At 73.8% G+C, this 108,845-nt stretch carries 98 protein-coding genes (1 of these 98 running past the window's edge); 54 read left to right on the top strand and 44 right to left on the bottom strand.

Going from position 1 to position 108,845, the window contains the following annotated elements; translation table 11 throughout:
* From ACL03H_RS04050 to ACL03H_RS04060, 3 genes are all read left to right on the top strand, one after another.
* Positions 1-339 carry the 3' portion of an ABC transporter ATP-binding protein gene (locus tag ACL03H_RS04050; protein ID WP_412809698.1) on the top strand. The gene continues 423 nt to the left of window position 1, outside the view, so only the last 339 of its 762 coding nucleotides appear in the window; its start codon lies off the left edge, out of view; the stop codon is at positions 337-339.
* 197 nt (positions 340-536) lie between these two features.
* A complete protein-coding gene (locus tag ACL03H_RS04055; protein WP_412809699.1) occupies positions 537-2,009 on the top strand; it encodes an ABC transporter substrate-binding protein/permease in 1,473 nt (490 codons plus the stop codon).
* The gene (locus ACL03H_RS04060; protein WP_412809700.1) at positions 2,006-2,791 is read left to right on the top strand and encodes an amino acid ABC transporter ATP-binding protein; all 786 of its coding nucleotides are present in this window, start codon (positions 2,006-2,008) and stop codon (positions 2,789-2,791) included. Before ACL03H_RS04055 ends, ACL03H_RS04060 begins: the two co-directional genes overlap by 4 nt.
* Positions 2,792-2,798: 7 nt before the next feature.
* Here the strand turns inward: ACL03H_RS04060 and ACL03H_RS04065 are convergent, their stop codons facing one another.
* From ACL03H_RS04065 to ACL03H_RS04075, 3 genes are all read right to left on the bottom strand, one after another.
* Complete coding sequence (locus ACL03H_RS04065; protein ID WP_412809701.1) at positions 2,799-3,224, bottom strand: nuclear transport factor 2 family protein; 426 nt, start codon at positions 3,222-3,224, stop codon at positions 2,799-2,801.
* Between the two features lie 119 nt (positions 3,225-3,343).
* Positions 3,344-3,988 (bottom strand): GOLPH3/VPS74 family protein, encoded by a 645-nt coding sequence (locus tag ACL03H_RS04070; RefSeq protein ID WP_412809702.1) that lies wholly within the window; start codon positions 3,986-3,988, stop codon positions 3,344-3,346.
* 99 nt (positions 3,989-4,087) lie between these two features.
* The gene (locus tag ACL03H_RS04075) at positions 4,088-5,710 is read right to left on the bottom strand and encodes an Hsp70 family protein (RefSeq protein WP_412809703.1); all 1,623 of its coding nucleotides are present in this window, start codon (positions 5,708-5,710) and stop codon (positions 4,088-4,090) included.
* 690 nt (positions 5,711-6,400) lie between these two features.
* Here ACL03H_RS04075 and ACL03H_RS04080 point away from each other — a divergent pair.
* Complete coding sequence (locus ACL03H_RS04080; protein ID WP_412809793.1) at positions 6,401-7,729, top strand: MFS transporter; 1,329 nt, start codon at positions 6,401-6,403, stop codon at positions 7,727-7,729.
* Positions 7,730-7,770: 41 nt separating this feature from the next.
* Entirely contained in the window at positions 7,771-9,057 is a 1,287-nt protein-coding gene (locus tag ACL03H_RS04085; RefSeq protein ID WP_412809704.1) for an aspartate aminotransferase family protein, read from the top strand.
* Between the two features lie 160 nt (positions 9,058-9,217).
* On the opposite strand, the gene ACL03H_RS04090 is transcribed toward ACL03H_RS04085, so the two are convergent.
* From ACL03H_RS04090 to ACL03H_RS04105, 4 genes are all read right to left on the bottom strand, one after another.
* Complete coding sequence (locus ACL03H_RS04090; protein WP_412809705.1) at positions 9,218-9,472, bottom strand: hypothetical protein; 255 nt, start codon at positions 9,470-9,472, stop codon at positions 9,218-9,220.
* Between the two features lie 94 nt (positions 9,473-9,566).
* On the bottom strand, positions 9,567-9,953 hold the full coding sequence (locus ACL03H_RS04095) for a YchJ family protein (RefSeq protein WP_412809706.1): 387 nt from the start codon (positions 9,951-9,953) through the stop codon (positions 9,567-9,569).
* A 254-nt stretch (positions 9,954-10,207) separates the two neighbouring features.
* Positions 10,208-11,086 carry a hypothetical protein gene (locus ACL03H_RS04100; protein ID WP_412809707.1) on the bottom strand — a complete coding sequence of 293 codons (879 nt, stop codon included), beginning with the start codon at positions 11,084-11,086 and terminating at the stop codon, positions 10,208-10,210.
* On the bottom strand, positions 11,086-13,797 hold the full coding sequence (locus ACL03H_RS04105; RefSeq protein WP_412809708.1) for a PEP/pyruvate-binding domain-containing protein: 2,712 nt from the start codon (positions 13,795-13,797) through the stop codon (positions 11,086-11,088). Before ACL03H_RS04105 ends, ACL03H_RS04100 begins: the two co-directional genes overlap by 1 nt.
* Before the next feature lie 204 nt (positions 13,798-14,001).
* Here ACL03H_RS04105 and ACL03H_RS04110 point away from each other — a divergent pair, with 204 nt between their 5' ends.
* The 12 genes from ACL03H_RS04110 to panD all read left to right on the top strand — a co-directional run bounded on the left by ACL03H_RS04110 (position 14,002) and on the right by panD (position 34,146).
* A complete protein-coding gene (locus ACL03H_RS04110) occupies positions 14,002-14,607 on the top strand; it encodes a nitroreductase family protein (RefSeq protein WP_412809709.1) in 606 nt (201 codons plus the stop codon).
* Positions 14,608-14,802: 195 nt separating this feature from the next.
* Positions 14,803-15,600 carry an AfsA-related hotdog domain-containing protein gene (locus tag ACL03H_RS04115; RefSeq protein WP_412809710.1) on the top strand — a complete coding sequence of 266 codons (798 nt, stop codon included), beginning with the start codon at positions 14,803-14,805 and terminating at the stop codon, positions 15,598-15,600.
* 15 nt (positions 15,601-15,615) lie between these two features.
* Complete coding sequence (locus tag ACL03H_RS04120) at positions 15,616-16,254, top strand: methyltransferase family protein (RefSeq protein WP_412809711.1); 639 nt, start codon at positions 15,616-15,618, stop codon at positions 16,252-16,254.
* A gap of 129 nt (positions 16,255-16,383) precedes the next feature.
* On the top strand, positions 16,384-18,288 hold the full coding sequence (locus tag ACL03H_RS04125) for a S9 family peptidase (protein ID WP_412809712.1): 1,905 nt from the start codon (positions 16,384-16,386) through the stop codon (positions 18,286-18,288).
* 629 nt (positions 18,289-18,917) lie between these two features.
* Positions 18,918-20,144 (top strand): DUF418 domain-containing protein, encoded by a 1,227-nt coding sequence (locus ACL03H_RS04130; protein WP_412809713.1) that lies wholly within the window; start codon positions 18,918-18,920, stop codon positions 20,142-20,144.
* A 92-nt stretch (positions 20,145-20,236) separates the two neighbouring features.
* Positions 20,237-20,614 carry a PH domain-containing protein gene (locus tag ACL03H_RS04135; RefSeq protein WP_412809714.1) on the top strand — a complete coding sequence of 126 codons (378 nt, stop codon included), beginning with the start codon at positions 20,237-20,239 and terminating at the stop codon, positions 20,612-20,614.
* Positions 20,615-21,342: 728 nt separating this feature from the next.
* Entirely contained in the window at positions 21,343-22,533 is a 1,191-nt protein-coding gene (locus ACL03H_RS04140) for a glycoside hydrolase family 64 protein (RefSeq protein WP_412809715.1), read from the top strand.
* A gap of 869 nt (positions 22,534-23,402) precedes the next feature.
* Positions 23,403-30,140: an amino acid adenylation domain-containing protein gene (locus ACL03H_RS04145; protein ID WP_412809716.1), complete on the top strand. Its 6,738-nt coding sequence runs from the start codon at positions 23,403-23,405 to the stop codon at positions 30,138-30,140.
* Positions 30,137-30,322, top strand: coding sequence for an MbtH family protein (locus tag ACL03H_RS04150; RefSeq protein ID WP_412809717.1), 186 nt, complete (start codon positions 30,137-30,139; stop codon positions 30,320-30,322). The genes ACL03H_RS04145 and ACL03H_RS04150 overlap by 4 nt, the downstream gene beginning before the upstream one ends.
* A complete protein-coding gene (locus tag ACL03H_RS04155; RefSeq protein WP_412809718.1) occupies positions 30,315-31,745 on the top strand; it encodes an MFS transporter in 1,431 nt (476 codons plus the stop codon). The genes ACL03H_RS04150 and ACL03H_RS04155 overlap by 8 nt, the downstream gene beginning before the upstream one ends.
* Positions 31,746-31,763: 18 nt before the next feature.
* Complete coding sequence (locus ACL03H_RS04160) at positions 31,764-33,620, top strand: FAD/NAD(P)-binding protein (RefSeq protein ID WP_412809719.1); 1,857 nt, start codon at positions 31,764-31,766, stop codon at positions 33,618-33,620.
* Between the two features lie 121 nt (positions 33,621-33,741).
* Positions 33,742-34,146 carry an aspartate 1-decarboxylase gene (gene panD / locus ACL03H_RS04165; RefSeq protein ID WP_412809794.1) on the top strand — a complete coding sequence of 135 codons (405 nt, stop codon included), beginning with the start codon at positions 33,742-33,744 and terminating at the stop codon, positions 34,144-34,146.
* Positions 34,147-34,191: 45 nt separating this feature from the next.
* On the opposite strand, the gene ACL03H_RS04170 is transcribed toward panD, so the two are convergent.
* Complete coding sequence (locus ACL03H_RS04170; protein ID WP_412809720.1) at positions 34,192-34,920, bottom strand: LysR substrate-binding domain-containing protein; 729 nt, start codon at positions 34,918-34,920, stop codon at positions 34,192-34,194.
* Positions 34,921-34,981: 61 nt separating this feature from the next.
* Between ACL03H_RS04170 and ACL03H_RS04175 the strand changes: the two genes are divergently transcribed.
* On the top strand, positions 34,982-35,368 hold the full coding sequence (locus ACL03H_RS04175; RefSeq protein WP_412809721.1) for a DUF5997 family protein: 387 nt from the start codon (positions 34,982-34,984) through the stop codon (positions 35,366-35,368).
* Positions 35,369-35,420: 52 nt separating this feature from the next.
* Here ACL03H_RS04175 and ACL03H_RS04180 read toward each other — a convergent pair whose 3' ends face one another.
* Positions 35,421-37,019: an aldehyde dehydrogenase (NADP(+)) gene (locus ACL03H_RS04180; RefSeq protein WP_412809722.1), complete on the bottom strand. Its 1,599-nt coding sequence runs from the start codon at positions 37,017-37,019 to the stop codon at positions 35,421-35,423.
* A gap of 360 nt (positions 37,020-37,379) precedes the next feature.
* Here ACL03H_RS04180 and ACL03H_RS04185 point away from each other — a divergent pair, with 360 nt between their 5' ends.
* Positions 37,380-37,694, top strand: coding sequence for a hypothetical protein (locus tag ACL03H_RS04185; RefSeq protein WP_412809723.1), 315 nt, complete (start codon positions 37,380-37,382; stop codon positions 37,692-37,694).
* Between the two features lie 213 nt (positions 37,695-37,907).
* Here the strand turns inward: ACL03H_RS04185 and ACL03H_RS04190 are convergent, their stop codons facing one another.
* The 3 genes from ACL03H_RS04190 to ACL03H_RS04200 all read right to left on the bottom strand — a co-directional run bounded on the left by ACL03H_RS04190 (position 37,908) and on the right by ACL03H_RS04200 (position 43,507).
* Positions 37,908-40,283: a hypothetical protein gene (locus ACL03H_RS04190; RefSeq protein WP_412809724.1), complete on the bottom strand. Its 2,376-nt coding sequence runs from the start codon at positions 40,281-40,283 to the stop codon at positions 37,908-37,910.
* A 962-nt stretch (positions 40,284-41,245) separates the two neighbouring features.
* Positions 41,246-41,956, bottom strand: a complete 711-nt coding sequence (locus tag ACL03H_RS04195) for a winged helix-turn-helix transcriptional regulator (protein WP_412809725.1) — start codon at positions 41,954-41,956, stop codon at positions 41,246-41,248.
* A gap of 525 nt (positions 41,957-42,481) precedes the next feature.
* Entirely contained in the window at positions 42,482-43,507 is a 1,026-nt protein-coding gene (locus tag ACL03H_RS04200; RefSeq protein WP_412809726.1) for a glycosyl transferase family 9, read from the bottom strand.
* Positions 43,508-43,829: 322 nt separating this feature from the next.
* Here ACL03H_RS04200 and ACL03H_RS04205 point away from each other — a divergent pair, with 322 nt between their 5' ends.
* Positions 43,830-45,176 (top strand): hypothetical protein, encoded by a 1,347-nt coding sequence (locus ACL03H_RS04205; protein WP_412809727.1) that lies wholly within the window; start codon positions 43,830-43,832, stop codon positions 45,174-45,176.
* A 678-nt stretch (positions 45,177-45,854) separates the two neighbouring features.
* On the opposite strand, the gene ACL03H_RS04210 is transcribed toward ACL03H_RS04205, so the two are convergent.
* A complete protein-coding gene (locus ACL03H_RS04210; RefSeq protein WP_412809728.1) occupies positions 45,855-46,379 on the bottom strand; it encodes an ATP-binding protein in 525 nt (174 codons plus the stop codon).
* A 1,028-nt stretch (positions 46,380-47,407) separates the two neighbouring features.
* On the opposite strand from ACL03H_RS04210, the gene ACL03H_RS04215 reads away from it, so the two are divergent.
* Positions 47,408-47,953: an SRPBCC family protein gene (locus ACL03H_RS04215; protein WP_412809729.1), complete on the top strand. Its 546-nt coding sequence runs from the start codon at positions 47,408-47,410 to the stop codon at positions 47,951-47,953.
* Between the two features lie 2 nt (positions 47,954-47,955).
* On the opposite strand, the gene ACL03H_RS04220 is transcribed toward ACL03H_RS04215, so the two are convergent.
* Positions 47,956-48,783: a universal stress protein gene (locus ACL03H_RS04220; protein ID WP_412809730.1), complete on the bottom strand. Its 828-nt coding sequence runs from the start codon at positions 48,781-48,783 to the stop codon at positions 47,956-47,958.
* 80 nt (positions 48,784-48,863) lie between these two features.
* Positions 48,864-49,226, bottom strand: coding sequence for a hypothetical protein (locus ACL03H_RS04225; protein WP_412809795.1), 363 nt, complete (start codon positions 49,224-49,226; stop codon positions 48,864-48,866).
* Positions 49,227-49,403: 177 nt separating this feature from the next.
* Here ACL03H_RS04225 and ACL03H_RS04230 point away from each other — a divergent pair, with 177 nt between their 5' ends.
* From ACL03H_RS04230 to ACL03H_RS04240, 3 genes are all read left to right on the top strand, one after another.
* The gene (locus ACL03H_RS04230; protein ID WP_412809731.1) at positions 49,404-50,204 is read left to right on the top strand and encodes a glycerophosphodiester phosphodiesterase family protein; all 801 of its coding nucleotides are present in this window, start codon (positions 49,404-49,406) and stop codon (positions 50,202-50,204) included.
* Positions 50,205-50,367: 163 nt separating this feature from the next.
* Positions 50,368-51,771, top strand: coding sequence for an MFS transporter (locus tag ACL03H_RS04235; RefSeq protein ID WP_412809732.1), 1,404 nt, complete (start codon positions 50,368-50,370; stop codon positions 51,769-51,771).
* 442 nt (positions 51,772-52,213) lie between these two features.
* Positions 52,214-52,558 carry an RNA polymerase-binding protein RbpA gene (locus ACL03H_RS04240; protein ID WP_412809733.1) on the top strand — a complete coding sequence of 115 codons (345 nt, stop codon included), beginning with the start codon at positions 52,214-52,216 and terminating at the stop codon, positions 52,556-52,558.
* An 80-nt stretch (positions 52,559-52,638) separates the two neighbouring features.
* On the opposite strand, the gene ACL03H_RS04245 is transcribed toward ACL03H_RS04240, so the two are convergent.
* From ACL03H_RS04245 to ACL03H_RS04260, 4 genes are all read right to left on the bottom strand, one after another.
* Positions 52,639-53,418 (bottom strand): polyprenol monophosphomannose synthase, encoded by a 780-nt coding sequence (locus ACL03H_RS04245; protein ID WP_412809734.1) that lies wholly within the window; start codon positions 53,416-53,418, stop codon positions 52,639-52,641.
* A gap of 53 nt (positions 53,419-53,471) precedes the next feature.
* Positions 53,472-55,046 (bottom strand): apolipoprotein N-acyltransferase, encoded by a 1,575-nt coding sequence (gene lnt / locus ACL03H_RS04250; RefSeq protein ID WP_412809735.1) that lies wholly within the window; start codon positions 55,044-55,046, stop codon positions 53,472-53,474.
* A 138-nt stretch (positions 55,047-55,184) separates the two neighbouring features.
* Positions 55,185-55,559 (bottom strand): LapA family protein, encoded by a 375-nt coding sequence (locus ACL03H_RS04255; protein ID WP_412809736.1) that lies wholly within the window; start codon positions 55,557-55,559, stop codon positions 55,185-55,187.
* A gap of 90 nt (positions 55,560-55,649) precedes the next feature.
* Entirely contained in the window at positions 55,650-56,147 is a 498-nt protein-coding gene (locus ACL03H_RS04260; protein ID WP_412809737.1) for a hypothetical protein, read from the bottom strand.
* A 438-nt stretch (positions 56,148-56,585) separates the two neighbouring features.
* Here ACL03H_RS04260 and ACL03H_RS04265 point away from each other — a divergent pair, with 438 nt between their 5' ends.
* The 6 genes from ACL03H_RS04265 to ACL03H_RS04290 all read left to right on the top strand — a co-directional run bounded on the left by ACL03H_RS04265 (position 56,586) and on the right by ACL03H_RS04290 (position 62,308).
* Positions 56,586-57,470 (top strand): alpha/beta fold hydrolase, encoded by an 885-nt coding sequence (locus tag ACL03H_RS04265; protein ID WP_412809738.1) that lies wholly within the window; start codon positions 56,586-56,588, stop codon positions 57,468-57,470.
* Between the two features lie 57 nt (positions 57,471-57,527).
* Positions 57,528-58,655 (top strand): methyltransferase, encoded by a 1,128-nt coding sequence (locus ACL03H_RS04270; protein ID WP_412809739.1) that lies wholly within the window; start codon positions 57,528-57,530, stop codon positions 58,653-58,655.
* 436 nt (positions 58,656-59,091) lie between these two features.
* On the top strand, positions 59,092-60,354 hold the full coding sequence (locus ACL03H_RS04275) for a beta-ketoacyl-[acyl-carrier-protein] synthase family protein (protein WP_412809740.1): 1,263 nt from the start codon (positions 59,092-59,094) through the stop codon (positions 60,352-60,354).
* Positions 60,351-61,556 (top strand): beta-ketoacyl synthase N-terminal-like domain-containing protein, encoded by a 1,206-nt coding sequence (locus tag ACL03H_RS04280; protein WP_412809741.1) that lies wholly within the window; start codon positions 60,351-60,353, stop codon positions 61,554-61,556. Before ACL03H_RS04275 ends, ACL03H_RS04280 begins: the two co-directional genes overlap by 4 nt.
* A gap of 46 nt (positions 61,557-61,602) precedes the next feature.
* The gene (locus tag ACL03H_RS04285; RefSeq protein ID WP_412809742.1) at positions 61,603-61,851 is read left to right on the top strand and encodes an acyl carrier protein; all 249 of its coding nucleotides are present in this window, start codon (positions 61,603-61,605) and stop codon (positions 61,849-61,851) included.
* Position 61,852: 1 nt separating this feature from the next.
* On the top strand, positions 61,853-62,308 hold the full coding sequence (locus ACL03H_RS04290; RefSeq protein WP_412809743.1) for an SRPBCC family protein: 456 nt from the start codon (positions 61,853-61,855) through the stop codon (positions 62,306-62,308).
* A 63-nt stretch (positions 62,309-62,371) separates the two neighbouring features.
* Here ACL03H_RS04290 and ACL03H_RS04295 read toward each other — a convergent pair whose 3' ends face one another.
* Positions 62,372-62,536 carry a hypothetical protein gene (locus ACL03H_RS04295; RefSeq protein ID WP_412809744.1) on the bottom strand — a complete coding sequence of 55 codons (165 nt, stop codon included), beginning with the start codon at positions 62,534-62,536 and terminating at the stop codon, positions 62,372-62,374.
* A 627-nt stretch (positions 62,537-63,163) separates the two neighbouring features.
* Between ACL03H_RS04295 and ACL03H_RS04300 the strand changes: the two genes are divergently transcribed.
* A complete protein-coding gene (locus tag ACL03H_RS04300) occupies positions 63,164-64,414 on the top strand; it encodes an MFS transporter (RefSeq protein WP_412809745.1) in 1,251 nt (416 codons plus the stop codon).
* A 21-nt stretch (positions 64,415-64,435) separates the two neighbouring features.
* On the opposite strand, the gene ACL03H_RS04305 is transcribed toward ACL03H_RS04300, so the two are convergent.
* Entirely contained in the window at positions 64,436-64,621 is a 186-nt protein-coding gene (locus ACL03H_RS04305) for a hypothetical protein (RefSeq protein ID WP_412809746.1), read from the bottom strand.
* A 293-nt stretch (positions 64,622-64,914) separates the two neighbouring features.
* Here ACL03H_RS04305 and ACL03H_RS04310 point away from each other — a divergent pair, with 293 nt between their 5' ends.
* A complete protein-coding gene (locus ACL03H_RS04310) occupies positions 64,915-65,742 on the top strand; it encodes an endo alpha-1,4 polygalactosaminidase (RefSeq protein WP_412809747.1) in 828 nt (275 codons plus the stop codon).
* Positions 65,743-65,882: 140 nt separating this feature from the next.
* Positions 65,883-66,506, top strand: coding sequence for a Crp/Fnr family transcriptional regulator (locus ACL03H_RS04315; protein WP_412809748.1), 624 nt, complete (start codon positions 65,883-65,885; stop codon positions 66,504-66,506).
* A 61-nt stretch (positions 66,507-66,567) separates the two neighbouring features.
* Here ACL03H_RS04315 and ACL03H_RS04320 read toward each other — a convergent pair whose 3' ends face one another.
* Genes ACL03H_RS04320 through ACL03H_RS04355 form a run of 8 tightly spaced genes read right to left on the bottom strand, consistent with a single transcriptional unit; the run spans position 66,568 to position 77,368 of the window.
* Positions 66,568-68,574: a class I adenylate-forming enzyme family protein gene (locus ACL03H_RS04320; RefSeq protein WP_412809749.1), complete on the bottom strand. Its 2,007-nt coding sequence runs from the start codon at positions 68,572-68,574 to the stop codon at positions 66,568-66,570.
* Positions 68,571-70,238 (bottom strand): CoA transferase, encoded by a 1,668-nt coding sequence (locus ACL03H_RS04325; protein WP_412809750.1) that lies wholly within the window; start codon positions 70,236-70,238, stop codon positions 68,571-68,573. Before ACL03H_RS04325 ends, ACL03H_RS04320 begins: the two co-directional genes overlap by 4 nt.
* Complete coding sequence (locus tag ACL03H_RS04330; RefSeq protein ID WP_412809751.1) at positions 70,235-71,056, bottom strand: class I SAM-dependent methyltransferase; 822 nt, start codon at positions 71,054-71,056, stop codon at positions 70,235-70,237. The genes ACL03H_RS04325 and ACL03H_RS04330 overlap by 4 nt, the downstream gene beginning before the upstream one ends.
* On the bottom strand, positions 71,047-72,621 hold the full coding sequence (locus ACL03H_RS04335; RefSeq protein ID WP_412809796.1) for a class I adenylate-forming enzyme family protein: 1,575 nt from the start codon (positions 72,619-72,621) through the stop codon (positions 71,047-71,049). Before ACL03H_RS04335 ends, ACL03H_RS04330 begins: the two co-directional genes overlap by 10 nt.
* A 1-nt stretch (position 72,622) precedes the next feature.
* A complete protein-coding gene (locus tag ACL03H_RS04340; RefSeq protein WP_412809752.1) occupies positions 72,623-73,993 on the bottom strand; it encodes an NAD(P)/FAD-dependent oxidoreductase in 1,371 nt (456 codons plus the stop codon).
* Positions 73,990-74,964, bottom strand: a complete 975-nt coding sequence (locus tag ACL03H_RS04345; RefSeq protein ID WP_412809753.1) for a UbiA family prenyltransferase — start codon at positions 74,962-74,964, stop codon at positions 73,990-73,992. The genes ACL03H_RS04340 and ACL03H_RS04345 overlap by 4 nt, the downstream gene beginning before the upstream one ends.
* Positions 74,965-75,008: 44 nt before the next feature.
* Positions 75,009-76,148: a DegT/DnrJ/EryC1/StrS family aminotransferase gene (locus ACL03H_RS04350; protein ID WP_412809754.1), complete on the bottom strand. Its 1,140-nt coding sequence runs from the start codon at positions 76,146-76,148 to the stop codon at positions 75,009-75,011.
* Complete coding sequence (locus ACL03H_RS04355) at positions 76,148-77,368, bottom strand: DegT/DnrJ/EryC1/StrS family aminotransferase (protein ID WP_412809755.1); 1,221 nt, start codon at positions 77,366-77,368, stop codon at positions 76,148-76,150. The genes ACL03H_RS04350 and ACL03H_RS04355 overlap by 1 nt, the downstream gene beginning before the upstream one ends.
* A 290-nt stretch (positions 77,369-77,658) precedes the next feature.
* On the opposite strand from ACL03H_RS04355, the gene ACL03H_RS04360 reads away from it, so the two are divergent.
* Genes ACL03H_RS04360 through ACL03H_RS04385 form a run of 6 tightly spaced genes read left to right on the top strand, consistent with a single transcriptional unit; the run spans position 77,659 to position 83,394 of the window.
* Positions 77,659-78,699, top strand: a complete 1,041-nt coding sequence (locus tag ACL03H_RS04360; RefSeq protein WP_412809756.1) for a Gfo/Idh/MocA family oxidoreductase — start codon at positions 77,659-77,661, stop codon at positions 78,697-78,699.
* A complete protein-coding gene (locus tag ACL03H_RS04365; protein WP_412809757.1) occupies positions 78,689-79,567 on the top strand; it encodes a sugar phosphate isomerase/epimerase family protein in 879 nt (292 codons plus the stop codon). Before ACL03H_RS04360 ends, ACL03H_RS04365 begins: the two co-directional genes overlap by 11 nt.
* On the top strand, positions 79,567-80,883 hold the full coding sequence (locus tag ACL03H_RS04370; protein WP_412809758.1) for a M20/M25/M40 family metallo-hydrolase: 1,317 nt from the start codon (positions 79,567-79,569) through the stop codon (positions 80,881-80,883). Before ACL03H_RS04365 ends, ACL03H_RS04370 begins: the two co-directional genes overlap by 1 nt.
* The gene (locus ACL03H_RS04375; protein ID WP_412809759.1) at positions 80,883-82,007 is read left to right on the top strand and encodes an Ldh family oxidoreductase; all 1,125 of its coding nucleotides are present in this window, start codon (positions 80,883-80,885) and stop codon (positions 82,005-82,007) included. Before ACL03H_RS04370 ends, ACL03H_RS04375 begins: the two co-directional genes overlap by 1 nt.
* Entirely contained in the window at positions 82,004-82,960 is a 957-nt protein-coding gene (locus tag ACL03H_RS04380) for a Gfo/Idh/MocA family protein (RefSeq protein WP_412809760.1), read from the top strand. The genes ACL03H_RS04375 and ACL03H_RS04380 overlap by 4 nt, the downstream gene beginning before the upstream one ends.
* On the top strand, positions 82,957-83,394 hold the full coding sequence (locus ACL03H_RS04385) for a DUF6917 domain-containing protein (protein ID WP_412809761.1): 438 nt from the start codon (positions 82,957-82,959) through the stop codon (positions 83,392-83,394). Before ACL03H_RS04380 ends, ACL03H_RS04385 begins: the two co-directional genes overlap by 4 nt.
* A gap of 59 nt (positions 83,395-83,453) precedes the next feature.
* Here ACL03H_RS04385 and ACL03H_RS04390 read toward each other — a convergent pair whose 3' ends face one another.
* The 4 genes from ACL03H_RS04390 to ACL03H_RS04405 all read right to left on the bottom strand — a co-directional run bounded on the left by ACL03H_RS04390 (position 83,454) and on the right by ACL03H_RS04405 (position 86,845).
* A complete protein-coding gene (locus tag ACL03H_RS04390; protein WP_412809762.1) occupies positions 83,454-83,987 on the bottom strand; it encodes an EF-hand domain-containing protein in 534 nt (177 codons plus the stop codon).
* 126 nt (positions 83,988-84,113) lie between these two features.
* Positions 84,114-85,373, bottom strand: a complete 1,260-nt coding sequence (locus ACL03H_RS04395; protein ID WP_412809763.1) for a nucleotide sugar dehydrogenase — start codon at positions 85,371-85,373, stop codon at positions 84,114-84,116.
* 50 nt (positions 85,374-85,423) lie between these two features.
* Positions 85,424-85,729, bottom strand: a complete 306-nt coding sequence (locus tag ACL03H_RS04400) for a hypothetical protein (RefSeq protein ID WP_412809764.1) — start codon at positions 85,727-85,729, stop codon at positions 85,424-85,426.
* Between the two features lie 75 nt (positions 85,730-85,804).
* Entirely contained in the window at positions 85,805-86,845 is a 1,041-nt protein-coding gene (locus tag ACL03H_RS04405; RefSeq protein ID WP_412809765.1) for a hypothetical protein, read from the bottom strand.
* A 485-nt stretch (positions 86,846-87,330) separates the two neighbouring features.
* Between ACL03H_RS04405 and ACL03H_RS04410 the strand changes: the two genes are divergently transcribed.
* The gene (locus tag ACL03H_RS04410) at positions 87,331-88,107 is read left to right on the top strand and encodes a bestrophin-like domain (protein WP_412809766.1); all 777 of its coding nucleotides are present in this window, start codon (positions 87,331-87,333) and stop codon (positions 88,105-88,107) included.
* A gap of 52 nt (positions 88,108-88,159) precedes the next feature.
* Positions 88,160-88,672 (top strand): hypothetical protein, encoded by a 513-nt coding sequence (locus ACL03H_RS04415; RefSeq protein ID WP_412809767.1) that lies wholly within the window; start codon positions 88,160-88,162, stop codon positions 88,670-88,672.
* 131 nt (positions 88,673-88,803) lie between these two features.
* Here the strand turns inward: ACL03H_RS04415 and ACL03H_RS04420 are convergent, their stop codons facing one another.
* Both ACL03H_RS04420 and paaK read right to left on the bottom strand, forming a co-directional pair.
* A complete protein-coding gene (locus ACL03H_RS04420; protein ID WP_412809768.1) occupies positions 88,804-89,403 on the bottom strand; it encodes a TetR/AcrR family transcriptional regulator in 600 nt (199 codons plus the stop codon).
* Positions 89,400-90,731, bottom strand: coding sequence for a phenylacetate--CoA ligase PaaK (paaK, locus tag ACL03H_RS04425; protein WP_412809769.1), 1,332 nt, complete (start codon positions 90,729-90,731; stop codon positions 89,400-89,402). Before paaK ends, ACL03H_RS04420 begins: the two co-directional genes overlap by 4 nt.
* Positions 90,732-90,930: 199 nt before the next feature.
* On the opposite strand from paaK, the gene paaZ reads away from it, so the two are divergent.
* The 8 genes from paaZ (at position 90,931) to ACL03H_RS04465 (ending at position 97,985) form a co-directional block, all read left to right on the top strand.
* Entirely contained in the window at positions 90,931-92,979 is a 2,049-nt protein-coding gene (gene paaZ / locus ACL03H_RS04430; RefSeq protein WP_412809770.1) for a phenylacetic acid degradation bifunctional protein PaaZ, read from the top strand.
* A 128-nt stretch (positions 92,980-93,107) separates the two neighbouring features.
* Entirely contained in the window at positions 93,108-94,067 is a 960-nt protein-coding gene (gene paaA, locus ACL03H_RS04435; protein WP_412809797.1) for a 1,2-phenylacetyl-CoA epoxidase subunit PaaA, read from the top strand.
* A complete protein-coding gene (gene paaB / locus ACL03H_RS04440) occupies positions 94,064-94,366 on the top strand; it encodes a 1,2-phenylacetyl-CoA epoxidase subunit PaaB (protein WP_412809771.1) in 303 nt (100 codons plus the stop codon). Before paaA ends, paaB begins: the two co-directional genes overlap by 4 nt.
* A 7-nt stretch (positions 94,367-94,373) precedes the next feature.
* Positions 94,374-95,246 (top strand): 1,2-phenylacetyl-CoA epoxidase subunit PaaC, encoded by an 873-nt coding sequence (paaC, locus tag ACL03H_RS04445; protein WP_412809772.1) that lies wholly within the window; start codon positions 94,374-94,376, stop codon positions 95,244-95,246.
* Positions 95,247-95,251: 5 nt separating this feature from the next.
* Complete coding sequence (paaD, locus tag ACL03H_RS04450; RefSeq protein ID WP_412809798.1) at positions 95,252-95,740, top strand: 1,2-phenylacetyl-CoA epoxidase subunit PaaD; 489 nt, start codon at positions 95,252-95,254, stop codon at positions 95,738-95,740.
* Positions 95,741-95,742: 2 nt separating this feature from the next.
* Positions 95,743-96,834 carry a 1,2-phenylacetyl-CoA epoxidase subunit PaaE gene (paaE, locus tag ACL03H_RS04455; RefSeq protein WP_412809773.1) on the top strand — a complete coding sequence of 364 codons (1,092 nt, stop codon included), beginning with the start codon at positions 95,743-95,745 and terminating at the stop codon, positions 96,832-96,834.
* A gap of 56 nt (positions 96,835-96,890) precedes the next feature.
* The gene (locus ACL03H_RS04460) at positions 96,891-97,442 is read left to right on the top strand and encodes a GNAT family N-acetyltransferase (RefSeq protein ID WP_412809774.1); all 552 of its coding nucleotides are present in this window, start codon (positions 96,891-96,893) and stop codon (positions 97,440-97,442) included.
* Positions 97,443-97,790: 348 nt separating this feature from the next.
* A complete protein-coding gene (locus ACL03H_RS04465; protein WP_412809775.1) occupies positions 97,791-97,985 on the top strand; it encodes a hypothetical protein in 195 nt (64 codons plus the stop codon).
* 431 nt (positions 97,986-98,416) lie between these two features.
* Here the strand turns inward: ACL03H_RS04465 and ACL03H_RS04470 are convergent, their stop codons facing one another.
* Together ACL03H_RS04470 and ACL03H_RS04475 are read right to left on the bottom strand one after the other, a co-directional pair.
* The gene (locus ACL03H_RS04470; RefSeq protein WP_412809776.1) at positions 98,417-99,067 is read right to left on the bottom strand and encodes a M15 family metallopeptidase; all 651 of its coding nucleotides are present in this window, start codon (positions 99,065-99,067) and stop codon (positions 98,417-98,419) included.
* 308 nt (positions 99,068-99,375) lie between these two features.
* Entirely contained in the window at positions 99,376-99,987 is a 612-nt protein-coding gene (locus tag ACL03H_RS04475) for a TetR/AcrR family transcriptional regulator (protein ID WP_412809777.1), read from the bottom strand.
* 127 nt (positions 99,988-100,114) lie between these two features.
* Between ACL03H_RS04475 and ACL03H_RS04480 the strand changes: the two genes are divergently transcribed.
* Positions 100,115-100,612 carry a methylated-DNA--[protein]-cysteine S-methyltransferase gene (locus ACL03H_RS04480; RefSeq protein ID WP_412809778.1) on the top strand — a complete coding sequence of 166 codons (498 nt, stop codon included), beginning with the start codon at positions 100,115-100,117 and terminating at the stop codon, positions 100,610-100,612.
* Between the two features lie 13 nt (positions 100,613-100,625).
* On the opposite strand, the gene ACL03H_RS04485 is transcribed toward ACL03H_RS04480, so the two are convergent.
* Positions 100,626-100,841 (bottom strand): DUF2277 domain-containing protein, encoded by a 216-nt coding sequence (locus ACL03H_RS04485; RefSeq protein WP_412809779.1) that lies wholly within the window; start codon positions 100,839-100,841, stop codon positions 100,626-100,628.
* Between the two features lie 28 nt (positions 100,842-100,869).
* On the bottom strand, positions 100,870-101,520 hold the full coding sequence (locus ACL03H_RS04490) for a DJ-1/PfpI family protein (RefSeq protein WP_412809780.1): 651 nt from the start codon (positions 101,518-101,520) through the stop codon (positions 100,870-100,872).
* Positions 101,521-101,724: 204 nt separating this feature from the next.
* On the opposite strand from ACL03H_RS04490, the gene ACL03H_RS04495 reads away from it, so the two are divergent.
* Positions 101,725-102,681 carry a GlxA family transcriptional regulator gene (locus tag ACL03H_RS04495; protein WP_412809781.1) on the top strand — a complete coding sequence of 319 codons (957 nt, stop codon included), beginning with the start codon at positions 101,725-101,727 and terminating at the stop codon, positions 102,679-102,681.
* Positions 102,682-102,724: 43 nt separating this feature from the next.
* Here the strand turns inward: ACL03H_RS04495 and ACL03H_RS04500 are convergent, their stop codons facing one another.
* Positions 102,725-103,267 carry an AAA family ATPase gene (locus ACL03H_RS04500; protein ID WP_412809782.1) on the bottom strand — a complete coding sequence of 181 codons (543 nt, stop codon included), beginning with the start codon at positions 103,265-103,267 and terminating at the stop codon, positions 102,725-102,727.
* Between the two features lie 350 nt (positions 103,268-103,617).
* Between ACL03H_RS04500 and ACL03H_RS04505 the strand changes: the two genes are divergently transcribed.
* Entirely contained in the window at positions 103,618-104,469 is an 852-nt protein-coding gene (locus ACL03H_RS04505) for an SAM-dependent methyltransferase (protein WP_412809783.1), read from the top strand.
* A gap of 70 nt (positions 104,470-104,539) precedes the next feature.
* Here ACL03H_RS04505 and ACL03H_RS04510 read toward each other — a convergent pair whose 3' ends face one another.
* The 4 genes from ACL03H_RS04510 to ACL03H_RS04525 all read right to left on the bottom strand — a co-directional run bounded on the left by ACL03H_RS04510 (position 104,540) and on the right by ACL03H_RS04525 (position 107,782).
* Positions 104,540-105,256, bottom strand: a complete 717-nt coding sequence (locus tag ACL03H_RS04510; protein ID WP_412809784.1) for a dienelactone hydrolase family protein — start codon at positions 105,254-105,256, stop codon at positions 104,540-104,542.
* A 184-nt stretch (positions 105,257-105,440) separates the two neighbouring features.
* Complete coding sequence (locus ACL03H_RS04515) at positions 105,441-106,313, bottom strand: SAM-dependent methyltransferase (RefSeq protein WP_412809785.1); 873 nt, start codon at positions 106,311-106,313, stop codon at positions 105,441-105,443.
* A gap of 219 nt (positions 106,314-106,532) precedes the next feature.
* Positions 106,533-107,393 (bottom strand): helix-turn-helix domain-containing protein, encoded by an 861-nt coding sequence (locus ACL03H_RS04520; protein ID WP_412809786.1) that lies wholly within the window; start codon positions 107,391-107,393, stop codon positions 106,533-106,535.
* A gap of 152 nt (positions 107,394-107,545) precedes the next feature.
* Positions 107,546-107,782, bottom strand: a complete 237-nt coding sequence (locus tag ACL03H_RS04525) for a DUF397 domain-containing protein (RefSeq protein WP_412809787.1) — start codon at positions 107,780-107,782, stop codon at positions 107,546-107,548.
* 88 nt (positions 107,783-107,870) lie between these two features.
* Here ACL03H_RS04525 and ACL03H_RS04530 point away from each other — a divergent pair, with 88 nt between their 5' ends.
* Together ACL03H_RS04530 and ACL03H_RS04535 are read left to right on the top strand one after the other, a co-directional pair.
* A complete protein-coding gene (locus ACL03H_RS04530; RefSeq protein ID WP_412809788.1) occupies positions 107,871-108,155 on the top strand; it encodes a hypothetical protein in 285 nt (94 codons plus the stop codon).
* Between the two features lie 375 nt (positions 108,156-108,530).
* A partial coding sequence (locus tag ACL03H_RS04535) for an MlaD family protein (protein WP_412809789.1) occupies positions 108,531-108,845 on the top strand: 315 nt, incomplete at its 3' end.

Consider the following 108,845-nt stretch of genomic DNA (forward strand, 5'->3'; position numbering starts at 1 on the left):
GGGGAGCGGCAGCGGGCCCAGATCGCCCGCGCCCTGGCGCAGGAACCGAGCGAGCTGCTGCTCGACGAACCGACCAACCACCTCGACATCGCGCACCAGCTGGAGCTGCTCGCGCTCGTGCGGCGGCTGCCGGTGACCGCCGTGCTCGCGCTGCACGACCTGAACCTGGCCGGGATGTTCTGCGACGAGCTCGCGGTCCTCTCCGGAGGCCGGGTCGTGGCGGCCGGAACCCCGGCCGAGGTGCTCACCGAGCAGCTGATCTCCGAGGTCTACGGCGTCCGCTGCTCGGTCTCCGAGGTCGACGGTCACCCGCACGTGCGCTTCCTGCCGGGCCGCTGACCGATCCCCGCGAACCCGCTCCGGAGGCCCTCACCAGCGGGGCGCCCGCCGATCGGGGCCGCGCGCACCCCCGGCAGCCGCTTCGCGGGCCGGCGAGGACGTCCCGCGGGTGTGGATCATGAAGCGGAGGTGCGGAGGACCGGCTTATAGTCCCGGCACCGCGTCGTCGGCGCGGGGAGAAGGTGAGGGAGTCGCCGATGCGCCCTGCGCTCCGCTGCGCGGTGCTGGTCCTGCTGGCCCTGATCGCCCTGCCCGCCCCGGGGACGGCGCAGGAGCGGGACGAACGGCCCGTGGTGCGGGTCGGCACGGAGGGGACCTACCCGCCGTTCTCGTTCCACTCCCAGGAGGACCGGGAGCTCACCGGCTACGACGTCGACGTGATCCGCGCGGTCGCCGACCGGGCGGGCTGGCGGATCGAGTTCGTCGAGACCCGGTGGGACGCGATGTTCGCCGCGCTGGACGCGGGCCGCATCGACGTCATCGCCAACCAGGTCTCGGTGAACGAGGAGCGCCAGGCGCGCTACGCGCTCTCCGAGCCCTACACCTACTCCCGGGGCGTGGTCATCCGCCGCACCGGCGACGAGCGCATCCGCGGCCTGGAGGACCTGCGCGGCAAGACCACCGCGGAGTCGGCCACCAGCAACTGGTCGGAGGTGGCGAAGGCGGCCGGGGCGCGGGTCGAGACGGTGGAGGGCTTCGCGCAGGCCGCCGCGCTGCTCACCCAGGGCCGGGTGGACGCGATCGTCAACGACAACATCGCGATCCTCGACTACCTGGCCAGCACCGGTTCGCGCGACGTGGAGATCGCGGGCAACGCCGGGAACGAGACCAGCGAGCAGGTGCTCACCCTCCGCCGGGACGACCGCGCGAGGCTCGACCAGGCGAACCGGGCGCTCGGCGAGCTGCACTCCGACGGCACCCTGCGGGAGATCTCGCAGCGCTACTTCAAGGCCGACGTCTCGGTGCCCGGCGGCGGCCCCGCCGACCTCTCCGAGGGGCGCGGGCACCGCGGCACCTGGCAGGTGCTGGCGAGCACGGCCTGGCCGATGTTCGTCGGTCTGGTCACGGTCACCCTCCCGCTCACCGCGGTGAGCTTCGCCATCGGCCTGGCGCTCGCGCTGCTGGTGGCGCTCGCGCGGATCTCGCCCTACCGGGTGGCCTCGGGGCTGGCCCGCGCCTTCATCTCGATCATCCGCGGGACCCCGCTGCTGCTGCAGCTGTTCATCGTGTTCTACGGGCTGCCGCAGCTGGGGATCAAGTTCCCGCCGTTCACCGCCGCCGTGATCGCCTTCAGCCTCAACGTGGCGGGCTACGCCGCGGAAGTGGTGCGCTCGGCCATCCTCGCGGTCCCGAAGGGCCAGTTCGAGGCCGCTTCGACCATCGGCCTGAACTACCCGCAGACGCTGCGGCGGATCATCCTGCCGCAGGCGACGCGCACGGCGGTGCCGCCGCTGTCGAACACGCTGCTCTCGCTGCTCAAGGACACCTCGCTGGGCTCGGTGGTGCTGCTCACCGAGCTGTTCCGGCAGTCCCAGCTCGCCGCCGCCGAGAGCAACGAGTTCCTCGCCCTGTACGCCTTCGCCGGGCTGTACTACTGGGTGATCTGCGTGGCGCTGTCGGCGGCGCAGAAACGACTGGAAACCCGACTGGACAGGTACGTGGCCCGATGACCGAGACCGCAGAGCACCGCACCGAGCCCGCCCGCGTCCGGGTGCGCGGCCTGGAGAAGTCGTTCGGCGACCACCGGGTCCTGCGCGGCATCGACTTCGAGGTCCCGCGCGGCACCTCGACCGTCCTGATCGGACCCTCCGGCTCCGGCAAGACCACCGTGCTGCGCTCGTTGAACGCGCTGGAGATCCCCGAGCGCGGCGTGGTCGGCATCGGCGGGGTCGAGGTCGACTTCTCGCGGCTGCCCCCGGGCAAGGCGGGTCGCCAGGAGTGCTCCCGGCTGCGCTCCCAGAGCGGCATGGTCTTCCAGGCGCACAACCTGTTCCCGCACCGGACCGTGCTGGAGAACGTCCTGGAGGGCCCGCTCGTCGCCCAGCGCCGTCCCCGGGAGGAGGCCACCGCCGACGCGCGGGCCCTGCTGGAGCAGGTGGGCCTGGCCGAGCGGGCCGACACCTACCCGTTCCAGCTCTCCGGCGGTCAGCAGCAGCGGGTCGGCATCGCGCGGGCGCTCGCGCTGGCGCCGAGCGCGGTGCTGTTCGACGAGCCGACCTCCGCGCTGGACCCGGAGCTGGTCGGCGAGGTGCTCGCCGTCATCGGCGACCTGGCGGGCGCGGGCTGGACCACGGTCATCGTCACCCACGAGATCCGGTTCGCCGAGCAGGTCGCCGACGAGGTGCTGTTCCTCGACGAGGGCGTCGTCGTCGAACGCGGCCCCAGCGCCCAGGTGATCGGTGACCCGCGGCAGGATCGGACCCGGCGCTTCCTGCGCCGGATCCGGAGCTGACCAGGGCTCAGCTCGCCGCCGGTACCAGGCCCTCGGCCACGAGACCGGCGTGCACGGCCTCGCTCAGCGCGGTGACGCCGCTGAGCGGACGGACCATGACGGTGAACTCGGAGATCAACCCCTCCGCGTCCAGCTGCACCAGGTCGATGCCGTGCACCTGCCTGCCGGCGACGGTGGCGCGGAAGACCAGCACGTGCGAGTCCGCCCCGCCGCCCTCGGCGGTCTCCGCGGTCCCGTCGAGCTCACCGACGTAGCGGAACTCCTCGAACACCCGGCTCAGCAGCACCCCGAAGACACCGAGCACCAGCTCGCGGCCCTCGAACGGCCGGAACTTGACCGGGCTGAAGAAGCGCGGCTCGGCGGAGAACAACGGCTCCAGCGCCGCCGCGTCCCGCTCCTCCACCGCTGCCCGGAACCGAGCGATCGTGTCCACACCGACTCCCTGGTCGACGACGTGACGAATCCGATCTCCGACCCTAGTTCGTCCGGACGGTCCTGGGCCAGGGACGGCGCGAAACGGCCCCGCCGCACGCTGTCCTCCCGGCCCGGCGGTCAGCCGGTGGCGGCGGTGCGGCGGGCCGCGATGGACATCTGGAGGGCGCCGCGCAGGCGGGGGAACTCGGCGTCGAAGCGGTCGGTGACGGCGCGGAACGCGGCCTTGGCCCGGCGGCGCTCGCGCCAGGCGAAGGCGTGGGCGACGTCGCCTTCGGCGGCGATCGCGATCAGCGCGACGTCCTCGATCGGGGCCGCGGTCAGATCGCCTCCCTCCAGCGCGAGGTTCCGCAGGCGGGTGCGGAGCGCGTGCGCCTCCTCCGGGGCGGCGAGCTCGACGTGCAGGGACGGGAAGACGCCGAGCTTGCGCCGGCGCTCGACGTCGATCGCGCCGGTGGCGGCGAAGTGGTCGCGCACCGCGGCCTCCGCCTTGTGCCAGCGGTGGTCGACGACGGTGAGCCAGCGGCGCGGCCGCTCGTCCGCGACCGACAGCACCTCGGCCAGGAACGGATCCGATGGCTCCGGGGCACCGGGCACGCGCACCGCCTTGCCGCCGTGGTCCGCCAGGTGGCCGCTCAGCCGCAGCTCCGCCACGGCGGCGGCGCGCAGCAGCTGGCCCCGGACCAGGGCGCTGCTGGACTCCAGCGCGCCCTTGTCGGTGTTGTAGCTGAGCAGGAACAGCTGCTGCGGCAGGGTGCGGGTCATGTCGCCTCCACGCGGTGCGGCGCCACCGGTGGTTCCGGTCGCGTCCTCGTCGGTGCGGATTCGACACCGTGCCGCAGCGGCACGGTCAAGCGCGGCGGCTCAGCGCAGCTGGCCGCAGGAGGTCGCGCCCTCGTCGGCGTTGGCCTCCAAGCGCACGTCGGAGAACGTGATGTCCATCCGCCGCTGCGAGTACACCAGGAACGCCGTGTTCATCCGCTTCGGATCCAGCCCCGCGTCGGTGAAGCAGGCCAGCGGGATCGTCACCGTCGTCTTGCGGCCCACCGGCAAGTCCCCGACCAGGTCGGACACCGGGACTTCGCCGGAGCACGGGTGGTGGCAGTGCATCGCGAGCTTGGTCTCGCCGTCGCCCGCGGGGGCGTGCAGCTCGGCGTCGAAGACCAGCGCGCCGCCGTTGTCCGCGTAGGGCGAGATGTCCTGGTCGTGATCGGTCTGCAGGTAGAACTGCGCCGGGGCGTCATCGGTCCACGCCACCCGCACCCCGCCGGAGTCGGGGTCCGGGGTCGCGCGGATGTACGGCGGCTGCTCGGCGCCGTCCGCGCCCAGCGCCGTGCCGCCCCACCCGGCGTCCGAGCCGAGATAACCCGTGAAGGGGCGCGCGGGGCCGTCGGCGTAGATCGGCAGCGGCTGGGCCGGTGCGGCCGGCCCGGACGTGGCGACCAGGGTGGTGGCGGCCGCGGCCACGACCACCACGGCGGCCGCGGCGATCCCCGGGATCAGCCACTTCCGGCGCGCGGGCGCGGTCGGCGCCGCCGCCGGGGGAGTCCCGGGAGCCGCCGTCCCGCCGGCCGGCGCGGCGGCGGGCAGGGTGGGGGGCGGGGAGTTCGCCGGCCGGGGGTGCGCGGAGACGAGGGCGGCACCGAGCGACACCGTGAACTTCGGGTGCAGCGTCACCCGCACCGGCTTGTTGAACTCCTGCGAGACCAGCTGCCCGACCAGCGGGACCCGGGACGAGCCGCCCGCGAGCAGCACCGCGGACAGGTCGTCGGGGCGCAGCCCGGCGGAGGTCGTGGTGCGGCGCAGCGCGTCGATCGTCAGCTGCACCGACGGCTTGATCATGTCGTTGAACTCGAGCCGGGTGATGACCACCTCGCGCGAGCCCGACGGCAGCGGCACGGTCAGCCGGACGTCCGGCTCGATGGACAGCGCCTCCTTGGCGCGCACGCACATCTCGACGACATCGGCGTGCGCGGCGGCCTGCTTGGGGTCGGAGTGGTCCAGCGCGCTGATCGCGCCGTCCAGGCGCTGGTCGACGTGCGCCAGCAGCGCCTCGTCGAAGTCGATGCCGCCGAGGTGCTCGATGCCCTCCGGGGTGCCGAGGATCTCCATCCGCCCGGCGCGCATCCGCAGGATGGTGCTGTCGAAGGTGCCCCCGCCGAGGTCGTAGACGGCGACCGTCTCGCCGTCCCCGAGCCTGCGCTCGCTGGAGTAGTGCGTCGCCGCGGCCTCCGGCTCGGTGAGCAGGCGGAAGTCCTCGACCGATGCCAGGCGCGGGACCTCGGTGAAGTGCTCCCGCCGGTACGGGCCCCAGATCGCCGGGTAGGTCAGCACCACCGACTCCGGAGGCCCGCCCGCGAACCGGCTGACGGTGGCGAGCACGTGGCGCAGTTGCGCGGCCATCAGCGCCGCGGGGGAGTACGTCGATCCGCCGAGCACCACCGGGGTGGGGTCGCCGAGCCGACGCTTGAAGTTCCGCGCGGTCAACGCCGGATCGGAGCCGGACCCCGGAACCGACTCACCTGTCCACAGAGCTCCGTCAGGGGCCCGGTAGACCACCGACGGAACGATCATCCCCGACGAGATCGGCACCATGCGGGTGCCGTCGGGGCCGCTGATCGCCGCGGAGGTGAAGGAGGTTCCGAGATCGATCCCCACGCCATAACGCACTACTCGCGCCCCTTTCAGGTCAGCGAAAGCGAAAACGATCACACCCGAGTCCGGGCAATTCTATGCGTCGCCGCCGAGCGGCGGCATCCCCCCTTTCCAACGACTCGGCCACGAACCCGCCGGCCCGCTGCGCGGGTGAATTCCAGGTGTGCAGGACGGCTGGGCCGACGGCGCGGAAGGCCACCGGCCCTTCCCGCGCGGTCCGGTCCGACAATGCGGCGGGCTCCGGAATTGGGGAGGGGAGTGTCCGAATTCGGCGAATGCGGCTCCGCGAATGGGCCGCGCCGGATCGAGACCTCGGGTGGTGGTGCGCGAGCCCTCGGAGCGCGCCGTGAGCCGGATCACCGGGCTCCGGGTTGAGCGTGCCGCGACGGCACCGCTTCTCCTGGTCGCACAGCCCGCCGCGCCCTCCGCCGAGGTGCGGCGCCCGGACCCGGACGGTCGGGGCAGCGGGGAACGCGGCGTGGTGAGGGGAGGTGCGCGGTGCGTCGCAGCGCCGTCGTGCATGTGTCCTCGTACGGACTTTCGTTGCTGGGCAAGGGAATCGCGAGTGCGGTCCTCCCGTTGCTGGTGCTCGACCGCACCGGTGACGTGCTGGCCGCGGGCGTGATCGCCACTGCCACCACCGCTGCCTCCGCGGCGACCGGGCTGGTCTCCGGGCTGCTCGTGGACCGCTTCGACCGCCGCTGGGTGTCGGTGGTCTCGGACCTCCTCGCCGCGCTGTCGGTGGCGTCGCTGCCGCTCATCGACGCCTGGGTCGGGCTGAACATGGGCTGGTTCCTGGCCCTGGGGGTGCTCGGGGCGGTGATCCGGGTGCCGGGCATGACCGCGCACGAGTCCTTGCTGCCCGTGCTGGCCAGGCTCACCCCGGGTGGTCCGCGCAGGCTGGAGCGCCTGATCGCGGTGCGGGAGGCGGTCGGCAACGTGCTGGTGCTCGCCGGGCCGGGGCTGGGCGGGCTGATGGTGTGGCTGCTGGGGCTGAGCCCGGCGTTGCTGCTGGTGAACGCCGCGACGAGCCTGCTCGGGGCGGCGCTGACCCTGGTGCTCGACCCGCGCTGCGGCGTCGTGGAGCGGGAGCCCGCGGTCCCCGGGCGCGGCCCGGTGCGCGCTGCGGCCGCCGACCTGCTGGTGGGGTGGCGCTTCCTGGCGCGGAACCGGATCGTGCTGGGCGCCTCCGCGATCACGGCGGTGTTCGCCGCCGTGATGAGCGTCCTGCAGACCGTCGTGATGCCGGCCTACTTCACCGGTGTCGGCCTGCCCGCGCTGGCCGGTCTCACCCTGAGCGCGCTCGCGGCGGGCAGCATCCTGGGATCCGCGCTGTACGCCGCCTCGGCCGGACGGGTGTCGCGGCGGGCCTGGTTCGTCATCGGGATGCTCGGCACCCTGACCGGCTTCGCGCTGCTGGCCACCCTGGCCGAGCCGTGGGTGGTGTTCGCGGCGGCGGCGCTGGTGGGCTTGACGAACGGGCCCGCGGGCACCGTGCTGGGGGTGCTCACCGTGGAGGTCACCCCGGACGCGATGCGCGGCCGGGTGCTCGGCGCGCAGAACACGCTGCTGCTCGCCGCGCCCGCGCTGGCCACGGCACCGCTCGCGGCGCTCGCCGACGCGGCCGGGCTGCGCCCCGCCGCCGTGGTGCTGGCGGTGCTCGTGGGCGCGACCTCGGTGCTGGCGCTGTTCGCGCCGGTGTTCCGCGACCTCGACCCGCACGCCGACCTCGACCCGCACGCCGGTCCCGAGCCCGCGGCGGGGGTGCCCGGAACTGTGCCCCTGGGGCCGGCCGAGTCCCTGGTCACAGCCGCTTCGCCGACCGCGAACACCCTGGGAGGAGCCCGGTGAACCGATGGACGACGACCGGTCCGGACCGTACTGTCCCGATCATGTCCGACACCTCTCCGGAACAACATCTCATCCGCTACTCGGGTGGCGGTTCGTTCAGCCCCGGGATCATCGACCGCGCCGAGGGCAGCTCGGTGTTCACCGAGGACGGTCGGGAGCTGCTCGACTTCACCTCGGGGCAGATGAGCGCGATCCTCGGCCACTCACACCCGGAGATCGTCGCCACCGTGCGCGAGCAGGTCGGGCGGCTCGACCACCTCTACAGCGGGATGCTCAGCCGCCCGGTCGTGGATCTCGCCCGCCGGCTGACCGAATCGGTGCCCGCGCCGCTCGAGAAGGCGATGCTGCTCACCACCGGCGCGGAGGCCAACGAGGCCGCGCTGCGGATGGCCAAGCTCGTCACCGGCGGGCACGAGGTCGTCTCCTTCGCCCGCTCCTGGCACGGCATGACCCAGGCCGCCGCGGCCGCCACCTACGTCGCCGGGCGCAGCGGCTACGGCCCCTCGGCGCCGGGCAACTTCGCGCTGCCCGTGCCGGACCGCTCGCGGCCGGACATCGTGGACGCGGACGGCGAGCTGGACTGGCGCCGCCAGCTGGACCTGGGCTTCGACCTGATCGACGCCCAGTCGACCGGTGGGCTCGCGGCCTGCCTGGTGGAGCCGATCCTGAGCTCCGGCGGAATCGTCGACCTGCCCCCGGGCTACCTGGCTGCGCTGCGGGACAAGTGCCACGAGCGCGGGATGCTGCTGGTGCTGGACGAGGCCCAGACCGGGCTGTGCCGGACCGGCGACTGGTACGCCTTCGAGCGCGACGGGGTCGTGCCGGACGTGCTGGTGCTGTCCAAGACCCTCGGCGCCGGGCTGCCGCTGGCGGCGGTGCTCACCAGCGCGGAGATCGAGCAGCGGGCGCACGAGCGCGGCTTCCTGTTCTTCACCACGCACGTCAACGACCCGCTGCCCGCCGCCGTCGGCAACACCGTGCTGGACGTGCTCACCCGGGACCGGCTGGACCTGCGGGCCCGCGAGCTCGGGGACCGGTTGCGGAGCGGGCTCGACGAGCTCGACTCGCGTTACGAGGCGGTGTGGGACGTCCGGGGCCGCGGCCTGCTGGTCGGGCTCGAGCTCACCGCCGACGGTGCGGCGGGGGCCGATGCGCTGGGCGCGGCCGTGACCCGGCGCTGCGGGGAGCTGGGGCTGCACCTCAACATCGTGCAGCTCCCGGGGATGGGCGGGATCTTCCGCATCGCGCCGCCGTTGACCGCGACCGAGGCCGAGATCGACCGCGGCCTGGAGATCCTCGACACCGCGCTGAAGGACGTGGCCGGCTGACGCGCCGGGTTCATCGGCCGGGCCTCCCGGCCGATGAACCCGCGTCCTCGCCGACGGCCCGCGCACGGTCGTGCCGCGCGGACGGGCACGAGGGGCCTCGCGATTCGTCGGGAGACCGCGAGGCCGCCGACCGCACCGCTGCTCAGGTGCGGGGGAGCGCTCAGCCGCCGACCTCCTGGCCGAAGCGCAGGAGTGAGCGGAAGAAGTCGATGGGCGCGTTGATGAGCGACCGCGCACCGTCACCGAGCCAACCCCACCAGTAGTTGACCCCGCTGGCCGCGCCGCTGGGGTCCTTCGCGATCAGCGCCAGCAGCACGATCACGGCCAGCACGAGCAGGATGACACCCAACGTGATCGCGCAACCGGTGTTGCGGAGCCGCTTGCGGACGGGCTTGCGATCGGAACTGCTGGGCATGGAGCCACCTCCGGTCGACCGGGCTTGGTTGGCACCGGACCTTAGGGCACGTCGCGCCCCATCGGGGGTTCCGCGTCCGAACCGTTGCCCGAGATCACTCGTGGTCACCGTCCACATAGGACCACGAGGCGCCATCGCGCTCGAAGCGGCTGCGCTCGGTGATCGAGCCCGCCCGCCCGCGGATCCGGTGGTGGGCCCGGAACCGGACGGTCCCGGCGGTGTCGAACGGCCCGCCGCCGGTGCGTTCCAGGATCTCCAGCCGGGTCCAGCGCTGCTCGGGGTCGAGCTCCAGCTCGACGGGCCGGGTCGACGGGTGCCAGGTCCGCAGCAGGTGATCGACGTCACCAACCGCGAACGCGGAGAACCGCGACCGCATCAGCTGCTCGGCCGTCGCCGCGCGGCGCTCACCGACGTGCAGCGGCCCGCAGCACTCGCCGAACGTCTCGCCCGTCCCGCACGGGCACCGCGAAGAAGTGCTCACGACCGGAGTCTCCCACGCGGACCGCGCGGCCTCGGCCACCGCGCCACCCGGCGCGGGAGCCGCCGGAGCACGCGCCCCTGAGCGGTCCGCGACGGCCCGGCCGCCCGCGACTTCGCGAACGGCCGGGCGGAGTCCGAACCGCTGGCGGTCCTCCGCTGCCCGAGCGCTCAGCGGCGGTGCCGGAAATCCCGGCAGAACTCGGCGGTCCGCCTGGTCCGCCCGGCGGCGCCGGAGGTGGCGAGCCCGGGGCTCCCTCACCAGGTCAGCAAGCGGAACAGGGTGCAGGTGCCCAGCAGGACGACGTAGCCAAGCAGCGTCGGTCCGGCGGGTGCGTAGCGGTGCCCGGTGGTGCGGGCGAACCTCGCCAGACCCCAGGCGGTGCACGGCAGCGGCAGCAGGAAGACGAGCACCTGCCAGCTCGCCCCCGCCCAGACCAGGCCCGCAGCGGCCTGCGCGGCGCAGGCCGCGACCAGCAGCCCGGCCGAGACCGCCAGCGCCCCGGCCGTTCCCGCGGCCGTGGAGTACAGCTTCTCGCCCGGCACCGCGAATTCCGCCCGCACCGTTTTCCGGGCGACCTCCCAGTGCAGGTAGCCGAGCACGACCGAGCTGACCAACAGCGCGGACGGCAGCACCGGCAGCGGCCCGCCGAGCGCGACGACCAGGCACACCAGCAGCGTCTTGAGCTGGACGGTGAGCGCGATGTTGCGCCACATGCTCGCGTCGAAGCGTCCCCAGGAAGTCTCCAGCCAGCCCAGGAACAGCGAGAACGCCATCGCCGCCACCGCCACCAGCACCGGCCCGAGCCCGGCGAGCGCCGAGGCGGCGAGCGCGACGGCGGCGGAGACCACCAGGTAGATCCCGATGTCGCGGGTGGTGACCTCGCCGGTGACGACGGGGCGGCGCGGGTTGAACTCCCGGTCGTAGTCGCGGTCCTTGACCTCGTCGACCGAGCGCAGGAAGAACAGCAGCGCGAACAGGGCGACCGCCGCGCAGCCCGCCGCCCCGAACCCGGGACCGGGCCCGTTCCGCAGCGGGGCGAGGGCCGAGAGCACGCCCGAGACCAGCAGCGACACGTAGAAGACGTACTTCAGCGGCGGGAACCGCTTCGTGAAGAACCGCCAGAACACCCGCATCAGCCCACCACCCGCACGGTCCCGGTGGCGCCGTCCAGCTCCACCACCGCACCGTCCGGAATCCGCTCGATCGCCCCCGGCACGGCGACGATGGTGGGGATGCCGAACTTGCGGCCCGTGATCGCGGTGTGCGAGAGCAGGCTGCCGCGTTCGACGACGATGCCCTTGGCGGCCAGCATCAGGTACAGCCAGCCGGGATCGGTCTCGCGGGCGATGAGCACGTCGTCGGCGTCGAAGTCCTCGGCGAACGACGGGTCCAGCACGACCCGAGCCCGGCCCCGGACCAGACCCGGGCACGACCCGAGCCCGCGCAGCACCCCGTCGGCGGGCTCGGGCGCCCCGGGGTCCGCCGGGGCGTCGACGACCTCCGGCACCGACAGCGCCACCACGTCGGCGGTGGAGAACTCCCGCCGCGGGCGCCGCCGCCGCGCGCGCTCGTGGTCGCCGCGCCGCAGCTCGACGAGCCCGGCGAGATCGCGGGTGCTGCCGGACCCGTCGAAGAACCCGAACAGCTCGTCCACGTCGAGCCAGAACACGTCCTGCGGATCGGCCAGCACCCCGCGCTGGTGCAGGTGCCCGCCGAGCGCGGCGATCACCCGCTTCGCGTAGCCGAACAGCTCGCTGCGCTGGTAGCGACCCGCCTCGCGGTAGCAGAGGAAGGTGCGCAGCCGGTCGAACAGCCCCAGCACCACCCGCCGCCGCGCGGCCGAGGGGAGCGCTCGCGCCAGCCGCTCCTCCCCGGCGCGCCGGGTCTCGCGCTCGACGCGCTCCATGTCCGCCGCGGTGACCCCGCGCGCGGCGTACTGGCCCACCAGGCGCAGCAGCTCCCAGGGGCGCTCGCGCAGATTGGGCCGTTCCAGCTTGAGCTCCTCGAGCCCGCGATCGCCGTAGCGCTCCAGGTGGGTGCGCACGGCGGTGGTGAAACCGGCGGGCAGCTCACCGGCCTCCAGCCGCTTCCAGATCTCCTCCGGTGGCCCGTCGCGGAACAGCGCGTCCAGGTCCGCGTCGGCGCGAACCCGCTCGCCGAGCCGCACCGCGCTGAGCGCGATCTCCGCCCCGCGCAGCTGCTCGCCACCGCAGAGCAGCTGGCTGAACAGGGTGTCGCGGTCGGGCACCTCCCACCTCGCCAGCAGCCGTTCGAGCCGCCCGTGCACGATGAGCATGAACTGGTAGTTGATCAGCGTGATGCCCCAGAGGTTCCCGGCCCGCCGCCACACCTCGCGATAGTCGTTGACCAGGCTCAGCGGATGCCGGGCGGTGAGCCCCGCGCCGCGCCGGTCCCGCATCAGCTCCGCCCACTCGGCCTCGAACGCGGCGAAGTCCGCGGCCAGCCGGGCGTAGTTCCGCCCGGCGCGGGCCCAGCCACCCGCCAGCGCCGCCGAGCGCCGCAGCCGCGCGCGCAGGCCCGCGGGCCGCTCGTCGGAGCGGTAGTAGCTGTTGTCCAGCTCCGCCACCAGCCGCTCCCAGTCCCGGCGCATCCCGTCGAACAGCGGGAAGACGGCGAGCTCGCTGAGGAACGAGCCGATGTTGTGGTAGATCCGCCCGTCGACGAACGCGACCAGCCGCGTCATCGTCTCGTGCAGGTCGTGCAGCTCGCGGTCCGGAACCCCGCAGCGGCGCAGGTAGTCGTGGTTGAGCAACCAGTAGAACCGGCGGGCCACCGAGTAGGTCATCGGAGTCGTGGTGCCGGGGAAGCTCTCCGAGACGTTCGCGCTGCTGAACACCCGGTGGTGGCCCGGATCGAGCGTGATCGGCCGGGACTGCAGCACGTGCACCGCACCGTCCGGGGTGAAGGTCGCCTCGATGTCCTGCGGGGCGCCGAAGATCCGCTCGATCCGCTCCCCGAGCTCGGCCAGCTCCCGCACCTCGGCCTCGTCGAGCACGGGCACCGCGCGGCGTTCCGGGGGCACCGGTGCGAGCCGGGTGCCGTGGCCGCGCTCGGCGTCGAAGGTGACCATCTCGTGCTTGTCGGCGACGACGTTCCGCAGCTCGCCGGACATGCCGTGCAGGAAGTAGTGGTCGGTCGGGGTCTTCTCGGCGACCACGCCCTCACCGATTCCCCAGCCCGCGCTGATCACCGCGTCCTTCGCGTAGCTGGTCGGATCGCAGGTGAACAGCACCACCGAGCGCTCCCCGAACACCATCCGCTGCACCCCGACGGCGACCGAGACCTGGTCCAGCGACAGGCCCTGCCGGTGCCGGTAGAGCATCCCCTCGGGGTTGAACGCCGAGGCCCAGCAGCGCAGCACCGCGTCCCGGACCTGGCCCACCGGGACGTACAGGTAGCTGTCGCTCATGCCGGCGAAGGCGTGCTCCGCGGAGTCCTCGCCCTCCTCGGGCCGCGCGCCCACCACCGACGCGCGGACGGCGACGAGCGCACCGGGGTCGAAGGTGCTGCGCAGCGCCTCGGCCAGCAGCCGCTCGCCGTCCGCGCCGAGCCCGCCCTCGACGATCGTCGCGCGGGCCCGGTCCGAGGCCGTCCGCACCGCTCGCCAGTCCGAGAGGTCCAGTTCCCCCAGCGCCTCCGCGACGTCGCCGGCCGAGACCGCCCGGGAGAACAGCTCACCGCTGAGGCAGAACAGCGGCGGTACCCGGATCCCCTCCTCGTGCAACGCCTTGAGCCGGGCCAGCTTCCACCCGACCGACCGCGGGTGCATCGGGTGCTCCAGGGTTTCGATCAAGGAGGTCTCGATCGCGGGGGTCTCGGTCACGGGACGAACTCCCTCGCTGCGCCGGACGCCCGCCGGACGTCCGATGTGGATTCGGTGCTCGGGGCTGCGAAGATCCACAGTAGGCATGGCAAGACTAGGTGAATCGCCACACTGCCGCTGGCAGGCTGGTCCGGGCCGGAGTGGGCGACCGCTCCCGATGAGTCCTGAGTGGACGGTGTGGCGGGTTCCGCCGGAGGGGTGGCGATGGATCTCGACGAAGCGCTCACGACGACTCGCGCGGTGCGGCGGCGCCTGGACCTGGCGCGCCCGGTGGACCCGGAGACCGTGCGGGAGTGCCTGCGGCTGGCCACCTGCGCGCCCAACGGCGGCAACCGGCAGGACTGGCGGTTCCTGGTGCTCGACGACCCGGCCGTGCGGCGGGGCGTCGCGCGGCACTACCGCGCCGCCTCGGCGGAATACCTGGCGGACAAGCCGGAGAACGCCAACACCGCCGCCGCCCGGGCCCTGGCCGACCAGCTCGCCGAGGTTCCCGTGCTCGTGCTCGCCTGCTCGCGGGGCAGGCTTCCCGTCGACGCGCCCGCCGCGCGGCGCTCCGCGTTCTACGGCTCGATCTACCCGGCGGTGTGGAGCTTCATGCTCGCGGCCCGCGCGCGGGGCCTGGGCACGGCGCTCACCACCGCGCACCTCGCCCGCGAGCGCGAGGTCGCGGAGCTGCTCGGCATCCCGCACCAGGAGATCACCCAGATCGCCCTGATCCCCGTCGCGCACCGGCTCGGTCCACCGCCCACCGGCCCGCCTGCGCGCGGCCCGCTCGACGAGGTGATCGCGGGCAATCGCTGGAGCGGATGAGATTCCGGCTCGCCCTGATTCCACACCGCCTCGTTCGGCAGGTTTCCTGATTCGGTTTCGCGCATTCCCGCGCGGGCTCGGCGGAATACCGGGATCGCTCCGGAAATGATCGCTCTAAGGAAAGCCCCAGTCGGCCGCGATTATAAAAGAATCAACCTGACGGCCACTCTTTCCTCCGAGGTGCGGGATGCGGCTATGACCTTGGCGCTCGATTCCCTGGTGTTCACCACCGAGGGGACGCTGCTCGCCGACGGCGAGAACCCCTTCTTCTTCGACCACCCGCTCGACCACCTGCCCGCGACGTTGTTGCTGGACGGCGCGGTGGGAATGGTCACCACGTCGCTGCCCGGGCAGCTCGCCGGCCTGCGGCTCACCTTCCACCGCTTCGGTGATCCCGGGGAACCGGTGGATCTGCGGCTCACCCAGAACGGCGACGACTGTGAGCGCTGCGCGCTGCGCTTCTCCGGTGGCGGGGCGATTCTCGCCGACGGTCAGGTGGCGGTGCGCGCACTGGCCGATTCCCGCGCATTTCCCGAACGCCGATCGCCGGACCCGGTCGACCGGGAACTCGTGCACCGGCACCGGGCGGAGAACGTGGCCATCGGCGCCGTCGAGACCGGCGCCGAGGAGTGCACCGCCGAGATGCTCGATTTCGCCGCCGAGCACCCGCTGCGCAGGCGGGACCCGGCGCACCGCGGTCCGGTGGAGCTCGTCGAGGCCGCCCGGCAGCTCACGACCTGCCTCGGCCACGAGGTGTGGGAGATCCCCGACGACTGGAAGTACGTGTTCACGGGACTGCGCTTCGAGCAGCGCCGCCGGGTGGCCGGGCGCGAGCCGATCCGGCTGCGCGCTTCGCGGATGTCCCTGCACCGCAGGCGGCTCGACGTCCTGGTGGAGCTGGAAGCCGCCGACGGAACGGTCGGTTCGGTCGGCATCGAGGGCCTGGTGGCCGCCCCCCGGATCTACGAGCACCTGCGCTGGTCGCAGGCCTGACAGGAGGGAAAGTCCTTGCGCGGCAAGCTCGAAAGCCTCTTCCCGCCCGCGCTGTTCGTCCTCGCCACCGCGATGCTGCTGCGGGGGACGTGGGCGCGCGGCTCGGACGGCGACCTGCTGGGCGCGCTCGTCCTGCTCGCCTACCTGGGCTGGCTGGTCCTGGAGATCCGGATCACCTTCCAGGGCGCGACGGAGGAGACCAGCTCCGGCGACCGGGGCAGCCTGCAGCTCTACGGCATGTCCCGGATGGTCGTGCTGGGCACGCTCGTCACCCTGACCCCGGTCTGGGACGGCTGGAGCCCGCTGCGGGTCCTGGCCGCGGCCGCGTTCCTCGCCGGAGTGGTGTTGCGGCTCGGTTCGATCCACCAGCTCGGCCGGTTCTACTCGCACCGCGTTCGCACCGTCGCCGAGCACCGCATCGTGCGCACCGGCCCGTACCGCGTCCTCCGCCACCCGTCCTACGCCGGGATGGTGCTCGCCCACCTCGGCGTGGTGCTGGTGCTGCTGAACCCGGTGAGCCCGGTGCTGTTCGCGGCGCTGATGGTCCCGGCGATCATCTGGCGGATCCTGGTGGAGGAGGAGACCCTGATGCGGCTGGACGCCTACCCGGCCTACGCCGCCGGCAGGCCCCGCCTCATCCCCGCCGTGTGGTGAGGCGCCCGCGGTTCGCCCGCCGCGACGCTGAACCGTGACAGCGCTCACATCGATCCGCTCTTGCTCGTGCCGCGACGGCACACCGTCTCCTGTGCTCGACGACATCGACGAGCACGAAGGAGACACCCCGTGGCACTGCCCGAGCTGATCCCGGTCGAGGACCTCCTGCGGCCCCCGGAGCGCGCCGGGGCGTCGATCTCCCCGGACGGGACGCGGCTGGCGTTCCTGGCGCCGTGGAAGAACCGCCTCAACGTCTGGATCGAGGACCTGGAGCCCGGAGCCGAGCCCCGCTGCGTCACCGCCGACGAGGTCCGCACCGTCCAGGACTACCGCTGGACCGACGACCCGCGCTGGCTGCTGTACCTGCAGGACGACGGCGGGGACGAGAACTGGCACGTGTTCCGGGTCGACCTCGACTCCCCGGGGGCGGCGGCGGTGGACCTGACCCCGTTCCCCGGCGCCCGGGTGGTGGACCTGCAACTGCCCGCCGAGCGGCCGGGCACCGCGATCCTGCAGCTCGTCGGCCGGGTGGGCATCTCGATCGAGCTCGTCGAGATCGACATCGCGACCGGCGAGCTGACCCCGCTGAGCGAGGCGAGCGGGGAGGGGGCCTGGCACTACGTCGGCGACGGCACCCTGCTCGTGGACCGCATGACCCCCGCGGGGGACGTCGAGATCTTCCAGACCTCGATCGAGGGCGGTGAGCCGCGCCTGGTGACCACCTTCGACGGCCGGGACTACCCGCTGGGCGTCTACCCGTTCGTCGTCACCCCGGACCGCGGCGGGATCTGGGTGGGCTCCAACCGGGGGACCGACCGCACCCGGCTCGCCCGGATCGACCTCGCCACCGGCGAGGAGACCGAGGTCGACAGCCATCCGGTCTTCGACCTGGACGTGCGGGCGCAGGTGTTCACCAAGCTGCCCCCGCCGCTGATCCGGCATCGCGGCACGGGGGAGCTGCTCGGGGTGCGCTACCTGGGGCAGCGGCAGGTCGTGCACGCGCTGGACCCCCACTTCGCCGAGGTGCTGCCCAGGCTGGAGGAGCTCTCCGACGGCGATCTGTCGGCGATCTCGCACGACCGGGAGGGCCGCCGCTGGGTCGTGTCGTTCTCCCACGACCGCGACCCCGGCGTGACCTGGTTCTACGACCACGAGACCGGGGAGAGCAGGATGCTGTTCCGCCCGCAACCGCACCTCGACCCGGACGCGCTGTCGCCGACCACGCCGATCACGATCACCGCGCGGGACGGGCTGGAGCTGCCGTCGTACCTCACGCTGCCGGTCGGCGTGGAGCCGTCCCGGCTGCCGATGGTCCTGGTCGTCCACGGTGGACCGTGGACCCGCGACGTCTGGGGAGGTGACCGGTCCGTGCAGCTGTTCGCGAACCGAGGCTACGCGGTGCTGCAGGTGAACTTCCGCGGCTCCACCGGATTCGGCAAGGCGCACGTGCAGGCCGCCATCGGCGAGTTCGCCGGGGCCATGCACGACGACCTCATCGACGCGGTGGACTGGGCGATCGACCAGGGCTACGCCGACCCGGAGCGGATCGGGATCTTCGGCGGCTCCTACGGCGGTTACGCCACGCTGGTCGGCGTCACCTTCACCCCCGATCGCTTCGCCGCGGCGGTGGAGTACGTCGGGGTCTCGAACCTGGCCACGGTGATGCGCAGCTTCCCCGAGTTCGCCAAGCCCGGGTTGGGGCCGAACTGGTACCGCTACGTCGGCGACCCCGCCGATCCGGAGCAGGAGGCGGACATGATCGCGCGCTCGCCGATCAGCCGGGTCGACGAGATCCGCACCCCCCTGATGGTGGTGCAGGGAGCCAACGACGTCCGCGTGCCGAAGGCCGAATCGGACCAGATCGTCGAGGCGCTGCACGCCCGCGGGGTCGACGTCGACTACCTCCTCTTCGAGGACGAGGGGCACTTCATCATCAACCCGGAGAACCTGGAGACCATGTTCCGCGCCACCGATCGCTTCTTCGCCGAGCACCTCGGAGGCCGGGCGGACGCGGCCCCGCGGCGGGCAGCCTGACCGGGCGGACCGCCGCGACCGGAACTCCGCCCGCGCGGTCCGGTCCGCGGACGGAAACGACGCCGCGCGGGGGCGGTCGAGCACCCGCGAGGACGACCGCGCCGCCGCGCGGGCCCGGCAGGTCCGGCCGGGCCACCTCGGTGGAGTCGCCCTGGACCGCTCTCGCCGGCCACGACGAGGTGGGCGCCCGCGCCACCCCGAGCAGCGCCGGGCACCGGGGAAGCGTCCGACCCGACCCGGACCGGGTACCGGAGCCCACGCTCGTCGGCGGCGCCCGGGTCGGGGCAGCACTCGGCCCCCCGTCCGGCCTCCCGGCCGCGCGGCACCGGAGACCGGGGGCCTTCCGCACGGCACCCCTGCCGGGCTCAGCCCCGGCCGCCGCGCTCCCGCGCGGCACGGTCGCGGACCCGGGCGGGCCCCGGGGTCGCGGTGATCCCGCACAGCCCGCACTGCCCCGCAACGCCATCGCAACACCTGAACTGCGGAAACGGGTGCGGGTTCGCGATTTCCCGCGAAATCGCGGGAGAACGCCCCGGCCCGTGGCGGAACCGGGGCGGTTCGGGCTTGAGCCCGCCGCCGGGGCACGGAGTCTCACGCACCTTCCGCAGCCACCCGAGAGGAGATCTTCCGTGTCCACCGCGACCGACCCGTCCCGGACGCCGTCCGAGGCGCCCGCGCCGCCGAGGCGACCCACCCCGTTGGGTGAGCGCGCGCTCGCCCCCGACCTGGCGCGCGGCATGATGCTGCTGCTGATCGCGTTGGCGCACGTGCCATGGTTCCTCTACACCGCTGACCTGGGCCACGCGCTGCTGCACCCCGCCGAGGGCGGGCTCGCGGACCGGATCGCGCAGGTCGTCACGCTCACCGCGGTCGATGCCCGCACGCACACGATGTTCGCGTTCCTGTTCGCCTACGGCATCGGCCAGCTCCACACCCGGCAGCTGGTCGGCGGCGCCTCGAACCGCGAGGCGCGCGGGCTGCTGCGCACCCGGCACCTGTGGATGTTCGTCTTCGGCCTGGTGCACGCCGCGCTGCTGTGGCAGGGCGACATCCTCGGCACCTACGGGTTGCTGGGGCTGCTGTTCGTCCCGCTGTTCCTGCGCCGCAGCGATCGCACGCTGAAGGTGTGGATCGGGATCCTGCTCGCCGTCGGCGCCGCCACGTGCCTCGCGGCGGCCGCGCTCCCGGTGGCCCCGCCGCAGCCGACGGACGCCCAGCACCTCGTGGTCGCCGAGCCCGACTACCTCACCTCGGTGGGGCTGCGGCTGGGCGCCTGGGCGCCGACCGTGCTCTCCGGTCTGGCCACGCTCGCGCTGCCGACGGCCTTCCTGCTCGGCCTGCTGGCCTCGCGCCACCGCCTGCTGGAGGAACCCGCCCGGCACCTGCCGCTGCTGCGCCGCACGGCGATCGCCGGGATCGCGGTCGGCTGGGGCACGGGCCTGCTGCTCGGCCTCTCGCACGTGGGCGTGCTCGACGCGCTCTCCCCGATGCTGTTGAGCACCGCGCACTTCTACACCGGGATCTTCGCCGGGGTCGGTTACGCCGCGCTGTTCGGCCTCATCGGGCACCGCATCGCCGTGCGCGGCACGAGCCCGTCGCTGCCGACCCGGGCGCTGGTGTCGTTGGGGCGGCGGTCGCTCAGCGGTTACCTCGCGCAGTCGGTGATCTTCGTACCGCTGCTGTCGGCTTGGGGCCTCGGGGTGGGTGCCCACCTGTCGAGCTGGTCGGCGATGCTGGTCGGAATCGCCAGCTGGCTGCTGACCGTGGTGCTCGCGCACGCGCTCGACCGACGGGGTCTCCGCGGGCCGGCCGAGATCCTGCTGCGGCGGCTGAGCTACCGCCGCAGCACTCGCTGATCGCCGCGGGGCCCGCTCCCGGGCCCCGCGCGGCCCGGCGGATCTTCGCTACTGTGGTTGAGACGCAAGCGAATTCGCAGGGGGTAGGTCGCGTGGGACTCTTCGACGGGATGATGGGCAACGCTTCGGCGATCGATCCTCGGGCGGCGGCGCAGGAGTACGGGCGGCTGCTGGCGCAGGGCGAGGTCGTGCAGGCCGCCTACCAGCTGATCCGGGACTCGCTCCTGTTCACCGACCGGCGGCTGATCATGATCGACAAGCAGGGCGTGACGGGGCGCAAGACCGAGTACCACTCGATTCCGTACCGGGCCATCACGCACTTCTCGGTGGAGACCGCGGGAACCTTCGACCTCGACGCCGAGCTGAAGATCTGGCTGTCCGGCACCGCCGAGCCGTTCGTGAAGCAGTTCGGCAAGGGCGTCGACGTCTACGAGGTGCAGGCGCTCGTGAGCACCTACGCGGCGCGCTGAGCGCGCGCTCCGGCGCGGCGGAGGCGGGCCCGCGGCGTCCGCTGGAACGTCCGCGCGCCCGACGGGCGTTGAGCCGCCCCGCCGGCTGAGCGGGTCGCCCCGGGGCTCGGCCCCGGGCGCCCCGCCGCGTCCCGCCCCGCCGCCGGGCCCGGCTGGACGGGCGGCGAACCTCGCCGCCTCACCGCGGATCAGCCGCGGCCCCAGGCGTCCGCGCGCCGCGTCGCTCGTGCCGCGCGAGCACGGGAGCCGAGCGGTTCAGGACCGCTGGGACCAGCCGTCCCGCCTCCAGCCCGCGCGCGGTCGCCCAGCTCCGCCAGCGGCGCCGGCACCGCCAGGGCGGGCCGCCCGGCCGACGAGTCACCGAGCTGCCGGAGATCCGGCCCGTTCCCGGGCCCCGGATGTTGGAGTACGTGCGATCTGGTGCCGTGCGAGCAGTCTTCGGTGTGAGAACCGGATGCGACTTTCGTTTGATCTTTCGCGGCAGCGGCCCGTTGTGCACTGGTTTTGCGGGATCCGTCAGGACGTTTCCCAGTTTTGTGGCTGGATGTCGCCCGTTGCTTGCATTTTCCGCGACGGTGTGCGGTTCCGTTGATTCATGTTCAGAGGTGGTGATTAGACTCCTTTTGGGGGTATTTATGGGCAGGTCTAGACCGGCACACTCTCGGGATCGATCACGAGAGGATCAGCCGCCTTCCGAGGCGGCCCCGTTCTTCCTGGAGGTAAGCCCCATGGTTTCTCGTCGGCGGTTTCTCGGGTATTCCGCTGCGGCCCTGAGCACCCCGTTCTGGGCCCAGGCCATCAGCGCCCCGTTCGCGTCGGCGGCCCCGGAAAACCTGAAGTTCGTGCTGCAGAACAACTCCGGTGCCACCGCCCACGCCTACATCGCCGGGTTCTCGGACGCGGAGAAGAAGGCCGTGTTCATCCGCCCCGACGGCACCTCGTACTTCCCCGAGGCGGGTGGCGCCGAGCCGGAGCCGCTGGGTGAGGACCCGGCGATCCCGGTCGACGGCAGCGTCGAGGTCACCGTCCCGCGCATGTACGGCGCGCGGGTCTACTTCGTGACCGACGACAAGCTCGACTTCCAGGTCGTCAAGGCGGCCGACGGCACGACCTCCGTCGTGCACCCGAACTTCGTGTCCGAGGAGGACTCGAACTACGGGAAGGACTGGACCTTCGCCGAGTTCACCCTCAACTCCGAGCAGCTCTACGCGAACATCAGCTACGTCGACTTCGTCGCGGCGCCGATCTCGCTGGCGCTGAAGGCCTCCAGCGGGGACCAGGAGGTCCCCGGGATGCCCACCGGTGGCATGGACAAGGTCGCCCAGGGCCTCCGCGACCAGGGCGGCAACTGGGGCGGTCTCGTCCAGGAGGCGGACGGCAAGGTCGTCCGGGTGCTCAACCCGAACCACCGCGCCGCCGACTTCGAGGGCTACCTGGAGCCCTACGTGGACGAGGTCTACGCCAAGTACGCGGGCGAGAGCCTGTTCATCGACACCCAGCGCGACGACCTCGGCGTCCTCGAGGGCAAGGTCGAGGGCGAGGAGCTCGTCTTCGGTTCGGAGCGGTTCGAGAAGCCGGTGTCGGTCGACATCTGGGGCTGCAACAGCGGCCCGTTCGCGAACAACCCCGACAGCGACTCCCAGGAGCGCCTGGCGATCGTGCCGCGCCTCGCGGCCGCTTTCAACCGCACCACGCTGCTGATCAATCCGAACCAGCCCCACGAGGAGGACCCGGAGACCTTCTACCAGAACGAGGTCACCAACCACTACGCCCGCGTGGTGCACGAGAACCTGCCCGACGGCAAGGGCTACGCGTTCGCCTACGACGACGTGAGCTCGAACGCGGGCGAGGACCACAGCGGCAAGGTCAACGCCGGCGACCCCGAGGTGTTCACCCTCACCCTCAACGCCATCCGCTGATCCGACGGCGCACGACGGCCGGTCCGCACCTCGCGGGCCGGCCGTTCGCGCGTCCCGGGGCCCGTCGCGGGCGGGGACCGCTGACCGGGCGGGGCGCCGCCGGTGGGCGCGTCGGGCGCAGCGAGCGCGGCCGAACGCGCGAGCGCTCCGCGGTGCCACCGGACCAGCGCGGGCGAGCCCGCCGCGCGGGCACGAATCCAGTTCTTTCCCCAGAATCGAATGTGCTCGCGTGGTGTGCCGACCAATCGGTTGAATCGAACAGCGGATCGCGATTGCGCCGAGAAGTGGACGCGCACTTCGTTCCCGCGAGGTGAAGAATTGCTCGCGGCTCTCCGGATCATTCGGGGATCTGGTCGTTGAATGGTCCCTTCGAGCTAACTTGGGATCCGGCGAAATCGAGTTGTTGGCGGTGACCTGCGTCGTCGTGAATGATTTCCGCGAGCAGGGTTTCCGAGATGTTGCCGGTCTGTTGCGCGATCGTGGCGCCCTGGCTACGGTGATCATCGAACAGCGTGAACGAGGAGCTCGGGCCGCCTCTGGCGCGGTGGAGCTGGCGAGGTTCCGGCGCGTCCGCTGCCCGCGGGCTCCCGGAAGCAGCTGTTCAGGCCGTAGTCCGATGATGTCGAACCACGATTGAACTGAGCCGGGCGCGTCTGGCGGTGCGCTCCTTGTCCGTTCGCGTTCCGGGGTTTCTCGATCGTGCGCGAATGAATTGGGACGAGGATGCGAGGAGATTGTTCCGGGCGCTGTTTCCCGGGATGTCGCCTCTTTTTGCTCTGATCGGTCGGTGGTCCCGGCCGCGTCCGTCTCCGTCGACCAGTACGTGCCGGCCGGAACGAGGTCGGAATTCCGGAAGGGCTGGTGCCGTCATGTCGAAGAACCTCGCTCGGAGGCTGGAGGAGCGGTTCGCGGAGCTCGCCGGGATCCGGCCGGAGGCCGTGGCCGTGGTCGACGGCGAGCGGCACGTCAGCTACGGCGAACTGGAGGAGCGCTCGGCGGTGATCGCGCGCGGGCTGGCTGCGCGGGGGGTGCGCGGCGGGGACGTCGTGGGGTTGGCGCTGCCGAAGTCCGCCGAGCTCATCGCCTGCATGGTGGGTGTGCTCCGGGCCGGTGCGACCTACCTGCCGATGGACCCCGCCTACCCGGCGGAGCGGCTGCGGTACTTCCTGGCCGACGCCCGGCCGAGCTGCGTGGTCGTCGACGACGAGAGCGCGGCGCTGCTGCCGGACGCCCCGGCCGCGCGGCTCGGCGAACTCCTCGCCGAGGGGGACGAACCCCGACCGGGGGAGCAGGCGGGGGAGGCGGCGTACGTCATCTACACGTCCGGTTCCACCGGCGACCCCAAGGGCGTGCTGGTGGCCCACGCCAGCGTGACCGAGCTGGTGGACCGCACCGGGGAGCACTTCGACTTCGGCCCCGAGGACGTGTGGACGTTCTTCCACTCCCAGTGCTTCGACTTCTCGGTCTGGGAGATCTGGGGTCCGCTGCTCACCGGCGGGCGGATCGTGGTGGTGCCGTACCGGGTGAGCAGCTCACCGGCCGACTTCCTGCGGCTGCTGCGTCGCGAGCGCGTCACGGTGCTCAACCAGACCCCGTCGTCGTTCGCGCTGCTGAGCGAGACGGCGGCGGCGCACCCGGACGAACGCCCGGCGCCGCGCCACGTGATCTTCGGAGGGGAGCCGCTGGACTTCGCGCTGCTGCGCGGCTGGCACGACGCGGTGGGCCCGGCGACGACCTTCGCGAACATGTACGGCATCACCGAGACCACCGTGCACACCACGCTGCGGACCGTCACCGCCGAGGACGTCGAGACGGCCTCGGCCAGCGGGATCGGCCGAGCGCTGCCGCACCTGGCGGTGCACGTCCTGGACGAGCGGCTCGCGCCGGTCGCTCCCGGCGAGATCGGCGAGATCCACGTCTCGGGCGCCGGGGTCGCGATCGGGTACCTGAACAAGCCCGCGCTGACGGCGGATCGCTTCGTCGCCTGCCCCTTCGCCCCCGGTGAGCGGATGTACCGGTCCGGCGACCTGGCGCGGCTGCGCCACGACGGCGGGTTGGACTACGTCGGCCGGTCCGACGACCAGCTCAAGGTGCGCGGTTTCCGCATCGAACCGGGTGAGGTGGAGCGCGCGCTCGGCGAGCACCCGGACGTGGACCGCGCGGCGGTGCTCAAGCAGGACCTGCCGGGTGCCGGAGCCTCGCTGGTCGCCTACGTCTCACCCGGCGAGCTCGACGGCTCGGCACCGGGCGAGACCGAGCAGGTGGACCGGTGGCGGGAGGTCTACCAGGACACCTACGACGACCTGGCGTCCGCGGACGAGGCGGGCGCGTTCGTCGGCTGGAACCGCAGCTGGGACCAGCGGCCGATCCCGCTCGCGGAGATGCGGCGGTGGCGGGCCAGCACCGTCGACCGGATCCTGGAGCTCGAACCGGATCGCGTCCTGGAGATCGGGGCGGGAAGCGGCCTGCTGCTGGGGGAGATCGCCCCGAAGTGCTCCCGGTACTGGGCCACCGACCTGTCCGAGTCGGCCGTGGCGAACCTCCGCGCGCGCTTCGCCGACGGCCCCGGTGAGGTCCGCGTGCTGCACCGCCCGGCGCACGACTTCTCCGGCCTGCCGCAGGGCGCCTTCGACGTCGTGGTGCTCAACTCCGTGGTGCAGTACTTCCCGAGCTCGGCGTACCTGGAGCGCGTGCTCGCCGGAGCGGCGCGGCTGCTGGCGCCGGGCGGCCGGCTCTTCGTCGGCGACGTGCGGAACCTGGTGCTGCACCGGCACTTCGCCGCCGAGGTGGTGGGCTTGCGCCACGACGCGGAGGCGTTGACCGCGAGGCGGGCGCGGCGGCTGGTGGCGGCCGAGCTGGATCGGGACGGTGAACTGCTGGTCGATCCGAGGTTCTTCGCGCGGCTGCTCGGCCCGGACCACGACCTCACCGGGGTGCGGGTCCGCGTCAAGGCCGAGAACGCGGACAACGAGCTCAGCGCCTATCGCTACGACGTGGTGCTGCGCCGCGCCGGATCCGGCGGTGGCCCCGACGGGGAGCTCGCCGAGCTCGACTGGGGGTCCGAGTGCTCCGACCTGGCCGGGTTGCGGGAGGCCCTGGCCGGGACGCGGAGCGAAGTGCGGGTGCGCGGGGTGCCGAACCGGCGCGTCGCGCGCGGCGCCCGGTGGCTGGCCGCGCTGGACGGTGACGGGGACTGGCCGCCTCGCGCGGAGGTCGGCGGCTACGACCCCGCCGAGCTGTGCGAGCTCGGGACCCGGCTCGGCTTCGCGGCGACCGCGACCTGGAACGCGCAGGACCCGGCCCGCTTCGACCTCGTGCTCTGCCGCCCCGGCCGGGTGCGCTGGGAGCGCACCCCGCCCGCCGTGGCCGACGGGGAACCGCTGACCAGCGAACCGATGCGCTCCGGCCCGGCGCGGCGCCGCCGGGGGAACGCGATCCGGGAGTGGCTCGGTCGGCGGCTCCCGCACCACCTGGTGCCCTCCGCGGTCGTGGTGGTGGACGAGTTCCCGCTGACCGCGAACGGGAAGCTGGACAAGCGGGCCCTCCTCGACCGGCACCGCCCGGGCCCCGACTCGGCACCCGCGCCCGCCACCGAGCAGGAGACGGTGCTCGTGCGCCTCGTCGCCGACGTGCTCGGGTCGCCGGTGGTGTCCCCGGCGGACGGCTTCCTGGAGGTGGGCGGGGATTCGCTGTCCGCGGCCCGGGTGGTGAACCGGCTGCGCACCGAGCTCGGGGTGGAGGTCTCGGTGAAGGACGTGCTCGGCGCCACCGCGCTCGCCGAGCTCGCGCGCATCGCGGCGGAGGCGCCGCGGGCCCGGCCGCCGCTCGCGCGGACCGGAGCGGCCCCGGCGCGGTACCCGCTGTCGGCCGCGCAGCGCAGCCTGTGGTTCAACGCCCGCCTCGCGGGCGCCTCCTCGACCTACAACGTGCCGGTGTGCTTCGACCTCTCCGGCGAGGTCGACACCGGTCGGCTCGCCGCGGCGTTCCGGCGCCTGGTGGCGGGAACGGACGTCCTGCGCAGCCGCTTCCTCGTGGACGAGCGCGGGGATCCGGTGCAGGAGGTGCTGCCGGCCGACGCGCTCGACGAGATCGTCGAGGAGCGGGCCCCCGCCCCGGGCGAGTCGGTCGAGGAGGCCACCGCCCGGCTCACCGCGCGGCCGTTCCAGCTCGACGCGCAGGTCCCGAGTCGCCTGTTCCTCCTGCGCTGCGGTGCTGACCGGGTGCGCGCACTGCTGGTCTTCCACCACATCGTCGTCGACGGCTGGTCGCTCCGGCCGATCCTGCACCGGCTCGCCGCCTGCTACGCCGGTGCCGACCCGGAGCGAGGGACTCGCTACGCCGACTACCTGGCCTGGCGGCAGGTGCTGCTCGGCACCGAGAGCGAGCCCACCGCGCTGCGCCGGGAGCAGACCCGGTACTGGCGCGGGCGGCTCGCCGACCTCGCCCCGCTGCTGCGGCTGCCGACCGACCGGCCCCGCCCGCCGGAGTTCGACGAGCGCGGAGCATCGCACCGCTTCGTGCTCGGCGCGGACACCGCGCGGCGCATCGACCGCGCGGCCCGCGAACACGACTGCACCCCGTTCATGCTGCTGCAAACGGCGCTCGGGGTGCTGCTGGCGCGGCTGAGCGGCGCGACCGACGTGCCGATCGGGATCGCCGTGTCCGGGCGGGACGATCCCGCGCTGCACGAGGCGATCGGCAACTTCGCCAACACCGTCGTGCTGCGGCTGGACCTGCGCGGTCATCCGACGTTCGCCGAGCTGCTCGCCCAGGTCGCCGAGCTGAGCCTGAGCGCTTACCAGCACCAGGACCTGCCGTTCGAGTCCGTGGTCAACGCCCTCAACCCGGAGCGCTCGCTGAGCCACCACCCCGTCTACCAGGTGCTGTCGACCTTCCAGGACGCCGAGGCCGAGCACCTGGAGCTACCGGGGGTCGAGGCGACCCCGGTCCCGGTGGACTCCGGCCGGGCGCGGTTCGACCTCGTCTTCGACTTCGTCCCCCGGGACGCGGAGATCTCCGCGACCGTGGAGTACCCGACCGCGCTGTTCGACCCGGGCACGATCAGCGCGCTGGCCGAGAGGTTCCGCCTCGTGCTGGAGGCGCTGCTGGCGGATCCCGGTTCCGCCGCGTTCGCGGGCGACCTGAGGCTGCCCGCGGAGCGCGCGGCCTACGAGGTGGCCTGCGCCCCCCGGCCCGCCGACGTCGGAGACGACACGGTGTTCGACCGCGTCCGCCGCCGCGCGCTCGCCGAACCGGACCGGATCGCCGTGCTCTCCGACGCGGAATCCCTCACCTACGGGCAGTTGCTGAGCCGGGCGGAGGCGATCGGGAACCTGCTGCGGCATCGCGGCGTCCGGCCCGGGGACCTGGTGGCGCTGCTGCTCGATCGCACCGGCGATCTGGTCGCGTCGCTGCTCGGAGTGATGTCGGCGGGCGCGGCGTACCTGCCGCTCGACCCGGCCCACCCGCCGGACCGGATCGCCCACGTCCTCGGTCAGGCCGGACCCCGGCTCGTCGTCGCCGACACCGGGCACGAGCTGTTACCGGACTCGGTGGCCGACCAGGTCGTCGACCTCACGGGCGCGGAGTCCGGCACCCGGCCACCGCGGGCCGTCGGCCCGGACTCCACGGCTTACGTCATCTACACCTCAGGTTCGACCGGAGCGCCCAAGGGCGTCGAGATCACGCACCGCTCGCTGGCGAGCTTCCTGCTCGGCATGGCGGACGTGCTGGGCACGGCGGAGGACGACGTCGTGCTCGCCACCGCCCCGATCGCGTTCGACATCTCCGGGATGGAGATCCTGCTGCCGTTGCTGCGCGGCGCCCGGGTCGTGCTGCTGCCCGCCGGGGTCACCGCCCAGCCCGACGTGCTCGGTGAACTGATCCACCGCTGGCGGCCCACCCTCGTCGAGGGGACGCCGACGATGTGGCAGCTGCTGCGCGAGTACGGCTGGACCGCGCCGCCCGGCATCACGGCGCTGTGCGGCGGGGAAGCGCTCACCGAGGACCTCGCGGACTACCTGGTCGAGATCGCGGACTCCGCGTGGAACGTCTACGGGCCCACCGAGACGACGGTCTGGTGCACCGCGCACCGGTTGCACCCCGGTGGATCCCCGGCGCTCGGACGGCCGGTGCACGACGCGCGGCTGCACGTCCTGGACCGGCACCTTCGACCGGTGCCTCCGGGCGCGGTGGGGGAGCTGCACATCTCCGGCGCCGGGCTGGCCCGCGGCTACTGGCGGCGGCCGGACCTCACCGCAGCGCGCTACGTCGCGGATCCGCACGACGAACCCGGATCCCGGTTCTACCGGACCGGCGACCTCGTCAGCTGGACGACAGCCGGGGAGATCCACTTCGTCGGTCGCGACGACGGGCAGGTGAAGCTGCGCGGCCACCGCATCGAGCTCGGCGAGGTCCGGGCGCGGCTGCTCGCCCACGAGGCCGTCGAGGCGGCCGAGGTCGTCGTCCGGGAGGACGCCTCCGGGGCGCAGGTCCTGGTGGCCTTCGCGGTGCTCACCGCGAGCCGGGGAAGCGACGAGCTCAGGGCGCACCTGCGGGCCGCGCTGCCCGAGTACATGGTGCCCGCGGCGATCGTCGTGCTGGACTCGTTCCCGCTGACCCCCAACGGGAAGGTGGACCGGGCCGCCCTGCCCTTCGATCCCGGTGGCGGTGCCGGAGCCGTCCGGGCGGCGACCGCGGACCAGGCGACGCTGCTCGCCGTCCTCTCCGACTCGCTCGGCGTCGAGGCCGGGGTGACCGACGACTTCTTCGCCCTCGGCGGCAACAGCGTCTCGGCCCTGCGGCTGTGCGCGCTGGCACGACGGCGCGGACTCGCGGTCGAACCCGCCGACGTCTTCGCGGGGCGCACCGTGCGCGGGATGCTCGACGTCCTCGCCGAACGCGGCGACGACCGGCGGCGACTGCTGGAGTTCCACGGAGGCGCCGCGCGGCGGGTGTTCTGCTTCTACCCGAAGGAAGGAATCGGCTGGCACTTCGCCGAACTCGCCCGCGCCCTGGGCGAGGACGTCGCGGTGCTGGCGTTCCACTCCCCGATGCTGTCCGGCGGAGCCGTGCCCGGCACCGTCGAGGAGGTCGCGGCCGCACACCTCGACGACGTGCTCGCGGCGCGGCCGGACGGGCCGTTTCACTTGGTGGGGTGGTCGTTCGGCGGCGTGCTCGCCTACGAGGTCGCTCGGTTGCTGCTGGCTCGCGGACACGCGGTAGGTTCGTTGACCGTGCTCGACATCGCCCCGTTCACCGGGCCGGTGCCGCCGTGGCCCGAAGGGTTGCCGACGGCGCTGGAACGGGCCCGCGAGGACGGCGAGGAAGCCCTGCTGGCCCCGGTCGCCCGGGTGCACGAGGTGCTGGTCGAGCGCCATCGAGCCGAGCCCGCCCCGGTGGCGGTGACCTACGCTTCCTCGCTCGACACGGCCGACCCGCGCGCCGACGCAGCGGGCTGGCGGAATCTCACCGGGATCGAGCCGCGCACCGCGCACCTGGACGCCCCGCACCGCGAGCTGCTGCGGCCCGAGGCCGCCGCGACCCTCGCCGGTGTCCTGCGCGCGCACCTCACCGACGAACCCACCGATCAGGAGGTACTTCCGTGACCAGCCCCTTCGACGACGAGTCGGCCTCGTTCGCCGTGCTGCGCAACGATCGCGCGCAGCACTCGTTGTGGCCCGGCGCCCTCCCGGGCCCCGACGGGTGGCACCAGGTGTTCGGGCCCGCGAGCCGGGCCGAGTGCGAGGAGTACGTCACCGAGCACTGGACGGACCTCACCCGTGCTTGAGACCGACACCGGCCGGACCGCGGCGGAGTCCCGGCAGGACCTGCTCGCGATCGGCCCGCTGCTGATCGGAGCGCTGCTCGCCCCGATCGACTACTTCATCGTCAACCTCACGCTGCCGGCCATCAGGGCCGACCTGGCGGCCGAGGGCTGGCAGCTGCAATTCGTCATCTCCGCCTACGCGGTTCCGTACGCGCTCGGGTTGATCCCCGGCGGACGGCTGGGCGACCGGTTCGGGCGCAGGAGGCTGTTCCTGCTGGGCCTCACCGGATTCGTGCTGGCCTCCGTCGGCTGCGGGCTGGCGACGAACGCCTACGCGCTCATCGCGGGGCGCTTCGCCCAGGGGATCGCGGTGGCGATGTTCCTGCCGCAGGTGCTGGCGACCTTCCGCGCGGCGCTCGCCGTGCGCCACCAGACCAGGGTGATCGCGGCCTACGGCTTCGTGTTCGGGCTCGGCGCCATCGTCGGGCAGGTCGGCGGCGGGCTGCTGCTGGAAGCCGACGTGCTCGGACTCGGCTGGCGCGCGATCTTCTGGATCAACGTGCCCGTCGGCCTGCTCGCCCTCGCGGGAGCCCGCGCCTGGGCGCGGGAGAACTTCGGCGACCGCGACGGTTCCGTCGACCTCGCCGGGGCGGTGAGCCTGTGCCTGCTCATCGGACTGGTGATCGTCCCGCTGTCCCTGGGACGATCGCTGGGCTGGCCCTGGTGGACCTTCGCCTGCCTGCTGGCCGCCGTCCCGCTGGGCTGGTGGTTCGTGCGGTTCCAGCGGAACCGGACCTCGGTGCGGCCGCTGGTCGACGTCGAGCTGATCCGCGGTCCCGTCGTCTGGCGCGGGTTGCTGCTGGCGTTCTGGTTCTACACCGACAGCATCTTCTTCCTCGGCTTCGGCCTGTACCTGCAGGAGGGCCTGGGGTGGAGCGCGGTCGACGCCGCGATGCTGTTCCTGCCGTTCTCCGCGGGATTCATCGTGGGGCCGCTGGTGGTCCCCCGGCTGGTCGCGCTGACCGGCCGGTACGCCGTCACCGTCGGATTCGCCGTGATCGCGGCCGGATTCGGGGCGCAGGTCGCCGCGCTGGCCACCTCGAACGGACCCGGCGCCCCGCTCGTGATCGGGTTGGTGGTCGCCGGGATCGGGCACGGGCTGGTGCTGTCCTCGCTGACCAGGGTGCTGATGATGGGCGTCCAGCGCCGGTGGGCCGGGCAGATCTCCAGCTTGGTCAGCTCGTCGATGCAGCTCGGTTCGGCCTCCGGGGTGGCCGGCTTCGGCCTGGTGCTGTTCGCGGCCCTCGGCGGGCGCACCGACGCGCGGTCCTACAGCGCCGCCTTCGCGGTCGCGGAGTCCTGCCTGACGGCCGCGCTCCTCGGCTGCCTGCTGCTGAGCCTGTCGCTGGCCCGCGTGCTGCGCACCGCTGCCGCGGTGGAGTGAGAGAGAGGACGAACGGGGATGCGTGATGGGTTCGCAGTGGCCGTCATCGGAACCGGCCCGCGCGGGGTGTCCGTCATCGAACGGCTGGTCACCCGGATCGGCGAGCGCGGGTGGACCGGCCGGGTGACGGTGTACGCGATCGACGCCGTCGAGGTGGGCTGCGGACGCACCTGGCGCACCGATCAACCCGACGAGCTGCTGATGGACAACTCCACCGACGAGCTCACCATGTTCTCCGGCCCCGCCGACGACGGACCGGTCCGCGCCGGGCACGGGCCGACGCTGGCGGAGTGGTACCGCGGTTCCGGGCGCACCGCGGGCGTCCGCATCGGGGACGCGGTGTACGCGCCGCGCCGCGCCTACGGCGAATATCTCCGCGAGGGCTTCGACGCCGTGCGGCGCCACGCGCCGGAACAGGTCCGGGTCGTGCCCGTGCACGACGAGGTCGTGGCGGTGACGAAGGACGACGGCTACGCCGTGGTGCTCAAGTCCGCTCCGGACCTGCTGGTGGACCGGGTCGTGTTCGCCACCGGCCACCCCGAGCACGAGGCCGACGCCGAACCCGCCGGGCTCGGCGGAGCGGGGCTGCACGAGCGGGATTTCCCGTTCGTGCGGTCCCGCCCCGCGGCCGAGATGGACCTCGACCGGGTGGTCGCCGGGAGCGCCGTCGGGGTCCTCGGGATGGGCTTGTCCTTCTACGACGTGCTGATCTCCCTCACCGCCGGGCGCGGCGGCGAGTTCGTCCGCGATCCGGCGGGAACCCTCCGGTACCGGCCGAGCGGCGCCGAGCCCGCCCGGATCGTCGCCGGATCCCGCACGGCGGTGCCGATCCGGGTGCGCGGGGTGCACCAGCGGCTCGGCCCCCGCACCTACGCGCCGGTGCTGTTCACCGAGGCCCGGGTGCGGGCGCTGCGGGCGCGCGGGAAGAACGACTTCGCGGTCGACGTGCAGCCTTGGGTCGACGCCGAGGTGAACGTCGCCTACTTCCGGGCGCTGCTCGCCGCCGAGCGCGGCCAGCGGACCGCCGACCGCTTCGCGCGCGTGCTCGCCGGGGCCGACCCCGCCGATCCGCGGCAGGCGGTGCTCGACGCGCTGGCCGAGGTGGGCGCCGCCGGGTACCGGCCGCTCGACCTGCGCGCCCACGCCGATCCCTTCCGCGGGGTGCGGTTCGCGGATCCGGCCGGGTTCCAGTCCGCCCTGTGCCGGGTGGTGCGCGAGGACCTCGAGCACGCCGAGGCGGGCAACATCGACGATCCGCTCAAGTCCGCCCTGGAGGTGCTGCGCACCACCCGCGATCTCCAACGGCTCGCCGTCGACCACGGCGGACTGACCCCGGCGGCGCACCGGGCGTTCGTCTCCGAGGTCGCCCAACCGCTGTCCTTCCTGTCCGCCGGAACACCGCTGGTGCGCGCCGAGCAGTTCCTGGCGCTGGTCGACAGCGGGCACCTGGGCGTCGTCGGCCCGCGCACCGAGTGCTCCTGGGATCCCGGCCACGACCGGCTCGCGATGCACTCGCCCCAGGTCGCCGGTTCGCGGGTGCGGGTGGACGCGCTCGTCGACGCCAGGCTGCCCAGGCCCGACCTGCACCGCGACAGCTCCCCGCTGACCAAGCAGCTGATCAAGGAGGGGATCTGGAACAGCTTCGTCAACCGCGCCGACGGCGAGGAGTTCGACACCGGCGGGGTCGCGGTGACCGAGGCGCCCTTCCACCCCCTCGACAGCGCGGGCGATCCCGACCGGGGCCTCTACGTCCTCGGCCTGCCCACCGAGCACGTCCGGTGGTTCATGCAGGTCGGCACGACGCCGCCCGGCTACGAGCACCGCGGCCTCGGCGCCGATTCCGAGGCCGTCGTGGCGGACCTGCTGCGTTCGTGACCAGAGGAGGAGGCCCCGTGAACCCCTGAGCCCGACCGCGTCCCCGCCCCACGACCTGCCCAGAGACGAGCCAGCGCTCCGTGGCCGAGGCCACGAGAAGGGACGGCGCGCAGTGCGCACCATGTTGAAGTCGAAGATCCATCGAGCCACCGTCACGCAGGCGGACCTGCACTACGTGGGTTCGCTGACGATCAGCAGGGACCTCATGGACCAGGCGGACCTGATGACCGGCGAGCGCGTCGACGTCGTGGACGTCGACAACGGGGCGCGGCTGACCACCTACGTCATCGAGGGCGAGGCCGGTGCGGGCGTCATCGGCATCAACGGCGCCGCGGCCCGGCTCATCCAGCCGGGAGACCTCGTCATCATCCTGGCCTACGCGCTGGTGGACGACGAGCGCGCCCGCCGCCTCGAACCGCGGGTGCTGTTCGTCGACGGCGAGAACCGCGTCCTCGACGAGGGCGCGGACCCCGCCGCGGTGCCCCCGGGCTCCGAGCTGCGCCGCGGCGACCGAACGGAGCGCTAGGCCGGGGACGGGGCGGGCGCGTGCCGGTGTCCGCCCCGAGTCCCGCTAGCGGCGCCGCGGCTTGCCCTTGCCGGAACGCCCGCCCGGACGCGGTGCCCGGTTCGCGGCGGGCTTGGCGCGGACCGTCTTGGCGGGGCGCTCACCCCGCGCCGAGGCCCGCTCCTGCTGGCCGCGGGTGCTGTTGGCGGTGCGGCCGCGGACTACGCCGATGAACTCCTCCACCAGGTCGCCCGTCCCGTCCTCCGGCCAGGCCAGCGCCACGCGGGACTGCGGCACGTCCGCGACCGGCCGGTAGGTGAGGTCCTTGCGGTGGTGCAGCCGGGCGAGCGACTGGGGGACCACGAGCAGCCCGACCCCGGCGGCCACCAGCTCGATCGCGGCGCCGGTCGTGGCCGGCCGCTCGATCGCGGGCCGCCCCGGCGGGGCCGTCCAGCCGAGGGCGTCGTCCAGCGGGTGCAGCACGAGCTCGTCGGCCAGGTCGGCGGGGGACACCTCCTCAGCGGCGGTGACCACGTGATCCTTCGGCACGACGACCACGGTCGTCTCGGTGTAGAGCGGGATCGCGTGCAGGCCGTCCCGATCGGTGGGCAGCCGCAGCAGCACGGCGTCGACCGCGCCCTCCCGGGCCAGGCCGGCGGCGGCCGCGGCGGTGGTGCTCACGAGGTCCAGCGGGACCGACGGGCGGCGCTCGGCCCAGATGCGCGCCCACTTGCCGGGCGTCACCCCCGGGACGTAGCCGAGGGAGAACGAGGGGGAGTCGACCGAGCCTGCCACGGGCCCAGGCTACCGGGCGTCACCGCAGGTACCGCGCTCCCCGGTCCGTACCCTGGAGGCCATGACGTCGCAGAAGACCTCCCAGACGATGAAGCCCGCAACCGCGGCGAAGAAGCTGAACGTGTACCTCGAAGCCACCCCCGCGGAGTTCCAGGAGGGTGTCGTCTCCCGCGACGAGCTCAACTCCCTGCAGACCGACCCGCCGGAGTGGCTGCGCGAGCTGCGCCGCAACGGCCCGCACCCGCGCCAGGTGGTCGCCGCCAAGCTCGGCGTGTCCATCGGGGGTCTCGCGCGCGCCGGGATCACCGAAGCGCTCACCACCGAGCAGATCAACGCGCTGAAGGAGCAGAACCCGGCCTGGCTGGAGCAGGAGCGCGCCACCCAGGCCGAGGTCCGCAAGGAGGCGTCCCGCGCCAAGGAGAAGGAGAGGGCCGCCCGCCAGTCCTGACGAGCGGCACCGGTCCGGGGCGCCCTGGACCGGAGCGCCCCGGACCTGCGGGTCAGTGCTTGCCGAGCTCGCCGTCCACCCGGCGCCAGATGCCCGCCGGGTTCCCGTCCGCGAGGACCTCGGGCAGCAGCGCGGCGGGCACGTCCTGGTAGGCGACCGGCCGCAGGAACCGCTCGATCGCGCGCGAGCCCACCGAGGTGGTGCGGGAGTCCGAAGTGGACGGGAACGGGCCGCCGTGCACCATCGCGTGCCCGACCTCGACACCGGTGGGCCATCCGTTGAACAGGATCCGCCCGGCCTTGCGCTCCAGGACGGGCAGCAGCGCGCCGGCCTCGGCCAGGTCGGCCTCGGTGGCGTGCACGGTCGCGGTGAGCTGCCCGTCCAGCCCGGCCGCGAGCGAGCGGACCTGCTCGGCGTCCCGGCAGCGGATCACCACGGAGCAGGAGCCGAAGACCTCCTCGTCGAGACCGCCCGTGAGGAACGCGGCCGCGTCGGTCACCAGCAGCGCCGCCCGGCACGACTGCGGCGCGTCGGACTCCCGTCCACGAGCCAGCACCTGCACGCCGTCGGCGGACGCGAGCCGATCCACCCCGGCTTCGTACGCGCGGGCGATCCCGGGCGTGAGCATCGGCGTGGGGCTGGTCGCGGTGACCGCCTCGGCCGCGCCGTCCAGGAAGGCGCCCAGCTCCGGCCCGTCGACGGCGATCACCAGGCCGGGGTTGGTGCAGAACTGCCCGGAACCCGTGGTGAGCGAGCCGACGAACTCCCCGCCGAGCTCCGCCGCCCGGGCGGTGAGCGCCCCCGGCAGCAGGAAGACGGGGTTGATGCTGCTCATCTCCGCGTACACCGGGATCGGCTGCGGCCTGCGCTGCGCGGCGGCGCAGATCGAGAGACCCGCGACGCGGGAACCGGTGAAGCCGACCGCCTGGATCCGCGGATCGCTCACCAGCGCGGTCCCCAGCCCCGGCCCGGTTCCGTAGAGCAGTGAGAAGGTGCCCGCCGGCAGCCCGCACGACGCCACCGCGTCGCTGATGGCTCGCGCCACCAGCTCGCAGGTCCCCGGGTGGGCGTCGTGCGCCTTGACCACCACGGGACACCCGGCGGCCAGCGCGGAGGCCGTGTCACCGCCCGCCACCGAGAACGCCAGCGGGAAGTTGCTCGCGCCGAACACGGCGACCGGGCCCAGCGGGATCGCGCGCTGCCGGATGTCGGCGCGCGGAGCGGGAGCGCGGTCGGGCAGCGCCGGGTCGATGCGAGCCTCGGTGAAGCTGCCCTCCCGAACCACCTGGGCGAACAACCGCAGCTGGCCGGTGGTGCGGCCCCGTTCCCCGGTCGTGCGGGCCAACGGCAACCCGCTCTCGCGGTGGGCGCGCTCCGAGAGCACCGCGCCGACGGCCTCGATGTTGTCGGCGATGGTCTCCAGGAACGTCGCGCGCTGCTCGAAGGTGGTGGCGCGGTAGGCCTCGTACGCCTCCTCCGCCGCCGCGCAGGCCCGCTCGACCTCCGCATCACCGCCGTAGCCGTAAGCCGGTTCCAGCTCGGCTCCGGTGCCGGGATCGATGGCGCGGATCCGCTCGCCCGCGCCGAAGACCGGGACGCCCGCGATCAGCATCCGCCCGGTGAGCTCGGTGGCGGTGGGGGCTGTGGTCATGCGATGAGACCTCCTGGGTCCGTCGGGTCTGGTTCCTCGGGGGTTCAGGAATGCGGACGGTGGCGACGGCGTGCGCACCCCGCTGCGGAGGACATTAGGATCCGCGGCCGATGCGTGTCCAACTCCGATCTCGCATCGGCCGATGGGGGAACAGCACCGCGCAGCGGGGGACGACGATGTTCGAGGTCCACCAGCTCTCCGGGTTCGCGGCGGTCGCGGCGGAATCGCACCACTGCCGGGCCGCAGCTGGCACGCCCCGCTGAGCAGGCCCGCGACGCCGGCCGTGCGCCGCGTCCTCGCTGGTGAGGCCGGGTCGCGGCCTGCGGCGTGCTGCTGGCGGCGCGGAAGCGGCTGTCGCACGTGGGTGATGCGCTGCGGGCACTGGTCACCCGCGAGCAACTGGACGTGCTGTCCCCCGGTGCGCTGGACCTCGGCCCCGGCCGGCCGCCGACCACCCGGCCGGAGCGGGACTCGCCCCGGCTGCTGGCGGGGCCGCCGCTGGCCGCGCCGCCGGAGCCGCCGCACCCCGCCGACGTCGACGCCGCCGACGTCGTCCCGCACTCGCGACGGACACCCGCCGCTGCCACGAGCCGCTGGTCTTTCGGGAGGCCCACGTCTCACCGCGCCGCCCGCAGCACGCCCGCCAGCTGCGCACCGTGCTGGCGCTCGTGCTAGCGGGCTTCGGCATCGCGCTGGTGCCCTCGACGGCAGCGCTGCTGAGCCCCGGCGGCGCTGTCCCGCGCGCGGTCGAGCTGCCACCCGCGACCGGTCGAGTTGCACCAGGCGCGGCGCCGGGCAACGGCGCTCCCGCGCTCACCGCCCCGCTGAACAGCCGCCCGGTTTCGCGGCGGGCGGTGCGCGCCCGCTCGGCACGGCCTCCCGGAGCGACTAGGACTTCGCCGGGCCGGCACCCGAGGCGGTCTCCGCCGGCTCGTCCGCTGCCGCTGGTTCCGCTGGTTCCGCGCCTTCGCCCTCGGCCGCCACCTCGGCCTCGGCCGGTACCGGCTTCGCCGTCGCCCGGCGCTCGTAGCCGAGCAGGTGATCCCGCAGCAGCAGGTGCGGGAAGCGGTAACCGCCCTCCAGCCGGGCGAGCATCCCGTGCCGGGCGAGCGCCCGCAGCAACCGCACCCGCCGGACCGGCAGCTCGCTGAGCGCCATCACCCGCGCCAGCCACTCCGAGGCCGCGGTCTTCGCCGTGTCGAAGGGGAACACGTCGGCGTGCCACGCGGCGGGCGCGGCGAGCCCCGCCACCAGCAGGCCGAGCCCCGCGTCGAGGGCCCGTTCGTCCAGCAGTGGTCCGCTGAACAGCACCGGCAGCACCCCGAGCAGCCCGGCGACGGCCACCACCGGGGCCGAGGTCCGCAGCAGCGCCGAGCCCTTCCCGTCGAAGGCCTCGTACTGGTCCTCGCCGAACTGCCACCACACCTCGTCCCGGGCGGCCGTGGTCAACCCGGCGACCACGCCCAGCACGATCCCGATGCCCATCGAGGTCAGCAGCTCGCGGGGGCCGAGCCAGAACATCGACACCCCCACCAGCACGGCTCCGGCCGCGCCGAGCGCCGCGCTGTTGCCCGGCATCTTCGACCACGCCTCCACCGCGCTCAGGATGGTGAGGAACGCGGCGAGGACGACCACCGGCGCACCGATCCACCACGGCTGCGCGGCGAGCCAGTTCGTCGCGGGCGTGACCAGCCCGACCAGCGCGAGGCTCACCACCAGCCCGATCAGGTAACCGGCCACGGCGGTCACCCAGCCCTGCGGGATGCTCCCGGACTTCTCGGCTGGCCGGACCCACGGCAACGTGGACAGGTGGTCGAGGAAGGCGACGTAGCCGACCAGCAGCACCGCCGTCACCAGGGCCGCGGCCGGGCCCAGCAGCATCCCCATCGCCAGCGTGGTCCCGGTGACCGACCCCGCCAGCAACCCGGGCAGCCCGCGGCCGAACACGTGCACCAGGGTGCTGGAGGGCAGGAAGCACGCCCAGGCCACCAGGCTGGGCAGCCGGGTCCGGGCGCTGAGGTCGTTGCACAGCGGGCTCGCCGAGACCCGGGCCAGGAACCGCAGCGTGCGCAGCACCTTCTCCGGCGGGTAGCCGAGGTCCTCGACGTGCCGGGCGGGTACCGCGGACAGGTAGGTGTCGAAGACGGTGCGCCGACGTTCCTCCGGCGTGCCGGAGAGCACGATCTCCGCGGGCGTCCGGTCCTGGTAGGCCAGCGCCATCAGGCTCAGCATCAGCGGTGAGTCCAGCAGCTGCCACAGCTCCGGGTCGGTGCGCAGGGCCGAGCGCACGCCCTCCGCGCGGCGACCGAGCCGGGTGAAGAACTCCACGACCTGCTTGCGGGTCAGCGGGTTGATCGTGACGACGTTGGCCAGCTGCAACGGCGTCGTGAGCGCCTCGTGCTCCGCGCTGCGGCAGCAGACGACCAGCTCGGGCAGGGAGAACTGGTCGCGCAGCTTGTTGATCTCGGTGACGCAGCGCTCCTGGTACTCGCGGGGGACCTCGTCGAGCCCGTCGAGCATCAGCCCGATCCGCCCCTGCTCCAACCAGATCCGGCCCAGCGAGGGATGGATGGTGTACCGGCGTTCGATCTCCCGCAGCAGCCACTTCTCGAAGTCGCCGGGCGGGGCGGGCCTGCGGTTGTCCCAGCGCCATCCCGACATCGCCCACGAACCGAGGTCGATGATCAGCGGAATCGGCCGGTGCTGGTCGCCCGTCGCGCGCACCGCGAGCTCGCGGGTGAGCTCCAGCAGCAGCGTCGACTTGCCCGCTCCCGGAGCGCCGAGGATCAGCAGCTGGCCGCGCGCGTCGTCGAGGGTCTGCACCAGATCGGCGTGCGCGGGCAGCCGGGCCTTCTTGCCCTCGCCGGTCCGCAGCACCACGTCGGCCGGCCGGGCGACCGTCGCCGGGACGTCCTCCCCGTCGAGCAGCCCGTGGACGTGTTCCGCAAGCGAACCGCCGAGCCGTTCGCGCGCGTACCGCTCGGCGCTGGCCGCGGACCGCTCGCGGTTGGTGGGGGAGTTGAGCCGCCGCGCCGTGATGGGCTTGTCGGCGTTGGTGATGCGCTCCCAGCCCGCCAGCGCCGCCGCGAACAGCAGGAAGACGATCACCAGCGGCCACAGCACCGCTGCCAGCGGCTGCAGGAAGCCGGGCAGCCTCCCACCGGTGCCGATGCTGATGGCGGTGGGGACCAGGACCAGCGTGACCGCACTGCCTGCCCCGATGAGCAGTGCCGTCCGCACCGTGCGGGCGAGCCTGTTCTGCATGATCGTCTCTCCACGAGTCGGCAACCGCGCGTGCGCCTAGAACTATGGTCGGGTGGGCACGGACTGTAAACGCTCCATTCCGGTCGGTGTGGCCGAGTGTGATCGGCGACGCGACGAACGGCACCGATCGAGCGCCGGAACACCGGAGCGGACCCCGCGGCGGGGGAGGCGAACGATCACGGGGGCACAGTCTTCCAGCGGGCGGCCCGCGGGATCCGACGGGCCGCGGCGCGGCGGCGGCCGGGTAGCGGATGCGGGACGCGCGGGCGCGCCGCCCGCTCGGCGCCCCAGCGCGCCGGATGCGATGCACCCCCAGGACAACGCATCCGGCGCGGTTCCGCCGTCGCGGCGGTTTCCTGACCCCCGGATCCGGTGGCGAGGACGCGCGACCCGGCTCGGGCGCGCGGCGACCAGTCGCGCGTCCCGGCGGGGCCGGAGTTCCGCGACTGAGTTGATTCCCGCTGGTGAGCAGCTTAATTTGCGGCGGCTGCCGAGGACAAGGGGATCACCGACCGCCGACGGCCCGCGCACCCCCTGGCTCGGCGGGCGCGTCGTCGTTCCCGGCTGCGGCGCCGCGGCGCGCCCCGGCCCGGCCGCTGCGCGACCAGCTCGGCCGCGGCCGCCCGGAACCGGTCGGTGACCTGCGCGAGCGCGGCATCGCGGTCACCAGATCAGCGAGCGCGGAGCCCGGTCGCGGACCGGGCTCGCCGTCGCCGTGCCGCGCAGCCGGCTCGCTTCGGTCTCGGAGCTCTCGGTGGGCCAGCTCACCGACCAGCGGCGGTTCCTCGGACCGCGGTCGCCCGAGCCCCACCGGGAGCGGGGCGTCCGATGGCGGCGCGCGCCGCTCGGCGCAACCACCAGGTTCGCCCCGCCCAGCACCTCCAGCGGCTCGCTGCCGCCGGGACAGCGTCCCAGGCCGAGATCGTCGGCGGTCTCGCAGTCCTGCTCGGGATCACCACCGGCTACCCGACCTGCTGCGAGGACCGCGCGGGCGGGCGTGGACCGGAGGGCGGCGCTGAGCCCGGCGCGGGCTCAGCGCCGTCCTGCGTCCCGGGCCGGTGGTGCGGGAACCGCGTGCCGTGCGCCCATTCGACGAGCGGTTCGGCGACCACGCGGAAGTCCAGGCCCGCCGGGCTGAGGGAGTAGGCGGGAGCCGCGCCGCGAGCCCGGCTGACCAGGCCGCGCCGTTCGAGCTCGCCGAGCCGCTGGGAGAGCGTGACCTGGCTGATCCCGACCTCGCGGGCCAGCTCGTTGAAGCCGTGCGGTCCGGTCAGCAGCACGCAGACCACGTGGATGGCCCACTTCTCCTGGAACAGCCCGAGCGGGCCCGCGGTCCCGGGGGGATCGGTGCCCAGCCGGTGCCGATCGGCCCACGCGAGCAGCTCGGCGAGCACGGGCAGCAGTCCCGAGCCGCGCTCGGTCAGCGAGTAACGGGTGCGCGGCGGTGCCCCGTCGAGGACCTCGCGGCGCACGAGTCCCGCGTCCGCCAGCTCGGAGAGGCGTTGCTTGAGCGTGCTCGGTCCCGGGCCCCGGACCACCCGGCGCAGGTCGTTGAAACCGCTCGGCCCCGCGCCCAGCGCGTGCACGACGTGCCACGACCAGCGGCTGTTGAGCGCGCCGACCGCGGCGACGAACGTCTCGTCGTAGCGGAGCTCCCCTGTGCTTCCGGGCACGATCCCATGATACGACGCCACGATCGTGCGATTGCCTTTCCAGATCAGGTCCTGTTTTCTTAGTGGTGTCGAGCCGAGATCGCCGATGTCGCTCGACCTGCTGTGCAGCGGTGGGTCCCGCTTGGAGGGAAGTCCCCTTCGCGCCCCGCTGCTCCTGCGGAACCCGACCGGCAACACCGGAATCGACCGGTGGTCCCGATTTTTCCGACTCCGTCCTCAGTGGAGGCGACCATGTGCACCGTCTTCGTCGAAGTTCACGTCCGCACCGGCTCGATGACTTCTTACCTGGTGCGCCCCGAATCGATCGCGCGCCACCGCCGTGATCACCGGATCGGGTCTGGGCGGATCACCCTGCTGTGCGGGCGGTGGGAGCCCCCACCGGCCGTCCGCAGGGGAGTTACCGGATCGCCGCCACCCGGGATCCGAGCTGCACCGACTCGTCCCGTCGCGGACGGGGCGAGGGCGCGTGCGCCCAGCGAACGGGTTCCGGTTTCTTCGGGGGCGTCGGCGTGGTGCGCTCCTGGGTCACCGCCACCCGGCGCAGCGCGCCGCGAAGTCCGCCACCAACTCTGGCTGGACCGAACGCAGGTCGGCGGCGGCACCCCAGGTCGTGTCCGCGAGATCGGCCGGCCCCGCTTCGCGGTCGGCCAGCGCGAGCATCTGAGCGAACCTGGTGGCGATCGCGTGGTGCCCGGTCAGGCCCGTGATCCACTTGGTGTGCGCGTGCCGCGAGTACAGGCCGACCACCTGCGGTCCGGTGCCGTCCGCTCGTTCCGCGAGCGCCGCGAGCTGGGTCAGCCCGGAATCGGTTCCCACGACCAGTTCTGCGGAGGCGAACAGATCCAGGCAGGCGAGCGTTCCGGGCTCGCGGTGGAGGTCGGCGGGCAGACCGTCGAAGGCGCCCGGCGCGGTGGCGCTGCGCGTGGTGACCACGCTGAACCGCCACGGCGCGTCGATCCCGGCCACCAGCTCGGCTGCCACGGCGGCGAAATCGGCGAGTTGGAACTCCAGGTTCCGCGGCCAGCCGGGTACGGCCACGAACACCACGTGCCACCGGTCGGCCGTCCGGCGCGAGGTGAACCGGGGGAGCGGTGCCGCGTCAGCTGTCAACCGGGTGCCCAGGCTCTGCTCCACGGCGAGGTAGTGCCGCATCGGCAGTGCCGCGTGCACCTCGACCTCGTCGGACCCCAGCTGATCCAGCCAGGTCTGGGGTTCGTCCGGGTCGACGCGGAAGCGGACCGGCGAGCGCGTGGCCGTCCGGACGACGTGCGGTCCCCAGGTGTGCTTGGCCGACTCGACCGGAATCCCGCACCGCCGGAGGAGGTCGGCCTCCGGGCCGCTGTAGTGCATCGGCAGCTCCGGGGTGACCTCCCGCAGCGCGGTCACCGCGGACAGGCCCAGCAGCAGCTCGGCGAGGCCGCGCTGGCCCAGGTCAACGATCCAGCCGCGCGACCGCACCAGCTCCGCGCAGCCAGGCTCGGGACGGCCGCCGGCGCTGCGGCGGTACGGCAGGACGCGACCGAACGGAGCCTGCTCCACCGGTACTCGCATCCGGCCTCCGCGGTGGCACCGAACGTCCTCGACGTGCCAGTGGATCAGGTCTTGCTGGATCGTCACGAGAGATCACCTCCAAGGCTCAGGGCGTCCCCGACGCGCGGCTTGGCTCCGCTCCGCGGGTCTCGAACCCTCGGCGGATCGCGCTCTCGCGGGAATCTTGAGGGGGTCAGTGTGCGACGGGTGAGCGCGACGTGGTGACGACGATCGCCCGCGCGGGTGCGACATGTGCCTGACGCCGGTGTGACGCACGGGCACCTTCAGGGCAGGTGCCCCGGCCAGGCGGTTCTGGTGAGGACGTCGACGCGGAGAGGGGCGCATGGTGGCCGGAAAGCGTGGGCCCGACCGGACTCGGCTGGAACAGGTGCTGCGCCAGCGGCGCCGCACCGTCCAGGAGTTCTGCGTCGAGTTCCACGCCGCCGCACGTGAACTCGGCGAATCGGCGGTCATCTCGCATCGGCAGGTGAGCCGGTGGCTCGGCGGCCAGCTCGGTGGGCTCCCGCATCCGGCGACCTGCCGGGTCCTGGAGCGCATGTTCAGCACCTCGGCGGAGGAGCTGCTCGGCCCGCCGCGCCGGATCGAATCCGGCGTCGTCCGGCCAGTGCTGGCCGGGCTTCGCGTCCAAGGCGACGCGGACGTCTCGATCGAGGACGAGGTCGCCGCGGCGGCCGTCGAATCCGCGCGGTTCGCTCAGTTCGCCGAGCAGAGCAACGTGGGTCCTCACGTCCTGGAGCAGTTCCGCGCCGACGTGGGACGCATCGTCACCACCTACCCGAATCGGCCCGTGCACCCGCTGTTCGCCGAACTGCGCGTTCTCCGGGACCGGGTGTTCGCGCTGCTGGAAGGAAGGCAGCCTCCGGCGCGGTCGCGGGAGCTGTACCTCGTCGGCGGAGTGGTCTGCGGCGTGCTGGCCAACGCCTCCTTCGACCTCGGTTGGTTGGCCGCGGCCGAGACTCAGGCGCGCACGGCGTTCCTGTGCGCCGAGTTCGCGGGCTGCAACTCGCTGCGGTCCTGGATCCGCGGCACCCAAAGTCTCATCGCCTACTGGGATGAACGCCCCCGGGACGCGGTGGAACTGGCTGCCCAGGGCTGGGCCTACGAACCGGAGAGCGGGACACCACGGGTCCGGCTGGCCTCGATCGAAGCCCGCGCGCTCGCGCGGCTCGGCGATCGGCGGGCCACCGTGGACGCGCTGGGGCGGGCCGATCGGGCGCGGGCCGAGGTCCGGGGGGAGGACGATCCGGGCGGGCTGATGACCTTCCCGGTGGCCAAGCAGACCTTCTACAGCGCGAGCGCGTGGTTGTGGCTGGGTGACCGGGCGAACCTGCACCAGGCGGAGCGTGCCGCGACCGAGGCCGTGCGGCTGTACGACCAGGAGCCGTCGCAGCACCGCCGCCTCGGCGAGCTGAGCCTCGCCCGCCTGGACTTGGCGATGGCCCGGCTCGGCCGGGACGACCTCGAAGGCACTGCCGAACAGGTGCGCGCGGTGTTGGAGGTGGCCGAGCGTCGACGCACCGACAGCGTGGTGCGTCGACTGCGCCAGCTCGTGCAGCTGCTCCAGCGCCCGCACCTGCGCACCACCGCGCTGGCGCTGGAGCTGCGCGAGCAGGTTTCGGCGTGCTGCGATGCCCCGTCACGACCCGAACTCGTGGCGGGAGCGAGCTGAGCGATGCCGGAATCACCGCGGCCGGACGGCGGCGCTCCGGGAGCGGGAGTCGTCGTCGTGCAGCGGCGTCCCCATCGCCGTACCCGGCTGATGTGCTGGTCGCTGGTCACGCGGCGAGCACAGCCGGGCGCCGGGCGGAGCTGACCGGACCGGAGGAGCCGGAGGAGGTGGTCGAAGCAAGTCGAGCTGGAGCACGGCGAGCGGGTACCGCCGGCGCACCCGCCCGGGGATCACCGTTCTCGGGGCGAGTCGATGACGGACTTCGGCTGTCGCGAGGCCGTCGCGGTGGCGACGCGATCGTCTCGGGGCGATGAACCGCCGACTGCCGCACCACGCGGGCTGCACTGGTGCCGGGCGCGATTGCGCGCACCGCACCTGCCTCTCCAGGAGCCGCTTCCCCGCCCACTTTCCCAGCCCCCACCTGTCCAGGGTGGTTCGGGCTTGGCGCTGGGGCCGACGTCACGGGTGATCGCGCGGGCGGCGGACTCGGTCGGCTTGTCCACGGAGCTGGCCGCGCTGGCCGGGTGGGAGCCGGGCGTGAGCTGGCAGCGCTGCCGACGTGCGCCCTCCCGGTGCTCCTGCGGAGCCCATGGGGCATCCGCGTCACCGGCGTTCGATCGGTGACGTGGGGCGGGCCACCGCGCCCCGAGTGCGTACGAGGGCAGCGGCGGGCCCGGATCACTCGGGCTTGCGGTGACCGCCGCCCGCGTTGTTCAGTCCGGACAGCAGGCGCTGCATCACCTGCGGGTCCAGCTCGTCCGGCTCGTCGCCGAGCGCTTCCGCGGCGGGGGAGCGGCGCTTCTCGCGGCGCGGCAGCGGGACGGCCGAGGCGCTCATGCCGGAGGGCAGCGCGAGCTCGCACCAGCGGCGGTGGCCGCGAGCGCCGATGCGCTCGACTCCGGTGCGCATTCCCTCTAATTCGCGCAGCGGCGCGGGCGAGATGCCCACCGTTTCGTCCTCGACCTCGATGACCAGGCAATCGCCGCGCAATCGCAATCTGATCGTGAGGAAACCGGGGTTCTTCGGGTCCGCGGCCTGCACCGCGGCATCGACCATCCGTTTGGTGGTCTGCGCGGCCCCGTCCGCCAGCGGCCGCAGCGACCACTCGCTGAGGGTGAAGCGCACGAAGATTTCGGTGCAGTTCAGCGCCGTGGGCAGGGCGATGAGTCGCAGGTCGTCGACCTGTGCGGTGTCGGCGTTCACCTGGTTCCTTCCTGTCGTGCTCCGGTGCGAGCCGCAGTCGTCACCCGGACTCCGTATCTTGCCAACCTGGCTTCTGCCGTGCGTAGCAGGGTTGCCGCCGAGGGTGTCATGCCAGGCCGTCCGGGCAAAGCAGCGATTTTCCATCGGCCCCGTTCGTCTCGCGCCGACCGGAAGTCGGTGACGAGCCGCGAATCCGCTCTTCCCGGTTCGCCCGGGATGCCCGGTGGGTCCGGAGCGCGTGGCACGGTCCGCTCGGCGGACACAGTGGAAGGTGCGGTCGCCACCGGGAATCCGGCTGCTCCCGCTCCAGCGAGCTCCGACTGCCGCCGGAGCCTGGTTGGCGCTCGCGGAGACGACGAGCTACCGGGAGTCCTGCGGCGGGCGCTCGCGGTGCACGCGAGCATGGGCAGTGTCGGCGCAGCGCTCCGGGGAACGCCGCCGCGGCCCGCTCAGGTCAGGCCACCGCCTCCCGCCCCGAGGTGACCTCGTGGGTGCCACGAACGCGGTGGCGCGTCCCTCGCGGTTCGGCTTCCGCCGCGACGAGGTGCCGTTCCGCCCGGCTCAACGGCCGTCCCGCTGCCCGGCGCGGCCGCGGGACAGCGGCGCAGCACGACCTGGTCGTCGCCGAGCTCGGCGGACACCTGGAGGTGCCGTTCCCGGGCTCCTCGTGGCTGATCCGGGAAAGCGGTCGCGCACCGGTCTCGGGGGGACGTCCGATGATCGAGGGAGCACGAGCCCGCCCGGCGCGCGCCGGGCGGACGGGCGCTGGCGGTGCGCGGTGCGCGGGGTGGATCCGGCCGCGCACGGCCTGGGTCCGGAAGCTCCGAGCGGTGCCGAGGTCCGCTCCGGCGGTCCCCGTGACCACCACGTCGTCTGCCGGTGTCCCCACCGCCACGCTGCGGGCACCGGGAGGATGCTTCTTCCCGCGCTCCGTCCTGGCTGGACCGTTGACCGCGGACCGTCCGCTCCGGACACTGCATGAGGCGCACCGGCGGGGTGGGCGCGATGCGGAGGAGGTCCGGACGAGGATGGAGTGGACTGGTGCGCGGCTCGCCGACCAGCCGGAGGCGCAGGTGCGGACGTGGATCGCCGCCTCGCCCGAGCAGGTCTGGCCGGTGGTCTCGGACATCGCGCTGCTGCCCGCGGCCAGCACCGAGCTGCGCTCCGTGCAGTGGCTCGACGGCGCCACCGGCCCGGCCGTCGGAGCCCGGTTCCTCGGTCACAACCGCAACGAGCTGCTCGGCGAGTGGACCACCACCTCGCACGTCGTGGAGTGCGCTCCGGGGCGCGCCTTCGCCTGGGCGGTGCAGGATCCGGCGAACCCCATCGCCACCTGGCGGTTCGCCCTCAGCCCTCGGGAGGGCGGGACCGAGCTGGCTTACCTGGTCAAGCTCGGCACCGCTCGTTCCGGGCTGAGCCGGGCGATCTCCCGGGCGCCGCAGCAGGAGCGGCAACTGGTGGCTCAGCGGCTGCGCGACCTGCAGCGGAACATGATCACCACGCTGGAGCAGCTCAAGCGGCGCGCGGAGTCCCGGGGCTCCCGGCACCTCGCCGACCGCCGCGGCGCGGAGTAGCGCTACCAGCTCGGCCCGACGTGATCTCCCACCACGGCCACCGGGCAGGGGGCCCGGTGCAGCGCGCCCAGCGCCACCGAGCCGAGCCGGGGGCCCCGTTGCGACCGGTGCCCGACGACCAGCAGCCGCGCCCCCTCGGCCTGCTCGCACAGCGCCTCGACCGGGTGCTGATCGGTGGCGATCCGCCGGACCCGCACCTCCGGGTAGTGCTCCTGCCACACCGTCAGCTGTGCGCCGATCCGCGACTCGGCTTCCTCCTGGATGCTCCTGCGCTGGGGGTCGCCGAGCACCGAGGGCAGGAAGTACGCCTCGGGCAGCGCCTGCACGACGAGGAGCTCGCGGTCCCGGCGATCCGCCGAGTCGAAGGCGAAGTGCAGCGCCGGGCGGCTCTCCGGCGAGAGGTCGAGCCCGACCACGACCGGCCCGGGACCGGCCGATCCGGTCCCGCGCACGACGACGGCCGGGCACCCGGCACCGGAGGCCGCGGCGGCGCTGACCGAACCCAGCAGCACGTCGTGCACCGCGCCGTGCCCCCGGGAGCCGAGCACCAGCAGCGATGCCTCGCGGGAGCGGGCCACCAGCTCCCGCGCCGGGTCCCCGCGGATCGCGCGGGCGCGGACGTGCAGCTCCGGATCGGCGATGCGGCAATCGCCCGCGATGGCCCGCACCGACTCCTCCGCCTGCGATCGCCGGGATTCGGCCTCGTAGAACCGCACCAGTTGCAACGACGCTCGCAGGGACGCCGCCTCCGCGGCCGCCCACCCCGCCGCTCGAGACGCGGGTTCGGATCCGTCAACGGCGGCCAGCACCGTCCTCGCGGGCAGGAACACGGCGGACCCCCTTTCGCGGGCCCGAGCGTCGCGCGGCGGGAGGCGCGAAGACCAGGGCACAACGACCGGGATCGCCCGGGTCAGCGCAGGCGTTCCAGTTCGGCGGCGACGGCGACCACCTCGGCGGCCATCTTGCGCAGCTCCTCGGGGCCGGCTCCGTCCTCGGCCGCGGTGCCGACGTCCTCGGCGGCGCAGCGCAGCTGGAACAACCGGTCCTGCAGGTCGGCGATCTCCGAGGCCGACAGCACCACGGCGTCCTCCGGCAGACCCGAGCGCTGCACCGCGCCGCGCCGCTCGTAGGCGCGCTGCCTGCAGGACTGGGTGCAGTACTGCCGCGGCCTGCCTTGCCGCCCGGCCGCGGCGAGCCGCCGTCCGCACCAGGCGCAGTGCCGATCGCCCCGGCGGCGAGCGGACCCGGCGCCACCTGAGGCGGTCTCGGCGATGGGCGGAGCGGTCTCGCGCGGGGTGTCCACGGTCGGCAACCGTAGTGCGACTCCGCGGCGAACATCGCGCAGCCACGCCGGTGCGGGTGCCGCCCGTCGCGCGGCGTCGGGCAGAGTGGTGCCGCGACCCCCGACCGTTCCCGCACCGCCGCGGATCGTGGAAGGAACCGAGCGCTCGTGACCCACCCGTTCCTGTCGGGGCCCCGGCCCCGCGCGATCGCCCACCGGGGCTGGCACCTCGGCGACCTGCACGACATGGAGAACTCGCTCAGCGCGATGGCGCGCGCCCGCGCCGAGGGTTACCGCTACCTCGAGACCGACGTGCACGCCACGGCCGACGGCGTGGTGGTGCTCAGCCACGATCCGAGCTTGGATCGCACCACCGACGGGCGCGGGACGATCCGGCGGCTCCCGTGGTCGGCGGTCGGCTCCGCGCTCGTCGGCGGCCGGGAACCGGTGGCCCGGCTGGACCAGGTGCTCGAGGAGCTCCCGGATGCGCTGCTCAACGTGGACGTCAAGGAGGACGCCGCGGTGGAGCCGGTGCTGGAGACGCTGCGCGGGCAGAACGCGTGGCACCGGGTCTGCCTCGCCTCGTTCGACGACCGCAGGCTGCGCGCGCTGCGCCGGGGAGGTGGCCCGGAGCTGCTGACGTCGATGGGGCGGCGGGCGGTGGCGACGCTGTGGGGGGCGTCGCGCTGCGGCGGCTGGGGGCCGCGCCCGCGGGTCGCGGGCGCGGCGGCGCAGGTGCCGCCGCGGCACGGCCGGGTGCGGGTCGCGGACCGGCGCTTCGTGCGGACCGCGCAGCGGTGGGGCCTGGAGGTCCACACCTGGACGATCGACGAGGCGGCGCAGATGCGGGAGCTGCTCGACCTGGGGGTCGACGGGATCGTGACCGACCGTCCCGACGTGCTCCGCGAGGTGCTGGGTGACCGGTTCGACGACGTGGGGGCGGACGAACCGGAGGGCCGGGTTCGCTGAGCGGGCGGCGGCGCGGCGAGACCCGGAGCGGCCCGCGCACCAGCGGCGGACGGTGCGGGAGCACCGGCCCGGGTCATGATCATCGCGCCGCGACCGGACGTTGATCCGGAGCCGATACAGTCCCCGTTGCCCCTATCGAGTGAACACTTGAGGACGGAGAGGCATGAGCGTGCTGGGCGGTCTCGCGCCGGACACCGCGAGACGGCGCCGCGAGCAGCGGGGATGGTGCTGGTACGACTGGGCCAACTCGGTGTTCCCGACGTCGGTGACGACCGTGTTCCTCTCGCTGTACCTGACCAGCGTGGCCACCGAGGCCGCCACCGCCGACGTCGCGCGCAACGGCCCCGCGGCCTGCCCGGGCGGCAACTCCCTCGTCCGCTGCGACATCTCGGTGCTGGGGCTCGCGTTCCCCGCGGGCTCGCTGTGGGGCTACCTCCTGTCGGCAGCCACCGTGGTGCAGGTGCTGGTGCTGCCGATCACCGGGGCGATCGCGGATCGCACGCAGAACAAGCGGGCCATGCTGGCGGGCTTCGCCTTCGGCGGTGCGCTGGCCACCTCGCTGCTGGGACTGGTGGGCAGCTCGAACTGGCGGTGGGGGCTGGTCTTCTTCGTGGCCGCGAACATCTGCTTCGGGGCGTCGGTGGTCGTGTACTACTCGTTCCTGCCGGAGATCGCGTCGACCGACGAGCGGGACCGGCTCTCCTCGCGGGGCTGGGCGTTCGGCTACCTGGGCGGCGGGTGCGCGCTGGCGCTGCACCTGGCGCTCTACCTGGGGCACGAGGCGATCGGGCTCGCCGAGGACACCGCGGTTCGGCTGGTGTTCGTCTCGTCCGGCGTGTGGTGGGCCGCGTTCACGCTGCTGCCGCTGGCGGTGCTGGGCAGGCACCACGAGCCGGTGGGCGGTGAGCGCGGGGCATCGCTGATCACGGCGGGGTTCAAGCAGCTGGCGTCGACGATCAGGCAGGCGCGGAGCTTCCCGCTGACGCTGGCGTTCCTCGGCGCCTACATGATCTACACCGACGGCATCGCGACGGTCACCCAGGTGTCCGCTCAGTACGGTGACCTGGAGTTGCGGCTTCCCCAGGAGTCGCTGATCATCACGTTGCTGATCGTCCAGTTCATCGCCTTCGTCGGCGGTGTGCTGCACGGCCTGCTCGCGGGCCGGATCGGCGCCAAGAAAACGATCATGATCAGCCTGGTGGTCTGGGTGGCGGTGCTCGCCGCGGCCTACTTCGTGCAGGCGGGTCAGCAGCTCCAGTTCTACGGGCTGGCCGTGGGGATCGGTCTGGTGCTCGGCGGCACGAACGCGCTGTCGCGCTCGTTGTTCAGCCAGATGGTGCCGGAAGGCAAGGAGGCCGAGTATTTCTCGCTGTACGAGGTCGGGGAGCGCTCGACGTCCTGGCTCGGGCCGCTGGTGTTCGCCGGGGTCGGGCAGGCCACCGGGTCGTTCCGGCTGGCGATCATCTCGCTGGTGGTCTTCTTCGTCGTCGGTCTCGTGCTGGTCTCAGCGGTCCCGGTGCGCCGGGCCATCGAGGCGGTCGGCAACCGGCCGCCCGAGCGGTTGTGAGCGGATGGGGGGATTCGCTCGTGCCGGTAGTGCGTCCCGGTGATGTCACCGGCATCATTGGCATATGCCGGTACACAGCGTCGCGATACTGGGGAGCACGAACTGAACACGCAAAGTGACTGGGGCCGTGTCGCACTGGGTGGCGGCGTGGTGATCTCGCTTGCAATTTACCCAGGAGAGTGAAGGTTAACTTGCCCTTAGTGAGAATCCGTCTGGCACCATCGCCTATACGGAGGAACCTCTAGTGTGATAGTGGAAGAGCGCGTCATGAGCGCGGTCTTGCTTGCATCTCTAGAGGTGACGATGTCGTTGACGAGTGAAGGACGTCACCGACGGCAACCGGAAGTCCCGCGCCGGGAACAGCTGACGGCCCGCCCGTCGTTGCACTCGGTGAGCACAACCCGTCCGGACTCTGGTCCGGGCCGAAGTGAAAGGAACCGTCATGGCCGATCGCGTTCTGCGTGGCAGCCGGCTCGGAGCGGTCAGCTACGAGACCGACCGCAACCACGACCTCGCACCGCGCCGGACGGTGCGCTACGCCTGCCCCAAGGACCACGAGTTCGAGGTGCCGTTCTCCGACGACGCCGAGATCCCGCCGACCTGGGAGTGCCGCCTGCACGGCTCCGAATCCAAGATCATCGATGGATCCGAGCCGGAGCAGAAGAAGGCCAAACCGCCGCGCACCCACTGGGACATGCTGCTGGAACGCCGCAGCATCCCGGAACTGGAGGAACTGCTCAACGAGCGGCTGGAGATCCTGCGCGGTCGGCGCAGCCACTCCGCTTGAGCGAAGGCTTCCCCCGCGTCAGCGGGTGAGCACCTCGAACGCCTGGGCCCCGTGCGGGGGAGCCCAGGCGTTCTCGTGCGTCAGCGCAGCAGTCCCCGCAGCTGGGCCGCGCGGCGGCGAAGTCCCCACGCCGTGATCCGGACCAGGGCCTCGCGGACGATGTCGCCGTTCATCTTCGACTCGCCCAGCTCCCGGTCCGCGAAGGTGATCGGCACCTCGGCGATCCGGAATCCGGCCTGGACCGAGCGCAGCGTCAGGTCGACCTGGAAGCAGTAGCCCTGCGAGGCGACGTCGTGCAGCGGCAGCTCGGCCAGCACCTCCCGGCGGTACGCCCGGAACCCCGCGGTGCTGTCGTTGACCGGCACGCCCAGCGAGTACTTCGAGTACAGGTTCGCGCCCCGGGACAGCGCCTGCCGGTGCCACGGCCAGTTCACGACCCGGCCGCCGGGCACGTAGCGGGAGCCGATCACCACGTCGGCGGTGCCGCCGGGCCGCAGCAGCGACAGCAGCCTCGGCAGATCCTCGGGGGCGTGCGAGCCGTCGGCGTCCATCTCGACGACCGCCGGGTAGTCGCGCTCCAGCGCCCAGGCGAAACCGGCGACGTAGGCGGCGCCGAGCCCGGCCTTGCCGGTGCGGTGCAGCACGTGCACCCGATCGTCGGCGGCCGCCAGCTCGTCGGCGAGCTCGCCGGTGCCGTCCGGACTGGCGTCGTCGACGACCAGCGCGTGCGCCGAGGGCAGCGCGGCGTGCAGCCGCCGCACCACGGGGGCCAGGTTCTCCCGCTCGTCGTAGGTGGGGATGACCACCAAGGCCGAGCCGGACGGTCCCGCCGCGCCTCCGGTGGCGTGCCGGTCCGTCATAGCGATCCTCCTTCGGGCCGCACCTCTCCCCAGCGGGGCGGGCGGCGGATGCGTCAGTTCTCGTCGTGGTGGCGCCGCCGCGCGGTGGCGGCCAGGGCGCCGACGCCCAGCAGCGACAGCCCCCAGGCTGGCGCGGCGCCGAGCGTGGTGGCGAGCGTGCGCTCGGTGCGCAGCGGGACCTCGCCGGTGAGGTTCCGCGCGGTGAACTGCTCGGTGTGCGCGGTGATCGCCCCGTCGGGACGGATGAGCGCGCTGACCCCGCTGGTGGCGGACACCACCACGGCCCGCCCGTGCTCCACCGCGCGCAGCCGGGACATCGCCAGGTGTTGCCAGCTCATCTCCGAGCGCCCGTACCAGGCGTTGTTCGTGGGCACGGCCAGCAGCGTGGCGCCGTCGCGGACCGCGCCGGTGAACACGTCGTCGTAGGCGACGTCGTAGCAGAGCCCGACGCCGAGCCGGATCGCCGCGGCCTGCAGCACTCCCGGCCGGTCCCCGGCGACCATGTCCTGCTGGAACCGGTCCACGAACGGGCTCACCAGGCGGGCCACCGAACGCATCGGGATGGTCTCGGCGAACGGGACGAGGTGTTGCTTGGCGTACTCCTCGTCGGCTCCGCGCTCCGGGTCCCATTCCACGATCCGGTTGCGGAAGGTGCCGTCGCGGTCCACGGCGAAGCCGCCCGCGATCACCGGGACGCCGAGCTGGTCGGTGACCTCGCGCAGGTCGGGATCGGAGCGCGACGGCCCCCAGTTGCCGACCTGCTCGGGCAGCACGACCAGGTCGGGACGGGCGACCCGGCCCGCGCGGACGTCCTCGACGAGCCGCCGGGCACCACGGATGTGGTTGTCGTGCAGGACGCCGTCTTCGTAGAGCAGGTCGAGACCGATGTCGGGGGCGTTGCCCTGCACGAGAGCGACCCGAGCGGTACCCGCCTGGGCGTCCACGCCGATCGAGGGCCACAGCGCGGCCCCGGCCACCACCGGCACCAGCACGGCCGCCGCCGGCGCGATCAGCCGCGCCCGTCGGCCTCGCCGCACCCGCGTCGCCAGCACGCCGAGACCGCAGCCGATCAGCGCCACCGCGAAGGTCACCAGGGTGGCGCCGCCGACCGAGGCCAGCGGGAGCAGCGGTCCGGTCGGCTGGGTGAACGCGAGCCTGCCCCAGGGGAAGCCGCCGAACGGCTGGGTGCTGCGCACCGTCTCGCCCAGCAGGAACACCGCCGCCATCCACACCGGCGCTCCGGGCAGCCGGCTCACCCGGGCCATGCCCGCGCCGGTCAAGCCGAGGAACAGCGCCTCCACCAGCGCGACGCCGAGCCAGGGCCACGGCCCGAACTGGGTGCCGAGGAAGTCCTGGATCCAGCCCAGCAGCGGCAGCATGTACGCGAGCCCGAACAGCAGGCCGTGGCCGAACCCGGCCCGGGTGCGGCGCCCGCGCAGTGCGGCGGCCAGCAGTGCGATCGCCAGCGGGGCCAGCCACCACAGGTCGCGAGGCGGTGAGGCCAGGTGCAGCAGCAATCCCGCGGCGATGGCCGCGGCGGGGCGGAGCCAGCGCGCGACCCCGTCCGCGCGACGTCCGCCTGGCCTGCCCTCGGCGCTGTCCTGCGAGGTCACCGTGGGGGCACTCACCCGATCAACTCTCTCGGTACTGCGCCCGGCGAACCGGGGCGGACTCTGCGCTGGGGGACGCGATCCGGGTCGCGCCCGCGTCAAATGTACGCCGACCTGGTGCGCGAGAAGGGCGGCCCCGCGCGCCCCGGGAGCGGTTCAGCGGGTGGTCCGCCGGGCGGTGCGCCGCAGTTGCAGGATGCGGGCCGCGCCGACGAGGGCCACGAGCAGCCCGCCGATCGCGGCGGCCAGCAGCAGGGCGACGCCGACCGGCAGGTCCCCGCGCAGGCCGAGGAAGGTGACCGAGGTGGGCTGCAGGTTCTGCAGGATGAACACCAGCAGCACGATCAGCGCGATGGTCGCCACCACCACCGCAGCCCAGGTGCCAGCGGTGCGGGTGTGCCGCAACCTCTCCGCCTGAGTGGGCTCGCCGGTGGGCTGGGCCGGTTCGAGTTCGCCGTTCTCCCGGCTCGGGTCGGTCAGCGGATCGACCGGGGCGGTCCGCTCGTCGGCGGTGTTCTCGTCGGTGGCCATGGGCGTCATTCTGCAGCACTCACCCGGCCGGTCCAGCGGCACGACGCGCGAAGATCCGGTGAACGGATCAACGCGCCTGGCCCGGGCGGCTCAGCGCGGCGGCAGTCCGCCGGGGAACCGCTTGAGCACGGTGGCCCGCCGCGCGGACCCGGGCCAGATCTGAACCCGGTAGGCCTCCTCGCCCCGGCTGCCGTCGGAGCTGATGGTGCCGAAGCCCTCGCAGCGGGTCCGCACCCGGTAGATGCCGATGGGGACGTCGAAGCGATGGGCGCTGCGCCTGCTGTCGGAGCCGCCGAGCACCAGCACCTGTCCGCTCGCGATCTCCACGGAGGCCTCGGTCACGTGGTCCCAGGAGGCCAGGTCGCAGGCGGGCGCCGCGCTGGTGATCTCGATCGTGACGGGGATCGTGGTCCGCCGGGCCGTGCCGACCGTGACCACGCCGTCCCGGCTGGAGATCAGATCGCGCCGCAGGTCCGCCGCGGTGTCGTCGATGGCGGCCAAGTCGTAGTCCGCGTGGGCGTCGCGGACCTCGAAGCTGTGGTAGTCCGCGAAGATCATCAGTTCTCGCCGCGTCCGGTCGATGTCCACCGTGCGTCCCCCCGCTCCCGCGCTCCCGATCCTTTCTAACAGCCCCGGAGCGGCGAGCGCTCCGGTTCGCCGGTAAGGCGGCCACCCGGCGCAGCGCGGTGCTGCGGTCGTCCCGCCACCAGGAGGGTGGGCTCCGGGCCCGGCCGCCCGGGGTGCCGGATCGCCCGGTGCGGTGGGCCGCGCTGTTCCGATGGCGCCGCGCCGTCCACCGGCGAAGCGGCTCGGGACGGCGGAGGCGAGGTGGTCGCGGGGCTCGTGCCGGAAGCGGGGTGGGATTCCTGCTGCCGCCGCGATCAGCCCGGGCGCGCCGGTGGTGCGGCGCGGTGGCCGCCCGCCCCCGCCCGGTCGTCTCCGTTGCTCCGTCCGGCCCGGGCTCGGGTTGGTTTCGCGGGCGGGGTGTGGTGGAGTGCTCGCTGATCGCGTGGGGAGGTGCGTCGGATGGTGGAACCGAGCGCGCTGGAGGTGCCCGGGGTGGTGCACCGGTACGTCCAGGTCGGCGACCTGCGGGTGCACGTGGCCGAAGCCGGGGAAGGCCCGCCGCTGGTGCTGCTGCACGGCTGGCCGCAGCACTGGTACCTGTGGCGGCACCAGATCCCGGAGCTGGCGCGGGAGTACCGGGTGATCGCCCCGGACCTGCGCGGGCACGGCTGGACCGATGCGCCCGCCACCGGGTACGGCAAGGACGTGCTGGCGGGCGACCTGATCGGGCTGCTGGACGCGCTGGGGCTGGACCGGGTCCGGCTGGTCGGGCACGACTGGGGCGGCTGGACCGGATTCCTCGCGTGCATGCGCGCTCCGGAGCGCTTCGACCGCTTCCTCGCGTTCAACATCGCCCACCCGTGGCCCGCGCCGTCCGCGCGGACCGCGCTGACGATGTGGCGGCTCTGGTACCAGGTGGTCGTGGGTTCCCCGGTGGGACCGCTGCTGATCCGCCGCACCCCGTTCCTGTCCCGGGGCGTGCTGGGATCGGTGCGCCGGGGCGCGCTGTCGGCGCGGGAGCGCTCGGCCTTCGCCGACCGCTGGCGGGATCCCGCGCGGGCGAGGGCCTCCGCCCTGCTGTACCGCACCTTCCTGCTGCGCGAGCTGCCCGCCGTCGTGCGCGGGGACCACCTGCGCACCCCGATGTCGACTCGGGCCCGGCTGGTGTTCGGCACCGCCGACCCGGCCATCTCGCCCCGGTTGCTGGCCGGCTACGAGCGCGCCGCGGCCCGGATGGACCTGCGCTGGGTCCCCGGCGCGGGGCACTTCATCGTCGACGAGCTCCCGGACCGGGTGCTCGCGGAGGTCCAGGAGTTCATGGCGGGCGAAGCGCCGGTGCCGTAGCGCCTGGGCGGCACGGGTAGGCTCGACCGCCTGACTTCCGGCGAGATGAGATGCGCGGTGCTCGATACTGTGGTGACCCTGGACTGGACCGAGCGAGGGGAACCGCGTTCCGCGATCTGGCGCTCCGAGAACGGCGCGGCCCCGCCCCGCCACGTGCTCGTCGGGGACGACGACCTGCGCGCCGACGACGCGCACAAGCTGACCGCTGAGGGCACCGCGATCCTCTGGCGGGGCGATTTCCACAACGCGCGCAACCTGCTCACCGCGCTGGCGCGGCGGGTGGATCGCAAGCCGGTCGCCGAGATGGATTCCCCGGCGCAGACCTTCCACCGGCTCCGCCAGCGCCAGGCGCAACGGGCCAGGCTGCTCGGGATGCTGCTGGTCCCGGTGGACGCCGGGTGCGCGGTGCCGCTGCGGCGCGCGCCGGAGGTCCGGGAGGCGTGCCTGGCCGCGGGGTGTCCGGCGGACGAGCCGTTCGTGCTCTCGCTGCGGGAGCTGCTCGGGATCATCGGCGCGCACGAGTGGCGGCGCACCGGGATCGAGGTCCCCGCGCTGGAGGGCCGGATCCACCCGCACTACGGCGTGTTCGCCCCGCTGCGCACCGACTACCTGGACCTGATCGCGTCCGAACCGCTGCCCGCGGCCCGGGTCGCCTTCGACGTCGGCACCGGCACCGGTGTGCTCGCCGCGCTGCTGGCCCGCCGCGGGGTGCGACGGGTCGTGGCGACCGAGCTGGACGAACGCGCGCTCGCCTGCGCCGAGGAGAACATCGCGGGGCTCGGGCTGGCCGAGCAGGTGGAGGTGCGCGCGGCCGACCTGTACCCGGAGGAGCGCGCGGGACTGGTGGTGTGCAACCCGCCGTGGCTGCCGGTGAAGCCCTCGGCCGCGTTGCAGCGCGCCGTGCACGACCCGGGCAGCCGGATGCTGCGCGGATTCCTGGGCGGGCTGGCCGCGCACCTGGAGCCGGGCGGTGAGGGGTGGCTGGTGCTCTCGGACCTCGCGGAGCTGCTGGGGCTGCGGTCGCGCGCGGAGCTGCTCGGCGCGATCGAGGACGCGGGCCTGGTGGTGGCCGGGCGCAGCGACACCGCGCCCCGGCATCGGCGGGCCGCGGACAGCACCGACCCGCTGCACGAGTTCCGGGCGGCCGAGACGGTGTCGCTGTGGCGATTGGTCGCGCGGGACTGATTCTCGCGAGGTGGTACCGGATCGGCCGGAATTCGATTCCGGTCGCAATTCCGGGTGAACGACGCATTTTTCCGCCGGTTAATCACTCGGTTGGCCGTGTTGTTCCATTTCGGGTGCTGGTTGACTGCGCAATCGCCGGTTCCGAATTCTGATCCCCGAGTGCTCCCGCGGAGTGCGCGGGATCTGTTTCCCCTGGTGGTGGGCCGGTCTCCCGCGTCATCGCCGACGTGTCGAACGCCAGGCCGGGATTCCTCCCGGCGAGCGCGCCCGGCTGCGGCCGCGCTCCGCTGACACCGGGACGACGAGTTCCGGTGACCGCAGGACAGGGCGGGAACAACTCACCTCGAGAGGTGTCCATGCGCAGGCGGGAAAATCTTCCCCGGAATTCGGTGCGCCGCGCGGCGCCGTCCGCGCCGGTGCCGGCGGGCTGGCGGCCGTGAGCGCGGCCGGGCACCGGGTCGTGCTCACCGGGATCGGGGTGCGGGCCCCGGGCGGGCACGGCGCGGCGGGCTTGTGGGAGCTGCTCGTCAGCGACCGGACGGCGACCCGCACCATCACGGCGTTCGACCCGGCGCCGTTCCGCTCCCGGATCGCCGCGGAGGTGGACTTCGACGCCGAGGCGGAGGGATTCACCGCCCGGCAGCGGGCCGAGCAGGATCGCGCGACCCAGCTCGCGATCGCCTGCACCCGCGACGCCGTGCGCGACAGCGGGTGGGATCCGGTGGGCGGCGATCCGGCCGAGGTGGCGGTCAGCATCGGCAGCGCCGTCGGCTGCACCACCAGTCTGGAGCAGGACTACCGGCGGGTGTCGGGCGACGGCGCGAGCTGGCTGCTGGATCCGGCGGCGGCCGCCGCGCGGCTGCGGGACTACCAGGTGCCGTCCTCGATCGCCCGCGACGTGGCCCGGGAGGTCGGCGCGGGCGGGCCGGTCGCCCTGGTCTCCACCGGTTGCACCTCCGGGCTGGACGCCGTCGGGTACGGGGCCGAGCTGATCCGGGACGGCCGGGCGCGGATCGTCGTCGCGGGTGCCACCGATGCCCCGATCTCGCCGATCACGGTCGCCTGCTTCGACGCCATCGCCGCGACTTCGCCGAACAACGCCGATCCCGCGCACGCGGCCCGCCCCTTCGACCGCCGGCGGGACGGCTTCGTGCTGGGGGAGGGCGCCGCGGTCTTCGTGCTGGAGGAGCGCGGCAGCGCGCTGCGCAGGGGCGCGGTGGTGCACGCCGAGATCGCCGGGTTCGCCGGGCGTTGCAACGCCTTCCACATGACCGGACTGCGGCCGGACGGCACGGAGCTGGCCTGGGCGATCGGGGCTGCCCTGCGCGAGGCCGGGTTCCCGCCGGTGGCCTACGTCAACGCGCACGGCTCCGGCACCCGGCAGAACGACCGGCACGAGACCGCCGCGCTCAAGCGCGCCCTCGGCGCCGCCGCGCACCGGATCCCGGTGAGCTCGATCAAGGCGAAGGTGGGCCACTCGCTCGGTGCCATCGGCGCCATCGAGATCGCGGCCTGCGCGCTGGCGATGCGGCACCGGACGATCCCGCCCACGGCGAACTACGCGGAGCCGGACCCCGAGTGCGACCTGGACTACGTCCCCGGCGAACCGCGCCCGGCCCGGCTGCGCGCGGTGCTCAGCATCGGCAGCGGGTTCGGCGGGTTCCAGAGCGCCGTGGTGCTGACCGAGGCGGCGGGATGAGAGCCGACCCGGTGCTGGTCACCGGGATCGGGGTGGTCGCGCCCACCGGTGTCGGCGCGGAGGAGCACTGGGACGCCCTCCTGCAGGGGCGCAGCGGGCTCTACCCGATCAGCCGGTTCGACGCCTCCCGCTACCCGGTGCGGGTGGCGGGGGAGGTGCTGGACTTCGACGAGACGCGCCACCTGCCGCCCCGGATGCTGCCGCAGACCGATCGCACGACCCGCTACGCGCTGGCCGCCGCCGACGCCGCGGTGGCGGACGCGGGGATGCGGGGCGGGCTCGGCGACGAGCCGGGAGTGATCACCGCCGCGGCCGCGGGCGGCTTCGAGTTCGGCCAGTGCGAGGAGCAGAAGCTGTGGGCGCGGGGGCCGGGACAGGTCAGCGCCTACCAGTCCTTCGCCTGGTTCTACGCGGTGAACACCGGGCAGATCTCCATCCGGCACGGCCTGCGCGGGCCCGGATCGGTGCTGGTGGCCGGCCAGGCGGGCGGGTTGGACGCGATCGCGCAGGCGGTGCGGGCGCTGCGCCGGGACGGGCCCGCGCTGATGCTCACCGGCGGTGCCGATGCCGCGCTGTGCCCGTGGGGGCTGCTGGCCCGCTGCGCGGGCGGCGGGCTCAGCACCGATCCGGATCCGCGCCGGGCCTACCTGCCCTTCGACGAGGGCGCCTCCGGCGCCGTGCCCGGCGAGGGCGCTGCGGTGCTGGTGGTCGAGCGGGCCTCGGCGGTCGCGCGGCGCGGGGCGCGGGTCTACGGGCGGCTCGCGGGGCACGCGGCGACCTTCGACCCGGAGCCGCGCGCGCCGGGCACCGGCCTGGTGCGCGCCATCCGCGGGGCGCTGCGGGCGGCCCGGCTCCCCGCGTCCGAGGTGGACGCGGTGTTCGCGGACGCGGCGGGGGTGCCGGAGCGGGATCGCGCGGAGATCTCGGCGCTGGCCGAGGTGTTCGGTCCGGCGGGCGTGCCGGTCACCGCGCCGAAGAGCATGACCGGACGGCTCGACTCGGCCGCTGGTGCGCTGGACGCCGTCGCGGCGCTGCTCGCGCTCCGCGACGGGGTGCTGCCGCCGACCATCGGCACGAGGTCGGTGCGCCCGGAGCTGGACCTGGTGCTGGAGCAGCCGCGCGAGCTGGCGCTGCGGGCCGTGCTGGTGCTGGCCCGGGACCCGGACGGGTTCAACTCCGCGCTGGTGGTGACCGCGCTGTGACGGGACGGGAACGAGTCCAGGAACGAACAGGTGAGGAGGCAGGGAGATGCGACTGACCCAGGCCGAGCTGGTGCGCGCGATCCGCGCCGCCGCGGGCGATTCCGAGCTGGCCGATCTCGACGGCGACATCGCCGATCGCGACTTCGTCGAGCTGGGCTACGACTCGGTGGCGCTGCTGGAGGTGGCCGCCGTGCTGCGCCGGACGCACGGCATCGCGCTGCCGCCGGACACCGTCGCCGAGGCGACCACGCCCGCGGCCCTGCTGCGGGTGGTCAACGCGGGGGAGGTGCGCTGAGGTGGCCCGCACCGACAACTCCGTGACGATCCGGGCTCCGCTGCCGCTGGTCTGGGAGATGACCAACGACGTGGCGTCCTGGCCGAAGCTGTTCGCCGAGTACGCCAGGTCCGAGGTGCTGCGCCGCGAAGGCGACACCATCGACTTCCGCCTCACCACGCACCCGGACGAGCAGGGGCGGGTGTGGAGCTGGGTCTCGCGCCGGGTGCTGGACGTCGGCGCGCGGACCGTGCGCGCCCGGCGGCTGGAGACGGGGCCGTTCGAGTACGTGCACCTGCACTGGACCTACCAGGACACGGCGCCCGGCACCGTGCTGCGCTGGGTGCAGGAGTTCGCGATGCGCCCGGAGGCCCCGTTCGACGACGAGGCGATGACCGCCCGCCTCAACTCGGCCACCCGCGCCAACATGACCCGCATCAAGGCCGTCGTGGAGCGGGCCGCGCGCGAGGCGCGGTGACGCGGCCGACCCGGTGCCCGGTCGTGCCGGGCACCGGTCGGTCGCGGGCGGCCCTCGGCGCGGTCAGCGGGTCCAGCGCTGGTCGTGCCCGTCGGACTTCTCCTCGGTCTTGAAGCTGCGGCGCAGCGAGTTGCTGACCAGCTTCTCCAGCAGCGCGGCTGCCTGCCCCAGGCGGTCGTCGGGCAGCTGGTCGATCAGTTCGTGCAGCTGTGTGCGTTCTTCCCTCACGAGCCAGAGACTAAGGGACTGAGATCGTCTCGCTGACATCGGTACCGGTGAAAACCGCCGGTCCGGCGGTGTGCGCAGGCCACTGTGTCCGGTTCGGGGTGCGTCGACGAGCGGTGATGGCGGGGAAAACGACTTACTTGATCAGTCAAGTTGTCCTCGGGGTGGGGGCTCGCGCAGGTCGGGGGCGGTGCGCTCGGCGCCGCTGGGTGGAGGTCCACTATGGATCTTGATCAACTTCGGTGGTGCGGCCGGTCCGCCGATGAGCCTCGCGCCTGAGAACCTCCGGCGTGCCCGATCGCTCTCGGCGCCCGAGGCGGATTCCCGGGTCGCCGCGCAAGACGCGGTCGGCCGCGCACATCGTTGTGCCGCAACGGGAATCGGTCGACCCGAGGGTGTGACGCCCCTGGATCCGCGCCAGCCCGGTGTTTAGCGTGGAGCGCGGAGCGATCAGCGCGGCCCTCCGGAGCGGAGGAACCCCGGTGCGCCGCCCGGCCCCGGCCCCGAAGCTCCGGCCCCCGACGACTCCGGACCACGACGACGCCGTCGTGCGCGCACCGCCCGCCCCCTTCGAACCCCGCGATCCGGCCGCGGGCGTCCCGTCGTGCCCGCGACCCCTGAGGAGACCCGATGGACGCGCACCGGCCCGTCCCGGCGGCGTTCCTGACCGCGATGGTGGTCGACACCGTCGGCACCGGGGTGTGGGTGACGTTCGCGCTGCTGTACTTCAGCGAGGGGCGCGGCCTGCCGCTGGCGGCCACCGGCGCCGCGCTGAGCGCCGGGGCGGTCGCCGCGCTGCTGCTCGGCGGGCTCGCCGCCGGCGCCCTCGCCGACCGGCTCGGTGCCCACCGCGCCGCCGCGCTCGGCTGCGCGGTGCGAGCGCTGGCGTTCCCCGCCTACCTGGGTGCGGCGCACCCCGTGGCGGTGGGGCTGGTCGCGTTCGCGGTGAGCCTCGGCGAGCGGTTCTTCTGGGCCGCGCACGGCGGGCTCGTGGCCTCCGCGACCTCCGACGACCAGGGCAGGCGACGGATGTTCGCGCTGCTCAACGGTCTGCGCACGCTCGGGTTGGGGGTGGGGGCGCTGGCCGTGGCGGTGGGAGCGGCGCTGTCGGAGCGCGTCGGACCCGCGTTCTGGACGGCGATCCCGCTGCTCAACGCCGCCGTGTTCGCGCTCGTCGGCCTGCTGTTCCACCGGCTCGGCCGCCGGTGCCCTCCCGCTCCGCCGCCGCCCCGGTCCGGCGGGTACCGCGGCGTGCTCGCGAACCGGCGGTTCCTCGCGTTCACCGGTACCACCTCCGCGCTCACCCTCGCCAGCGTCGCGTTCGACTCGATCCTGCCGCTCTACCTGCGGTGGCTCTCGTTGCCGCTGTGGCTGCCGCCGATGACCTACGTGCTCGCCTGCGCGTTGGTGCCCGCCTTCCAGCCCGTCGCGCTGCGCTGGTCCGGGCAGCGCGCACCGCTGCGGGTGATGGCGCAGTCCGCCGCGCTGCTGGCGGTCGCGCTCGGCGGGCTGGCGCTGCTCGCCCGGTGCGGGCCGGGGACGGCGGTCCCGCTGCTGGGCGCGGTGGTGGTGTTGTTCGCGCTCGGGCAGGCGCTGTTCGGGGCGGTGGCCCTGGTCGTGGTGCTCGGCTTCGCCGGAGGATCCGAACTCGGCCGCTACGGCGCCGCTTATCAGCTGGTGTGGGGGGTGGCCACGGCGATCGGCCCCGGAGTGCACACGGCGCTGTTCGGGATCTCCGGGGCCGCGCCGTGGCTGGTGCTGGCGATCGCGCTGCTGGGCGCGGCGACCGTCTACACCCGGCTCGACCGGAGCGGACGGTCCGCGGTGCCCGGGCGGCCGGAGCGGCTGGTCTCCGGTCGGCGCGTCGGCGGGGGCCGCTAGCTCAGCCGGCACCGGCGGACATCAGCAGCGGGTGCCCCGGACGAGGCGGGCCATCTCGGCGGGGGCGACGACCGCGAGCGCGGCGGCGATGCTGGCCTTGCCGTGGCGCGCGATGAGCAGGTCCAGCTCGGCGACCGCGCGGTCCGGGTCCTTCGGGGCCTGCACGTCGACCAGCCAGCGGACGCGGTCTACCAGTACGTCGTCCATGCGCACTCCCTGTTCGGTCGGTGGGACGTCGATGAGATCCCGCTGCGCCGCCCGCATGACGTTCGCCCGCCGCGAACCCACCCTTCGAGTGGAATCACTCGGCGCCCCTTGACCGCCGCGGCTCGCTGGTGCGCTCGGAGCAGGGCCCGGGACGCCCCGGCGGAGGGGCCAGCAGGGCGCGCCGCCGCGATAGGCTCCGGTCGACCGCCGCGGCGTCCCGGGCCGCGGCCCGAGCGACGAGGTCCGGTCCGGTGCGAAGAACTCAGGTTCGGCGGCCGTCGCCGCGAACCCCGTTGACGATCGTCGCGGCCGCGCTGCTGCTGAGCGGCTGCGCCCCCGGCCCGGTCGAGTCGCGCGAGGTGGCCGAGGTGCGCGGAGTCGCGCCCGGGCTCGCCCTCCCGCCGCCCGGCGCGGTGCACGACTACCAGCTCGGCGGCGCCTACCCCCCGGCAGCGGAGGTCACCGCGGTGACCCGGGACAGCACGGCGCAGCCGGCCCCGGGAGCGCACAACGTCTGCTACGTCAACGGTTTCCAGTCCCAGCCGCAGGATCGCGAGCTCTGGCTCTCTGAACGCCGCGACTTGGTCCTGTCCGGCCCGGACGGCGAGCCGGTGCGCGATCCGGGCTGGCCGGAGGAGCTGCTGCTCGACACCTCCACCGAGCAGCACCGCACCCGCCTCGCGGAGATCCTCGGCGAGTCGGTGTCGGCCTGCGCGGACCGCGGGTTCGACTCGGTGGAGCTGGACAACCTGGACTCCTACTCCCGCTCCCAGGAGCTGCTGACCGAGGAGCACAACCTCGCGTTCGCGGCCCTGCTCACCGATCGCGCGCACCGGGCGGGGTTGGCCGTGGCGCAGAAGAACGCCGCCGAGCTCGGCTCCCGGGGCCGGGACGAGGCCGGGTTCGACTTCGCGATCACCGAGAGCTGCCACCGCTACGAGGAGTGCGCCGACTACGCCGCGACCTACGGCGGCGGCGTGCTCGACATCGAGTACGCCGAGGACCTCCGGGGCACCTTCGACGAGGTCTGCGCCGATCCGGCAACGCCGGAGTCCACGACGTTGCGGGATCGCGAGCTGGTCGGGCCGGACGACCCGGCGCACGTCTTCGAGCACTGCTGACCGCTCTCGTGCGCCCGGCCGGGGCAGCGGGGGAGGGACGGCCCACCACACCACCCCCGCTGGGCCGTCCGGGCGAAACGCGCGGTCGGTTCGAGCGGGAGACCGTCCCGCGGCGCGGATCTGCCGCAGAATCCGGGATCGTGAGCAGCGATCGCGGCAGGAACTGGCTGCGGGAGAACGGCGACCTGTTCGCCTTCCACCGCGACGAACGGCTGATGCTCGCGGGTGAACCGCCGCATGACGTGCTGCTCGTCTGGGACGGCCTGCTCAAGATCGTGCTCCCGCACGTGGAGGGCGGGCAGCCGGTCGCCGGTCTGTCCGGGCACGACGACCTGCTCGGCGAGACGGGCGTGATCAACGACCTGCCGCGCAGCGCCAGCGTCGTCGCGCTCGGCCCCGGGCACGCCTGGCGGCTGCGGGCCGCCGCGTTCCGGGCCGGCTACGCCGAGTCCGATGACGTCCGGCAGCTCGTGAACGAGACCTACCGGCGGCGGCAGGAGCACGCCGACCACCGCCAGCTCGCGCTGGGCCACGAGGTGCCGCAGCGGCTGCGGATGATGCTGCTGCACTGGGCGTCGCGCTTCGGCCGGACGACGTCGGCGGGGCTGGAGGTGCGCGGGTTGACCCAGACCGACATCGCCAGCGCCATCAGCTCCTCGCCCAAGCACGTCGAGGCCACGCTGCGCGCGATGCGCGAGTCCGGGGTGCTGCGCACCGGGCGCCGCTGGTACGCGATCCCGGATCCGGACCGCTTCCTCGGCTGAACGGCGACGTCCGGCTGAGCTCGGCCCTCCGCGCTGGCCGACAGCGGGCGGTAGGTGTTGATCAGGGGGCTCGTCCGCACCAGGTGCGCCAGCCGCGGTGGGGTGAAGTGCGCGGCGGCGGGCCGGTGGTGCTCCTCGGGCACCTCGCCGCCGGGCAGGCGGGTGATCGATTCGGTGAGCAGCAGCGCGGCTCGCTCGCGCGCGGTGAACGGGTACGAGTCCGCCCGGCTCGGCAGCTGCGCCAGGCGGGCCCCGGGCTCGCCGTGCGCGAGCGCCTGCCGGATGTGCGGTGCGGTGCCGGCAGCCGTTGAGCTGGGAAGCCCGCACCCGCATCACCTCCAGCAGCGCCGCGTCCAGGACGGATCTCCGCGCGTCCGCGCCGGATTCCCGGCGATCCGGTGCGGCGCGGCGAGGTGCCGAGGTCGACTCGGGCGGCGGCGGTCCGCGTCATGCGGTTCCCCCAGGTGCGGTGGTGAGCGAGTGGTCGGCGGCGAGGGCCGCCGTGCTGCGGCGGCAGACCTTCCCGGTCGGTGCCAGCGGCAGCTCCGGCAGCACCAGCAGCAGTTCCGGCAGCTTGCGGCGCTCCAGGCCGCGCTGCGCCAGGAACGCGTTGAGCCCCGGCAGATCCGGAGCCGCCCCCCCCGGGGGCGACGCTGAGGCAGGCGCACAGGCGCTCGCCCAGGTCGGCGTCCGGCACCCCGACGCAGACCACGTCGAGCACCGACGGGTGCGCGGCGATCTCGCGCTCGACCTCGGCCGGGCTGATGTGCCGGCCACCGCGCGAGACGACCAGCCGCAGCCTGCCGAGCACGTGCAGCCGGCCGTGCTCGTCGAACAGCCCGCGGTCGCCGCTGCGGACCCAGCCGTCCGCGGTGCGGTGCCGGGCGTCGAGCTCCGGGGCGGCGACGTAGCTCAGCGGGGTCATCGGCCCGCGGGCGAGGATCTCGCCGCTGGTGCCCGGGGGCACGTCGACGCCGCGCTCGTCGACCACGCGGAGTTCCGCGACGGAGGGGTCGGGCAGCCCCGCCCCGGGCTCGCCCGGGGTGCGCGCGGTGTGGCAGTTGATCCCGTCCGAGGAACCGTAGACGTTGATCACCCGTGCGCCGAGGCGCCGCTCGGCCGACCGCGCGGTCACCTCGGACAGCGGGGCCGAGCTGGACACCACGGCGACGAGGCTGGTGAGGTCCTCGCCCGGGATCGGCGGGCGGTCGGCGAGGCGGCGCAGCATCGTCGGCACCCCGAACAGGTGCCCCGGCCGGTGCCGGGTGACGAGCTCCAACGCGGAATCCGGGTCGAACCGGTCGGCGAGCACCGCGGTGGCACCGAGCGCGGCGATCGCCACGTGGCTCACCAGCGAGCCGTAGGAGGACGACAGCGGCATCAGCACCAGCGCCCGCATCGGCCCCCCGGGCCGCGCGACCTCCGCCAGGGCGCGCACGTAGTTCGCCCGTCCGCCGGCCATCGCGTTGTGCGAGTAGGCGATCATCTTCGGCTCCGCCTCGGAGCCGGAGGTCACCAGGATCCGCACCGGCGCCTCGGCGTCCACCGGCCGCGCCGCCCAGCCGCTCGCCGGGGCCGCGTCCAGCGAGCGCGCGCCGGACTCCCCGGCACCGAAGGTGAACACCCACCGCAGGTGCGGCAGCGCGCGGGCACCGTCCGCGTCGCCCGGGTCGCCGAAGATCGCCGCGGTCGCGCGGGAGCGGCCGAGCAGACCGCGGGTGTCCCGGTCGCCCCGATCGGCGGGGTAGGCGAGCACGACACCGCCGACCGCCGCCACCGCGAGCTCGGAGACGACCAGCCGCCAGCCGTTGCGCATCCGCAGCCCGACGACGTCGCCGGGCGCGACGCCCGCCGCGTCCAGCGCCGCCGCGATCCGGTCCACCTCGCGATCCAGCGCGGCGTAGTCCAACGACCGCTCGGCGTCGATCACGGCGTCCTGCCCGGGGTGGGCGCGGGCCTGTTCGCGGAACAGCGCGTGCACGTCGCGGCCGGGGCAGTACCCGGCCCGCACCCACCGGGCCCGCAGCGCGGCGGGGACGAGGTCGCGGATCCTCGGCGTGGCGGTCATGAGAACTCCCAGGGGGGCGGTGCGAAGCCGTGTCCGGTGCGGCCCAGCGCGGGAGCGAACCGCGCGTCGGCGACCAGCTCGCCCAGGTCCGCGCACACCGGGGTGAGGACGAGGTCCAGCGCCGCGCCCCGCGCCACCCAGGTCGCGGTCGGCTCCTCCCGGCAGCGCCGCGCGATCCGCTCCGGCGCGGCGCCGAACAGCGCGGTGGCGGCCTCCGGTGCCGTCGTCTCCGGCAGCACGGCGAAGCCGTCCGCGGTCCGGAGCGGACCGTCCCAGGGGCGCGGGCGGGCGCGAGCCGCCCGGGGGACGAGCCCGGCGGCGGAGAACAACGAGCTGTCCACCCGCGAGCCGGTGCCGGTGCGGATCCGGCGCAGCAGCGCCGCGAGCACGCCGTGCGCGCACACCAGCCCGCCGAGCACGTCGGTCAGCGTCAGCAGCGTGGGCGCCACCGGCTCACCGGCGGGCGTGAGCGCGGCGGCCAGCCCGCTGCCCGCCTGCACCAGGAAGTCCGTGCCCAGCGGCGGATCCGGGCCCGCGGCCGGATCCCAGCCGGCGGCCGCCGCGTACACCAGACCCGGCCGGGCGCGCGCCAGGTCGGTCGCGTCCAGCCCGAGCCGCGCGGCCCGGCCCGGGGCCCAGTTGTGCACGAAGACCTCGGCTCCGGCCACCAGCTCCCGCAGCTCGCGGCGCCCGGCGGCGGACTTGATGTCCACCTCGACGGTCCGCTTGCCGTCGTTGAGCGCCCGGTAGCGGGCCGAGCAGGCACCGGCCATCGGTGGAACCCCGCGCATCGGATCCCCGCCCGGCGGCTCCACCCGGATCACCTCGGCGCCGAGCATCGCCAGCACCAACCCGGCGACCGGGCCCTGCACCCGGCGGGTGCACTCGACCGCGACGAGACCCGCCAGCGGCGCCGAACCCGGCCCCGGCAGCGCGGCGGACGCGGCTGCCGCGCCCGGCAGGGGAGAGCTCTCCCAGGCGGGGACCTCGCGGGGCGGCTCCGGATCGTGGCGGACCGCGAGCACGCTCACCCCGTGCGCGGCCGCCGCCGCGCGGACGGCCGCGAAGCGGGCCCGGCCCGCGACCTCGTGCAGCTCGGCGGGCAGCGCGCAGCGGGCCGTCGCGAACCGCTGCTGGAACGGGAACCAGCCCCGCGAGATCGCGCCGGTCCCGGCCCCCAACCGGAGCCAGAAGCCGAGCCAGGGTTCCGCGTCGAGCGTCTCCAGCTCGAACCTGATGCCGTCGGCGGACGTGAACGGCGGTCGCCGCCCCGCGCCCCCGGGGTGCGCGTCCGGTTCCCGGGCGGCCACCGCGAGGTACTGCCGCACGCCGAACAGCGCTGCCTGCGCCACCGAGGTCCGCACCCGTTCGACCCGGCCGCCGCGGGCGCGGGCGATGGCCGCGGCCAGTTCCCCGTGCGCCGCGAGCGCTCCGGCGAGCACCGAGGCGCCCGCCACGCCGAGCTCGCGCGGCCGCCCCGCCGCCCGGCCGTGCACCTGCATGATCCCGCAGGCGGCCTGCACCGCCACCTCGTCCGCCAGCGGCGCCCGCACCGGGCCGGCCCAGCCGAGCTCGCACCGCGGGCTCCCGGCGGCGCCCAGGCGGTCCCGCACCAGCTCGGCGGTCCGCGGCCGCGCCGCCCGGAACACCGGAAGGGCGCTCACCGCGCGGGTTTCCGGCCGTGCACCGAGTACATCAGGCTCGAGGTCGCCCGGAAGTCCGGGTGCAGCATGACCTCCCGCACCCGGGTCAGCTCCGGCCCCGTCATGCCCGCCGCCAACAGCTGATCGCGCAGGTGCTCGGTGTGGTGGGCCAGCAACCGCAGGTCCGCCGAATCCCGGTGCCGCAGCTGCACGTGCGGACGCGGATCGATGCCGGACAGCCCGGCCCGCCGCATCGCCAGCGGCACCCGGCGGCCCCAATCCGCGTCCACCCCGGCCGACCGCATCACGGTCGCCTTCGCCGCGAGGAACTTCTCGTACAGCCGCGCGGATTCCTCGTCCGGAGCCAGCAGCAGCGGCTCGTAGGAGGTGTCGAACTCGTCGATCTGCAACCAGCCGCCCGGTCGCAACGCCCGCACCAGCTTCGCCAGCACCTCGTGCCGCTGCGGCAGGTGGCGCAGCACCAACCGGGCCAGCACCAGGTCGAACTCCCCGGCGGGCAGCGGGTCCGACACCACGTCGTGCGCGAGGACCTGGAGGCCGGGGCCCGGTCGCAGGCCAGGCCGCAGCTCGGTGGCCAGCACCGAACCCGTGGGCGCCACCCGGTCCGCGAGCCAGCGCGCGACCTGCCCGGAACCCGCACCGACCTCCAGGCAGCGCCACCCCGGGCCGACGCCGGTCTCCGCGAGCCGGGCCAGGGTGAGCGGATCGTGCGCGGCGGACAGGCAGCTGCGCTGCTCCTGCTCGCGGACCTGCTGGTCGTGGAAGACGTAACCGCTGCTCACCGCGGGCCAGCGCTGTTCGGGGGCGATCACGTCCACCGCCCCGAACCGGAGGTCTCGGCGCTGCCGGTGAGCCGCTCCAGCAGCTGCGATCGCCGGACCTTCCCGGTGCCGGTGCGCGGCACCTGCTCCCAGGTCAGCACCACCGGCTCCCGCATCGGCGGCAGGCCGCGCACCGCGCGCCGCCACGCCCCGGAGGGCAACGCGCCGTCCGGGGTCACCACCACCGGCAGCGGGCGTTCGCCCGGCCGGGCCAGCACCACGCACTCCAGGGCGCTCGGCATCCGGTCCTCCAGCAGGTCCTCGGTGCGCAGGCAGCTGAGCCGGGGGGAGCGGTCCACCTCGCGGTCCAGCAGCGTGAGGTGACCGTCCCGGTGGTGCACTCCCAGGTCACCGGTGTTCCACCAGGGCCCGACCCGCTTCGCGTCCCAGCGCTCGGACTCGCCCCGGTAGTCCTGGCAGCGCGCGGCGGTGCGCACGAACACCAGGCCCGGGCGGCCGCGCGGCACCGGTTCGAAGGTGTCCGGGTCCACCACCCGCAACCGCGTTCGCCCCGGCACGGGCCACCCCAGGTTCCGCGCGGTGGACCCTCGGACACCGGTCAGCGAGCGCCGGGTGTGGAAGCGGAAGGTGAGCGGGCCGGTCTCGGTCTGCCCCCAGCCCTGCATCCACAGCGGACTCCGGTGCGCGGAGGCGTTCAGGAACGCGCGGATCGTCGGCGGGTGCACCGCGTCGTAGGTGCTGATGTACAGCCGCACCCGCCGGAACGGGTTGTCCAGCCGCCCGGTCAGCTGCCGGAACCGGACGTACGCCGCGGGCAGCGCCTCCACGATCGTCGGCGGGTGCGCGCGCAGCACCGGATCGGCCCGGTCCGGGTCGTGGCCGCTGAGCACCACCAGGTCGCGGGGCGCGGTGCTCAGGGCCACCGCCGTCCAGCAGAAAGTCCGGCCGTGGGCGTAGGAGCTCGCGTTGGCCACCACGTCGTCCGGGCGGACCCCTATCTTCGGCAGCCGGGTGCACTCGAAGCGCGCCAGCTGCCCGATGATGGTGCGGGTGGAGTGCACGACGAGCTTCGGCACCCCGGTCGTCCCCGAGGTGTGGTGGACCACGAGCGGGTCGTCGTCCGGGCGCAGCTTCGGGGCCGGCGCGGCGCTGTTCCGGACCTCGTCGAGGGCGACCGCGCCGGGCGCCGACCCGTCGAGCAGCAGTGCGGTCCGGGCGGCCGAGACCAGGTCCAGCCCCTGCTCGGCGCAGCGCCGCACCAGGCCGCTCGTGGTGACCAGCACCCGCGCGTCCAGCCGCTTGAGCAGCTGCTCCAGGGCCGTCGTCGGCAGCTCCGCCGACAGCTGCGCGGGCACCGCCCCGATCCGCACCGCGGCGCAGGCGAGCAGGTCGTAGTCCCAGTGGTTGTCCTTGGCGATCGCGACCAGGTCCCCGCGCCCGGCCCCGGCGGCCGCCAGCCAGCCCGCGGCGGTGCGCACCAGCTCCGCCAGCTCCGGGACGGACCAGCTCGCGCCCCCGTCCGGCGCGATGTCGAACGGCCGGTCCAGCCGCACCGTCGTCGCGACGCCCCGCCGCGCGCACTCGTCGAACAGGACACCCATGTCATGCGGTTTCAACGCGGCGGCTCCTCGCCTGGATCGGAATGCTCAACGGGGCGCGCAACCGGCTCAGCACCCGGGAGGCGGCCAGCGCGCCGGAACGCACCGCTCCCTCGCTGGCCGGGCGCAGCATCACCCAGTCCCCGGCGTAGTCGACGGGCCGCAGGCGCCGGGCCATGAACCGGGAGCGCAGCCCCAGCGCCGCCGGAGTGGCCTCCGGCAGGCCGAGCGGGTGCCGGTGCGCGAAGGTGCGCCGGGTCGCCGCCGCGAGCCCCGGCACGTAGTCGGCGGCCGCGGTGGCGAGCCGGGTGATCACGTCCTCGTCGGGCAGGTCCAGCAGCCGCGCGGTGGTCGCGGCGTTCGGCATCAGCGTGAGCAACCCCGCCCCGGCGGGGGTGCGGTCCGGGTGCTTCTGGTGGTCGAAGATGATCGCGGACAGCACGTCGTCCTCGGACTCCGGCGTGAGCAGCAGGTAGGGCGGCGGACCGTGGCGCGGCGCCAGCGGCCGGTCCAGCAGGCAGCTCACCTTCAGCGCCGGCGTGAACGTGCAGGCCCGGAGGAAGTCGGCCTCCACCTCCGGTGCCCCCGGGTGCAGCCGGGCGGCGACCGGGGCGGGTACGCACAGCAGCACCGCGCGGGCGGTCACGGTCTCCTCGCCGACGAGCAGCCGCGCGGCCTGGCCGGTGGAGACGACCTGGTGCACCCGGTGCCCGGTGCGCACGTCCAGCGTCGCGGCCAGCCGCCGCGCCAGCACGTCCATGCCGCCCCGGTAGGTCCGCCAGCCGGAGGCGTCGCCCACGGCCAGCAGCAGGGACAGCATCACCGCCGCGGCCGAGCGCTCGGTGTTCCAGCCGAAGAACGTCCCCACGACCGGTTGCAGCAGGTAGTCGTGCAGGTCGGGGTGGTAGGCGCGGGCGAACTCGGCGACCGTGGCGGCGCCGAGCGGGGTGCGTTCCGGGTCGTCGGTGTCGAACTCCCCGCGCCGCCGGGACAGCCACAGCTGGAACCGGGCCAGGTCCACCCGCGCCAGCGGGGAGAGCCCGGCGCCGGTGAGCAGCCCGCGCGCGTCGGCGACCCCGGCGTGCGGCCGACCGCCGCGCCACATCGCGATCGGACTGCTGATCAACGGGACCTCGTGCTCACCGATCCCCAGCCGGGACAACAGCTCCCAGGTGGCGCGGTAGCCGCGCGGCGACAGCTGCTCGGCCCCGGCGTCGATCGTGTAGCCGTCGACGCGAACGCTCGCGGTCCGGCCGCCCACCTGCTCGGCCGCCTCGAAGACCCGGACGTCGAGCCCGGCGCGCGCCAGCTCGGTCGCCGCCGCCAGCCCCGCCATGCCCGCGCCGACCACGGCCACGTCCAGCTCCGGGCTCATCCCGCGAACCCCCCTCCGACGAGCAGGTTCGCCAGCACGAGCAGCGCCACGTGCACCCGGTGCACCCGGAACCCCAGCCTGCGGGCCCGCATGATGTCGCCGACCCGGAACCCGAGGTGGTACTGCCGGGCGCGCAGCGCGGTCCCCGGCAGCAGCAGCACCGCGAACCACCACGGCGCCACCCCGGTGAGCGAGGCGCCCAGCCCGAGCAGGAACTCGCCGGCGGAGAGCGCGCCGATGAACAGCGCGTTGCCGCGCTCCGTGGTCAGCGCGGCGACGGTCGGCCTGCCCACCGAGCGGTCGCCCACGACGTCGTTGGTGTTGGAGTAGACGCCGAACATGAGCGGCCCGAGGCCGAACAGCACCGCCTGCACCAGCGCGAAACCGGAGAACTCACCGGTCGCGAGCCCGTGCGGGACCAGCACCAGCGCGGTGCCGAGGGCGACCAGGTAGGCCTCCTGCAAGCCGTGGTAGCTGAGCTTGAGCCCGCAGGAGTACTGCAACGCCAGCACGTAGGTCAGCGCCAGCACCACCAGCGTCCACAGGGGACGGTGGGGGGCCGCGGCGACGGCGGCGGTCCACAGCACCGCCCCCGCCGCCGCGGCGAACCACCCGAACCGCAGCGCTTCCCGCTCGGTGAGCGTGCCCGCGATCAGCGGCTTGCGCAGCTTCCGGCGCAGCGGGTCGTTCGGCCCGTAGTTGGTGCCGTCGCTGCCGTCCCGGAACCCGGTCACGTCGTCGAACGCGACGAGCGCGACGACCGTGCACACCTCGCCGAGCAGGAACAGCAGCAGCACCGGGATCGCGCCCGCCCCGGCGGCCGCCGGGAGCAGCGCGGCGGATCCGACCACCAGGATGCTCAGGTAGTAGTCGTAGACGTCGAGCTTGCCCAGCCGGGCGTAGCTGCGAGCCTTGCTCTCCGGCCTGCCGCTCCCGGCGTGCCCGGGCGCGGCGTGCAGGTCGCTGGTCATCGTGCGGAGGGCTCCTCGGTAGGCGGGACGGGGCGAGCCGGCCCTCAGGCGGGCTGGGGTCCGCGGCGGTGGCGGGCGAACTCGCACACGGCGTCGGCGATCCGGTCCACCTCGCCGTCGGTGAGGTGCGGGTACATCGGCAGCGCCAGGATCCGGGCGCTGGCCCGCTCCGCGTTCGGCCAGCGCTCCCCGACGGGCGCGCAGGGCAGGAACGCGGCCTGGTGCGGCAGCGCCAGCGGGTAGTAGACGTGCGAGCCGATGCCGTGCTCGGCGAGGTACTCGCGCAGCACGTCGCGCTCCTCGGCCTGCAGGCAGTAGACGTAGTGGCAGCGGCCGTCCCGCCCCGGCGGCGGCGCCAGCACTCCGCGGTCGGCCAGCGGGGCGAAGCGCTCGGTGTAGCGCTCGGCGATCTCGGCCCGGCGCGCGAGCCGGGCCGGGAACCCGGCGTAGCGGTAGCGCTGGAAGGCGGCCTGGATCTCGTCGAAGCGGCTGTTGGTGCCGATGACCCGGTGCACGAAGCGCTCCTGCTGGCCGTGGTTGCGCAGCATTCGCACCCGCTTGCCCAGCGCCGGGTTCCTGGTGACCACGGCCCCGCCCTCGCCGGGCATCCCGAAGGACTTGACCTGGACGAAGGAGTAGACCCCCGCCTCGCCCCACATCCCGGCGGGGGTGCCGTGCAGCACGGCGCCCTGGGCGACCGCGGAGTCCTCCAGCAGCCGCAGGTCGTGGCTCGCCGCCAGCTCGGTGAACCGGGGCATGTCGGCCATGACCGAGAACATGTGCGCGGGCAGCACCGCCTTGGTGCGGTGCGTGACCCGCCCGCGCGCCGACTCCGGGTCCAGGACCATCGTGCGCGGGTCGACGTCGGCGAACACCGGGGTCGCCCCGACCCCGAGCACCGAGGAGGCCAGCGGCGCGCAGCCGAACGCGGGCACCACCACCTCGTCACCAGGACCGACGTCCATCGCGCGCAGCACCAGCCCGAGCGCGGCGGTGCCGCTGCCGCAGGCGATCACGTCGGCCGCGCCGAGATCGGCCCGCAGCATCTCCTCGAATTCGCGGGTGTGCTCGCCCAGAATGAAATTCTGCCGGGAATCGCGGCCGATGTCCCGGATCACGTCGAGCATCACCTTGCGGTCGTGTTCGAAAAGGTCCGGCGGGAAGAACGGAATTTCGGAGCGCATCATCGCCTCCCGGAATAGAACGCGCGCACCGCGGCGCAGACCTGTTCCAGTTGTTCGAGGGTCAGGTCCGGGTACAGCGGCAGCGCCAGCGCGCGCCGGGCGGCGGCCTCCGCGTTCGGCAGCCGCTCCGCGCCCGGACGCGCGGTCTGGAAGCAGGGCTGGCGGTGCAGCGGAACGGGGTAGTAGGTCTCCGTTCCGATTCCCCGCTCGGCCAGCCGGGCGGCGAGTTCGTCCCGCCGTTCCACCTCGATCTGGAAGACGTAGCTGACGCTCGCCGAGCCCGGTCCGCGGTCGACCACCTCCGGCAGCCGCAGGACGCCGGGCACGTCGGCGAGCCGTGCCCGGTAGGCGGTGGCCAGCGCGGCGCGGCGGGCGATGTCCTCGTCCAGCCCGGGCAGCTTCGCCAGCAGCACCGCGGCCTGGATGTCGTCCATCTTGCTGTTGGTCCCGGGCAGCGCGGTCTCGGTGGAGATCCCGGGGAAGTGGTCGAGGGTGTGGCCGAAGCGCCCGTGATGGCGCAGCCCGCCGACCAGTTCCGCGATCCGCGGGTCGTCGGTGAGCACGGCCCCGGCGTCGCCCATCGCGCCGAGCACCTTGGTGGGGAAGAACGACAGCACCCCACCAGCGCCGTGCAGGCCGGCGTGGACGCCGAGCTGGCGCATCCCGATCGCCTCGGCGCTGTCCTCCAGCACTCCGAGCCCGAGCCGCGCGGCCACCCGGGACAGCGCGCTCATGTCGGCCATCTGGTTGAACAGGTGCGCGGGCATGACGAAGCGGGTGCGCGGTCCCGCGACGCGCTCGACCTCGGCCGGGTCGAGCGCGTAGGTCACCGGGTCGATGTCGGCGAACACGGGGCGGCCCCCGGCCAGCACCACCGAGCTCGCGGTGGAGACGAAGGAGTAGGCGGGCACGACGACCTCGTCGCCGGGCCGCAGGCCCATCGCGCGCAGCAGCAGGACCAGCGCGTCGGTGCCGCTGTTGACACCGATGGCGTAACGCGCCCCGGTGTAGTCGCACAACCGGCGCTCCAGCTCGGCGACCTGCTTGCCGTGGGAGAACTTGCCGTTGTCGAAGACGTCCTCGACGCGGGCGCTGAGGTCCGGCCAGAGCCGGTCGAAACTGCGGGCTTGCGAGAAGAACGGAACGGGCGCGGACGTATCCGGCGGGCTCGATAATTCTCGCGCCCCGGCGTCATTCGCACCGCGGGACACGATGGTCAACTCCTGGGAAAGAGAGGGCTTCGTCGGCTGGAGAACCTAACCCAACGCCGCGTTCTCCGGAAAGGGCGGCGGGGGTGGGCGAGCATTTTTCATCCTTTTCGGTGATCGTTTGGGAAGTGGGCCGCGACCCGCCTCCGAGGTCGTTCCGCGAAATCGCTAGTCTGCGCCCCGGCCCCCGCTCGGCGGGAGGTGCGCTCGCATTCCCGCGCGGCCGATCGCATTCCGTCCTGAATGGACCGAAGTCGGCGTTCGGGGAAATGTCCATTCCAGATCCGGAGCAACGGAGGACGATGCTGCACTCACTCGTGGTCGGACTCGGCCGCGCCGGAGCGGGCCTGCACCTGCGCGTGCTCGCGCAGGCCCGGGAGCGCGACCGCGACCCGTTCCACCCCGGCGCGATCATCGCCTGCGATCCCGCACCGCGAACCCGGCTCGTGCGGCCCGGGGTGACCGCGGCCGAGTCGGTCCGCGCCGCCGCCGAGCTCGTCCCCCCGGGGCGCACCGTCGTGCACCTGTGCACCCCGCCGGTGGACCGCCCCGCCCTGCTCCGGGAGCTGGCCGGACTCGGCTTCCGGCGCTTCGTGGTGGAGAAACCGCTGGCGGTCGACCTCGCGGGCCTCGCCGAGATCGAACGGATCCGCGCCCGGCACGGGCTGCGGCTGGCCGTGGTGGCGCACTGGCTCGACGCCGAGCTCACCCGCAGGCTCGCCCGGCTCATCGGCGGCGGTTCGCTCGGCCCGCTGCGCTCGATGTCGTTCCACCAGCACAAGCCGCGGTTCGCCCACACGAAGTCGACCAGCGGCCACCCCACCGCCTTCGACGTGGAGCTGCCGCACTCGCTCGGCGTGGCGCTGCACCTGGGCGGCCCCGCCGAGCTGGTCGGGGCCGAGTCCGCCGACATGCGCTGCGGCGACCTGGTGCTGCCCGGGATGGGCGGCGCCCGGATGCTGCTGCGGCACCGGGACGGGACGCGCACGGAGCTCGTCTCCGACCTCACCGCCCCGGTGCGGGAGCGCCGGGTCGAGCTGGACTTCGCCCGGGGGCGGGTCGTCGGGCACTACCCGCTCAGCGACCAGGACCACCACGCGCAGCTGCACGTGCCCGGGGCGCCGCGACCGTGGGAGGTGTTCCCGGACGACGCGCTCACCGAGTTCGTGCTCCGCACCTACCGGCGGTTCCGCGCTCGCGTTCCGGAACCCGATCCCGAGGCCGACGAGCGCTTCGCCCAGCAGTGCGAGGTCGTGCGCCTGCTCGCGGCCGCGAAGGGGCGCCGCGTCGGCACGACCGGACCCGTTCGACACCAGAGGAGGACCTCCGATCATGCAGGGTGACCCCCGACCCGCGCTGGCGGGCATCGGCGACGAGGCCGCCACCGACCTCACCGGCCAGCTCGCCGCGATCCGCAGACTCGGCTGGAGCGGCGTCGAACTGCGCACCGTGGACGGCACGGCGCTGGCCGAGCTCCAGCCCGGGGACGCCCGGCGCGTCGTGCGCCAGGTGCGGGCCGCCGGGCTCGACGTCGTGTGCCTGGCCTCGCGCATCGGCAACTGGGCGCGGCCCGTCACCGCGCCGTTCGAGCCGGACCTCGCCGAGCTCGACCGGCTCGCCGAGCTCGGCGCCGAACTGGGCTGCCGCCACGTGCGGATCATGTCCTACCCGAACGACGGACTGGCCGAGGCGGAGTGGGGAGCCCGGGCGCGGGAGCGCGTCGCGCGGCTCGCCGACCGGGCCACCGAGCTCGACGTGGTGCTGGTGCACGAGAACTGCGCGGGGTGGGCGGCCGGAGATCCCGAGCGGATGCTGCGGTTGCTGGCCGACGCGCCCGCCCTGCGGCTGCTGTTCGACACCGGCAACGGGGCGGAGCACGGTTACCGGGCGATCGAGGTGCTGCGCCACGTGGTCACGCACGTGGTGCACGTGCACGTCAAGGACGCGATCGGAGCGCCGGGCGCGGTGACCTACGCGCGACCGGGAGAGGGGAGCGCGGGTGTCGCCGACTGCCTGCGGCTGCTGCTGAACTCCGGCTACCGCGGGGCGTTCTCGCTGGAACCGCACCTGGCGACCCGTCCGCACGAGGGCAGCGGCCCGGACGCCGACGCGGCCGACCGGTTCGTCGACGCGGGCCGCTGCCTGGAGCGGTTGCTGGGCGACCTGCTCGCCCCCTACGCCGCGGGCGTCGCGGCACCCGGCCGGTCCTGATGCGCGCCGAACCGGCCCCGGCCGGGGTGGACCCGCTCACCGAGGCCGACCTGGCGCTGCTGCGCGACCTCCTGGAGATCCCCACGGTGAACCCGCTGGAGCCCGCCGCCCCACCGGCGCGGATCCGGGAGGCCCAGGAGCGCTACGCCCGCGCCGCCCACCGGATCGGCTTCCGCACCGCGCACCACGACGCGCCCGGTCCGGAGGCGCTGGAACGCCCCGGGATCCCCCGCGCGGTGCGGGAGGCGGCGAGCAATCCGGGCTTCCTCGCCGACCAGCCCAGCCTCGTGCTGCGGCTCGGTCCCGAACTGCCCGCGCGGCGGACCGCGATGTTCAACGTGCACCTGGACACGGTCGCCGGGCTGGAACCCGTCACCCGCAGCGGAGACGTCCTCACCGGACGGGGCGCGGTCGACGCGAAGGGGCCGGCCGTCGCGCTGCTCGCGGGGATCCGCGCCGCCCTCACCGCGCGCCCCGGCCTCGGGGACGAGGTCGGCGTGCTGGTGCAGGCGGTGTCCGGGGAGGAGGGCGGCGCGATGGGGGTCTACGGCACCCGTCCGCTCGTCGAGGCGGGTTTCTTCGGGCGGCTCAACGTGTTCTGCGAGCCCACCGGGCTGCGCTACCTGCCGCGCGCCACCGCCTCGGCCACCGCCCGCGTCTCCGTCGACGGGCGCGGCGCCATCGACGACGACCCCGCCTCCGGGCACAACGCCACCGTGCTGCTCGGGTTCCTCGCCCAGCACCTCGCCCGCCGCCTCGACCCGAGCGACCGCCCCGGGCGGTGCTGCGTCGCCGGAATGCGCACCGGGGACCGGCACAACCGCGTCTACGGCAGCGGCAGCCTGCTGCTGAACCTCTCCTACGCCACCACCGCGGAGGGCGAGGCGGCCGAACGCGCGCTGGAGGCCGCGGTGCGGGACGGGCTCGCGGAGTTCACCGCGATCTTCCGGCACACCAGGGAGTTCGCCCGCACCGCGGAACGTGCCGCCGAGCTCGTCCGCGTCGACTGGCTCAAACGCGGCCTGCCCTGCCTCGACGACACCGCCGGGTGGGCGCGGGAGCTGTTCGCCGACGCGGGCATCGACCGCTGGCCGGACGAGGAACCCGCCTTCACCTGCGACGCGATCTGGATGCACGGGATCCCGGACACCTGCACCGCGGTGCTCGGCCCGGGCTCCCTGCAGGCGAACGGCGCGCACGCCGAGGGGGAACACGTCGCCGTGGCCGAACTGCGGGCGTTCGCCCGCGCGGTCGCGGCGCTGCTCGTCGCATTCACCGATCGGCACCGCGACGGTGCCGGAGAGGAGTCCACCTGATGACACTGCTGCCGGAGATCGCGCACTCCGGGGAACGAACCACGGTGCCCCACGCCGAGCTGCGCGCGTTCACGGCGCGCCTGTTCACCGAGCGCGGGATACCCGATCGCCGAGCGCTCCTCGCGGCCGACGCGCTCTGCCACGGCGATCTGTGCGGACTCGACTCGCACGGGCTGTTCAACCTGACCAGGCTGTACCTGCCGCTGCTGAGCTCCGGGCGGGTGGACCCGGCCGCCGAACCGGTCGTGCTGCGCGACCTCGGCGCCTGCGCCGTGCTGGACGCCCGCCGCGCCCTCGGCCTGTGGGCCGCCGCGGAAGCGGCCGACCAGGCGATCGATCGCGCCGCCGAGCACGGCGTCGGCCTCGTTTCGGTTCGCGGCGGCACCCACTTCGGCTGCGCGGGCTTCCACGCCGCCCGCGCCGCCGAGCGGGGCATGATCGGCCTCGTCGCGAGCAACTGCGGCCGCCAGCGCATCGCCCGCCCACCGCTGGGCGCGCTCGCCTTCCTCGGCACCAATCCGCTCAGCATCGCCGCGCCCGCGCTCGACGACCACCCCTTCCTCCTGGACATGAGCACCACCACCGTTCCCGCCGGCAAGGTGCGCCTCGCCGCCAGCGGCGGGGAGCGGATACCGGAGGGGTGGATAGCCGACGACAGCGGCGCGACCACCACCGACCCCGCCGAGTTCGAGCGCGGAGCCGCCCACCTGCGCTGGCTGGGCGGTGAGCCGGAGACCGGCGCGCACAAGGGGTTCGGCCTCGGCCTGGCCGTGGAGGTGCTGGCCGCGCTGCTGCCCGGGGCGGGACTCGGACTCGCGCCCGAGGCACTCGACGGGGACGGCGGGCCGCACGGCCGCGACGACGACATCGGCTACTTCGTGCTGGCGCTCGACCCGGGGCTGCTGCGTCCGGACGGCGGGTTCGCCGCCGAGGCCCGCCGCGCGTTCGGCGCCCTGCTGGACTGCCCGCCCGCAGCGGGTGAGCCGGTGCGCTACCCGGGCTGGCAGGAGGCCGAGCTGGCCGCGCACCGCCGCCGCGAAGGCGTGCCGCTGCGCCCGCTGGTGCACCGCGAACTGGTCGAGCTCGGCCTGCGCGGTGCCGAGGAGACAGGAGGAACGCGATGAGCGCCCCGACCCCGCGCCGGGTGGCCGTGATCGGCCTCGGCGCCATCTCGCGGTTCTACCTGGCCGCGATCGACTCGTCGCCCGGCTGGGAGCTCGCCGCGATCTGCGACGTGCGCCCGGGAGCGCTGGCCTGCCTCGGCGGCTCGGTGCCCGCCTACCTCGACCACCGGGCGATGCTGGGCGAGGTCGAGCTGGACGCCGTGCTCGTGGTGGTGCCCAACGACGCGCACGCACCGATCTGCCGCGACGCGCTGCGCGCGGGGGTGCCCGTGTGCGTGGAGAAACCGATCGCGATCGACCTCGCCGACGCCCGCGACCTCACCGCGCTGGCCACTCCCCGGACGCCGCTGTTCACCGCGTTCCACCGGCGCTACAACAGCAACGTGCTGCGCCTGCGGGCGGAACTGGGTTCCAGCGCGCCGATCGAGTCGATCATCGTGCGCTACCTGGAGCGGATCGAGGACCACCTCGGCGGGGACACCTGGTACCTCGATCCCGACCGCTGCGGCGGGGGGTGCGTGGCCGACAACGGGCCGAACGCCTTCGACCTGGTGCGGCTGTTCCTGGGTGATGTCGAACCCGCGGGAGCCACGCTGCGCCGGGACCGGGACGGCATCGACCGGCAGGCCGTGATCACGCTGCGCTCCGCCACCGGGGTCCCGGCCGTCGTCGAGCTCGACTGGTCCTACCCGGGCGAGACCAAGGACGTGGAGGTCCGCTGCACCGACGGTTCCGTGCACCACGCGGACCTGCTGCGGGGCTACCCGGGGTTCAAGGGCTCGCTCGGGCACGAGTACACCGCCGCGCTCGCGGACTTCGGCGACCTGCTCGACCGGCGCGGGGACGCCGCCGCGCGGCGGCCCGACGGCGGGTTGCCCGCGCTGGAGCTGGTGGACGCCGTCTACCGCGCCGAGTTCCTCGACGGCGCGCAGAACTGGGAGGGGCAGACGTGAATCCGCACGAGGACGGCCGCAAGCGCGGCTTGCACGCCACGGTCGTCAAGGTGCTGCGGCACCGCAGGGCGGACCGGGGCATGTCGCTGGAACCGCACGCGAGCCGCTGCATCCGGGCGGGCGAGGTGCACGAGCTCGTCACGACCGACCACGTCGACACCGAACCCGGCGCCCGGATCGACCGGGTCGGATTCCTGGGCTTCGCGGAGTTCGGCTGCGCCGGCGTGCTCGATCGCGGTGACGAGCTGCGGATCGGGAACCGGGTGGTCGGCACCGTGCTCGGCTTCGACGCCTGCCACTTCCCGAACCACTACAACATCCTGGTCCGCGCGGAGGTCGCCAGCACCGGCGAGGAACTCGGCCTGCACCCGGAGATGCCCCTGGCCTTCGCGCAGTCGGTCCTGACCGGCCCCGCGCCGATGTCCGGCGGCTGAGCGGGGAACGGCCGGTGACCTCACCAGGGGCGGAGGTCACCGGCCGCCGTCCACCGCGATCAGCCGAGCAGCTCGACGTGGAGCCGCCCGAAGTGGAAATCGCGCACGGCCGCGAGCAGTTCCGCTACCGTGAGCTTGCCGTTGGCGTCGGTGTCCACGTCCACGAAGGCCTCGGCGGCGTGCGCGCGGTCCACGCCCACCGCGTTCAACCAGGCGGCGAACTCCTGCGCGTCGATCACGCCGTCGGCGTCCCGGTCGCACAGGCCGACGATGGAGCTCATCACCGGCCCCAGCACCCGGTTGAACTCGCCCTCGCCGTCCTCGAAGATGAGCTTCCCGGTGACGCGGAGGAAGTCCTCCTCCGTCAGCGATCCCCCAGCGCTCACCCCCGCCGACTCGGCCAGGTAGTCGAACAGGCCGTTGAAGGCGTCCCGGACGGTCTGCGCCTCCAGGCTCTCGACGTTCTTGCCGAAGGCCCGCGCGATCTGCACGGCCTCCTGCTCGAAGTCCGAGCGCTCCAGACGGCCGCTGCCGTCCAGGTCCCACTTGGCGAAGCGCTTGCGCAGCCGCTCGTTCGCGATAGCCGCGGTCATGGCCATCCTCCTCGATCTCTTCGTTGTTGAGGTGGTGCTCCGTCCCCGCCGGTCGGAGAGGCGGAGGCGGCCCGCGCGGCTCTCGCGCCGCGTGAGTTCGGTGCCCGGTACCAGCCCGGGGATCGGTCAGAGCAGCGTGACGGCGCTTCCCGCCGACCGGCCCCTGGTGTCGAGCAGCAGGCAGCCGGAGGAGGAGAGCTCGATCAGGTCGTAGCAGGAGTGGTCCTGCAGCAGGATCACCAGGTCCGCGGCGTCGAGTGCCTCGTCGAGCCGGTGCTCCTTGCGCAGCGGGCGCCCGTCCACGGCGAACTCCGATACCGCGGGATCGTGGAAGCGCACGGCAGACCCCTGCGCGAGCAGCCCGCGCGCCACGGGGTAAGCCGGGGATTCCCTGGTGTCGGCGACGTCGCGCTTGTAGGCCACGCCCAGCAGCAGCACCCGGGACCCGGACATCGTCCGGCCGCGCCCGGCCAGCAGCTCGGTCGCGCGCAGGACCACGTGCGAGGGCATCCGCTCGTTGACGGCCCGTGCCGCCGACAGCGTGCCGAAGGTGAACCCGGCGCTGCGGGCCTTGCTCTCCAGGTAGCGCGGGTCCACCGGGATGCAGTGCCCGCCCACCCCGGGACCCGGCTCGAAGGGCGCGAAGCCGAAGGGCTTGGTGCCCGCGCAGTGCAGCACGTCCCAGACGTCGATGCCCATCCGGTCGCAGAACAGCGCGATCTCGTTGACCAGCGCGATGTTCACGTACCGGTAGCTGTTCTCCAGCAGCTTGGCCATTTCGGCCTCCCGGGTGCCCCGGGAGACGACGAGGGATTCCACGAAGCGCCCGTAGAAGGCGACGCCGTACTTGGCGCAGAGCGGCGTGCAACCGCTGATGATCTTCGGGGTGTTGTGCATCGCGAACCGCTCGTTGCCCGGGTCGATCCGCTCCGGCGAGTAGACGAGGTGAAAGTCCTCGCCCACCCGCAAGCCGCTGCCCAGCTCCAGGATCGGCCGCACCACCTCCTCGGTCGTGCCGGGGTGGCTGGTGGATTCGAGCACGACCAGCGTTCCGGGGCGGATCCTGCTCGCGGCCGTGCTGGCGGCGCCGCGCACCGGGCCGAGGTCGGGTTCCCCGGTGGCGGACAGGCCGGTCGGCACGCAGAGCACCACGGTGTCCGCCTCCGCCAGCACGGCGGGATCGGTGGTCGCGGTGAACCCCGCCGCCACCATGCCCGCCACCGCCGAGTCCGGCACGTCGCCGACGTGCGAGCGGGCCGCGTTGAGCCCGGCCACCACCTCGTCCGCGATGTCCAGCCCGACGACGTCGAGCCCGGCCTCGCAGGCCGCGGCGGCGAGCGGGAGCCCGACGTAGCCGAGCCCGACGACCACGAGATCTACTGCCATGCCGCCGACTCCTGTCGATGCTGGGGGCTGCTCATCACCGGGGGCACTGCTCAGGCGGAGAAGCTGCCGGTCCCCGGCGGAATGTGCGCGCCGTAGCCGGGAGCCACGGTGAGGCTCGGGGTGAGGCAGACCGGGTCGCCGTAGATCCGCACCGGCGCATCGGTGTTGTTGATCAGGACGTGCGCGGTCGGCGGCGCCTTCGTGCAGCCGCTGGGGGAGTCGTAGGTGGTGACCCGCTCGAACTCGGTGCTGAAGACCAGGACCTCCCCGGTGGCGGCGGCGCCGGGGACGGCGGTGGGCAGCGCCACCAGGGCGGCGGCCGCGGTGGCGAGCAGCAGGCGGGTGCGCAGGCGCATGGGCGTACTCCCGTTCGTGTCGGTGCGTTCCGGGGCCGGTCGCCCCGGCGGATCAGAGGTGCTTCGGCGCGGGCCTCACCGGCCGGGCCGGGTGGAGGTCGAGAGCGCGCCCACGCTCACCATCATCACGAGCACCCCGAGGATCGCGATGAACCCAGCGGTCCCGGCGGGTGATTCCCGGGGCCCGCCCGCGTCCGCGAGCTCGGTGACGGCGGGCTCGGGCCGAGGTGCTGGCGGTGGCACGGGTGCTTCCCGGGCGGTGGGCGGTTCCTGCGGAGGTGGTGGGACGGCCGGTGCCGGTTCCGGGAGGGGGACGACGAGCAGCGCGTCGGCGGCGGCCGCCTCGCCTTCCAGCGACCGCGCCGAGACCGACAACCGCACGGTCTGGCCCGGAGCGGCGCGGCACTCGTAGGTGGTCGACCGCCCGGGGGCGAGCGCGCCCAGATCCCGGCCGCAGGAAGGGGGCTCGCCCGAGACCCGCACGTCGAGCAGCTCGACGGCGGAGGTGTTGCGCACCCGCACCGGGACCGCGCCCGCTCGAGGCGGCAGGATCTCCAGCGAGACCGACGGCTTCTCCGGTGTCGGCGGTGGTGGTGGTGGCTCGATCCGCTCGATCTGCGCGCTCGCCCGCGCGAGAGCGGCGACGCCGAGATCGGTCATCCCGACCGCGCGGGCCCCGAGCGATCCGTCGTGGGGGGCCGAGCCGGAGCAGCTGGCCGTGCGGGCCTCGCCCGGCCGGAGCCTGCCGAGGACCTGGTGGCACGGCCCGATGTCGAGGGTGACCACGGTTCCCGCCAGCGCCACGTCCCCGGTGTTGCGCAGGACGGCGGTCTGGGTGACCGGCTCACCGAGCCGGGCCGCCCCGGGCCGGACCGAGGTGCTCAGCGACAACCGCGGGTGCTGGATCGGCCATCCGAGGTCCGGATCGCCGGGCACCAGGTCCGGGGTGGCGGGACCGGAGCCCGTCGGCGGGGGCGGCGCGGATGAGGAGCGGGGGCGGTCGGCATCAGCTCCGCCGGGTGCGGGCGGGAGGTAGGCGGACGTCAGCAGCGGTCCCAGCAGCACCAGCCCGCCGCACACCAGTGCGGTGGAGCGCGCGGGGCGTCGCCGCGCCACCGCGGGTGACGAGCGATTTCGAATGGATTGCTTCCGCAACATCTCACCTCCTCCGGGTTTCGGGAAATCGATGGAATGCCAGGTGGAGATGTCGGCACGAAGCGCCGACGGAAAAACCATAGCAGCGCGGAAAAGGGTCGCGGGGTGGTCGATGTGCGTCCACAATGGGCGGAGGTCTGGTTTGACCAGGGCATTTCTGGGGCATTTGACGCGGAGTGAGGAATGTGCGCGCGCATTTACCGTTACGGGTGATGACTCAAGATCACCCCAATTGGTGATTTTTGCTCCCCTTTCTTGGAAAGTTCCTCCTTTCAACGCGGTGCGGCGGGTAGTGTTCCGCGCGGCGGACGGGGGATCGGCCGTTGCCGGACAGCGCCTTCATCGGATTCCTCCTCGTTCTCCCGGCCCTCGCAGCACAGTCGACCCCTCCCGCGGCCCCTCCTGGTCTTGTCCGGCAGGTCGCGCAGTCAGGAACGGATGCCTTCGTGATCTTCCTCAGCCTTCTGGCGCTCGCGGCGCTCGTGGCGGCCGTCGCCGCGGGCACGCTGCTCAACGCCCGCCGCCGCGCGGTCGCCTCCGGCGACGCCGACTCCGAATCGCAGTCGTTCGTGGGCGGCGTGCTCAACGCGCTGTTCACCGTGGTGCTGGCCTTCTACATCGTGTTCGCCTGGCAGAACGGCGAGGACATCGACCAGGCCGCCAAGCAGGAGGTCAACGCGCTCAACGACGCCTACTGGCAGTCCACGGCCGTGCCCGCCGAGCAGGGCGCCTCGATCCGCTCGCTCGCCGTGCAATACGCGAACCGGGTGGCCGAGCACGAGTGGCCCGCCCTGGACCGCGGCGAGCTCGACCCGCAGACCGACAGCCTGCTGGCCGGGCTTCGGGCGGAGTCGATCGCGCTGCCGGTCGACACGGAGCTGCTGAAGTCGGCCCGCGAGCAGGTGCTCGCCGACGTCCGGCAGCTCGACGAGGCGCACCGCGAGCGGGTGGACGTGGCCACCGACGACCAGAGCTTCAACCTCGTGCTGCTGGTGGGCAGCGTGCTCGGCGCCGCGCTGATGCTGGCCTTCCCGCTGGTGGTCGGGCTCAGCGCCCGCCCGGCGAACGTGCTGACCATGTCGTTGCTGGCGGGGACGCTCGGATTGACCCTCTACCTCTCCGTGCAACTGATGCATCCGCTGCACGGTCCGTTCGGGGTCGATGCGGACGCATTCCGCACCTTCTTGAATTCCTTGCCGGACGGGGCGCGACCGGTCGAATGAGCGCCGGTTTCCCGCGCGGTTCCACGAGGTGCAGAAGGGCGAGGTGGGGGTCATGACGCAGGTCGCGATGAGCCGTCGTCGCGAGTCGCGCGCAGGACGCGCGCCGGCGGCCACCGCGGTGCCGTCGGGTCCGGAATGGGCGGCGGAGGCGGATCGGGTGCTCCGGGAATTCCGGACCTTTCCGACCGGGGACGCGCGTTCGCTGCGGAATGCGCTGCGCTGGTCTTTCGAACACCTCGGCACGACCTTCGCGCCGGGCGCGTCGAATGCGGAGGAACTGTTCCAGCAGGCCAGCGAGAAACTGCTGTTCGAGCAGGGGGAGGCCGCGTTCAACCGGACCCTGGCGCCGGTGCTGCGGGAGCTGGCGCGGCTGAGCCCGGACGGCACGACGCTGTCCCGCTCGGAGTTCGTCCGCTGGTTGCGGGTGCTGGGCCTGCACCCCGCCCGGGCGCTGCACGCCTGCGATCGGGCTCGTGCCCGGTATCCGGGCGATCTGCCGGTGGCCGCGATGTTGCGCGTGCTGCGCGACTACCACCTGGCCCCCGCGCCGCCCGGGGGCCCGTGAGCCTCGGATCACCGAGCGCGCGCGGGACGATCGGGCCATCCCGGAGTTGCCGCGCGCGACCGCGCGGCGACATCCCGCACGGCCCCTCGGTGCGCTGCGAGCCGCCACGACGGGTGTCCCGTCGAACCCGGTCAGGAAGGTTCGGGGCGGCGCTGGAGGCCCTCGAAGGCGAGCTTGGTGACCGCGTCGGCCACGGCCTCGGCGTCCAGGCCCGCGTGCGGGCGGTACCACTCGATGATCGAGTTCACGGTGCCGAACAGCAGCCTGCTGGTCAGCGCGGGATCGAGGTCGTCGCGCAGGTCGCCGTCGCGGGCCGCTTCGGCGACGAGCTCGCCGAGGAATCCGTCGATCTCGCGCCGCCGGGTCAGCGCGGCGCGCTCCACCTCGCTGTTGCCGCGCACCCGCAGCAGCACCGTCACGAAGGGCTGCTCGGCGACGAGCACCTGCACGCTGCGCCGCACCACGTGCCGCAGCCGGTCGATGGCCGCTCCGGAGCGGGATTCCGGCTCGGCGGTCACCGCCAGCAGCGCGTCGAGCGCGTGGTCCACGATGCGCCGCAGCAGTTCCTGCTTGCCGGAGACGTGGTGGTAGATCGCGGGCTTGGTGACGCCGAGGCGCTTCGCCAGCTCGTCCATGCTGGTGCCGTCGTACCCGCGCTCGTGGAAGACCGCGGCGGCGATCCGCAGCAAGGAGTCGAGGTCGTGGCCCGGCCTGCCCCGTCCGCGGCTCATGCGCCGTGCGCCGGGCCGTCGGCGGCGGTGCCGCGACGGTCGAGCACGCGCCGCAGCTTGCCCACCGAGCGCTCCAGCGCTCCCGGCTCGACCACCTCGACCTCCGCCGTCACACCGACCGCGTCCTTCACCGCGCGCACCAGCGCGCCGGGCGCCGTCCGCCGCTGCTGCGCGGTGGTCGCCTCCGACGCTTCGACGCGGATCGTCATCAGGTCCATCCGCTCCTGCCGGGTCAGGTCGATCTGGAAGTGCGGGGAGAGCCCGTCGGCGCGCAGCACCAGTTCCTCGATCTGGGTGGGGAAGACGTTGACGCCGCGCACGATGAGCAAGTCGTCGCTGCGGCCGGTGATCCGCTCCATCCGGCGCATCGCCGGGCGGGCGGTCCCCGGCAGCAGCCGGGTGAGGTCGCGCGTTCGGTACCGGATGATCGGCATCGCTTCCTTCGTCAGCGAGGTGAGCACGAGCTCGCCGGTTTCCCCGTCGGGCACGGCGTTCCCGCTTACGGGGTCGATCACCTCGGGGTAGAAGTGGTCCTCCCACACGTGCAGGCCGTCCTTGGTCCCGGCGAACTCGGCGGCCACCCCGGGGCCCATGACCTCGGAGAGCCCGTAGATGTCCACGGCGTCGATGCCCAGCGCGCCCTCGAGTTCGCGGCGCATGTCCTCGGTCCACGGTTCGGCGCCGAAGATCCCGGCCCGCAGCCCGGTCTCCCGCGGGTCGACGCCCTGGCGCCGCAGCTCGTCGACGAGGGTGAGCGCGTAGCTCGGCGTCACCATGAGCAGGTCCGGGCGGAAGTCCCGGATCAGCTGCGCCTGGCGCGCGGTCATCCCGCCCGAGGCGGGCACCACGGTGCAGCCGAGGCGTTCGGCGCCGTAGTGCGCGCCGAGCCCGCCGGTGAACAGCCCGTAGCCGTAGGCGATGTGCACCAGGTCGCCGGGCCGCCCGCCCGCGGCGCGGATCGAACGGGCCACCACCTCCGCCCACGTCTCCAGGTCCGCGCTCGTGTAGCCGACGACGGTGGGCTGCCCGGTGGTGCCGCTGGAGGCGTGGATGCGGGCGATCCGCTCGCGCGGGACCGCGAACGCGCCGAACGGGTAGTGCGCCCGCAGGTCCTCCTTGGTGGTGGCGGGGAACTCGGCCAGGTCGGCGAGTTCCCGCAGATCGTCCGGGTGCACCCCGGCCGCGTCGAACTTGGCGCGGTAGAGCGGGACCTGCTCGTAGGCGTGCCGCAGCGTGCTGCGCAGGTGCCGGAGCTGGTGGGCGCGGAGCTCGTCCACGCCGAGGCGCTCGCCCTCGTCGGTCTCCGCCGTCCTCGTCGTCCCGCTCATGCGCTGGGTTCCTTCCCGTCGTGCGACCCGGTGCCGCACCGCGAGCGGAGCTGACGACCTTGCGTACTGACCGAACAGTCGGTTAATAATGGGGCAGTGTTGGTGGCGGGGGTCACGATGTCAACCGGCCCCGTTCGCGGTCCACCAGTCCCGTTCCCGCCAGGCCGGTGCAGCCGGTCACGAGGAGGTCGGCCGTCCGATGCCCAGCTCGCCGCAGGAAGCGATGCCCAGCTACGTGCGTGGTCGGTGGCAGTCCCCGGCGGACGCGGGGGAGGTGCTCGCGGACGCGGTGACCGGCGAGGTCGTCGCCCGGATCTCGGCGGCGGGCATCGACCGCGCCGGCGCGCTGGAGCACGGCCGCACCGTCGGCGGGCCCGCCCTGCGCGAGCTCACCTTCCACCAGCGCGCCGCGCTGCTCAAGGCCCTCGCCTCGCACCTGCGCGAGCACCGCGAGGAGCTCCACGCGCTCTCCGCGCGCACCGGGGCCACCCTCGGCGACTCGAAGTTCGACGTCGACGGCGGCATCGGGGTGCTGTTCAGCTATTCCAGCAAGGGGCGCCGCGAGCTCCCCGACGGCCACGTCCTCCTGGACGGGCCGCCGGAACCGCTGGGCAAGGGCGGTACCTTCCTCGCCCAGCACATCGGCACTCCGCTGCGCGGGGTGGCGGTGCAGATCAACGCCTTCAACTTCCCCGTGTGGGGACCGCTGGAGAAGTTCGCGCCCGCGTTCCTCGCCGGGGTGCCGAGCCTGATCAAACCGGCCTCCCGCACGGCGTACCTGACGCATCGGCTGGTCGAGCTCGTGGTGGAGTCCGGCCTGCTGCCGGAGGGGTCCGTGCAGCTGCTCTGCGGCGAGGCGGGCGACCTGCTCGATCACCTCACCGATCAGGACTCGGTGTCGTTCACCGGCTCGGCGGCCACCGCCGCGCGGTTGCGCGCGCACCCGGTGGTGGTGGAGCGCTCGGTGCGGTTCACCGCCGAGGCCGATTCGCTGAACTGCTCGATCCTGGGGCCGGACGCGACACCGGGGACGCCGGAGTTCGACCTGTTCACCGACCAGCTCGTCACCGAGATGACGGTGAAGGCCGGGCAGAAGTGCACCGCGATCCGGCGGGCGCTGGTGCCGGAGCCGATCCTCGACGAGGTGGCCTCGGCGGTCTCGGCGAAGCTCGCGGAGGTCGTCGTCGGCGCCCCCGGGGCGGAGGGCGTGCGGATGGGCGCGCTGGCCGGACTGGACCAGCGCGAGGAGGTGCGGCGCGCGCTGCGCTCGCTGCTGGAGGCCGGGAGCGTCGTGCACGGCGATCCCGATTCGGTCGACCCGGTCGGCGCGGACGCCGACCGCGGCGCGTTCCTCGGTCCGGTGCTGCTGCGCTGCGACGACCCCGAACTCCCGCAGCCGCACGAGGTCGAGGCATTCGGCCCGGTCAGCACCCTGCTGCCGTACCGGGACGCCGCGCACGCGGTGCACCTGGCGGACAAGGGGCGGGGCAGCCTCGTGGGCTCGGTGGTGACCGCCGACGCGGCGTTCGCCCGGGAGGTGGTGCTCGGCACCGCTTCCCGGCACGGGCGGATGCTGGTGCTCAACCGGCGCGACGCGGGCGAGTCCACCGGGCACGGTTCCCCGCTGCCGCAGCTGGTGCACGGCGGCCCGGGCCGCGCGGGCGGGGGTGAGGAGCTCGGCGGCCTGCGCGGGGTGCTGCACCACATGCAGCGCACCGCGGTGCAGGGGGATCCGCGGACGCTCACCGCGATCACCGGGGAGTGGGTGCCCGGCGCGGAGCGCACCGCCACGGACGTGCACCCGTTCCGCAAGGACCTGGGGCAGCTGCGCGTCGGGGACACGGTCGTCGGCGGTCCGCGAGTGGTCACCGAGCAGGACGTGGCGCACTTCGCGGAGTTTACCGGTGACACCTTCTACGCCCACACCGACGAGGAGGCCGCGCGGGAGAACCCGTTCTTCGGCGGGCGGGTCGCGCACGGCTACCTGGTGCTCTCCTTCGCCGCCGGCTTGTTCGTGGCGCCCGAGCCCGGGCCGGTGCTGGCGAACTACGGGCTGGAGAACCTGCGGTTCCTCACGCCGACGTACCCCGGTGACGAGATCACGGTGACGCTGACCGCGAAGCGGATCACGCCGCGGCAGAACGCCGATTACGGCGAGGTCCGCTGGGACGCCGACGTCACCAACCAGGACGGCGCCTCGGTCGCCAAGTACGACGTCCTGACCCTGGTCGCCACGTCCGCGTCCTGACCGGCGATCGAACCCGGACCTTGCTTTCGCGGGGGTGCCGGGGTGAGAATTTACTGACCGAATGGTCGGTTCGGGTGCGGTGCTCGCCGAGCGGACCGGGATCGGGCCGACCAGGGGAGGGGGCGGTGGTGACCGTCGACGTGGAGGACGTTGCCGCGGCGCAGCGGTCGTTCGAGACGACCATCGAGCGCGATCAGCGGGTGGAACCCCGGGACTGGATGCCCGAGGACTACCGCGCGGGCCTGGTCCGCCAGATCGCCCAGCACGCGCACTCCGAGATCATCGGGATGCAGCCCGAGGGCGACTGGATCGCGAGCGCGCCCTCGTTGCGCCGCAAGGCGATCCTGCTGGCCAAGGTGCAGGACGAGGCGGGGCACGGGCTCTACCTGTACTCGGCGGCCGAGACGCTGGGCGCCGACCGCGCGGAGCTCACCGCCAAGCTCATCTCGGGACGCCAGAAGTACTCCTCGATCTTCAACTACCCGACGACGACCTTCGCCGACGTCGGTGTCATCGGCTGGCTGGTGGACGGCGCCGCGATCTGCAACCAGGTCCCGCTGTGCCGCAGTTCCTACGGCCCCTACGCGCGGGCGATGGTGCGCGTCTGCAAGGAGGAGTCCTTCCACCAGAGGCAGGGCTACGAGCTGCTGCTGACGATGATGCGCGGCACCGAGGAGCAGCGGGCGATGGTGCGGGACGCGGTGGACCGCTGGTGGTGGCCGTCGCTGATGATGTTCGGTCCGCCGGACGGGGACTCGCCGAACACCCAGCGGTCGATGGCGTGGAAGGTCAAGCGGCACACCAACGACGAGCTGCGCCAGAAGTTCGTCGACATGACCGTGCCGCAGGCCGCCGCGCTGGGGGTGGAGCTGCCGGATCCGGAGCTGCGGTGGAACCCGGAGCGCGGCGCCCACGACTTCGGCGAGCCGGACTGGTCCGAGCTCAAGCGGGTCATCGGCGGTGGCGGGCCGTGCAACGCCGAGCGGATGCGGCGGCGCCGCGAGGCGCACGAGGGCGGCGCCTGGGTGCGGGAGGCGGCCGCGGCGCACGCCGCGAAGCGGGCCGCCCGGGAGGAGGCAGGAGCATGAGCGAACCGGAGCGGACCCGGTCGAGCTGGCCGCTGTACGAGGTGTTCGTGCGCGGCAAGCGCGGGCTCAACCACGTGCACGTCGGATCGCTGCACGCCGCCGACGAGCGGATGGCGTTGCACAACGCCCGCAACCTCTACACCCGGCGCAACGAGGGCGTGAGCATCTGGGTGGTCCCGGCCGCCGCGATCACCGCCTCCAGCCCGGACGAGAAGGACCCGTTCTTCGCGCCCAGCGGGGACAAGGTCTACCGGCACCCCACGTTCTACGACATCCCCGACGACGTCCCGCACCTGTGAGGCCGCGATGTCCTTCGACAACGCCTACGAGGCGCTCACCGAGCAGCAGGACGCGCGGTGGGCGTTCGGCACCGGCTTCGGCGATCCGCTCGACGGGGTCGACACCGCCGTCCCGCCCGGAGTCGACGGGCCGGTGCTCTCGGCGTACTGCCTGGCGCTGGCCGACGACGCGCTGATCGCGTCCCAGCGGCTCGCGGAGTGGGTGACCCGCGCCCCGGAGCTGGAGGACGAGGTCGCGCTCGCCAACATCGCCCTGGACCTGCTCGGCCAGGCCCGGCTGCTGCTCTCCCGCGCGGGTCAGGTGGAGGATCCGGTGCGCGGCGAGGACGAGCTCGCCTACTTCCGGGACGCCTCCGAGTTCCGCGACGTGCTGCTGGTCGAACCACCGCACGGCGACTTCGCCGAGACCGTGACCAGGCTGCTGGTGCTGTCGAGCTGGCGGCTCGCCCTCTTCACCGGGTTGACCGGTGGTGCCGACCCGGTGCTGTCCGCGATCGCCGCCAAGGGCGCCAAGGAGCTCGCTTACCACCGCGACTACGCCGCGCAGTGGGTGGTTCGCCTCGGCGACGGCACCGCCGAATCGCACCGGCGGCTGCGCGCCGGGATGGCCGAGGTGTGGCCCCGGGTGCCGGAGCTGTTCGCCGCCGCGGCGACCGACCGGGCCGCGGTGGCGGCGGGCATCGGGGTGGACCCGGCCGGAACGCTGCCCGAGGTGGCCGCGGTGCTGGACCAGGTCTGCGCCGCCGCGACGGTGGAACGCCCCGCGATCGACCCGGCCGGGCCGGTGCGAGGGCGCGCGGGCGAGCACACCGAGCACCTCGGCCCGCTGCTGGCGCGGTTGCAGGGCGTGGCCCGCGCGCACCCGGAGGCGAGCTGGTGAGCACCCTGCCGCGCGCCCGCGAGGTCGCCGCCGCCGTGGCCGACCCGGAACTGCCGATGCTCACCCTCGGCGATCTCGGCGTGCTGCGGGACGTGGAGCTCGCCGAGGGCGAGGTGGTCGTCACGCTCACCCCGACCTACTCGGGCTGCCCCGCGTTGGCCGAGATGCGCGCCGACGTGCACCGCGGGCTCAGCGCGGCGGGCTTCGAGCGGGTGCGGGTGCGCACGGTGCTGGACCCGCCGTGGACGACGGACTGGATCACCGAGCGCGGCAGGCGCCGGCTCGCCGAGCACGGCATCGCCCCGCCCGGCCCCGCTCCCGCGCGCACCGGCCCGGTACCGCTGGCGCTGGATCCGCCGCGCTCCCGGATCCGCTGCCCGCGCTGCGGTTCCGCCCGCACGGAGGAGCTGTCCCGGTTCGGCTCGACGGCCTGCAAGGCGCTGCGGCGGTGCACCGAGTGCGCGGAACCCTTCGAACACGTCAAGGAGATCTGACCGTGACATCCACTGTGGACGCTCCGGTTCCGGCGCGGCGTCGCGGGTTCCGGCCGCTGCGGGTGGCGGCCGTGGATCCGCTGTGCGAGGACGCGGCGGCGGTCACCTTCGAGGTGCCCCCCGAGCTCGCCGCCGAGTTCGCCTTCCGCCCGGGTCAGTCGCTCGCGCTGCGCCGCACCGGCCCGGACGGTGAGCAGCGGCGCTCCTACTCGATCTGCGCGGCGGCGGGGGACCGGCCCCGGATCGGGGTGCGGGTCGTGCCGGGCGGGCTGTTCTCCTCCTGGCTGGTGCACGAGGTCCGCCCCGGCGATGTGATCGACGTGCTGCCCCCCTCCGGTTCGTTCACCCCGGACCTCGGCTCCGGCGGTCAGCACGTGCTCATCGCCGCCGGGTCCGGCATCACGCCGCTGCTGTCCATCGCGGCGAGCCTGCTGCGGGAGACCACCTCGGAGGTGGTGCTGGTGTACGGGAACCGGCGCAGCGACACGGTGATGTTCGCCGACGAGCTCGCCGACCTCAAGGACCGCTACCCGGCCCGGCTGGATCTGGTGCACGTGCTCTCCCGCGAGCCCCGCGAGGCGGAACTGCTGTCCGGGCGGCTCGATCCGGACCGGTTGCGCGCGCTGCTGGGAACCCTGGTTCCGGTGGACGAGACCGCGCACTGGTGGCTGTGCGGACCGCACGGCCTCGTCGACGGCGCCCGCGAGGTGCTCGCCGGGCTCGGCATCGATCCGGCCCGGGTGCACCGCGAGCTGTTCCACGTCGACGAGCCGCCCCCGGAACCGGTCCGCGCCGAGGACGCCCCGCCGCCGGGCGCGCGTTCCGAGGTCACCCTGGTGCTCGACGGCCGCACCAGCGCGCTCTCGCTGGCCCGTGACGTACCGGTGCTCGACGGCGCCCAGCGATCCCGCCCGGACCTGCCCTTCGCCTGCAAGGGCGGCGTCTGCGGGACCTGCCGCGCCAAGGTCACCGCCGGCGAGGTCGTGCTGCGCCGGAACTTCGCCCTCGAACAGGCGGAGCTCGACGCGGGCTACGTCCTCACCTGCCAGTCGCTGCCCGTCACCGATCAGCTCACCGTCGACTTCGACGGGTGATCCGGCCGGAGAACATCCAATCTGCCCGCGCGAGCGGGGGCCGTTAACGTTTTCGCATGGTCCCGATGCCGGTCACCGAGCGGGTTCTGCTGCGGGAGTGGAACGCGGACGACGTCGAGGGCGCGTTCGCCGTCTACGGCACCACCACCGTCACGGACTGGCTGGTGCCCTCGATGCCCCGGGTGGCCGATCTGGCCGCGATGCGCCGGGTTCTGGGGCGCTGGATCGAGGAGCAGCGCGAGCTGCCCCCGCCGCTGGGCCGGTGGGCGTTCGAACACCGGGAGACCGGTGAGGTCATCGGCGGTGCCGAGCTGCGCCCGCTGCCGCCGCACTTCGAGGACGTCGAGGTCGCTTGGCACCTGCGGCCGCGGTCCTGGGGCCACGGCTACGCCGCGGAGGCGACCCGGGCGCTGATCCGCTGGGCCTTCGAGCACGAGGCGGTGGAGCTGTTCGCGGTGGTCGATCCCACCAACGAGCGGGCGCACTCCACCGCGCGGCGGATCGGCATGGAGTGGGTCGGCGAGACCGGCAAGTACTACGACCGCACGCTCAGCGTCTACCGCATCCGCCCGGCCGATCTGGACGAGCACCGTCCCTACCGCTCCTAGCGGAGCCCCGACCCGCCCGCGTCCGGCGAAGCCCCGCACCGCTTCGCCATGACCCGTTCGCGCACCGGTCCGGCCCGGGCCACCGCGCTGTTCCGGGCACCGGCGGGACAGAATCCCCTGCCACGGAACGGGGAACGGCCCCCCGGGGCGGGAGCGCACCACGGCCCGGCGCGGTGCGGCGGCGTCGATGACGCCCGGGTGGCGGCCTGCCGCGGCCGGGAACATCCCCCACTCGCGCCACACCCGGCTCCGCGGCCACGAAGCTCCGCCGTTCGGGACTTTCGGCCGTGTCGCCGCACACCGGGGCTGGCAGGATCGGCGACCGCACGAACCGACGAGGGGGGACTGATGCAGGGACGACCCACGCCGCAGCAGGCCGAGGCGCACGAGCCGACGCCGCAGGAGCGGGCCCGGGCGGTGCGCGCCACCGCGCACCACGCGCGGGACGCCGTCCAGTTCGCCGAGCTGCTGGACATGCTCGGGCTGGATCCGGACGAGGGCCGCGTGCCGAGGGCGCGCTCGGGCGGACCGTCCGCCGCCTGAACCGCCGCCGACCGCGCCGCCACCTGGGGGACCGGCGGCGCGGTCGGCTCGGGCGGACCGGATTTCCGGAGCTGATCCGGAGGTCCGGCGCGGCGGGCGGGTGCGGATCGCGCGATCGATCGCTCGGACGAGGGCAAGGTGCGATCCGCGGCGCCGCGCCGCGAGCCGGGACAAGTCCTCTGTGGACATCACAGGTCGGGGGCCGGGGTGCCCGGCACCGGATCGTCCGGTCGATCTCGATGTCGGGGGTACCGGGTGCGCGGTTGAACGTCTTCAGGCGCACGCCGCGGGTTCGCGCCCGGACGCGCCCGGCCCGCGCGGCCTCGTGCCCGTGCGGCGGGCCGGGGAACTGCGACCAGGACTCCGGGCTCGGGTCCCTCGCGGCACCTCCCGGCGGTCGGGCTGGAGCCCCGGGCTCGTGGTGGGCCGGGTCAGGGGAGCTCGAAGTGCTGGTAGTCCTTCGGGTCCTGCCAGTTCCCGCCCCAGGTCCAGCCCGCGCCGGTGAACACCCGCACGGCGGGGTCCGCCGCGTGCAGCATCCCCGGGTCCCGCCGCTGCCGGTCCAGGTAGGGGCCGGCGGTGGCGGGTTGCAGCACCCCGTCGGAGTCGAGGTAGGGGTTGAGCAGCGGGTTGATGTCGATCGCCCGGCCGTAGGCGTGGTTCGACCAGCTGCCGCTGCCCTCGATGCCCCGGCAGTTGAACGCGGAGGTGTTGTCGTCGCGCATCGACAGCTCGTCGGAGGCGTCGGGGTAGTCCCCGGCCGGGCGCACTCGCTCGATCGGGAAGCGCAGTTCGAGCAGCCGCGCGAACGCCTCGGTGGTCTGCGGGACCCGGTCCCGGTGCACCACGAGCTCGCCGGTGCGCTCCACGCCGTCGAAGCCGACGTGGCGCACCCGCACCAACCGCAGTTCGCCCGGCCCGACGGGGCACCCGGGGCGCCAGCTCGGCCCGAGGCGGGCCGCGTCCACCGGGAGCACCTCGGCGGGTGGCTCCGGCGGTTCGCCCGAGGGCGGTTGCGGTGCGCCGCAGCCGGCCGCGAGCAGGGCCGCGAGCAGGGCGGCGCGGCGGACTCCTCGGTTCATGCGGCGGCCTCCTCGTGATCGGCGCACTCGCCAGTGTGCGGCGGCAGCGCCACCGGTTCGAGGTGATTCGCCCGGCAGGAGCAGCACGATCGGGGTGTTCCGGGGTGCGGTTGATCGCCTCCGGGGTCACGATCTCGCCGGGATCAGCGGTCGCGGAGCCGCCGTCCGGCCCCGAACCGGACGTGCCCCGGTTCCGCGCGGGGCGCCGGCGCCCCAGCGGACGGCCAACCCCGAACCCGGGCCGTCGCGGCGATCCCGCTGGGTGGGGAGCGGAGGTCGTCGCGTACGAGCGGCCTCCGCCTCCCGGTTCAGGAGCGCACGCGCAGCCCGTCGAAGGCCATCGCCACCACCACGTCGGCGAGTTCCGCCGCTTCGAGCTCACCGCGCGGGCGGTACCACTCGGTGAGGGAGTTGACCATGCCGAACAGCAGGCGCCCGACGGTGGCGGCGTCGAAGTCGGGCCGCAGGTCGCCTTCCCGGACGGCCTCGGTGACGAGTTCGGTGAGCAGGTGGTCGAACTCGCGGCGGCGGGCCAGCGCGGCCCGCTCGACGCGGGTGTTGCCGCGCACCCGCAGCAGCAGCGTCACGAACGGCAGCTGCTCGATCAGGACCAGCACGCTGCCGCGCACCAGGTGCTCCAGCCGCGCCAACGCCGGTTCCGGGAGGGCGCGGGCGGCGTCGGCGGCGGCCAGCAGCTCGTCCAGCGCCCGGTCGGCGGCGAGCCGCAGCAGCTCTTCCTTGCTCGGCACGTGGTGGTAGATCGCGGACTTGCTGATGCCGAGCTTGCGGGACAGGTCCTCCATGCTGGTGCCGTCGTACCCGCGTTCGTTGAACAGCTTCACCGCGATGACCAGCAGGGATTCCAGGTCGTAGCCGGGACGGCCGCGTTTGGGCGGCCGGGTCGGGGGTGCTGCCTCCATGATCATGATTATTCCATCAGGCATGTGCCATTCCGGAAAGTCGTCGCCGAGCAGGACCCTCCCGCCGGGCCGCGGCGGGGACGTCTGCACAGTGGAGGCCTCGGCCGAGCGGAGACGGGAGCGGATCATGAGCACGGTGCACGCGGTGGTGGAGTCCCCGCTCGGGGCGCTCACGCTGGTCGCCCGCGACGACGCGCTCACCGCGCTGCACTTCGCGGACGGGCGGCACCGGGGGCAGGAGCCGGGGGAGCGCACCACGACGCCGCTGCTGGCGGAGGCGCGGCGCCAGCTCGCCGAGTACTTCGACCGGCGGCGCACCGAGTTCGACCTGCCGCTGGCCCCGGAGGGCGAACCGTTCCAGCTGCGGGTCTGGGCGCTGCTGCGGGAGATCCCCTTCGGCGCGACGCGGACCTACGGCGAACTGGCGCGACAGCTCGGCCACGTGCGGTACGCACAGGCGGTGGGCGCGGCCAACGGGCGGAATCCGCTGCCCGTCATCGTGCCCTGCCACCGGGTGATCGGAGCGGACGGCGGCCTCACCGGGTACGCGGGCGGGTTGGACCGCAAGCGCTCCCTGCTCGCGCTGGAGGAGCCCCCGGCCGAGGACGCGGGCCGGTTGTTCTGAACCGCGCCGGGCGTCAGGTCCGGGAGCCGCGCACCTCGATCGACTCCAGCAGCGCGGCCGTGGCCCGCTCGACCTCGTCCACGGCCCGCTCGAAGGCCGCCGCGTTGTGCGCGGCAGGCGCCCGGAAGCCGGAGATCTTCCGCACGTACTGCAGGGCGGCGGCGCGCACGTCCTGCTCGGTCACCCGCTCCGCGTACGGCGGGCGGAGGGTCTTGATGCTGCGGCACATGCCCGCATTCTCCGCCGCCCGCCGGGGCTCAGGCGAGTTCGGGAGCGGGTCCTTCGGCTCGCCAGACGGTGCCGCGGCGCTCGTGGTGCAGCAGGTCCTCCACCGCGCGGGCCACGAGCGGGCCGACCTCGCGTTCGAGCAGCAGCAGGCCCAGGTCGACGCCGGAGGTGACCCCGCCCGCCGTGATCAGGTCGCCGTCCTCGACCAGCCGCGCGTCGACCACCTCGACCCCGCTGCGGGCGAACTCGGCCAGCCCGAGCCGGTTCGTGGTGGCGCGGCGGCCCGCCAGCGCCCCGGTCATCCCGAGCAGCATCGAACCGCCGCACACCGTCGCGACCGCGGTCCCGGGCCGCTGGACCGCCGCGACCAGGAGCGCGCCCAGCGGTGAGCGCGCGGCCCGGCTCAGGACCCGGTCGATGGCCTCGCTCATCGAACCCCCGGTCTCGCCGGGGGCGGCGCCCGGGACCACCACGAGGTCGGCCCGTTCGGGATCCACGGCGGCGGTGGCGCGGAGCGCGATGCCGCCGATCCCGGAGGCCACCTCGCGCGGCCCCTCGGCGGCGGCGAGCTCGGCGGTGATGGCCCCGCCCGCCGCGGTCGAGCCGGCCAGCAGCGTCTCGTAGGGACCCAGGACGTCCAGCGGGTCGAACCCGTCGAACAGGACGAACTGCGCGTGCATGAGGGCACCTTCTTCCGGAGGGGGAACGGGAGCGCGTTCACCCCCGCGAGGCCCAAGCTAGGAGCGGCGGCCCCGGCTCACCCGTGGCGAAGCCGACAGCTTCCGCCGGATTCCGGCCAACCGCTCGACCTGTCCGGTAGCAGTGGGGTTGGCTCGACTCCCGAAGCGGCGCCCGGCCGCCACCGCACGTGAACAGGTACCGACATGCACATCCTCGCCGTGCTCGCCCTCGATCCGGTCGTGCCGTTCGACCTGGCCATCCCGGTGGACACCTTCGGCCGGGTGCGGCTCGCCGACGGCGCGCCGGGCTACGAGATCCGGGTCTGCGCGCTCGGCGACGAGGTGAGCGCGGGGGCGTTCGCCCTGCGCGCGCCGTGGGGACTGGACGGGCTCCGCGACGCCGACACCGTGGTCGTGCCGGGGCAGGCCGCCGAAGACGCGCGGATCCCGGCGCGGGCGCTGTCGGAGCTGCGGGACGCGGCCGCGCGCGGGGCCCGGATCGCCTCGATCTGCGCGGGTGCGTTCGCGCTCGCCGAGGCGGGTTTGCTGGACGGGCGGCGGGCCACGACGCATTGGCTCGGCGCCGCCGAGCTGGCCCGCCGGTACCCGGCGGTCCAGGTCGACCCCGACGTGCTCTACGTGGACGACGGCGACGTGCTCACCTCGGCCGGGGCGGCGGCCGGATTGGACCTGTGCCTGCACATGATCCGGCTCGACCACGGCTCGGCCGCGGCGGCCGACGCGGCGCGGCTCGCGGTGATGCCGCTGGAGCGCGACGGCGGGCAGGCGCAGTTCATCGTGCACGAGCCGCCCGCACCGGACGGTGCGAGCGTGCAGCCGCTGCTGACCTGGATGGCGGACAACCTGCACCGGCCGCTCACGCTGGCGGAGCTGGCGAGCCGGGCCGCGCTGAGCCCGCGCACCCTCAACCGGCGGTTCCGGGAGCAGACCGGCACCACGCCCCTGCGGTGGCTGCACCGGACCCGGTTGCGGCGCGCCCAGCACCTGCTGGAGACCACCGGGCACCCGGTGGAGCGGATCGGGGCCGAGGTCGGTTTCACCTCGCCGGCCACGTTCCGGGATCGCTTCAAGCGCCTCGTGGGCACCAGTCCAGCGCTCTACCGCCGAGCCTTCCGCAACCGCGACCTGCTGGGCGCCTGAGGCGGTTCGAGCACCGGTACTCCTGCGGCGGCCGGCCGGGCAGCTAGGCCGCCCCGGCGGCGTCGAGCGCGAAGCGGACCCGGTCCGCGACCGACGCCCTCGGGAGTTCGAGGACCTCGTAACCGTGCTCGGCGTAGACCTCGCGCAGGCTCTCGCAGGTGCGCGCGGCCAGTTCCGGGGACTGGGTGCGCTCGGCGTCGGTGCGGTAGATCTCGGGCCACGGCGGGGCGAGGAGCACCCGGGGCGCGTAGCGGAACTCCCGCGCCGCCGCCCGCGCGGGCTCGGGCTCGGGCAGTCCCTCGACGCGCAGGTAGCCCAGCACGTCGGGCACGCCGCGGTCGAAGAACACCACGCCGCCCGGCGCCGCGCGGTGCGCCCGCAGCTCCCGGAGCAGCATCAGCTCGGCGAACCGCTCGCGGTCGTCCCAGGGCAGCGCGGTGCCGCCGATCGCGAGCTGCTCGCGGATGATCGCGCGCCCGGCCTCCTCGGTCCGGGCCCACCCCGCCGCGCCGAGGGCGTCGAGCAGCGTGGTCTTGCCCGAGCCGGGGCCGCCGGTGACGACGATCCGATGCGGTGCTGCGGACATGCGGGGGCCTTCCGGTGCGAGGGGAGGGTGCCGAGACGGGCGGCGGAGCGCGCGGGACGGTGCCCGCGACGGCTGCCCCGGAGCTTACCGGAGCTGGCGGGGTGCGAGGACGTGTTCGGAGCGACGTCCGGGGGCGGCGGCGTCAGCGCGGCGGAGCTCCGCCGCCCCGGCCTCGACGAGTCCTGCCCGGCGTGCCGAACCCCGCCCCGCCCGTCCGTCCACTGGGGACGATCGGGCGGCCGGCGCGCGATCGGGGGGAATCCCGTTCGGCCGGGCGGTGCTTGTGGCGCGGTGGCGGGGTGGCCATGCTCGGGAGAGGTGGGGAGTTCCAGCGACGAGGGGGCGGTCCGATGGCGCGCGGACAGCGGCAGGAGCCCGGGGCGGAGGACGTGGCGGGATTCTCCCTCGCGGCGGTCCCGGGAGTGGACGTGACGCACGCGAACCCCGCCCGGATGTACGACTACGCGCTCAACGGGGACCACAACTTCCAGATCGATCGGGAGGTGGCGGACCAGGTGTTCGCCGTGCTGCCCAGCGGGCCCGCGGTCGCCCGCGCCAACCGGGCCTTCCTGCGCCGCGCCGTGGAGTTCTGCGTCGACGAGGGCATCGACCAGTTCCTCGACCTCGGCTCCGGCATCCCCACCAGGGGCAACACGCACGAGATCGCGCAGTCCCGGAACCCGGCCGCGCGCGTGGTGTACGTGGACGACGAGCCGGTCGCCGCCGCCCACACCCGCCACCTGCTGCGGGGCGACCCGCTGGCCGCGATGGTGCGGGCCGACGTCCGGGACCCGGCCGCGGTGCTCGGTGCGGCCCCGGTCCGGGACCTGCTCGACCTCTCCCGCCCGGTGGCGGTGCTCGCGGTCGCGGTGCTGCACTACGTCAGCGCGGCCGACGACCCCGCCCGGATCCTCACCGCCTACCGGGAGCGCTGCGCGGCGGGCAGCCACCTGGTCGTCTCGCACACCACGGAGGACCACCTGCCGGAGGCATCCCGGGCGCTCCGCGAGGTGCTGGCCCGCTCCGGCATCGAGGTCACCCACCGGAACCGCGACGAGGTGCGCGCGCTGTTCGACGGCTGGCGGCTGGTGGAGCCCGGGGTGGTGTGGACGCCGCAGTGGCGCGCACCCGGGCCCCGGCCGGGCGATCCCGCTCCGGAGACCTCCGAGACCTGGTGCGGAGTGGCGCGCCTGCTGGGGTGAGTCCGGCGCGGACCGATGGCTTCCGGCGCCCTCCCGCCGGGTGCGCCGTCGCCTCACCGGCGATGACCTCTCAGCGCAGGGTCGTGGTGCGGACGAAGCTGAGGGTCTGCGGCCAGGAGTGCAGGTACGCCTCGGCGTTGACCGGGTTCGACTGCCGGGCGCGGGCGCTGAAGCCGTGCTCGGCGCCCGGGTAGGTGTGCACGATGCTGGCCCCGCGCGCACGACCGGTGAGCGCCGCGTTGAGCGCGTCGAAGCTCTCCCGGGGAACCAGGTCGTCGGCGCCCGGGTAGTGCATCATCACCGGTGCGTCGATCCGGGCCGCGTGCTCCGCCGCGTCGAGCGCGTGGTTGGGAGCGGGCGGGATCGGCACCGTCGGGTGGTAGGCGATGACGTTGGCCAACCGCCTGTCCCGGCCGCCCAGCAGGAGCGCGAACCGGCCGCCCAGGCACCAGCCGATGACGCCGACGCGCTCCAGTCCGAGCTCGTTGAACAGGTGCGAGAGCAGCCGCTGCTGCTCGGCCAGCGCCGCTTCGTCGTCCAGCTCGCCCATCAACCGCGCGAGTTCCTCGAACTCCGCGTCGTCCGAGCTCGGTCCGTTCCACGGGTCCCAGGACAGGGCCGTGACGCCGGCCCCGGCCAGATCCGCGGCGAACTCGCGCACCTGCTCGCCGATGCCGCTGAGCATCGGCAGCAGCAGCATCCCGCCGCCCGCGTCCACCTCGGGCCGCGCCAGGTACGCGCGGGACGAGCCGACGGTGACGAACTGCCCGGTGATCTCCTCAGCCATGCCCACACCCTAGGCAGCGATCCCGGGCGCGGCGGGGCGGGTGATCACCAGCGGGTGAGGGTGCTGGTGCTGCCCGTCCGAACCGGCATGGCTCGCATCGGATTATTCCGTACGGGATACGCCCGTTCCCGCGCGACCGCCCCGGCATCGGTCCTTCCGGCCGGTGCCGAGGCGGCCGGCCGGATCAGCGGAGCGTCTTGCGCCCGACCCCGGCCCAGATCGCGGACTCGCCGGACTCCTTGAAGTCCAGGTGCGGCGAGTAGTTCGGGCTGCGGTCCTCCGGGTGCCAGTCCGTCGTCCACGCCATGCCCGGATCGAGCATCTCGAAGTCGCCGAACAGGTCCCGGATCTCCTGCTGGCTGCGCCAGATCACCGGACTGCTGGAGTTGTCGTACATCTGCTTGATGCCGACCAGCTGGTCGTCCAGCGAGGAGGGGACCCCGTCGTCGGTCAGGTGGGACAGCGCCAGGTAGGAGCCGGGCGGGAGCAGCTCCCGGTACCGGGTCATGACCTGGGGCGAGATGTCCTCGCCGTCCGGGCCGGGCTGCCGCACGTGCAGCACCGCCATGAGCAGCACCGCGATCGGCTGCTCCATGTCCAGCACCCCGGTCTCGATGGCGCTCTGCCACAGCCGCTCCGGGTTCCGGAAGTCGGCGTTGATCACGGCGTGCCGCTGCGGGTCGCCGTTCTTCTCCAGCAGCACCTGCGAGTGCGCCACCGCGACCGGTTCGTGGTCGACGTAGACGACCCGGGAACCGGGCTCCACCTCATCGGCGACGGAATGGGTGTTGCCCATCGTGGGCACCCCGGAACCGATGTCGATGAACTGGTGGACGCCGCGGGCGACCAGGTGGCGCACCGCGCGGTGCAGGAACAACCGGTTGCTGATCGCGATCGGGCGCAGCAGCGGGTACTGGTCGATGACGTGCTGGCCGAATTCCCGGTCGATGGCCCAGTTCGCGTTGCCGCCCAGATACCAGTCGTACACCCGGGCAACGCTCGGTTTGGTCAGATCCGCCTGCTGCGGCGGGAACGGGTCCTCATCAACATCGCTCATACGTATGGTCCTTCGGTCCCAAACGGGTGATCTCGCGACGAATAGTAACCCCTCGAACGCTGGAGGTGATCGAGGGCCATCTGGGTGATTCAGCGGCGAAACCACAGGTCAGAGTTCTGCACGGCAGAGGACACGCGGTATCGACCGGCCTGCCGCGCGAGGGCGCGGGCCGGGTCGGGCGAGGGCGGTGCCCCTATTCGTGCGACGGGGTGGAAATGCTCAGAACTTCAGCTGGGAACGGAATTCCGCGGCCAGCCCGCGCAGGAAGTCCACCGACTCGTTGAGCTCCAGCGCGGCACCGCGGATCCGGTCCCACGCGTCGACGAACAGCTCGAAATCTCCTTCGTCGTCCAGGTAGACCCCGCCCGCCGCGTGCTCGATGAACACGAAGTCCTTGGTGGCGTCGGGAAAGCGCATGATGGTGAAGTCGTTCGGCGTGAACGCGAGGCGGACGTCGAACGGCAGCACGTGGATGAACGTCTTCGAGTAGCGCTCACCCAGGTCCAGCAGATGTTCCACCTGGTCCAGCGCGACGGACGGGTTGGGTCCTCCCGGCATCCGCCGGAACGCCGCCTCGCCGATCACGAACCGGTAGTACGGAGGCCGGTCCAGGTCGAGCACCTGCTTGCGGTCCTGCCGATTGCGCACCAGCGAGGTCACGTCCGTGGCGCGGTCTTCGCTGAACTGGGTGAGCATGTAGTGCTCGGACTGCAACGGTCCGGGAATCCGCTCGCCGTGCCAGCTGAGGATCTCGCCCGCCGCCGGCTCCAGGTCCGTGAAGGTCCGGAACCAGTGCGGCACCGCCGAGCGGTAGCCGGACCACTGCCCGCGCTGACCGGTGCTGGCCCGGGCCAGGTCGAGCATCAGCTCCGACTGCGCGGCGCTGCACTGGAAGGCCTCCAGCATCTGCTTGAGCTCGGCCTGCTTCACGGCCACCGCGCCGGACTCGATCTTGTTGACCTTGCCCTGGCGGCATCCGAGCAGCTCGGCGACTTCCTGCTGGGTCATGCCCACCGCCTGCCGCGCGCGGCGGATCTCGTTGCCGAGCTGTCTGCGCCGCGACGTCACCGTGCTCGGCACTCGGATCTCCGCTCTACGTTCGGTGTTCGGGCCAACAGGTGATGGTAGTCGAGTGGTGTCACCCGGGCGTGGCGCCCGGTCGGGTGTCGTCCCGGATCAGCGGATTCACCCGACAGGGGAATAATCGATCCACCGCCCCGGGCCGATGGTGATCACGGCAGGTCGAACGCCCCGGTGTCGGCCTTGATCAGGAACGACCGCCACCGCGCGGCGTCGAAGATCAGGACCCCGTCATCGAGGTTCTTGCTGTCGCGGACTCCCACGGGGCCGCTGGGCGAGGGCCGGTTCACCTCGACGCAGTTGCCGCCGTTGGGGCCGCACCGGTGAGACCGCGTCCAGCCGTGCTGGGGGAATAACGGGGTCTGGGGTTGCGGGTCCGTCGCGTGCACGTGGCGCTCCCTTCGCACTGTTCAGTTCAGCTCGACAGCGAGATTAATCCCTGTATAGGATTAATCTCAAGGACAGGAGGGAGCAAGGATGCCCAGCGTTGCCGACAGCTCCGCACGTCTCCGGCGCAACCCCGACGACGCTCTTGAGCAGCGCGTCTGGGTCCTGCGCAGGCACCACCGGGTGTCGTTGCGGCAGGCGCACGCGATCACCTCGGTCGATTGGGACGCCGGCCTCGCCCGGGCCGCCTGCGGCCTCGGCCTCCGCCCCGACTCGATCACGGACGTGCCCGCGGGCGGCTGCATGCCGTGCGTGCTGTGCGTGGCCTCGCTGCCCGTCGGCGGCGTCGCGGTGGAGGACGGCTCCGCGCGCTGATCACTCCCGCCGAGGCGCGACCTCGGCCGGCGGTGATGAGCGGGCGGTCGGCCCCCGCGCTCCGGGCGGCGACTTGCCCCGAGACCCTCCCGCGACCGCCCGGCCCGCGGCCCTCTCCGCGCCGCGCCCGCTTCCCTCCCCCCGCGCGACCGCCCGGCCCGGACCGGTGGGCCTCGGGTGATGATCTGTCCGGAATGGTCAATCGGATGACCGGGGTTCTCATGACTCGGCTCCCGCCGCCGTCCTACTGTCTTGCCCTGCCCGGCCTCCCCGTCGGCCTTCCGCCCGGGGGAGCGCCGCGCTGAGGACTTCGCGGGGAGGCGGCGCCGGGGCGTCGGCCGCGAGGTGATCCGGGTACGAGTCAACGGCGGTCCGATGAGTAGAGACAGCACCTCCGCGACGGTGCGACGCAGGTTGCTGGGTTTGGCGCTGCTGCTGTGCGTCGCGTTGTTCCTGAGCGCGACGGTGGCGACCTATCGCGGCGCCTTCCGGTCCAGCGTGGACGTCGTGCTGCGCGCGTCCTCCACCGGCAACCAGCTGATGCCGGACTCCGAGGTCAAGGTCCGCGGCATGACGGTGGGCCGAGTCGACGAGGTCCGCAGCACCGGAGCCGGTGCCGAGTTGCGGTTGGCGTTGGATCCGGAGGAGGCGTCGTTGTTGCCGGCGAACGTGTCGGCGCGGTTGTTGCCT

Origin of the sequence: Saccharopolyspora antibiotica (assembly GCF_047200635.1) — a bacterium.
In the GTDB taxonomy this organism is placed as follows: Bacteria; Actinomycetota; Actinomycetes; order Mycobacteriales; family Pseudonocardiaceae; genus Saccharopolyspora_C.

What these genes read in the sequence shown, in the direction of transcription:
- ACL03H_RS04055 (WP_412809699.1), top strand. Translation starts at nt 537, where the DNA reads ATGCGCCCTGCGCTCCGCTGCGCGGTGCTGGTCCTGCTGGCCCTGATC.
- ACL03H_RS04060 (WP_412809700.1), top strand. Translation starts at nt 2,006, where the DNA reads ATGACCGAGACCGCAGAGCACCGCACCGAGCCCGCCCGCGTCCGGGTG.
- ACL03H_RS04070 (WP_412809702.1), bottom strand. Translation starts at nt 3,988, where the DNA reads ATGACCCGCACCCTGCCGCAGCAGCTGTTCCTGCTCAGCTACAACACC.
- ACL03H_RS04085 (WP_412809704.1), top strand. Translation starts at nt 7,771, where the DNA reads ATGTCCGACACCTCTCCGGAACAACATCTCATCCGCTACTCGGGTGGC.
- ACL03H_RS04090 (WP_412809705.1), bottom strand. Translation starts at nt 9,472, where the DNA reads ATGCCCAGCAGTTCCGATCGCAAGCCCGTCCGCAAGCGGCTCCGCAAC.
- ACL03H_RS04100 (WP_412809707.1), bottom strand. Translation starts at nt 11,086, where the DNA reads ATGCGGGTGTTCTGGCGGTTCTTCACGAAGCGGTTCCCGCCGCTGAAG.
- ACL03H_RS04110 (WP_412809709.1), top strand. Translation starts at nt 14,002, where the DNA reads ATGGATCTCGACGAAGCGCTCACGACGACTCGCGCGGTGCGGCGGCGC.
- ACL03H_RS04115 (WP_412809710.1), top strand. Translation starts at nt 14,803, where the DNA reads ATGACCTTGGCGCTCGATTCCCTGGTGTTCACCACCGAGGGGACGCTG.
- ACL03H_RS04140 (WP_412809715.1), top strand. Translation starts at nt 21,343, where the DNA reads ATGGTTTCTCGTCGGCGGTTTCTCGGGTATTCCGCTGCGGCCCTGAGC.
- ACL03H_RS04145 (WP_412809716.1), top strand. Translation starts at nt 23,403, where the DNA reads ATGTCGAAGAACCTCGCTCGGAGGCTGGAGGAGCGGTTCGCGGAGCTC.
- ACL03H_RS04160 (WP_412809719.1), top strand. Translation starts at nt 31,764, where the DNA reads ATGCGTGATGGGTTCGCAGTGGCCGTCATCGGAACCGGCCCGCGCGGG.
- panD (WP_412809794.1), top strand. Translation starts at nt 33,742, where the DNA reads ATGTTGAAGTCGAAGATCCATCGAGCCACCGTCACGCAGGCGGACCTG.
- ACL03H_RS04175 (WP_412809721.1), top strand. Translation starts at nt 34,982, where the DNA reads ATGACGTCGCAGAAGACCTCCCAGACGATGAAGCCCGCAACCGCGGCG.
- ACL03H_RS04180 (WP_412809722.1), bottom strand. Translation starts at nt 37,019, where the DNA reads ATGACCACAGCCCCCACCGCCACCGAGCTCACCGGGCGGATGCTGATC.
- ACL03H_RS04190 (WP_412809724.1), bottom strand. Translation starts at nt 40,283, where the DNA reads ATGCAGAACAGGCTCGCCCGCACGGTGCGGACGGCACTGCTCATCGGG.
- ACL03H_RS04200 (WP_412809726.1), bottom strand. Translation starts at nt 43,507, where the DNA reads ATGCGAGTACCGGTGGAGCAGGCTCCGTTCGGTCGCGTCCTGCCGTAC.
- ACL03H_RS04205 (WP_412809727.1), top strand. Translation starts at nt 43,830, where the DNA reads ATGGTGGCCGGAAAGCGTGGGCCCGACCGGACTCGGCTGGAACAGGTG.
- ACL03H_RS04215 (WP_412809729.1), top strand. Translation starts at nt 47,408, where the DNA reads ATGGAGTGGACTGGTGCGCGGCTCGCCGACCAGCCGGAGGCGCAGGTG.
- ACL03H_RS04235 (WP_412809732.1), top strand. Translation starts at nt 50,368, where the DNA reads ATGAGCGTGCTGGGCGGTCTCGCGCCGGACACCGCGAGACGGCGCCGC.
- ACL03H_RS04240 (WP_412809733.1), top strand. Translation starts at nt 52,214, where the DNA reads ATGGCCGATCGCGTTCTGCGTGGCAGCCGGCTCGGAGCGGTCAGCTAC.
- ACL03H_RS04245 (WP_412809734.1), bottom strand. Translation starts at nt 53,418, where the DNA reads ATGACGGACCGGCACGCCACCGGAGGCGCGGCGGGACCGTCCGGCTCG.
- ACL03H_RS04255 (WP_412809736.1), bottom strand. Translation starts at nt 55,559, where the DNA reads ATGGCCACCGACGAGAACACCGCCGACGAGCGGACCGCCCCGGTCGAT.
- ACL03H_RS04265 (WP_412809738.1), top strand. Translation starts at nt 56,586, where the DNA reads ATGGTGGAACCGAGCGCGCTGGAGGTGCCCGGGGTGGTGCACCGGTAC.
- ACL03H_RS04280 (WP_412809741.1), top strand. Translation starts at nt 60,351, where the DNA reads ATGAGAGCCGACCCGGTGCTGGTCACCGGGATCGGGGTGGTCGCGCCC.
- ACL03H_RS04285 (WP_412809742.1), top strand. Translation starts at nt 61,603, where the DNA reads ATGCGACTGACCCAGGCCGAGCTGGTGCGCGCGATCCGCGCCGCCGCG.
- ACL03H_RS04300 (WP_412809745.1), top strand. Translation starts at nt 63,164, where the DNA reads ATGGACGCGCACCGGCCCGTCCCGGCGGCGTTCCTGACCGCGATGGTG.
- ACL03H_RS04305 (WP_412809746.1), bottom strand. Translation starts at nt 64,621, where the DNA reads ATGGACGACGTACTGGTAGACCGCGTCCGCTGGCTGGTCGACGTGCAG.
- ACL03H_RS04320 (WP_412809749.1), bottom strand. Translation starts at nt 68,574, where the DNA reads ATGACCGCCACGCCGAGGATCCGCGACCTCGTCCCCGCCGCGCTGCGG.
- ACL03H_RS04335 (WP_412809796.1), bottom strand. Translation starts at nt 72,621, where the DNA reads ATGGGTGTCCTGTTCGACGAGTGCGCGCGGCGGGGCGTCGCGACGACG.
- ACL03H_RS04340 (WP_412809752.1), bottom strand. Translation starts at nt 73,993, where the DNA reads ATGAGCCCGGAGCTGGACGTGGCCGTGGTCGGCGCGGGCATGGCGGGG.
- ACL03H_RS04345 (WP_412809753.1), bottom strand. Translation starts at nt 74,964, where the DNA reads ATGACCAGCGACCTGCACGCCGCGCCCGGGCACGCCGGGAGCGGCAGG.
- ACL03H_RS04350 (WP_412809754.1), bottom strand. Translation starts at nt 76,148, where the DNA reads ATGCGCTCCGAAATTCCGTTCTTCCCGCCGGACCTTTTCGAACACGAC.
- ACL03H_RS04360 (WP_412809756.1), top strand. Translation starts at nt 77,659, where the DNA reads ATGCTGCACTCACTCGTGGTCGGACTCGGCCGCGCCGGAGCGGGCCTG.
- ACL03H_RS04365 (WP_412809757.1), top strand. Translation starts at nt 78,689, where the DNA reads ATGCAGGGTGACCCCCGACCCGCGCTGGCGGGCATCGGCGACGAGGCC.
- ACL03H_RS04370 (WP_412809758.1), top strand. Translation starts at nt 79,567, where the DNA reads ATGCGCGCCGAACCGGCCCCGGCCGGGGTGGACCCGCTCACCGAGGCC.
- ACL03H_RS04375 (WP_412809759.1), top strand. Translation starts at nt 80,883, where the DNA reads ATGACACTGCTGCCGGAGATCGCGCACTCCGGGGAACGAACCACGGTG.
- ACL03H_RS04380 (WP_412809760.1), top strand. Translation starts at nt 82,004, where the DNA reads ATGAGCGCCCCGACCCCGCGCCGGGTGGCCGTGATCGGCCTCGGCGCC.
- ACL03H_RS04390 (WP_412809762.1), bottom strand. Translation starts at nt 83,987, where the DNA reads ATGACCGCGGCTATCGCGAACGAGCGGCTGCGCAAGCGCTTCGCCAAG.
- ACL03H_RS04395 (WP_412809763.1), bottom strand. Translation starts at nt 85,373, where the DNA reads ATGGCAGTAGATCTCGTGGTCGTCGGGCTCGGCTACGTCGGGCTCCCG.
- ACL03H_RS04400 (WP_412809764.1), bottom strand. Translation starts at nt 85,729, where the DNA reads ATGCGCCTGCGCACCCGCCTGCTGCTCGCCACCGCGGCCGCCGCCCTG.
- ACL03H_RS04415 (WP_412809767.1), top strand. Translation starts at nt 88,160, where the DNA reads ATGACGCAGGTCGCGATGAGCCGTCGTCGCGAGTCGCGCGCAGGACGC.
- ACL03H_RS04420 (WP_412809768.1), bottom strand. Translation starts at nt 89,403, where the DNA reads ATGAGCCGCGGACGGGGCAGGCCGGGCCACGACCTCGACTCCTTGCTG.
- paaK (WP_412809769.1), bottom strand. Translation starts at nt 90,731, where the DNA reads ATGAGCGGGACGACGAGGACGGCGGAGACCGACGAGGGCGAGCGCCTC.
- paaZ (WP_412809770.1), top strand. Translation starts at nt 90,931, where the DNA reads ATGCCCAGCTCGCCGCAGGAAGCGATGCCCAGCTACGTGCGTGGTCGG.
- paaB (WP_412809771.1), top strand. Translation starts at nt 94,064, where the DNA reads ATGAGCGAACCGGAGCGGACCCGGTCGAGCTGGCCGCTGTACGAGGTG.
- paaC (WP_412809772.1), top strand. Translation starts at nt 94,374, where the DNA reads ATGTCCTTCGACAACGCCTACGAGGCGCTCACCGAGCAGCAGGACGCG.
- ACL03H_RS04460 (WP_412809774.1), top strand. Translation starts at nt 96,891, where the DNA reads ATGGTCCCGATGCCGGTCACCGAGCGGGTTCTGCTGCGGGAGTGGAAC.
- ACL03H_RS04465 (WP_412809775.1), top strand. Translation starts at nt 97,791, where the DNA reads ATGCAGGGACGACCCACGCCGCAGCAGGCCGAGGCGCACGAGCCGACG.
- ACL03H_RS04470 (WP_412809776.1), bottom strand. Translation starts at nt 99,067, where the DNA reads ATGAACCGAGGAGTCCGCCGCGCCGCCCTGCTCGCGGCCCTGCTCGCG.
- ACL03H_RS04475 (WP_412809777.1), bottom strand. Translation starts at nt 99,987, where the DNA reads ATGGAGGCAGCACCCCCGACCCGGCCGCCCAAACGCGGCCGTCCCGGC.
- ACL03H_RS04480 (WP_412809778.1), top strand. Translation starts at nt 100,115, where the DNA reads ATGAGCACGGTGCACGCGGTGGTGGAGTCCCCGCTCGGGGCGCTCACG.
- ACL03H_RS04485 (WP_412809779.1), bottom strand. Translation starts at nt 100,841, where the DNA reads ATGTGCCGCAGCATCAAGACCCTCCGCCCGCCGTACGCGGAGCGGGTG.
- ACL03H_RS04490 (WP_412809780.1), bottom strand. Translation starts at nt 101,520, where the DNA reads ATGCACGCGCAGTTCGTCCTGTTCGACGGGTTCGACCCGCTGGACGTC.
- ACL03H_RS04495 (WP_412809781.1), top strand. Translation starts at nt 101,725, where the DNA reads ATGCACATCCTCGCCGTGCTCGCCCTCGATCCGGTCGTGCCGTTCGAC.
- ACL03H_RS04500 (WP_412809782.1), bottom strand. Translation starts at nt 103,267, where the DNA reads ATGTCCGCAGCACCGCATCGGATCGTCGTCACCGGCGGCCCCGGCTCG.
- ACL03H_RS04505 (WP_412809783.1), top strand. Translation starts at nt 103,618, where the DNA reads ATGGCGCGCGGACAGCGGCAGGAGCCCGGGGCGGAGGACGTGGCGGGA.
- ACL03H_RS04510 (WP_412809784.1), bottom strand. Translation starts at nt 105,256, where the DNA reads ATGGCTGAGGAGATCACCGGGCAGTTCGTCACCGTCGGCTCGTCCCGC.
- ACL03H_RS04515 (WP_412809785.1), bottom strand. Translation starts at nt 106,313, where the DNA reads ATGAGCGATGTTGATGAGGACCCGTTCCCGCCGCAGCAGGCGGATCTG.
- ACL03H_RS04530 (WP_412809788.1), top strand. Translation starts at nt 107,871, where the DNA reads ATGCCCAGCGTTGCCGACAGCTCCGCACGTCTCCGGCGCAACCCCGAC.